We start from the raw sequence: 108958 nt of genomic DNA on the forward strand, positions 1-108958 counted from the left end.
TTATATATAGAATTGATACTGTTAAATCCGTTACATCTGAAGTTAGAATGTGTGTGAGGGAGTTTTCATCCAGATATATTCTTCCAGATTCTGATATAAATCTTGATACGTTGTGTACCAAAAAACGGCCATTGAGTATTTTTATTGTTTCGTCACCGAATGGATTATAAAGATATAATGTTTGTGCATTCCCCATGAAATCAAAGATAACTTCTCCACCCGTTACTGAAATTACCGGAGTTTCTTGGTCTGTCGTCGGGTTCCAGGAAACAATGTCTGTCGCTGTGGATTGCCTCAAGGTCAGCGTTTTTCCCGGCGCATTCATCAGGAAGCTGGTTCCGTTTTCCTTGGAAAAGGAGACAGCCGAGGTGCAAAGACTCTCTTGAGATTCATAGCTGCTATCAAATACCTGTGATTTCTTCGGGTCCCATTTGAACTGTTCAGCCATTTTAAATTCCTTGGTACTATTGAAAATGTATTTTAATCGCTAAATAATATCGGATTGGCGATCTATTTAAATCTAGTATTTCTTCCGGGGGAAGAGATTTATTGATTCTCTGTTTTGTTGCTGGATTTGATTTTACTGTGCGTTGAGGCGAGTTTCTGTCCGGCCAGATGATGGAGCTGATTGCCGAATTGTTCTCATTTGCGGATAAAACGTGCAACGATATCGTCTCGAATTTGAAAGCAAGCAGCGGAGTGTAGCTTCGACGCGGTGGCATTAGCCTTCCTTCATGCTCATATTGAAGGAATACCGACATGAACCTTATGACCATGAAGACCCTCGACCCTGATGAAAACCGCTGGCAGAAAGTGCTCGACCGCGACAAGGCGTCGGACGGTGCATTTGTCTATGCGGTGCGCACTACGGGCGTCTATTGTCGTCCATCATGCCCGTCGCGGCGTGGAAAACGCGAAAATGTGCAGTTCTTCGACGGTTGCGAGGATGCAGAACGCGCTGGCTTCCGGCCATGCATGCGTTGCAAGCCGCATCTCTCCGAGACGTTGGCGACGCAGAACAGCACGCGTTACGCCGATATGGTAGCTGCCGCCTGCCGCTTCATCGAGACGGCGGAGGAAGTACCTTCCCTTGAAGAAATAGCGGCTTCCGTGAAGGCGAGCCCTGCCCATTTCCATCGTGTTTTCAAAGAGTTCACGGGGCTGACCCCGAAAGCCTATGCGGATGCGCATCGTGCAAAGAAGATGCGGGCGGCGCTCGATGCACCGGAAATCCGTGTAACCGACGCCATCTATGATGCCGGTTACAATTCCAGCAGCCGATTTTATGAGGCTTCGGACGGGATTTTGGGAATGACTCCAAAGGCTTACAAGCAAGGTGGCAAGAATGCGGATATTCGTTTCGCCATCGGTCAGTCGGCACTCGGGGCCGTTCTGGTGGCCGCAAGCGGCAAGGGCGTCTGTGCCATTTTGATGGGGGACGACCCGGAAGAATTGATCCGCGATCTGGAAAAGCGTTTTCCGCAAGCCAATCTCATCGGTGCGGACCGTGATTTCGAGAACATGGTGGCCGAGGTGGTCGGCTTCGTCGAAGCGCCACGCATCGGCCTCGACCTGCCACTCGACCTGCAGGGAACCGCTTTCCAGCAGCGCGTCTGGCAGGCATTGCGCGAAATTCCTGCGGGAAAAACAGTGAGTTACACTGAGATTGCCGAGCGCATCGGCGCGCCGAAATCGGTGCGGGCGGTGGCACAGGCCTGTGCGGCCAACAAGATTGCTGTCGCGGTTCCGTGCCACCGGGTCGTGCGCAACGATGGCGGCCTCTCCGGCTATCGCTGGGGCGTCGAACGCAAGCGCGATCTCCTGAAGCGGGAGAGCCAGGCATGAACAGAAATGAACCCATGCAGGTGGATAAAATCGCCGCCTATGACTGGCAAAAAATTGGCGCCGAACTGGATGAGTTCGGCGCCACAATCCTCAGGAACATAATTTCGCCACAGGATTGCCGCGAATTAGCCGCCGGCTACTACAATCTGGCCGCATTTCGAACTGTTATTTCGATGCGAAAACACGGTTTTGGGCGCGGGGAATACAAATATTACGCAAATCCCATTCCTGCCTTAATTTGGAATCTGCGCCAGACGCTCTATCCGCAGCTTGCGCCTATCGCCAATCGCTGGAGTGAGAGATTGGGATCGGATGTCCGTTTTCCTCCGACCCATGACGAATTTCTGGACCGGTGCCACGCGGCAGGACAGACCCGTCCGACACCACTCATCCTGCAATATGTAGAGGGTGACTATAATTGCCTGCATCAGGATATTTACGGCGATATCGCATTTCCGTTGCAGGTTGCGATTTTGCTTTCCGAACCGGAGAAGGATTTTACGGGCGGGGAATTCGTGCTGACCGAACAGCGCCCCCGGATGCAGAGCCGTGCGGAAGTCGTGCCGCTTCGACAGGGCGACGGCGTGGTTTTTGCGGTTAATGACCGTCCGATGCAGGGCACACGCGGCGATTATCGCGTCAAGATGCGGCACGGTGTCAGCCGCATCCGCTCCGGCCAGCGGCAAACGCTGGGCATAATCTTTCACGATTCCAGATAAAGCATGTCTCCCAAAAGTGGGAACCGGTATTGGGATAAAGACATGCGTGAAAACAAAAGCTTAAAGCGTGTTCCCTGAATATAGTAAGATGCAACACGCTTTAAAGGTTGAAACCGGTGTTTCGATAGCCTTTGATCGCGGCCAGAGCATGATTCCGAAAAGTGGGAACCGGTTTTCGGATAAAATCATGCTCAAACAAAAGTTTAGAGCGGGATAGTGGTTCAACTTGAAAACATCACGCTCTAGTCGATCAAAGGAGTCGGATATGAGCGTGACCATCTACGGTATCAAGAACTGCGACACCATGAAGAAGGCGCGCACCTGGCTTGAAGACCATGGCATCGGCTACGCATTTCACGATTACAAGAAGGAAGGGCTCGACGGCGAAACGCTCGACCGCTTTCTGAAAAGCGTTCCGTGGGAACAATTGCTCAACCGGGCCGGAACGACGTTTCGCAAACTGCCCGAGGAAGAACGCCAGAACGTCGATGCCGCCAAGGCGCGGGCGCTGATGCTGGCACAGCCATCCATGGTCAAGCGTCCGGTTCTCGACAAGGGCGGAAAGCTGACGGTCGGTTTCAAGCCGGAACTATACGAAAGTTTCTTCAAGTCTTGAGGCAGAGGAGCGCTGCCATAGATAGCTGTCGACAAGCAGATGGAGAGATCTATGCGGCAGCGCGCGAATAAGGTCGTTCAGCAATGGTCGGTAAGTTGGCGTGACTCCCTGATCGCGTCCTTTGCAGGCGGTGTCGCGTGGCTGATCTGCCAGTTGGCGCTGGGGCAGCCGAAACCTGTCTTTGCCATGGTCACGGCCGTGATCTGTCTGGCACCGAACCTGCCCAACCATGGCAAGCAGGCGATAGGGGTGATGGTCGGCGTCACGACTGGCGTGCTGGTGGGAGAACTTTCGCTGCTCTTGCCGGAAACGGTTCCGGTCTTCCACACAAGCATAGTGACGTTCGTCGCCATGGTGCTGGCGACCTCTTTCGGCATGGCTCCTGCAATTGCCATCCAGTCGGGCGTCTCTGCGATTCTGGTTCTCGCCATGGGACCGCAGGTCGCAGGTATAACGCGGCTGGTCGATGTTCTGGTCGGTGCCGGTGTCGGCTTGCTGTTCAGCCAGATATTGATGACGCCAAGCCCGGTGCTCCTGATCGACAAGGCCGTCCGCGGCCTGCTCGACCGTCTTGCCAACGGACTCAAGCAATCGGCAGTGGCGCTCGAAAAACAGGACCTCGTGCGCGCCCAGAGTGCAATCAACCAGTTCACATCCGCGCACCGGGCAGTGATCGCCCTCGGCGACGGTATTGCGCTGGCGCGCAGCAATGCACGCTGGTCGCTGCGTGGTCGGCTGGTGGCGCGCGAGGTTACGGAAATGGCGGGTCGGTACGACCGGCGTGGCATCCGCCTTTATGCATCGGCGCTGCTGTTCGGTGAAGCGCTGGGCAATGCGCTGCGAAAGAAGGAGGCCCCACCGCCTCCCTGGCTGACGGAGGCCCTGCAGGTTGTCATCGCCAATTGCGAGCTGGAGGAAGGGCAGGAACCAGGCCGAGTCCCGCCCATGCCAAAAGACATTCCGTTCGGCTGGCGCGATTGCGCGCACCGGCTGTTATCGGTTCAGGATACGCTGCTGCACTTCCTGCATTCCGATATTCCGGACAGTGTTCCCATCGCCGGAAGGAAGACTGAAGAAAAGCCAACTGCAGCATAGGTGGACGCGCACCGCTGCTGCAGAAAGACGTCACGCCGCTGGAACTTCACGCCGTTCCAGTATGCGGTCGATCAATCCCCATTCGAGACCGGCTTCCGCAGTCATGAAATTATCGCGGTCAAGGGCACATTCCACCTCTTCATAGGTGCGACCGCAATGTTCGGCATAAAGACGCGTCATCAGCCGCTTGGTTCGTTGCGCTTCCTCGGCATGGATGAAGATATCCGATGCCTGCCCCTGAAAGCCACCGGAGGGCTGGTGGACAAGCAGGTTTGCGTTGGGAAGTGCTGCCCTATGACCGGGCTCGCCCGCCATCAGCAGAAAGGAGCCCATCGAGCGGGCCGTCCCCATGCAAAGCGTGTGCACTGGTGCACGGACATAGTGCATTGTGTCATAGATCGCGAGGCCGCTGGTCACAACGCCGCCCGGCGAGTTGATATAGAGATTGATCGGCTGTTTGGAATTTTCCGCTTCCAGAAACAGCAATTGCGCGCAGATCAGTGCAGACACAGTGTCGTTCACTTCACCATTGAGAAAGATGATCCGTTCGCGCAGCAGGCGCGAATAGATATCGAACGACCGTTCGCCACGGCTCGACTGTTCCACGACCATAGGGACGAGTTGCATCGTTTCGCGCATCGGCGAACTCCTCTCTGTCAGAAATTCCGGGGTACTAGAGCATTTCCAGCAAAAGTACGAAGCGTCTACGCGGGGAAATCAGTTCACTGGACTGATTTCTCATGCCGCTTCGATGCGTAGGATAATGCGTAAAAACAAAGAGATAGAGCGGTTCCAATAACTCTGTTTTAACTGGAACCGCTCTAGGCGGCGCGCATCATCGGCATCCGGTTGCTGTTGGCAGCAACTACCGCGGTGTGCTTCAGGCGCGTGTCGTTCAGTTCATGGATGACGCGCAGAAAGGTGCCGCCGGAAACGCCTGGCACAATGCGGAACGTGACCATGCTTTCCAGAAAGGGTGGTTCGCTTTCCCGCATCCGGTAGCTGATCTCCTTGCCGGGCTTGCAGGATGTTGGCTCCGGATCGGCCAACGCCTCGGATGGAAGCCAGTTTTCGCGAAACTCCGGAATGCTGATCGCACGCCACACTTTCTGCGGCGTGGCATCCAACTCATATTCCTGTTCAATGCCTTTCACGCGTGGTTCTTCCTGCCGGTCGGTCATTGGTCCATATCCTTCAGCAAGGTTTTGAGAGCGTCGATACGTTCCGGCCAGTAGGCGCGATATTTCGCAAGCCAGTTAGCAATGAGGGTCAGCCCGTTCGGATCGACTTCGTAATTGACGAAGCGCCCCTCACGCTCCTCACGCACCAGCCCGGCGCCGCGCAACACGGCCAGATGCTGCGACATGGCTGGCTGGCTGATCTCCATGCCCGCCCGCAGCGCACTGGCATTCATGCTGCCCGATGCCAGCTTCTCGAAAATCATCCGGCGGGTCGGGTCGGCAAGCGCCCTGAATATATCGTTGAATATATCGTTCTCATTCATGAAAATACATAAGCATACACTTATGTGATTCGCAAGAGCCTATCTGTCAAAGTTGCTTCGATTAATCCGAAGAATGAAACTGCGTGGTAAAGACACCCCCGCTAATTTCCTGCGCCAGTGAGGGAGCAAGTTGCAGAGGCGTACATTTTTCGACGGCTTCGATAGCAGCGTTCAAAAATGCCGCTTTTGCATTGTCATCCCCTAGAACGTTGATCGCGGTAGCGCGGGGCGGCCCCATCAAGCTTCCGTCACGCCTAAAACTGAAGCTGAGGGTAACGCTGGATTTGATAATATCTGGCGGTGGGGACCAGCAGGTGTGCAACTCACTGCGGACCTCACTCATCGTTTCCAGTTTTTTTGCCTGAACGACACCTGCTGCGATCACCGTCACGGCTGCTAACAGACAAGCGGATATGCCCGATCTATTCATCACGATCCTCCATCGCGAGTGTGTACTCCAATTTTAGGACGGTCTCATAAGGGCACAAACCCAAACAACCGGGGGCAAGCTTCAAGGAGGGCGAACGCGTATGAGGCTCAATAGTGGTGATCGGTCCGATCAGAAAAATTCAATTGTCCTTGGATGATTGAGGTTTATTTTCCCGCCAATGACCGAGACCTCCCTAGAGATGACCAAGCCCGCATCCCCACAACATCGCACTGCCGTCCGCTATGCTTTCGGCGGTTTTCTGGCTATGGCCGCAGCCATGGGGATCGGGCGTTTCATCTATACACCGATCCTGCCGGGAATGATGGCCGATATCGGCTTCACTGCCGCCGATGCAGGCTTTATCGCATCGGCAAATTATATCGGCTATCTGCTGGGGGCAGTCGTTGCCGGTTATGGATGGTCCGCGGGCATCGAGCGGAAAAGCGTGATTGCGGGCCTGATCATCAGCGGATTGCTGTGCGCTGCCATGGCGCTTTTTGACGGTGTCTGGCTGTTCTCCATCATCCGCTTTGCGGCGGGTTTCATCAGTGCGGTGACGATGATCCTCTGCACGGCAATCGTGCTGAGCCATGTCACGGCGGCGGAAAGAGCGGGGCTTGGAGCCCTGCATTTCGGCGGTGTCGGCAGTGGTATTGCACTCTCTGCCGTTCTTGTGGCGCTGATCCGTTTTGCCGGGCTTGACTGGCGTGCCGACTGGATCGGCGCTGCGGTTCTGACCATCGTCATGGTTGTTCTGGTTGGCGCTTTCGTCAGGGAAGGGCCGGTTGGCGGAAACAGTGGCACGCGTGAACCGCCGCTCCCCAAGAGCTTCGCCTTCAACGCACTGGCGCTGGCCTATGGCATTTTCGGCTTTGGCTACGTGATCACGGCAACGTTCCTGATTGCAATCGTGCGCGCGACCGATAGCGGCCCGCTGATGGAAGCGGCTGTGTGGGTGGTGACCGGCCTGACGGCTGCGCCCTCGATCTGGCTGTGGGCACCGGCTGCCAGGAAATTCGGCCTTTTCAATGCATTTGCCCTGACGGCCATTTTGGAGGCTGTCGGCGTTGCCGCGAGCGTGGTTCTGGCTCCGCCGCTCGGGCCTCTGGTGGGCGGCGCGCTTCTGGGCATCACTTTCATGGCATTGACGGCGTTTGGATTGCAGATCGCCCGTACACTCGCACCGGCTTCGCCAAAACGCGCTTTGGCGCGGATGACGGTCTGCTTCAGCATTGGCCAGATCATCGGCCCGCTGGTGGCTGGCTTCATGGCGCAGCGTTCCGGTTCGTTTACTTCGGCAAGTCTGGCCGCAGCGTTCTCGCTGGTCGTCGTCGCGGTGTTTGGCATCATGGCAGGACGCGTCGTCAGAACATCGGGCTGAAACCTTACAGGAATTTAACTGGTAAAGGCGCGAGAACCGGCTTCATATGCGGAAAATTCCTCACGAAGTTGGACTGAAATTCAGTGTTTGTGTCGTTCTTTCCCCGCCCGAAATTGTTCTTCTGGTCCGCGCTCGTCTGGAGCCTGCTTGCGGTGCTTGGCTGGTATGAAGGAGGGGAAAGGCTGGGTGCCATATTCGGCCTGCCACCCCTGGCGCAAGACGCAGCGCCGATTATCGGTGCGAGCCTGTTCTGGTCGGCGCCGTTTCTCTGGTTCTATATATATTTCGCGGTGGCGACATTCGCCTTCTATCTTTTCTGGGCTTGGTTTTCACCGCACCCGTGGCAACGCTGGTCCATACTTGGATCGGCACTGATCCTGTTCACTACCTATTTCGGCGTGCAGGTCAGCGTTGCGGTCAATGCCTGGTATGGGCCGTTCTACGATCTGGTTCAAAAGGCACTCACATCGCCCGGAGCCGTCAGCGCCTCCGACTTTTACTGGGGCATGGTCACATTTGCCGAAATAGCCTTTATCGGTGTGACTGTCGGTGTTCTGAGCCTGTTTTTCGTCAGCCACTATATCTTCCGCTGGCGTTCGGCGATGAATGAATACTACGTCAGTCATTGGCCGAAACTGCGTTCCATCGAAGGTGCGGCACAGCGCGTGCAGGAAGACACGATGCGCTTTTCCACGACGCTGGAACAGCTTGGTGTCAGCCTCGTCAAATCGGTGATGACGCTGATCGCCTTTCTGCCGGTCCTGTTCAGTTTTTCGGAAAAGGTCAGCGAGCTGCCGGTGGTTGGCATGGTGCCGCATGCCCTGGTCGTTGCGGCGGTCTTCTGGGCTGCTTTCGGCACCGGATTTCTGGCGCTGGTCGGTATCAAGCTGCCGGGGCTGGAGTTCAACAATCAGCGTGTCGAAGCGGCCTACCGCAAGGAACTGGTCTATGGCGAAGATCACGCGGATCGCGCGGAACCGATCACGCTCGGCGAACTGTTTCGCAATGTCCGGCACAATTATTTCCGGCTCTATTTCCACTATGTCTATTTCAACGTCGCCCGCATTTTCTATATTCAGGCCGATAATATTTTCCCGACGCTGATCCTTGTTCCGTCGATTGTGGCTGGCAAGCTGACGCTTGGCCTGATGAACCAGATCACGAATGTCTTTTCGCAGGTGCAGGGATCGTTCCAGTATCTCGTCAACTCATGGACGACGATCATCGAATTGCTGTCGATCTACAAGCGTCTGAGAGCTTTCGAGGCGGTTATCCGCGGCGAGCCGCTGCCGTCGCTCGATCAGGCAAATCTTGATGCAACGCCTTCAGCTTAAGGGGACGATTACGACCTGTTCTGGCTTGCATGGACGGCATCCTTGTCGAGACTGTCCAGATAATCGCTGTAGGTTGTGCATTTGACGTCGGGCTTGGTGCAGACTTCCGTCACGAGCCGCTCCATGGCGCGCCAATAGGCGCCATCATTCATCAGCACGAAATGGAAGCCGAGCTGGAGCGGAATGCGCTCGCCGGTATATTGCTTGTCGAATGCCGTGCGGAAAGCTTTATAGGCCCGGTCTTCGAAAGCTGCCGATTGCTGTGGCGCCTCCTGGCCCTTCGAGTGACGGACATAAAGATTATAGTCCATTGCCACGATAGGGCGTTGCGACGGGCCTTCCGGAACAAGCGGCAATCCAAATGAAGCAAACTGACCGGCAAGGGTTGGCTCTTCTGGGCCACGCGTGATGGACGATGCCTGATAGCGAAAACCGTTTGCCTTGAGCGCATCTTGCACCGGCTTCGATGCGGCGAGATAGGGCGCGCGAAACCCGTCGATGCCCTTCAGCGCAAGATCACGCCAGCCTTCCGGCTCGCCACTGATGCCATTATTCTTGTAGGCGTCAGCGGTAATGCGGCGGAACTCCTTGATTTCCTTGTCCCAGTCGGCGGCCGACCAATCAGTGCCGTCAAAATGACCGCAGCCATGGCTGGCGATCTCGTTGCCTTCCAGATGGGCCTGCCAGATATTGCCAAGGCGGGCGACAACTTCGTCGCGGCCGAGCGCAAAGCCGACATTGGACGAACCGGCCCGCTTATGGGGCGGCTTGTAATCGCGCCGGTCCTGTTTGGTCATCAGGAAGACGCAGGAAAGGAAATAGGTGAAATGGGCGTTGTTTTTCTTCGCCAGCTCGCGCGAGCGGGTCCATAGTGCATTGTCATGTGCGCCATCGAAGGAAATCAGCACATATTGCGGCTTTGTGGATACCGGTTCCGCCTGTGCGGCACAGGTAGCCAGAACCAGGGCGGACAAAAGAAAAGGGCGGGGGGACAGGATGCGCATGGACCACGAAACGAGGGGGGAAGAGGAATAGTTCCAGAAATTCCGTTGCTAGTTCTTGAATAAGGCTATTGTCGGACCGAAATGCACTTTGTGACACGTGTTTCGGCTTATTTCGCTGACGGGTCTTACATATGGCGCGAAATGCGACTAAAAGCGCCAGAACGAACAAATACGAACATCAATTTGGCTTTAGTGGCAGGTCCATGGCAGACGACAGTTTCATTCGCGAGGTAAACGAGGAAATCCGTTCGGAACGGGCAAAGCAGATCTGGCGGAATTTCGGTCCGCTGTTGATCGGCGGCGCTGTGGCCATTGTTCTGGGAACAGCTGGCTGGGTCGGCTATCAGCACTGGGTCGACAGCAAGGCTTCCGCTTCCGGTGACAAGTTCCTCGCCGCACTGGACCTCGCCTCGGAAGGCAAAAACGACGAAGCGCTGACCGCGCTCGACGATCTGGAAAAGACCGGCTACGGCTCCTATCCGGTGCTGGCGCGTCTTCGCGCCGCGTCGGTTATCGCTGACAAGGGCGATGCAGCCGGTGCCGTGAAGGCGTTCGATGAGGTTGCTGCCGATAACGCCGTGCCTGCACCGCTTCGCGATGTCGCGCGCCTGCGTGCCGGTTATCTGCTGGTCGACAGCGGTTCCTATGACGACGTCGCCAAGCACGTCGAGACGCTTTCCGCAGACGGCAATCCTATGCGTTCAAGCGCACGGGAAGCGTTGGGTCTGGCTGCCTGGAAGGCTGAGCGTTTCGATGATGCGGTCAAACTGTTCCAGCAAATTGCCAATGACAGCCTTGCTCCGGCCAATATCCGCCAGCGTTCCAATACGATGCTCGATCTGATGCGCAGCGCTGGTGTCAACGTGCCTGACGCGCAAAGCACATAATAAAACAAGCGCATCCCGAAAAGTGCGAAGCGGTTTTCGGACAAGATGCGCGTCAAGATAAATAAATAGAGCGGTTCCACGTTTCGGTTGAAAGCGGAACCGCTCTGGTTTCTGGAGTTATCTTCTCCCATGGGTTTCACAGTCGCCATCGTCGGGCGTCCCAATGTCGGCAAGTCCACGCTGTTCAATCGCCTCGTCGGCCGCAAGCTGGCGCTGGTCGATGACCTGCCGGGCGTCACGCGCGACCGGCGCATCCACGATGCCAAGCTCTACGATCTGAAGTTTCAGGTCATCGATACGGCAGGTCTTGAAGAAGCTGCCAATGACAGCCTGGAAGCGCGCATGCGCGCCCAGACCGAGGCTGCCATCCAGGAAGCCGACGTGATCCTGTTCGTCGTTGACGCCAAGAACGGCCTGACGCCGACCGACAGCACCTTTGCCGAAGTGGTGCGCCGTTCCGGCAAGCCGGTCGTGCTGGTCGCCAACAAGGCGGAAGCGCGCGGCGCGCAATCCGGCATGTATGACGCTTTCCAGCTTGGCCTTGGCGAACCGTGCCCGATCTCTGCCGAACACGGTCAGGGCATGCCAGACCTGCGTGACGCCATTGTCGAGCTTCTGGGCGAAGAGCGCGTCTTCGCCGACGAGAAGGAAGAGGAAGTTGCCGACGAGGTTTTCACGCCGAAGGCTGTCGGTGAACTGATCGGCGATGACATCGAAGACCCGGATGAAGAAGAAATCCCGGCCTATGATGCGACCAAGCCGCTGCGGATCGCCATTGTCGGCCGACCCAACGCTGGCAAGTCGACGCTCATTAACACGATGCTCGGTGAAGACCGCCTGCTGACCGGACCGGAAGCAGGCATCACCCGTGACTCGATCTCGGTAGATTGGGAATGGCGTGGCCGCAAGATCAAGCTGTTTGACACGGCCGGTTTGCGCCGCAAGTCGCGCGTGCAGGAAAAGCTCGAAAAGCTTTCGGTTGCTGACGGCCTGCGTGCGATCCGTTTTGCGGAAGTCGTCATCATCGTGCTCGATGCGACGATCCCGTTTGAAAAGCAGGATCTGCAGATTGCCGATCTCATCATCCGTGAAGGCCGGGCACCGATCATCGCATTCAACAAATGGGATCTGATCGAGGACCGCCAGATGGTTCTGGCCGATCTTTACGAAAAGACGGCCCGCCTGCTGCCACAGGTGCGCGGGCTTCGCGCCGTGCCGATTTCCGGCGAGCGCGGACAGGGTATCGACAAGCTCATGGAGAATGTCGTCAAGACCCACGAAATCTGGAACCGCCGCGTTTCGACCGGACGTCTCAATCGCTGGCTGGCTGGCGTCATCGCGCACCAGCCGCCACCGGCAGTTTCTGGCCGCCGCCTGAAGGTAAAATATATGACGCAGGTGAAAACCCGTCCGCCGGGCTTCGTCGTGTCCTGCTCGCGTCCCGATGCGATGCCGCAATCCTATGTGCGCTATCTCATCAACGGCCTGCGTGAGACTTTCGATATGCCGGGTGTGCCGATAAGGCTTTCATTGCGCACCTCGGACAATCCGTTCGCAGGCCGCGCGAAGAAAAAGAAATAAGCTGACACACAAAAAGCCCGGAGCGATCCGGGCTTTTTGCTTTTCGATTCTCACGAGACGCTGTTTGCGGCCTCGGCGATCAATCCGGCGACCTCGTCGGGTCTTGATGCAAGCGAGGCATGACTTGCATCCAGTGTGATGGTCTTGCGCGGGTTCATGCGTTCGGCCATTCGCTTCTGGTTTTCCGGCGCGATCATGTGGTCCTGGCTCGATATCTGATACCAGGTTGGCTTCTTCTTCCAGGCCGGTGCTGTGATCGTGTCACCAAATGTATTGGCGATGGGCGCCTTCTGCGTGATTGCCATGACCAGAGCTTCGTCGGCGCTCAAATCCTGGCAGAAGCTTTCGTGAAACTTATCGTATTTGATCCAGAGATATCCATCGCTGTCGGGAGCCAGATTGGGGAATGCCGCAGGTGGATGTTCCTGACTGATGCCGCCGGGGCTTTCGCCTGCATCTGGTGCAAAGGCAGCAATGTAAACCAGCCCCACCACATTTGGCAGATCACCTGCCTGTGTGATGACCGCACCACCATAGGAATGCCCGACCAGAAGTACCGGCCCCTCCTGCTGTACGGTCATCTTGCGCAAACGCTCGGCATCGTCGGCAAGCGACGTCAGAGGCATCTCCACGTCTCTTATCTTGTCATGTCCCATTCGGGAAAGTGCGAGGATGGCCTTGCTCCAATGGGCTGCCCCTCCCCAGAAACCATGCGCAAGTACGATAGTTGGTTTTGTGCTCATGAGACGGTTTCCTAATTGACGTTGATGCCAAGTCCGGCAATCGAGAATTAGGGCGTCAGTCCTGCATGAAAATAAGCTATTACTAATATATTTGGAGGCAGAGATTGCAGACTTCCGGCGTGATGCCGGAAGTTGCGTTTGGTATAGGTTCTGCCCTTAGGTTTTTGGCAGCACAAATTCGACACGCCGGTTCTGTGCCCGTCCGTCGGGATTGTCCTTGCCCTTGATTTCATTGGGTGCGACAGGTTCGCTTTCGCCATGCCCTTCCGGTTTCAGTCGTGCCGATTGAACGCCATTATTGACGAGAAATTTGGTGACCGCATCGGCGCGGCTTTTTGACAGCTTATCGTTGTAGCTGTCGGCCCCTTTGGAATCCGTATGGCCCACCACACGGACTGCGGAATCCGGCATGCTTTCCAATATTTTGGCAATATCGGTCAGCGTCGCCTTGGCCTTGCTGGTCAGTTTGGCGCTGTCGAAATCGAACAGAATATCGCTTGTCACGGAAAGAACGATGCTGTCCTCGGTTTCCCGCATGGTGATATTGCCGCTCTTCTCGACAATTTCCTGTGCCGCACCGGACAGGCCACGCGCCTTGCCATCGGTGCTGCCCGATGCCGAAACCAGATCGCGGATTTCGGGCACAAGATCACGAATATAAGCGCTGTTGTCTGCGCTTGTATTCTGCGCGGTCGCGACGGATGGCAGGCAAAGCACGGCGAGGCCGAGAGCGATGCAGCCTTTGATCTGATTGGTCATGGCCAGCCCCTATTCGGCGGGAACAGCAAAAGGCCCGAGCGGCTCGACCCCCTTGATATAGAGCGTCACCTTCTGGCCCTTCGGTGGCGCGGGAAAGACGCCATGCCAGACGCCCACAACATGGCCATTGCCGAAAAGAGAAACCGATGCCGGAGCAAGCGGCTTGCCTTCGGAGTCTTTCAGAAGAAGATATTTCTTGTCGCCTGCGAGAAGATAATAGTCATTCTCGTAATCTTTGTCCGACAACGCGGTATAAAGCGTTGTCGAAACGCTGCCGCCTTCCTTGGCATTGATGAAACGGACCTTGACGGTCAGCTTGTCGCCATCTGCCACGACGCCGCTCACCTCTGCGGTGGCTTGACCGCTGCTGTGATAGCCACTTGCTATCGGCTGATTGGCTGTCTCCTGAGCATTTGCAGCGTGGGGCAGCGCACTGGTCGAAAGGAGGACAGTGGCAAGAACCGTACGTGAGAGAAACGCCATGAGTATCGCTTTCATTTGTTGGGTAACCTTGAGCATAGCGAAGCCGGATCGAAAACATCCGGGCATTGCGAAGGCGGTGAAAACAAATAAGCGGAGCAATTCAGGGGATATGAGTGAAAGACGAACCACTCCAGATGCGGCGGTGAAACCTAACAGGCAGAAGAAGGAGGTCATGTAAACTTTGGAAACACGCATTAACATTTGCGCGACCGGAAATTTTTCTCATCTGGACCGCGATGATCGCGATCGTGATCATAACCAGCATTTAATTTGGTAATTTCAGGTTGAGCTTGGCTTGCGCGGCTGCTAATTCGCCCGCTCTCCGGTTTTCTCCAAAGAAGGTGTAGTGATGACGAAGGCTGATCAGAGCCGTTTTGACGGCGTGACATTGGGCATCGACTTCGGCACGACGAACACCGTTCTGTCCGTGGCTGCACCCGATGGAACCACGGTCGTCCTGAGCGTGCCGAAGGATGGCGTGGATATTACCGGCTACCGCTCGATCCTTTGCTTCTGGCAAGATCGCGAAACCGGCGAGCGCACCGTTGAAAGCGGACCTTGGGCGATGGACGCGTTCGTCAACGCGCCGCATTCCACGCGCATGCTGCAATCGTTCAAGACATTCGCGGCATCGAAATCCTTCACCGATACGCCGGTTTTCGGCAAGCGGTTCAAGTTCGAGGATATTCTGGCGACCTTCCTCGAAACGGTCGCCGCGCGGCTTGGCGATCGCCTGCCACCAAAGGGCAATCGCGTGGTTATTGGCAGGCCGGTGATCTTTGCGGGCGCTTCGCCGGATGAAGCGCTGGCCATGCAGCGCTATGAGAAGGCGTTCCGGGCGTTCGGCTTCACCGATATTCACTACGTCTATGAGCCGGTTGCCGCGGCTTATTTCTATGCGCAGGAACTGAATGCAGCATCCACCGTTCTGGTGGCCGACTTCGGCGGCGGTACGAGCGACTTTTCCATCGTGCGCTTCGAAGTGGGCAAGAATGGCCTCAGCTTCACGCCGCTCAGCCAGACAGGTCTGGGCATTGCAGGCGATACATTCGACTATCGCATCATCGACAATGCCGTTTCGCCGCTGCTTGGAAAGGGTACGGAATACCAGTCCTTCGGCAAAAGGCTGACCATACCGAACCATTATTATGCAAATTTTGCGCGCTGGAACACGCTGTTCCTGATGAACTCTCCAGCGACCATTCGCGATCTGGACGAACTGGCCCGGCAAGCGGTCGATCCAAAGCCCCTCGAACATTTCATCAACCTGATCGAGAACGATTACGGCTATGAAATCTATCGCGCCGTTTCAGACCTGAAGGTAAGGCTTTCATCGCAGCGCATGTCGGAACTGCACTTTAAAGCCGACGATTTCGAAATCCGCTCCGACATCACGCGCAACGATTTCGAAAACTGGATCGCTGACGATGTGCGCCAGATTGAACAGTCGGTGCAGCAGGCGGTGGATAAAGCGGAGCTGGAAACCTCGTCTATCGACCGTGTTTTCCTCACCGGCGGCACATCTTTCGTACCGGTCATCCGCACGGTGTTTGAAAACCGCTTTCCCGACGCCGTGGTGACGAGCTCGAACCAGTTCGATTCCATCGCCAACGGCCTGGCATTGATCGGGCAGAGCGCGGATATCGAACGCTGGTCAGTAAAATAGTAAGCATTGCCCGAATAGGTTTCCGTTCAAAACATGGAGATCATCGTGTCAATCAGCACTTTTGAAACTTTCTCTGAACGCTTGCGTCAGAACAGCCAGCCATTCTGGTCGCAAGCCGTCGGCCATCGGCTCGTCGGTGAAATCTATACGGGCACGGTCGCACCTGATGTCATGACGCGCTATCTGGTGCAGGATCATCGCTTTATCGACTGCTTTCTGTCACTGCTGGGTGGAACGCTGGTCAATTGCGACAGGATGGAAGCCAAGCTGACATTGGGCCGTTTCATCGGCATGATCAGCAGCGATGAAAACTCCTATTTCGAACGCTCCTTTGCGAAACTCGCAGTCGCTGACGCCGAGCGTTTCGATACACCTGATGCGACGCCAACCGCTGCATTCAAGGAACTGATGCTGGAAGCTGCGCGTTCAGGCTCCTATGCGGTCTGCCTGTCGGTGCTGACCGTTGCCGAATGGCTTTATCTCGACTGGGCTGAAAAAGCGCCAAAGCCTCTGCCTGACGATTTTGTTTTCGCGGAATGGATCGTGCTGCATGACAATCCATACTTCGTGGAATTTGTCGGTTTCCTGCGCTCGGAACTCGATAGGGTCGGCCCGGCAGCGGCAGAACAATGCCAGCAGTTCTTCCGGCGAGCGGTCGAACTGGAAAAGGCATTCTTCGATGCCGCCTATGAGAGCCGGAACTGATCAGTTGCTGGCGGCGGGGAAGGGGCAGTTGCTGTCGCCTTCCTCGCATTTGAGATATTTCTTGAGGTCGCTGACGCGCTCCGCCGTCAGGTCGGACAGGCAGATCGAATAGGCCATGCCGGAAATACTGCCGCCGCCAACCGTCTGCATGTCGCATTCGGCGTCGCGAAAGGCGATCCATGTCCGTTGCGACTGAACCAGTTTTTTCTTCAGGTCCGCATCGTCGGCGCGGCGCTGCAAGGTCTTGAAGATCTTGTTCAGCTCGCCATCCGATTTCTTGTAGGCTTTGCCATAGCATTCATTGAGTGCGGACTGCGAACTGGCGTTCTGGCAGTCGTCGGCTTGCGCTGTGGCAATGATTGCAAAAGCACTGAACGCCACCCCGATAACCCCGATTTTCAAAACCTGCATAAATTTCCTCCCCGAAAATTTGACGATACTATCTTCATCACAAATAGAACGTTTGTCATTAAAGAAAAGATGACGCCAGGAGCATTTCCACTTTAAATAAAATGGAAGTGTCGGGAGTGCTATATTGTATTTGTTTTTCACGCATCTTGGTCTGATCGAAGCAGGATCAGAAATCAATCCACTGGACTGATTTCCCTGTGCAGCCAGGCGTTTCACATTTTTCGGGACGCACTCTAATCCTCGAAGCGGCTAGACCCATCGCGGTCGCGCCCATAACCCTTCATGTCCGGGAATGACGGCAGCCAGGATTCGCGGCGAATGGTCCAGAGTTCATAGGTCGGCTTGAACTGGTCCGGTGCGTCGAGTGAGCCGAGATTGATTTCGACTTCATCCGCGCTGCGCCCGAAAACAGGCGACCCGCAACGCGGACAGAAAAATCGTCCCGCATAGTCACGGGTCTCTCCCTCGACCGTAACCGCAGCTTCGGGAAATATCGCTGAAGCGTGAAACAGGGCTCCATGGTGCTTGCGACAGTCGAGGCAGTGACAGATACCGACCCGATATGGTTGTCCCGTTGCTTCAAAGCGGACATTGCCGCACAGGCATCCACCCGTAACCTTGTCCATGATGCACCTCCTCACTACAGCAATTCGGTTTTCGCAAAGCTGAAACTGCTTAAACCCGGCATTAACCATATTCGTTCATGGTTAACGCGCTGCTGATAATGACTGTATTCGCCAGAGCTGCAAGCGTGTCCTGCACCCAGTGGGCAAGGTTAATACTTCGTTATCACCGCATCAGTTTAGTCAGTGTGAGTGGAGTGTGCGGTGCGTCTTGTATCTTTACGAGCGCTGTTTGGTCGAAGGAAGGCCGTTGCCGAGCCGGTGTGGCATTACCCTGTCACGGGCTATTGCCCGGAAGAGGGGCGCTATTACGCCGTAAGGGCAAAGCCACGCCAGACAGTTCATAAACCGCACCGTCTGGTGCCGCTGGTTCTGGCGGCCATGACTTATCTTTTCAATTCCAATGCGATTGCCTTTCAGGATATGGCGAGCCTGGTGCCGTCGGCCGATCTGGGATCGCATCGCTGGACTGCCTTTGTTGCCAAGGCACCGGTCGGCTCCGTACATCAGGCCGAAATGCCGTTCGTGGATGCAACGACGGTAACGGGCAGCATCGCAACCAACGGTATCGAAGTGCCGGGCATCGGTCGTGTTGCGCTGTCCGGGGGTAAAAAGACGGCCAAGCTCGGCCCGGACGATCCGAACCCGGACGAAAACCGCATCAATCGCTCCGACAAGACGGGCCGCCTCGTCTCGGTGAAGCCTAAGGCGCCCGCCAAAGCCTTCACTGCCGGCAGCATGTTCGACAAGATCAGCATGATCACGCGTCCGCCGGAAAAGACGGACGCGAAAATGGCCTTCTCTAACAAATTGGAGGGCAAGGAAGTCGCCATCACCATGGCGTTCCATGCGGTCAAACCGCCGAAGCCGCGCTCCGAAATGCCGACCCAGCTCGCCAAGCTCATTACCAATGACCAGCCGGATGCGCTGGCCCTTGGTTATGCGCCTGCGACGCCGGACTATGGCAAGACATCGCCCTTTGAAAGCATTTTGAAGCCCCAGCCGGACGAAGGCCGCTTCGTGCCACCGATCGGTGAGAAGGACCACGAATGGGCGGCTACGCCACTGCCGCCTTCTGCTTTCAGCAAGAGCGAACAGAAGTGCCTTGCCGAGGCTGTCTATTATGAAGCGCGCGGCGAAACGGTGAAGGGGCAGGTTGCCGTCGCCCAGGTCGTCCTCAACCGCGTGCGCAACCCGGCCTATCCGGGATCGATCTGCGGTGTGGTCTACCAGAATCGCGACTGGCTCAATGCCTGCCAGTTTTCCTTTGCCTGCGACGGCCAGAAGCACCGCGTGACCGAAATGCCGCAATGGCGCATGGCGCAGCTGGTGGCAAAGACCGTCTCTGCCGGTCAGATATGGCTGCCGGAAGTTGGCTCCGCCACCCATTATCATGCGACCTATGTTCGTCCGTTCTGGGCCCCGACCATGAAGAAGGTCGCCAAGATCGGTCTCCACATCTTCTATCGCACCTATGGCGGCGGATGGAGCTGATTGCTCCTTCTCGCGGCAATAGAGGGATTGGCCGATTTCAAGTCACGTTTTTGTTAGCGGACTAAAAGGTCGAACAGGCGCATAAGGCCGACTTTCCTCCTGTCTTGAATACGGCATGACCATCCGAAATCGATTCCGTTTTTTTAGCCAATAATGTGGCCAATCTGATCCTTTGGTCGGAAAATGAGTCGCACTAATATCTAAGTAATTGAGATTGCTTGATAAAAAACCTTTTGGAGCAATGCCTGCACCGCCTTGACTAGCGGGCGGCGTGTCAATATGTTGCGCGCAACTTGGAAATGGGATTGAAATCCTCGTATTTCTTGAAAAAAGGAGCTGCCAATGGCGCGCGGGACTGAACCCGGAAAGCCATCCGGTGCGATCAAGAATGCGAAGAACGAACCCGGTTCCGGGGAGCTGGATCAGCGTTTGAACCGCCTGGAGGCCGAACTGGCCAAGAAGGGTGTGCTCAAGCAGCCGGCTTCCGAGGATGAGCGATCGGCGACTGCAAGCTCGGTCGCGCAGGCCATGAAGATTTCCAGCGAGTTTATCGCAGGGGTTCTGGTCGGTGCGCTGATTGGCTGGTTTATCGATCGTGTCGCTGGCACGTCGCCCTGGGGATTGATCGTATTTCTCCTTCTGGGCTTCGGTGCGGGCGTCCTCAACGTGCTTCGTTCCGCTGGATATGTTGCCGAACAGGCTAACATTAAATCTAGCTCGGAAAAGAACGACAAGAAATAGGACTTGACGGGCTTCACGGTAAAGTTCGTTCAAGTGTAAGTGAACAAGTGGGCCTTCTGGTCCGAGACTGAAGCGCCTTCGGGCAGACCAAATCGCCTTCGGGCAGGCCAAATTGCCTTCGGGCAGGGAAGACAGACGAGGTTAAGGTGGCGAACGATCCGATCCATCAGTTTCAGGTTTCCCGGTGGATTCCCATCGATGTAGGCGGTGTGGACCTTTCGTTCACGAACGTTTCGGCCTTCATGGTCGCAACCGTCGTGGTCGCTTCGGGCTTCCTTTATCTGACGTCTTCGGGCCGCGGCCTGATCCCGACCCGTCTTCAGTCGGTGTCGGAAATGGCTTACGAATTCGTGGCCACCAGCCTGCGGGATTCAGCAGGGTCGAAGGGCATGAAGTTCTTCCCCTTCGTCTTCTCGCTCTTCATGTTCGTTCTGGTCGCAAATTTCCTCGGTCTCTTCCCGTATTTCTATACGGTTACGAGCCAGATCATCGTGACCTTCGCGCTTGCGGTTCTGGTCATCGGTACGGTCATTGTCTACGGTTTCTTCAAGCACGGTCTCGGCTTCCTCAAGCTGTTCGTGCCGAGCGGTGTTCCCGGCATCATCGTACCGCTGGTTGTCGCCATCGAAATCATCTCGTTCCTGTCGCGTCCGATCAGCCTCTCGGTTCGTCTCTTTGCGAACATGCTTGCTGGCCATATCACGCTCAAGGTTTTTGCGGGCTTCGTTGTCTCGCTGGCCGCACTTGGGCCCATCGGTATCGGCGGCGCTGTCCTGCCGCTGATCATGACGGTGGCGATCACCGCACTCGAATTCCTCGTAGCCTTCCTGCAGGCTTACGTGTTTACCGTTCTCACCTGCATGTACATCAACGACGCAGTACATCCGGGACACTGAGTTCAAGCCGGCGGGCGACCGCCAGAACTGAAATCCGCGCTTATATTCAATCCAGAAGGAGCTTAACATGGAAGCGGAAGCAGCAAAGTACATCGGCGCCGGTCTCGCCTGTTTCGGTATGGCCGGTACGGCTCTCGGCCTCGGCAATATCTTTGGCCAATACCTCTCCGGCGCTCTGCGCAACCCGTCCGCTGCTGACAGCCAGTTCGGCCGTCTGGTGTTCGGTTTCGCCGTTACGGAAGCTCTGGGCATCTTCTCGCTGCTCATCGCGCTTCTGCTCCTCTTCGCCGTCTAATCAACGGTTGCAAGGAACTGGCTGGCCGCGATCTGTATCTTGAAATGCAGCGCGGCTGGCCTTTGCATATGACGTCTGAGTAAGGCATGATCCCTCTCCATCTGGATCAGATCGTGCTGGATTAAAGGGGAAATCTGGATGTTCGTGTCCACGGCGTTTGCCCAAACCGCCACCGAATCGCAACCGGCACCTGCTGCTGGCGAGCACGGCGCAGCCGATGCTGTGCACACCGAAACCGGGGTCGCCAACGATGCCGGACACGGCAGCGGCGTATTCCCGCCGTTTGATTCCACCCATTACGCATCGCAGATCCTTTGGCTCGCGATCACCTTCGGGCTTTTCTATCTGTTCATGTCGCGCGTGGTTCTGCCGCGCATCGGCGGCGTGATCGAAACCCGTCGCGACCGTATCGCTCAGGATCTCGAGCAGGCAGCCCGCCTCAAGCAGGATGCCGACAATGCTATTGCTGCTTACGAGCAGGAACTGACCCAGGCCCGCACCAAGGCTGCTTCGATCGCCGAAGCTGCTCGTGAAAAGGGCAAGGGCGAAGCCGACGCAGAACGCGCTACGGCCGAAGCAGCACTTGAAGGCAAGCTCAAGGAAGCTGAAGAACGTATCGCCGCGATCAAGGCCAAGGCCATGAACGACGTCGGCAACATTGCCGAGGAAACCACGGCAGAGATCGTCGAACAGCTTCTGGGCACCAAGGCCGACAAGGCTTCGGTAACAGCAGCCGTCAAGGCTTCGAACGCCTGAGGAGAGGACAATGGACGCTACATTTTGGGCACTGATTGGCCTCATTATCTTTCTGGCAATCCTGGCTTACCTGAAGGTTCCGGGTATGGTCGGTCGTTCGCTCGATGAGCGCGCTGACCGCATCAAGAACGAACTGGAAGAAGCCCGCACGCTTCGTGAAGAGGCCCAGCAGCTGCTGGCCGAATATCATCGCAAGCGCAAGGAAGCCGAAAAGGAAGCAGGCGACATCGTTGCTTCCGCCGAGCGTGAAGCCAAGGCACTTCTCGAAGACGCCAAGCGCGCGACGGAAGAATATGTTGCACGCCGCAACAAGCTTGCCGAGCAGAAGATCGCAACGGCTGAAGTCGATGCCATCAACGCAGTTCGCGCTTCGGCGGTCGATCTGGCAGTTGCTGCAGCTGGCAAGATCGTTGCCGACAAGGTCGACACGAAGGTCGCAGGCAACCTGTTCAAGGATGCTCTGTCGCAGGTCAAGTCGAACCTGAACTAATCCCGGCTTATACAGTTTTCTAGAAAACGCCGCCTCGAAAGGGCGGCGTTTTTGTTTTCCGGGTTGAGAAATCGATTTCGATACAGTCCGATCAGCGGCTGGCTGCCATGCCACCCAATTTGTGAAACAACGGTCGATATTCCTCCAAAGCAAGGTCATCCAGTGCGCAGGCTTCCTCTGGCATGAACCACCGCAGTTCCGTGTGTCCCCGGTCGCGAATGGCAGGGCGACCGTCCCAGGCGGTGACGGTAAAGAGGTGGAATGACGCTGCCGGACTTGCGATCTCTATAGTGGTGAGGAACGAAAACGAGTGAAGCGTTAGTCCGAGCTCCTCTTGGATTTCCCGTTGGAGTGCGCGTTCAAAACTCTCTCCTGCTTCAACATGACCGCCCGGAAAGCTCCAACGGTTTGGATAGGCGCGGCGATCCGGACTGCGACGGCCCAGAAGAACGCCCTGAGAGCCGACAAGAACTGCATTGACAATATCCGGCATGATGGTGCTTCGATGGTGCGAGGTGAGGTCAGTCCTTGAGGCCCGTGAGATGGGCGAGCGGCAGCTCTCCCTGTGACTTGACCGTCTGGATGGCGAAGTTGCTCCGAATGTCGATCACGCCGGGAAGTCGCAGCAGCGTGCCGGTTAGAAAGCGCTCATAGGATGCGAGATCAGGCACCACCACCTGCAGCAGAAAGTCGGATTCTCCCGACACGAGATGGCATGAAAAGACCTCCGGCAGATTCTGCACGGAGGTGCGAAACGCCGTCGCGGTTTCCTCGTGATGGCGCTCCACCCGGATGCCCACGAAAACAGTCAATCCAAGCCCGACCGCATTTCGATCCAGCGCTGCATGATAGCCTTGAATGACGCCTGCCTTTTCGAGCATCTTGACGCGCCGCAGGCACGGAGAGGGCGACAGACCAATTTTCTCCGCCAATTGCACATTGGAGAGCCGCGCATCGTCCTGGAGTGCGGTCAGTATTTTGCGGTCGATAGCGTCCAGTTTCAGTGTTGGCATAATCCGACAATCATAGTTGTTATGTTGGCAGAATGTACCACAAAGCCGTAACATTGCGCCACAAATCGCAAGGACATGCGCATCCATCTCCGCATAGTTTCGACCATGCAGCTGCTTCGCATAGCGGACCGGCCGGCACTCTCTTTTTTCGCATTAGCCTACGCAAAACTGCTTCGCGCTTTTGCTGGAAATGCTCTGGTGGACGATATCGATGAGCGAGATGTGGTTATATGCAGGCGCACTGGCTGCTGCATTTCTTATTCCGGGACCGGATATGCTTCTGCTCCTCCAGACTGGTGCAGCACAGGGCAGGACACATGCGCTTGCAGCGGCAGCAGGGCTTGCAATCGCGCGCGCTTGTCACGTCGCCCTTGCCGCACTTGGTCTGGCTGCACTTCTTCATGCTTTTCCTGTCGCGTTTCAGTTCGTCCGGATCATCGGTGCCTGCTATTTGGTCTGGATTGCCATCGGCATTCTGCGCCACCCCTTGCCGACAGTGGATGCAGCTGGCGGCGTGCGCGAACGCCGGTCCTATCTGGCTTCGGCTCGCAAGGGTCTCCTCACCAATCTGCTCAACCCGAAAGCGTTGCTTTTCTGTTCGGTCCTGCTGCCGCAGTTCGTTCATCCCGAAAATGGCAGCATTACGCTCCAGTTCGCGTTGCTGGGGACTGTGATGACGATCGTGGGATTGTCGTTCGACACAATCTACGCCTTCACAGGTTCGTCGCTCGGAAGCCTGTTCAAACGTTATCCTGCCATACAGTCAGTCCAACGCTGGGGCTTTGCAGCGCTGCTTTTCGGCTTCGCGGCCAAGCTTGCAATTGTTTAAACGCTGTAACGGCCTTTGATGGGCGCGAAAGTATAGCGGTGGATACCGGGAACGGGACCAGCCGTTTCGATGGCGGCGCGATGTTTCACGGTCGCGTAGCCGGCATGGATTTCCAGTCCGTAAGGTGGATGCGCCGCTCCGGCACGGATCATCATACGGTCGCGCGTTACCTTGGCGACGATGGAGGCCGCGGCGATGGAGACGGAACGCTGATCGCCTTTGACCAGAGCTGATCCGGGGCAGGGAAGTCCGGGCGGAACATCACGTCCGTCAATCAGCGCATGGCATGGCTGCAAGGTCAGGCCGACAGAAGCGCGACGCATGGCTTCAAGCGCGGCTTTCCTGATATCGCTTGCATCAATGCTGCGCGCGCTGAGGCTTGCCACCGAAACGGTGATGGCTTTTTCCAGAATGGTTTCGTAGAGCGCTTCGCGCTTTACAGCTGTGAGACGCTTGGAATCGTCCAGACCGTTTGGAAGGTTGTCGATATCGAGCACCACGGCAGCAGCCACGACAGGACCGGCCAAAGGTCCACGTCCTGCTTCATCTATGCCGACGATGTGTTTCAGTCCGCGCGCAAGCAATCTTTTCTCTTCAGAAAAGTCAGGCGCGAGTGGGATCTCAAAGAGAAGCGGAGAATCAGAAGCCGAGCGTTTCATTTGGCGGCGATGCTCGCATTGCTTCCGATTCTCCGCAAGGGCCCTGCTCGAGGATGGTGGCGTGAAAGCAGGTAGCCCCTCCGTCCGAAAAGAGATCAGACGGGAATTGAACTGACGACTGATAGGATATGCAGTTTGAAAAACGGCGCCAGCCCAAGGTGAAGTTCGCCTTTTGGAGCCCCTTTGTGTGCCTCGCCTAAAACAGTGAAAGCTGTTTGCCTCCCTTTTCGACCGGTTCGAACAGATCGGTGCGCAACTGAAGGCGGCGCGCATTGAAACCGAGCTTGCGTGCGGTGATCTCGAAACGACGTCCGATCTGCCATGCATAGGGACCTGTGCCGCGCATGCGCTTGCCCCATTCGGCATCGTAATCCTTGCCGTCGCGCATGGAGCGCACCAGCGACATGACATGACGATAGCGATCCGGGTAATTTCGCAGCAGCCAGTCCTTGAACAAAGGGGCTACTTCGAGCGGCAGGCGCAGCAGAACATAACCCGCTTCGCGCGCGCCCTGCGCATAGGCGGCGTCCAGAATGCGCTCAATCTCGTGATCGTTGATACCCGGAATAACCGGCCCCATCATGACGGACGCTGGAATACCCGCATCGGCCAGCTTGCGGATGGCCTGAAGCCGCAGTGTCGGCGTCGAGGCGCGCGGCTCCATCGTGCGAGACAGATGAGCATCAAGCGTCGTGACTGACAAGGCGACCTTGGCCAGCCCCTTCTCGGCCATGCGGCTTAGAATATCGATGTCACGCACCACCAGGGCGGATTTCGTCACGATGCCGACCGGATGATTGGCAGCCTCCAGCACTTCGAGAATTTCGCGCATGATGCGCCATTTCTTCTCGACCGGCTGATAGGGATCTGTATTGGTGCCGATGGCGATGGTCCTCGGCTGATAATTGGGCTTGGCGAGCTCGCGCTCCAGAAGGCGCGCTGCATCCGGCTTCGCGAACAGGCGGGATTCGAAATCGAGACCGGCAGAAAGCCCCATGTAACTATGGGTCGGACGGGCAAAGCAATAGATGCAACCGTGCTCGCAACCGCGATAGGGATTGATCGAGCGGTCGAAATTGATGTCGGGTGAATCATTGCGGGTGATGATCGTGCGCGGCTTTTCGATCTGCACGTCGGTCTTGAACGGCGGCAGTTCCTCAAGCGTGGTCCAGCCGTCATCGAAATCATGCCGCGTCGTCGGCTCGAAGCGTCCGGTCGGGTTGATGCCCGCGCCGCGTCCGCGCCTGCGAGCATGATCGATGCGCAGGCCTGCCTCACCGATCATCGCATTGGCGTGATCGGCGCGTCCACTACCGAAGGCAGCCATGTCGGCCTGCTTGATGATATCTGCCTGCTGGATCACTTCCATTTTCGTCTCCCTGAATGGAAACATCTGGCGTTGTGCAGCCACGACGAAAGCAAACCGGGAACAGGATACCCCTTCAGGGCTGATAACTGTTCTGTTGCGCGTGCCGTGCTGCCATGCGACTCTGTTCTGATGAATCTATTCCTATCGCAAGATTTAGAACAAAGCAAGAACATATGTGCAGCAGCTTTCCGTTCACGCGTTCTTGATATATGAAGCGCGCATGTTGTCCGTCGTCATCGAAACCCTGAATTCAGAAAGAGCGCTGGCCCACACGCTTTCGGCTTTGGTGCCGGCTGTTGTGGAGGGGTTGCTGCGCCGTGTTACGGTCATCGACCGGGGGTCATCGGACGAAACCGCTCTCGTCGCGCTCGGTGCCGGCTGTAGCTTTTATGCCGAAATGGATATTGAGGCGGCGCTCACAGAAATCCGCACGCCGTGGGTACTGTTGCTGAAACCGGGCGCTATTCCGCAGGAAGGATGGGAGGAAGTCCTCCGCCGCCACATGGATAATGATGGGGGTACCGCGCGCTTTTCACTGCCGGAAGATAGCGGCTTGGGCACGGTCCGTAAAATCTTCGGCCACAAGGCGACGCTCGATGCCGGGCTTCTGGTTCGGTTGGATCTTTTGAAGCCGCTGTTGCTCGACGGCGTGGCGTTTGATCTGCTTCCACAGCACTTGCGGCCGGTCCGTCTCAAACACCCCATTCTGCCGCCCGACGAAGACTGAACAAAACAAAAAGGCGAAGCTGGAAGCTTCGCCTTTTTCATCAGACATGCTGACCGGATTAGTTCTGACCGGATTAGTTCTGGCCGGATTAGTTCTGGTAAGAGGAAGGCGAAGCATCGCCAAAGCGATGAGCCGAACCGTCCTGATAGACCGGAGCCTTGATCGAGGCAGGAGCCGTGTAGTCGAGCTTCTGGCTCTGCGTTGCAACCGGCGTACGGTCGTTTGCATAGAGATCGGCAGGTTCGCCGACATGCGGGTTCTCGGCGAAAGCAGCACCGGCGCTAAGGGCAACGACAACAGCAGCAAGAGCAAACTTTTTCATTTTCGTAATCCTTAAAATCGCCCCTTCGGATGGCATAGAAGCCTTTCCGGGGCTCCCGGGTGGCACCATGCCATCCATCGGGGAGATAACTGGGGAAGCTGAATGATTGGGAGGAATATCCAGCTTGGGAATTCATCGGGGCGTCATCCGCTGGGAGGCTTTTGACGACGCCCTGCGCCTAAGTTTTCGGAAAACTTAGTTCTGGTAGCTCGAAGGCGATGCGTCACCGAAGCGATGAGCCGAACCGTCCTGGAATGAGGACTGGCTGATCGAAGCGGGAGCGGTGTAGTCGACCTTCTGGGAAGCAACCGGGGTGCGGTCGTTTGCATAAAGATCGGCAGGTTCGCCAACGCGTGGGTTTTCAGCAAAGGCAGCACCGGCGCTAAGAGCGAGGGCAGCGGCAGCAAGAACAATCTTTTTCATTTTCCTATCTCCTTGGAAAGTGGAGCGGCGTTTTGTTCGTCGTTCCGATGCAGCTGAAATGGGTGACAGTGGGTAAAAGTTCCAGTCACGAAAATGTTTTCTTAATCACACATTCGTGCAGCCAATTTTATGGAATGTAGATAATTTATGAGAAATAACTAAATATAATCAATAAGTTATATTATATATCAGTATTCACGAAACTGTTGTAAAAGGCATTTTGTTCAAAAAGAGCGAACAGTCTGTCCCAATATATTGTCCAATGAGAGTGAACAATAGGGCGATTTTTCAGACTTTCGGTTGGGAGGCCGCTCAGAAACTACTTTTGGGAGGGAGCCGTTTGGGTTGCGATGACGAACCAGTCGGGTCGTTCGGCCAAGAGAAGTGCTGCTGCCCGCTCTGTGGCGGCCATATCTTCGTAGATCGCATAACAGGTTGCACCTGAGCCTGACATCTGTGCGTAAAGCGATCCGCTTGCGCGAAGCAGGTCAAGTTTGTCACCGATCTGGGGGGCAAGTTTTAGGGCCGGAGGCAGAAGATCATTGCGGGTTGTCTGCAGATAGGCGCAAAGGGGGGCGATATCTGCATGGGAGCCAAGGTTCAGCGCTGGATGGTCGCGTTTGTCGAGTGCGCGAAAGACATCCGGCGTTGCAACAGCGGTTCCATCATTGACGAGGAGCATCGGCAGGGCTGGAAATCCGACAACCAGGCTCAGGTCTTCACCGATGCCGCGCGCGGCAAGCGGTGTGCCCTTGGATGCGCCATGCAGGCACATGGGCAGATCGGCGCCAATGGTAAGCCCCATCGCGGCGAGTTGCTCTAAACCGAGATCGAGCCCCCACAATTCATCGAGCGCGAGCAGCGTTGCTGCGGCATCGCTCGATCCGCCGCCTATACCCGACGCAATCGGAAGGTTCTTTTCCAAATGAACGGCGACGGGCGGCAATGCCCTTTGCGTATGATCACGCAAGGCCTCGCGTGCCTTGAGAACCAGATTGCCACCATCGAGCGGTATGCCTTTTGCGAAAGGACCGCTGACCGTGAAGCTATCCTTTTCGCCGTGCTCGATACGGATGATGTCGCCATAGCGCGCAAAGACCACCAGCATATCGAGCAGATGATAGCCATCGTCACGACGCCCTGTAACATGCAGTGCGAGATTGATCTTGGCCGGTGCCAGACGCGTCACCGCATGTGCGGCCCCGGCATTCGCGGGCGTTTTGGTTGTCGGAGAAAGGGTCATTTCTGGCTACGGACCGGGAATAGCGCATTTCCAGCAAAAGTGTGAAACGGTTTTGCGTGAGGCAAATGCTATGAAACAAATAGTTGGAGCGGCTCCGACGACATTGTTAAAATTGGAACCGCTCTTGAGAAAACATGGCATCCGGCTGCGGCGAGCAACCGCACCACTTCGTTGGCAACCTCTCTTACAAGACAGGTCAGTCCTTCTTGACGTAATATTCGCCGGTTTTAGGGTCCTGCACCAACGTGCCTTGAGCCCGGTTCTGCGCTTCCTTTTCTGCCTGACGCACACGCTGGGACACGCGCGAGGCTTCACGCTTGAACGAGCGATAGCCGTACCAGGCGGCGGCGATGATCAGCAGCAGAAAGATGAGCTGGGGCATGGCCTCAAGTCCTTAAGGGTCGCATTTCGGATCGCCGGATCGCAACGCCGAAATGCCGAATGTTCATGAAGGGGCGGGAAGCGGCCCACCCCGCTTTCTGACACCATATCATGGTGAAACGAGGGAATTCAAAGCTTTGGTTCGAAAATCGACGCTGATTTTCGACTTCGCTTTGTTTTTACAGGCCATAACGGCCCCAAAGTGCCTTTTCTTCGGCTACTGAAAGCAGCCCGTCGCCGAGATGCGCGGCAATGGAAGTCGGTTCAAGATTACCGAGTGCCATATCAATGCCGGGCATCTTGCGCCCCAGAAGGCCGCGTTTCTGTTCCACGAGCTTGAGCTTAACCTTGTCGCCGTAGGTTTTGCGCAGGAAGCTGCGCATATCGCCAAGCCCGTCAATCAGGCCAAGCTCATGCCCCTTGATGCCGGTCCAGAACAGCCCGGTAAACAGGTCCTTGTCTTCTGCAAGTTTCGTACCGCGCCGTTCCTTCACCATGTCGATGAAGGTCTCGTGGATTTCGAGCTGCAGTGATTTCAGCCGCTCGATGTCGGCCTTCTTCTCCGGCTGGAACGGGTCGAGCGTCACCTTGTTGGAGCCTGCCGTATAGACGCGGCGCTCCACACCGATCTTTTTCAGAAGTTCGGGGAAGCCGAACGAGGCCGACACCACGCCGATAGAACCCACGATGGATGACGGATCGGCGATGATTTCGTCACCAGCCAGCGCGATCATGTAGCCACCCGAGGCGGCAACATCTTCGACGAAGATAAAAACCTTCTTCTGGTGTTCGGCGGCAAGGTCGCGGATACGCCGGTAGATCAGTCGGGACTGAACCGGTGATCCGCCGGGCGAGTTGAGCGAAATGGCGACGGCGGGCGTCTCCTTGTCGGTGAACGCCTTTTCAAGGACTGCTGCGGTCGACGCCAGTGAAAGCATCGGACGGAATGCAGATCCACCGGACATGATGGCACCATGCAGCCGCACGACAGGTATCTCGATGGAAACCGGGCGGAAGCGGCGTGGAACAAGGCGCGTCAATAAACCGGGCAAGGCAAACTCCTGCTAACTGAAATCATTCAGGCTCTCAGCCGGAATGTAGGAAGCCATTTGGGAAACACAAAGAAAACCGCCCGGAAATTTTGTTTTCCGGGCGGTGATGTCGTTTCTGTCAGGTGTTTTTCGGCTTTGTGACCAACCGCAGCAGGATATAGCCGCAAATGGCCGACAGGCCCGAACCGGCCAGCACGCCGATCTTCGTTTCCGCCTGCATGAGATCGGACGGGAAGGAGAGAAGGCCGATGAAGATGCTCATTGTAAAGCCGATCCCGCACAGGACCGCCACGCCGTAAAGCTGGATCCACGTGGCCCCGAGCGGCTTTTGTGCGAGACCTGTCTTGATCGCAAGCCAGGCGGCTCCGAAAACGCCGAGCTGCTTGCCGATGAAGAGGCCAAGCATAATGCCAAGCGTGAGTGTATCCCGCATCACCGAGGCATCGAGACCGGCAAACGATATGCCCGCATTGGCGAAGCCGAAAATCGGCACGATGATGAAGGCAACAGGCTTGGCCAGCGCATGTTCCAGCACATGCAGCGGCGAGGTCATGTCGTCAGGCCTGCCGGGCGCGGCCTTCAGCGGAATCATAAGTGCTGTCACCACGCCTGCAACCGTTGCATGAACACCGGAATTCAACACGAAGAACCAGAGCGCTGCTCCGCCGATCAGGTAGGGCAGGAGCTTCATCACGCCCATCCGGTTCATGACGAAAAGAACGATAGCGGCGGCGAAAGCTCCGCCAAGATATGGCATGGAGATTTCAGCCGTATAGAAAATGGCGATGATGACGACGGCTGCGAGATCGTCCAGGATAGCAAGTGTCGCCAGAAACACCTTGAGGCTGGAAGGAACCCGTGACCCCAGAAGCGACAGAACGCCGAGCGCGAAGGCGATGTCGGTGGCAGATGGCACAGCCCAGCCGCGTACCTTGGCAGGGTCGTGCCAGTTCAACGCGGTGAAGATGATGGCTGGCAGGATGACGCCACCCGCAGCGGCGATACCGGGCAGCATTCGGTTTGGCCAGCTTGCCAGTTGACCGTCGAGAAATTCGCGTTTGATCTCCAGCCCCACAAGCAGGAAGAACACCGCCATCAAGGCATCGTTGATCCAGTCTGTCAGACTCAGCGGACCGATATGAGTGTGCAGTATATCGAAATAGGCCTGCGAGAACGGAGAATTCGCCACGATCAGCGCAAGCGCTGCCGCCACCATGAGGCTTACACCCCCTGCAGATTCGCTATCCAGAAAGCGCCGCATGATGGATACGGGGCGGCTTTGGTTTGGGCTATGGTTCATTGGTTCCCGTTGCCTGTTCTTGTCGTTTTGCTGTTTGCGCTTTTTCGGAAAAGGGCGGCGGGGAGCCGCAGAACGAAAATTGCGGTTTTAGGAATATTGGCTCGAATATAGGGTTTCAACCAAAATCACCCGCTCGGACCGAAATCGGCAGGTCTGGACTATCGGAACTTCCGGAATGCTACCGTGTTATCCGATCCGGGAGGACACCACGATGGTGCTCACTGCTATTTTCGCCCAGCTCAATTGCTCCGACCTCGAACGCAGCACGGAATGGTTTGCCACGATCTTCGATCGCAATCCCGATGCGCGACCGATGCAGGGACTGGCTGAATGGCATCACGGGTTGAGTGCGGGCTTCCAGCTTTACCAGAACCCGGCGGAAGCAGGGCACGGCACACTGACACTCATCGTCCACGACGTACGAGCCGAACATGCGCGTCTTTCATTCGATGGGATTCGCCCCGGAAATGTCGAGATAGCTGACTATACGACGATTCTGAGATTGCACGACCCGGACCGCAATCTGGTCGTGCTGGCACAGCCGCGTTTCTAGATCAGAGCGTCGAGCCCGTTATTGATGCCGTTGGCGCGTGGGGTGAAGCCGTGGCCGTCGCTGCCGTGGAGAACAAGCGCCGGCATCAGCGAAAGACCGGCGCGGCTCCCGCGTGTGCCTGTCACGACAATACGGATCGCCGCCGCTTCGGGGCGGGGCTGAACGGGAATGATTCTCAGCCCGCCAAATCGTCCCGACAGTGCTTCGAGGATGGAAGAAATCGAACCGGGTCGGGCAATAATGGCAATGCCTCCGCCAGGCTTCACAATGGCCGCCGCAGTGCGCACCCATTGCTCGAACATACCTTCGGGCATGACATGCGCTTCCGCCTTCAGCGGATCGGGTGTGCTGCGATCGCGCGCTTCGTTGAAGGGCGGATTCATGATGACGAAGTCGAAACTGTTGTCGACAAGCCCTGCGGCGATGCGCGCCTTGCCTCTCAGGCCGACGTCGGCTTCGATCACACTGATACGGCCTGCAAGAGCGGCGTTCAGCGGATGCGCAACACTTCTGCGGGCAAAGCCCGCCATGAAAGCGGAACGTTCGACGAGGGTGATATTGGCGTCAGGGCAGCGCGACGCAACAGCAAGCCCTGCAGCGCCCGCACCGCTGCCAAGATCGGCAACGCGCCCGGCAAAGCCGTTTGGAACGGAGCTTGCCAGAATCATCGCATCCACACCGGAACGATGGCCTTTCAATGCGGGCTGGATGAGGTGAAACGCCCCACGATGAAACACATCGAGCGTTTCTCCAGCCTCATCTTCAGTTTCAAAACTTGCTTCCGAAGTCATCGATCGCGCAGTTCGTGTTCAATCTCGGCATCGATCAGAATCTGCCTTGCTTCTTCAAGCTGCTCTTCGCTGACCAGAAGGCGGCGCGGCAATACGCCCAAAGAGCCTTCGATGATGCTCATATTCGTGTCGGCAATGAAATAGGCGATCCCGGCCTCTTTCATCAAGGCCTCGGCAAAGGACAGCAGAACGGAATCATTCGTACGGATAAGTTCGATCATTTGAACAGTTTGTAGCGAATGCACCGCATTGACAACAGCTTCCTTCAATGGTGAACAGGCGCTGGAATAGTATCGCTTTGAGGGCGCTTTGGGGGCAGTTGCGTCTTGAGCAATCCGGTCCGTTTCAATAATGTGGCCGGGCAGCTAGGAGAAATGGCATTGGGTGTGGTTCTAAATCTGGACGGTAAAAAGAAACAGGAAGGATCGGTTCAACCGCTTGTCGATCTGACAAAGGCCGATATGGCGCGGGTGAACGAGATGATCCTTTCCCGGGCCGGGTCCGATGTTGAAATGATACCGGAAGTCGCCAATCATCTGATTTCCTCAGGCGGCAAGCGCCTGCGTCCCATGATGACGCTCGCGGCAGCTCGCATGTTCGGCTACGAAGGCGACGGTCATGTGCGTCTCGCGACTGCTGTGGAATTCATGCACACTGCGACGCTTCTGCACGACGATGTGGTTGATGAAAGCGATCTGCGGCGCGGAAAAAGCACGGCGCGCATGATCTGGGGCAACCAGGCCAGCGTTCTCGTTGGCGATTTCCTTCTGGGGCAGGCCTTCAAGATGATGGTTGATGTCGGTTCGCTCGACGCGCTCGACGTTCTGGCGACCTCGGCTTCGGTGATCGCCGAAGGCGAAGTAATGCAGCTTGCCGCTGCCAAGAACATGGAAACCACCGAAGACGAATATCTGGCGGTCATCAAGGCCAAGACTGCGGCGCTGTTCTCGGCTGCCGGTGAAGTCGGCCCGATCATCGCCGGCGCGCAGCGTTCGGATCGTGCGGCGCTGCGCGATTATGGCCTCAATCTCGGTCTTGCCTTCCAGCTGGTCGATGACGCGCTCGATTATGGCGGCTCGGCAGCCGATCTCGGCAAGAATACCGGTGACGATTTCCGCGAAGGCAAGATCACGCTCCCGGTGATTCTGAGCTATCGCCGCGGCACCGACGATGAGCGCGCTTTCTGGAAACACGCAATCGAAGACGGTGCGAGCGATGACGCCTCGCTTGAAAAGGCCATCGGCCTGATGACGAAGCACGGCGCGATTGCCGACACGGTTCAGCGCGCGCGGCATTTCGGCGAAATTGCCCGCGATGCTCTGGCACCTCTGAAAGCGACGCCTCAAAAGGACGCGCTGATCGAAGTCATTGATTTCTGCATCAGCCGCGTGAACTGACCGGCAACAGCTGCAAGCTCCCGCCAGCATTTCTTGCGGGTGAAGAATACTCAGGAAAAGCGTCCCATCACGGATGCTTTTCTTGCCCCGCCATCCCAAAAAGGCCATGCTTGGGGTGCCTTTTCCGGCAAAGAGACAGCGTGCCCCGGCTTTTGAGCCACTTGAGGGTTTGCTTGCCGGTATCTGTCACAGGGATTTGAGAAGAGGATAGGGCTTTATGCGGCAAGGATCGAAATACCGCCCGCTTTATGGTTTGCTGCTCTCGCTTCTGGCGGGAATCGCGATCCCGACAAGCGGCGCTTTGGCCAAGGCGACAAATGATCCTGCACCGCCTCCTGTCCGCGCCGGTTCGTTTGCCGGGGCCTATCTTGCCGGACGTACCGCCGAATCCGACAATAATCTCGCGACCGCCGTCGATTTCTATCGTCAGGCTATGGCCTTCGATCCGGGCAATGCGCAGATCAAGCAGGATCTGCTACTGGTTTTGCTGACGGAGGGCCGTTTCAAGGATGCGCTGCCTCTGGCGGAAGAACTGAAGAACGTCCCGGACATCGAGCGTTTTTCGCGCGTGGCGCTGGCCATCGACGCCATTGACCGCAAGCAATATCGCAAGGTCGGGCCGCTTCTGATGCTGTCGCTGCAATCCGATATGGATCGCCTTGCGACCGGCTTCATGAGCGCGTGGGTGAAGGTCGGGCAGGGCAACCCCAAACAGGCGCTCGCCGATATCCAGAAAATGCAGGGACCGGAATGGTATGGTCTGTTCCGCACCTATAATTCCGCACTGATAGCCGATCTCGCCGGCCAGAAGCAGGAAGCGCGTGATTTCTACCAGCAGGCCATCGACGACCGGCCCGGCGGGAGCGCTGCCCCTGACACTTACGAACGCATCGTGATGGCCTATGCCTCCTTCAAGCTTCGTCAGGGTGACAAGGAAGGTGCTATCAAGACGTTGAATGATGCAGCCGAGCTTTTGAACGGTCGCATGACGATCACCGAAATGCGTGAAAAGATCGAGGCTGGCGAGAAATATGGCCGCCTGATCAAAACCGCTCAGGAAGGGACTGCCGAAGCGCTCTATACTCTTGGCACTGCGATCAACCGCAGCGGCGCGGAAGCCTTTGCAAAGCTTTATCTGCAGATGTCGTTGCCGCTGCGTCCGGACAATGACGCAACGCTTTATCAGCTGGGCGATATTTCCGCCAAGTTGCGCCAGCCGGAAAAGGCCATCGACTACTATGGTCGCGTGCCGGAGAAGTCGCCTTATCGTCGTGATGCGGAAATGCAGCGTGCACTCAATCTGGCGGAAAACGACCAGTCTGCCGACGCCGTCAAGCAGCTGAGAGTTCTGCTCGACCGTGACAAGACCGACATGCGCACTTATCTGGCGCTCGGTGGTGTCTATGCACAGGACAAGAATTTCGCCGATGCGGCGAAGATTTATGATGCTGCGGTGGAACAGATCAAGACGCCGGAACGCAAGGACTGGCCGGTCTTCTACCAGCGCGGCATCGCCTATGAACGCCTGAAGCAATGGGACAAGGCGGAGCCCAATTTCCGCAAGGCGCTGGAGCTTTATCCCGATCAGCCACAGGTGCTGAACTATCTTGGTTATTCCTGGGTCGACCGGGGTGAAAATCTCGATGAAGCGCTGGGCATGATCAAGAAGGCGGTCGAGCTGCGTCCGCAGGACGGCTATATCGTCGACTCGCTGGGCTGGGCCTATTACATGCTGGGCCGGTATGACGAGGCGGTGGTCGAACTGGAAAAGGCGGTCAAGCTTCGTCCGGAAGACCCGACGATCAACGACCATATGGGCGATGCCTACTGGCGTGTCGGGCGTCTTCTGGAAGCGACATTCCAGTGGAACCATGCCATTGCAGGCAAGCCCGAGCCGGAAGATCTGGTGAAGATCGAGGCGAAGCTGAAGAAGGGTTTGCCGGATATCCCGGGGCAATCTTCTGCCGATGCTGCAAAGCCCGACGAGAAAAAGCCTGTCGAGCAGAAGCCGGAAGCTCCTGCACAATCGCCTGCGCCTGCCGCACCGTCCGACAAGGCTCCAGAAAAACCGGCAACTGACTAAGAGCTTCAGGCTGCCGGTTTCAAGATGGTGTGACACCGAAACTGGCAGCCTGTGCTTGACCCTGCGTTACGGACAAATTAGACCGGGCCATCATTTCAATTACAAGGCCCGACCCCGTGTCCAGTACGTTGCCAGCACATATGCATCCCACCCGTTCCTTTCAGGGTCTGATCCTGACGCTCCATAACTATTGGGCGGAGCACGGTTGCGCTATCTTGCAGCCCTATGACATGGAAGTGGGTGCGGGTACGTTCCACCCGGCAACGACGCTGCGTTCGCTGGGGCCGAAGCCGTGGAAGGCTGCCTATGTGCAGCCATCGCGTCGTCCGAAGGATGGCCGTTACGGTGAAAACCCGAACCGTCTCCAGCACTATTACCAGTATCAGGTGATCATCAAGCCATCGCCACCGAACCTTCAGGATCTCTATCTCGGTTCGCTGCGCGCCATCGGTCTCGATCCGACGCTGCATGACGTGCGCTTCGTGGAAGATGACTGGGAAAGCCCGACGCTCGGCGCATGGGGTCTCGGCTGGGAATGCTGGTGCGACGGCATGGAAGTGTCGCAGTTCACCTATTTCCAGCAGGTCTGCGGCATCGAATGCTCGCCGGTTTCCGGTGAGCTGACCTATGGTCTCGAACGCCTCGCCATGTATGTGCAGGGTGTGGACAATGTTTACGACCTCAACTTCAACGGTCTCGAAGGTGATGAAAAGGTCACCTATGGCGAGGTGTTCCTGCAGGCTGAGCAGGAGTATTCTCGCTACAACTTTGAAATGGCCAATACCGAGGCTTTGCATCAGCATTTCATCGATGCCGAGCGCGAGTGCGAGGCCATTCTGAAGGCTGGTGCGCCTGGTCCGAACGCCAATCATCAAATGCATAAGAGTGTCTTCCCGGCCTATGACCAGTGCATCAAGGCATCCCACGTGTTCAATCTGATGGATGCGCGCGGCGTGATCTCGGTTACCGAGCGTCAGAGCTATATTCTGCGCGTGCGCAATCTTGCGCGTCAGTGCGGCGAGGCATTCCTTTTGACGGATGCCGGTGGTTTCAATTTCAAGCGTGAGGGCGAGTAAAGAACATGCCTGATTTGTTGCTCGAACTCTTTTCCGAAGAAATCCCCGCCCGCATGCAACGCAAGGCTGCTGGTGATCTGAAGAAGATGATTACCGATGGTCTGGTGGAAGCCGGTCTTACCTATGAAGCTGCGACCCCTTATTGGACGCCACGTCGTCTGACGCTCGATATTCGCGGCCTCACCGTGCGTTCCAAGGACGTGCACGAAGACATTAAGGGCCCGTCGGTCACAGCACCGGAACAGGCCATTCAGGGTTTTCTGCGCAAGGCCGGTCTGACGGATGTCGCCCAAGCCCATGTCCACTCCGATCCGAAGAAGGGTGATTTCTATGTCGCCCATCTGACGAAGCCGGGCCGCGCAGCGGAAGAGATCGTCGCCGAACTGGTGCCGCAGACGATCCGCAATTTCCCATGGCCGAAATCCATGCGCTGGGGTGCGGCTTCGGCCAGGCCGGGTTCGCTTCGTTGGGTGCGTCCGCTGCAGTCGATCCTCTGCACCTTCGGTCCCGAAACCGAGGAAACCGTGGTCATCGATTTCGATGTCGATGGCATCAAGTCGGGTAATGTCACCTATGGCCATCGTTTCCTGAGCGACGGTCAGCCAATCAAGGTACGTCGCTTCGAGGATTATGTCGAAAAACTCGAAAAGGCTTTCGTGGTTCTCGACGCCGAGCGCCGCAAGGAAATCATTTCGCAGGACGCGCATAATCTCGCCTTCGCTTCCGGTCTTGAGCTGGTCGAAGACGATGGGCTTCTGGAAGAAGTGTCCGGTCTGGTCGAATGGCCGGTCGTGCTGATGGGCGAATTCGAGGAAGAATTCCTGGCCATTCCGCCGGAAGTCATCCGCCTCACCATCCGCGCCAACCAGAAGTGCTTCGTCACTCGCAAGCAGGGCGAAGCCGAAGCGCTTTCCAACAAGTTCATTCTGGTGTCGAACATCGCTGCCCGCGATGGCGGCACGGAAATCGCTTACGGTAACGGCAAGGTCGTGCGCGCACGCCTGTCGGATGCACTCTATTTCTGGCACACAGATCAGCATGATCTGCCCGACCTCGACAAGCTGGCCGCTTCGGCGGAAAAGTTCGGTCTTGATCTGAAGAAGCCGCTCGATCAGCGCATGGCGCGTCTGGATGCATTGAATGTGACCTTCCATGCCAAGCTTGGCACGCAAGGCGCACGCGTTGAACGCATTCGCGAACTGGCTGCGCAGATTGCGCCGCTGGTGGGTGCCGATCCGAAACTTGCAGCGCGTGCGGCAGTTCTGGCAAAGGCTGACCTCACCACGGAAGTTGTCGGCGAATTCCCTGAACTTCAGGGCGCAATGGGTCGCAAATATGCGTTGCTTCAGGGCGAAGATGAAGCCGTCGCTGCTGCGATTGAAGAACACTACAAGCCGCAAGGCCCGTCCGATGTTGTGCCGAAGAACCCGGTTTCGGTTGCCGTCGCGCTTGCCGACAAGCTCGACACGTTGGTCGGATTCTGGGCGATCGATGAAAAGCCGACCGGCTCGAAGGACCCGTTTGCTCTGCGTCGTGCGGCATTGGGTGTGATCCGTCTCCTGCTGTCGCAGGAATGGAAGTTCCCGCTGCTGCCGCTCTTCCGCTCGGCCTTTGCCGCGCTGAAAGAAGGTCAGGTCCAGCGCAAGTTGCGCGAGTTTGAAACCAAGCTTGCTGGGGAAAACTCCGGTGATATCGACGACGAACAGGACGTTGACAACGCATTGGCCAGCTATGAAAAGCAGGTTCGCGCCGAGGCGGAAGCATCGTCCGAGCCGGTGCTGGCTGATCTCTTGTCGTTCCTCCATGACCGTTTCAAGGTGCATCTGAAAGAAGAAGGTGCACGCTACGACGCCATTGATGCCGTGTTGTCGCCGGAAGCCGACAATCTGCTGCTGGTCGCGCGTCGACTGGAAGCGCTGATCGTCTTCATCAACGAAGAAGACGGCAAGAACCTTCTGGCTGGCACCAAGCGCGCCGCCAACATTCTCGCTGCCGAAGAGAAGAAGGGTACGAAGGTTGCAGACAGCGTAAGCGCGTCTCTTCTCCACGAAGCGGAAGAAAAGGCGCTGTTCGAAGCCGTCACTCTGGCTTCGCAAGATGCCGAGGCTGCCATTGCCCGTGAAGATTTCAACGGTGCGATGCTGGCGCTCGCCAAGCTGCGTGGTCCGGTCGATACGTTCTTCGAAAAGGTGCTGGTGAACGACGAGGACGAGAATGTCCGCGCCAATCGTCTGGCCTTGCTCGACCAGATTCGTGCGGCAACTGGAAAAGTGGCGGATTTCTCGAAAATCGCGGGCTGACTATTGGCAGTACGATAAAAAATATGGCGCTTTCGGGCGCCATTTTTGTTTATTTCAGGCTGGGTCTGAGTTCGAGCGAACTGAGATCGATTTCTTCCGATGCGCCGGCCCAGGGATCGCCAACGACGCGCACCGGCTTTGTGGGGTCAAAGTCTTCTGCTGGTGCGGCGGCTGGCTCAAGCAGATCGTCCGGAACGGGCTGACCCTGCATGCGCGCCATATAGGCACGGGCGCGCTTGCGGCGGGCCTCGATTTCCTTCTGTGCGTCCAGTTCGGCTGCCTGCTTTTGCGCACAGGTGCCGCAAACCGGCAGGCCGTTGGCACCGATCTTGTCATAGCCGATATAATCGATGGAGCCGACCTGATAGGTCAATGCCGCGCGCTCGCCTCCGTTTGCGGAAGCGATTGCGGGCAGTCCGATGGCCGTCAGCGAAATAGCGATAAATCGGGATAACATTATTCACCTCACGCATGAATAATATCACCATACCCTGAAAAACCTAACAAAACGCAATTTTTCATGCGCAATCATGATCGTCTTGCCGTGATTGTGCCCGGATAGAGTCCGAGCTTGCTTGCACATCACTTGCACCGGGGCCAGAGCTTGTGTAGGCAGAACGGGCTTGGAGCGCATTTCGATCTGATAGTGTCAGACCGGCGCTCTAACTGTCTGTTTTGATGCGCATCTTATCCGAAAACCGTTTCACATTTTTCGGGATGCGCTCCAACTTGGGACGCTCGAGAGGCGGAAAACCAGTGTCCGATATAGTCAAATTCGATGATGAGGCAGTCCAGCGCGCGGTGGAAGTGCTGCGGCGCGGCGGTCTCGTCGCCATTCCGACCGAAACCGTTTATGGCCTTGCCGCCGACGCTGCGAACGGCGAGGGTGTGGCGGGTATTTTCGCGGCCAAAGGGCGGCCTCAGTTCAATCCGCTGATCGCGCATGTGAGCGGTATTGCGATGGCCGAGCGCTATGTCACTTTCGACGCTCTTTCGCGCAAGCTTGCCGAGATGTTCTGGCCCGGCCCGCTGACCATCGTGCTGCCGCTGAAGGACAGGCAGGATACGGATCGCCCGATCCATCCGCTTGTAACCGCCGGGCTTTCGACCCTTGCCATCCGCATGCCGCTTGGCCGCGTGCGCGATATCATCGAGGGGCTCGACAGTCCGGTTGCAGCGCCAAGCGCCAACACGTCAGGCCGCATCAGCCCAACAAGCGCTCGTGCCGTTGCCGACGACCTCGGCAACAAGCTTGATCTGATCCTCGATGCCGGTCCCTGCGGCGTTGGGGTTGAATCCACCATCGTCAAGGTTGACGGTAATAAAGTGCATCTGCTCCGGCCGGGCGGACTGGCTGCGGAAGAAATCGAAGCCGTGATTGGTGAGAAGCTCGTGCGCGCCGACCACACATCGGCAATTCAGGCGCCGGGCATGATGGCCTCGCATTATGCGCCTGATGCTGCGATGCGGCTCGGTGTCGGCTCGGTGCAGCCGGGCGAAGCCCTGCTTGCCTTTGGCGCGCAGCGCGTGGCCGGGGCCGATACGGCAAAGGTGATCATGAACTTGAGCGCTGATGGCAATTTACGCGAAGCCGCGGCCAATCTGTTCGATTTCATGCGCAGGCTGGATGCGACAGGTGCCACCACCATCGCCGTCGAGCCTATCCCCTTTGAAGGTCTCGGCGAGGCCATCAACGACCGTTTGAAACGCGCTGCGGCCCCGCGTTAACATCCTCCTATGTAAGAGACAGACTATGCTGGACACCGCTCTGATCGAACGTTTTTCCGCCATCGTGGGCGAAAAGAATGCGCTCACCGCGCCGGAAGATCTCGCCGCTTATCTCGTCGAGCAACGCGATCTCTATCACGGTCGCACGCCGCTGGTCCTGCGTCCGGGTTCGACGGAAGAAGTCGCGGCCATCATGAAGCTTGCCAGCGAGACGAAAACACCGGTGGTGCCGCAGGGTGGCAATACGGGCCTCGTCGGCGGCCAGCAGCCCGATGAAAGCGGCGCAGCCATCATTCTGTCGCTCGGCCGTATGAACCGTATCCGTAACCTCGATACGGTCGGCAATCTGGTAACGCTTGAAGCCGGTGTCATCCTGAAGAACCTTCAGGAAGCTGCTGAAAAAGCCGGTCGTCTGTTTCCGCTGTCGCTGGGTGCCGAAGGTTCATGCCAGATCGGTGGCAATCTTGGCTCCAACGCTGGCGGCACGGCAGTGCTTGCCTATGGCAACATGCGCGAGCTTTGCCTCGGCCTTGAGGTTGTGCTGCCGACCGGCGAGATTCTCAACGATCTTCGCTATGTGAAAAAGGACAATACCGGTTACGACCTGAAAGACCTTTTCATCGGTTCGGAAGGCACGCTTGGTGTCATCACGGCTGCGGTGCTGAAAATCTTCCCGCAGCCGAAGGGCAAGGGCGTGGCTTATGCAGGACTGCGCAATCCGGAAGACGTGCTGCGCCTGTTCCAGCTTGCAACGGAACATGCAGGCCCGTCGCTGACCGGCTTCGAATTGATGCCGCGCGTGGGGGTTGAGTTTACGGTGCGCCATGTCGATGGCGTGCGCGATCCGCTCGAAAGCCCGCATGACTGGTATGTGCTGATCGATATTTCTTCTACCCGCTCAGAAGAAGATGCGCGCACGACGCTGGAAACGATCCTGACCGAAGCCTTCGAGAACGATATTATTCAGGATGCGGCCATCGGCGAAAGCGTTGCGCAGGCGCAGTCCTTCTGGAAAATGCGCGAGGAAATGTCCTGGGCGCAGAAGCCGGAAGGTGGCTCGATCAAGCACGATATATCTGTGCCGGTCGCATCCATCCCCGCCTTCATCCACGAAGCCAATGCCGCGACGCTGGAAATGATTCCCGGTGCGCGCATCGTTTGCTTCGGCCATATCGGCGACGGCAACCTGCATTACAACGTTTCGCAGCCGGTAGGCGCTGACAAGGAAGCCTTTCTTGCGCGTTGGCACGAGCTGAACCACCGTATCCACACGATCGTCGCGAGCTATACGGGTTCGATTTCGGCAGAACACGGCATTGGTCAGCTCAAGCGCGAAGAACTGGCTTTCTTCAAGCAGGATGTCGCGCTTGACCTGATGCGCCGCATCAAGTCAGCTTTCGATCCGGCGGGCATTATGAACCCCGGCAAGGTTCTATAAAGTATCACTATTTAATCGAGTAAGGCGGGCGGTATTAACCGCCCGTTTGTTTTAGTAAACACTTCTTCAGAAGAATTTCCGAATTCTTACACCTGGTTGCAATCTGCTAACCAAAGGAAAAGGCAGGAAAAAGTTAACTTAACTCATTAAGCCCGTCGGTAATAAACCGCGCCTATTCTCCATCTCAACGAAGAGCAAAAAGCTCGACAAAGGGAAGTCGGAATAACCGGCTCTCAAAAATAAAAACAGAGAGACAGAGGCGTCGAAAATGATGAGCAAGGGACTGAAGCCCGACTGGGCAGGACGGGAATTGCGGCTCGATCCGTTTCACTTTCCGCAGGTTGTGAGCTATGCGACCCATGACGGGAGCAGCGACGTTACCTTCACCATCAACGAGCGCGGTGCAGTGATCCGGCAGGTTCTGCCTTCAAGCGGCCTGCCGATGTCGATCGCTCTCCCGGCCAACGCATTTGTCGGCGTTGCCGCCCGTGCGGTGGAAGACGAGTTCGGCGAAATCACGGTGACGCTGGAGCTGATGCATGAAGACCCGCAACTCTCCGTTCCCTTGCTTGTCGCACATGATCTGACTGACGTTGCCGCCGACTGGCGCGCCTGGGCGGCAAGCTTCAATCTGCCGATGATGCTGGTCGAGGAAGACGGCGTCGCCCGCCCGCTTTATGAAAGCACCGGTGCGGTCCGCACCAGCCAGCCGCAGGCTCGCCGTCAGGGGCAGGAGCCGCGCCGTCGCCGTCCGCGTTTTCTCGCTCGCCGCAAGACCGGTACGCTTGGCGTCCGTCTGGTGATCTCCGGCAAGGAAATCATTGCTCGAAATTGAATTGGAACGCATCCCGAAAAGTGTGAAGCGGTTTTCGGACGAGATGCGCTCTAGAAAGGGTAAAGGGTCGCCTGAGATAAGGCGACCCCTTCAAAAAAACCTTGGCTGACCTCCAAAAAGCCCCCGAACGTTCACAACGTTCGGGTTTATTTTTTTCGGCTGAGAAATGCCATGACGGCCTCGCGGGCTTCATCCGAGGTAAGCCGTTCAGCAAAATGTTTGGCCTCACGTGCAATACGTTCGGAAACTTTTTCAGCTGGCATGCGCATCAGCGCACGGGCGATCTGCATGGCCTGCGGAGGCTTGGCAGCGATTTCTTCTGCGGCCTTCATCACTTCCGTTTCCAGCGCATCTTCGGCAACGATCTGATAGACGATCCCGGCTTCCTGTGCGGCTTCCGCGGTAAATCCATGACCGAGCGCCAGCAGGGCAAATGCCTTCTGATGTCCCATCAGCGGTGGTGCCAGCAGACTGGAAGCTGCTTCCGGCACAAGGCCAAGATCGACGAAAGGCGTGCGGAACAAGGCCCGCGATGTTGCAAATGTCAGGTCGCAATGCAGGTGGATGGTCGTGCCGATGCCGATGGCAAGGCCATCGACACCGGAAACGATCGGCTTTTTTGCGCTGGAAAGAGCACCCAGAAAATCCAGAATGTCGTTGCCGAGATCGCCGCCCATCGCAGCCGCCATGAAATCCTGCATGTCGTTGCCGGATGAGAATGCACCTGGAACCCCGAGAAACACATGCACACGCACCGCGTCATCGGCATCGCCGTCCTTGAGCGCCTTTGCCATGGTGGCATACATGGCGCGGGTAATGGCGTTTTTCTTGTCGGTCCGGTTAAGACGGATGATCTGGATCGCGCCTTTGCGCTCGATCAGGATGTGTTCGCTCATGCTTATGCCTCCAGCGCGGATTTGGCGGCGGCAAGGCTGGCAGCGCCGGTGATGACTGTGTCTTTCAGGGACGATACTTCGGCAAGCATATTTTCCGCAAAGAAGCGGCTCAGCACTGCGCGGCCGCTATCGTCATCCGCGAGCGCCGCACGCGCGAGATAGGCGCCGCCGGAAACGAGCGACAAAAGCCGCTGATAAGGCGTGGCTCCGGCAAGTGCTGCCTCAAGCTGTCCTTCGGCAACTGCCTTTTGCAGCCAGTCCGTGGCTTCGCGGGCCTCATTGATGGCCTTGGAAAGGCGAGCGCCGGTTTCGCCGAGTTCCGGACGATTGGATGCGGCGGCCTTGTCGGCGTCGTCCTGCAATTCTGCAAGGAAGCCCTTGATATGCTCGCCATGTCCAAGCGGCAGCTTGCGCGCCACGAGGTCGATGGCCTGAATGCCGTTGGTGCCTTCGTAGATCGGGGTGATCCGGGCATCGCGCAGCAATTGCGCTGCACCTGTCTCTTCGATGAAGCCCATACCGCCGTGAATCTGGATGCCCAGCGAAGCGACATCCACGCCTGCATCGGTCGCAAAGCTCTTGGCGAGCGGCGTCAGCAGACCGGCGCGATCTGACCAGAACTGCTGGTCCGTGCCCTCCGTTGCATGGCTCATGTCGATGGCATGTGCGCAGGAATAGGTGATCGAACGGGCAACCTGCGTTAGCGCCTTCATGGTCAGCAACATGCGCTGTACATCGGGATGCTCGATAATCGGGCTCATGCCTTGCTTAGGATCAGCACCGATGGCGCGGCCCTGCTTGCGCTCCTTGGCATAGGCAAGGGCCTGTTGATAAGCGGCCTCGGCAACGCCGACACCCTGAATGCCGACCAGAAGACGCGCATTGTTCATCATGGTGAACATGCAGGCCAGCCCACGATTTTCCTCGCCGATCAGGTAGCCGACGGCGCCCTGTTCTTCACCCTTCACGAAACCATCACCATAGATCATGGTGCAGGTTGGCGAGGCATGGATGCCCATCTTGTGCTCAAGGCCGGAGCAGAACAGATCGTTCCTGCGGCCAAGCGAGCCATCATCGTTGACGAGGAATTTGGGTACGAGGAAGAGCGAAATGCCCTTCGTCCCGGCCGGGGCATCGGGCAGGCGCGCCAGCACCAGATGCACGATATTGTCGGTCAGGTCATGCTCGCCATAGGTGATGAAAATCTTCTGGCCGAAGATGCGGTAGCTGCCGTCACCGGCGCGTTCCGCACGGGTACGCAGTACACCAAGATCGGAACCGGCGTGCGGTTCAGTCAGATTCATCGTGCCCATCCACTCGCCGCTGATGAGCTTTTCGAGATAGATGTCCTTCAACTCCTTGGAGGCGTGCTTTTCGACCGCTTCGACTGCGCCCATGGTCAGTGTCGGCGCGATGGCGAAGGCAAGCGTCCCGGAGTTCCACATTTCGCTCACTGCCACCGACATCATCGTGGGCAGGCCCTGACCGCCATATTCCGGCGTGCCGGTCAGCGAGTTCCAGCCGCCTTCGATCCAGTCGCGATATAGCTCTTTCCAGCCCGGCGCGGTGGTGACAACGCCGTCCTTGACGGTCGCGCCATGCTTGTCGCCGGTGATGCGCAGAGGCTCGACGCGCTCTGAGGCAAACTTGCCGGCTTCTTCCAGAATGGCAGCGGCAAGATCGGCGGAAAAATCGGGGAAGCGGTTGTCATCGAGGGCTTTCTCCAGCCCTGCAACCTTCATCAGCGTATGGGAAATTTCAGAAACCGGCGCGCGATACATCTTTCCTCCGAGTATGTTTCGCGGACTTCTCCTCGGAAGCCCGCCCTGCGCCGGTGCTTCATGCAATCCGGCAGGAGCCATTTTGGCTGTTCAATACAAGAGCTATCGGCTTATTACGTAAACGTCAATATTGTGCTGCGGCTTCACAGCCATTTGTACGGAGGTGAACAATCTCGTGGATTTTTCGAATTTGACGTTTGAAACGGGATTAATATCGGACGGATATCAAACGTCAAATGCAATCCACTAGGCATTGTCCGCCTGTGAGGCCGAAACTCGGCGGTTACAGATAATGCTGTCGAGGCTATTTCTTGTCGGCTTGGGTTTCCCGCTCGACAGCGCGCCAGCCGATATCGGAGCGATAGAAGCCTTCCGGCCAGTCGATGAGCTTTACGGCTTCATAGGCGCGCGCCTGTGCTTCGGCGACCGTGTCGGCAATGGCAGTGATGTTGAGCACGCGGCCTCCGCTGGCAACGATGCTGCCGTCCTTCTCCGCCGTTCCCGCGTGGAAGAGTTTGACGCCATCAATGCCTTCGAGCTTGTCGAGATCGCGGATGACGCTGCCCTTCTTCACATTGGACGGATAGCCCTCCGCAGCCATCACAACCGTCAGCGCAGGCTGGTTTTTCCAGTCGAGCGAGACTTCATCAAGTTTGCCGTCCACGGCAGCATTGATGAGCGCGAGCAGGTCGCTGTTGAGGCGCATCATAAGCACCTGGCATTCCGGGTCACCGAAACGGGTGTTGTATTCGATGAGCTTCGGGCCGTCCTTGCCGATCATCAGGCCGAGGAACAAAATGCCGGAGAAGGGCGCGCCGATTTCCGCCATGCCGCGCATGGTCGGTTCGATCAGTTCGCGCATGGTGCGTTCGACGATTTCCGGCGTCATGACCGGAGCTGGAGCATAGGCACCCATGCCGCCTGTATTCGGGCCGGTGTCGCCGTCGCCGACACGCTTGTGATCTTGCGCCGAGCCGAGCGGCAAGGCGGTCTTGCCATCGCATATGCAGAAGAAGCTTGCTTCTTCGCCGTCCAGAAATTCCTCAACCACCACTTCGGCACCGGCGGAACCGAATGCACCTTCGAAACAGGCATCCACGGCGCCGAGCGCTTCATCGAGCGTCATCGCAACGATCACGCCCTTGCCTGCTGCAAGCCCGTCGGCCTTGACGACGATGGGCGCACCCTGCTGGCGGATATAGGCCTTGGCCTTGGGCGCATTGTTGAAGCGGCCATAAGCGCCTGTCGGAATATCGAAGCGCGCGCAGAGATCCTTGGTGAAACCCTTCGACCCTTCAAGCTGTGCCGCAGCCTTGGAGGGGCCGAACACACGGATACCCTCGGCACGCATTTCATCGGAAAGGCCAGCCACCAGTGGTGCTTCAGGCCCGACCACCACGAGATCGATCTTCTTGTCCTTGGCGAAAGCAATCAGAGCCTGATGGTCATCGACACCGATGTCGACGAGTTCCGCGATCGTCGCAATGCCCGGATTGCCGGGAGCGCAATAGAGTTTTGTCAGTGACGGAGAAGCGGACAGTTTCCAGGCCAGAGCATGTTCACGACCGCCAGAACCGATTAAAAGAACTCTCATTGCTTGCTCCGTCTTCGTCGGGGTTATAGTGATGGCTGCATATATCAAGGATTTCGCCATGTCACAGCCCGAACTACACGGATCGATTCAGTCACGCAATGCGCAAGGGCGTGTAAAGGATGCTCCATCGGGCCATTGGGTCTATAAGCTGCTGCCGCACTGGCTCTGGCCCTATGCGCAGCTCGCCCGCTGGGATCGTCCCATCGGATGGCAGCTCCTGCTCTGGCCATGCTGGTGGTCGGCAGCGTTGGTGGCAGGTGCGGGCGCCAAGCCGGGCGATGGCGCCTGGGCCGTCATGCCTTCGATCTGGCATCTCGTTCTGTTCCTGATCGGCGCCATTGCCATGCGTGGCTCCGGCTGCACCTATAACGATCTTGTCGATCAGGATATTGACGACAAGGTGGATCGCACGCGTTCAAGGCCACTGCCGTCGGGGCAGGTGACACGTGGTCAGGCCAAGATTTTTCTGGTTCTGCAGGCGCTGGTTGGTCTTGTGGTGGTGCTGCAGTTCAACTGGTTCTCGATCGGGCTTGGCATTTTCTCGCTTCTGATCGTCGCCGCTTATCCTTTCATGAAGCGCATTACCAACTGGCCGCAATTCGTGCTTGGTCTTGCGTTCTCATGGGGCGCACTCATGGGCTGGGCTGCGGTGGAGGGTTCACTCAGCCTTGCGCCGGTGCTTCTCTATATCGGCGCGATCCTGTGGACGATCGGCTATGACACGATCTACGCGCATCAGGACAAGGAAGACGACGCGCTGGTGGGCGTGCGCTCCACGGCGCGTCTGTTCGGCAAGCACACCAAGACGGCGCTGATGATCCTGTATGGTGGTGCTATCGGCTTCTTTGCCGCCGCTTTTGCCGTGGCACAGGTGCCGATGCCAGCACTGGCCGGATTGCTCGCAGCAGGCGTGCATCTCTATCGCCAGATCATCGTGCTCGATATCGACAATCCCGACCAGTGCCTGAAACTGTTCAAATCCAACAATATTGTTGGCTGGCTGATTTTCCTCGGGCTCGTTCTCGGAAGTCTCTGGGTGGCGGTCAAGCCGCTGGTATAAATAAGAAGGCCACCGTGTCCGGTGGCCTTCTTATTATGGGATCATGGATAAAGCCGTTCCTTGTTCCAGTCGCCCTCAGGTGCGGGACGTGTGAACAGAACGCGGTCATGCAGGCGGAAGGCCCTGTCATGCCAGAATTCAATCGAGACCGGACGAATACGGAAACCCGACCAGTAGGACGGGCGTGGAATGTCGCCGATGGCATATTTTGCGGTATATTCCGCAACGGCCTTTTCCAGCGCGAAACGGCTTTCCAGCGGGCGTGACTGCTTGGATGCCCAGGCGCCGATGCGGCTGCCGCGCGGGCGTGAAGCGTAATAGGCATCGGCCTCGGCATCGCTGACTTTCTCCACCGCGCCGCGCACGCGCACCTGACGGCGCAGCGTCTTCCAATGGAAGCACATCGCAGCCTTTTCCGCTGACAGGATTTCCTTGCCCTTGGTGCTTTCATAATTGGTGTAGAAGACGAATCCCTGTTCGTCGAAATCCTTCAACAGCACCATGCGCACATTGGGCAGGCCGTCGGGATCGACTGTTGCCAGCGCGACCGCATTCGGATCGTTCGGTTCGCTCGCTTTGGCGTCGGTCAGCCAGTCTGCAAAAAGTTTGAACGGCTGGGAGGATTCGGTGAAGTCGTCGCTTGCGTTTGTCATTTTGGATATTTCAAAAGCCTGTCGGAATTTGCGGATCATCCTGCAAGGGAATCCCCGCCAAAGAAACCCCAATGGGGCGGGTCGGGAGGGAGCTTCTTCCATAACCGGCATTTTGTCCATGGTCTTGCCGGGATGTGTCGTCGCAGGGTTCGACATGGCTTTACTTAGCGGGCAACTTCTTGTAGGGCGCCGGTCAAGGTGGGGGCTATGCCAAAACTCGACTTTTTGACGCTTTATATTGTAATTCTCTTAAATTCGCTGACGGTCTGCATCATCTGGACCGCTATCGCCTTCTCTTATCGCAAATTCCGGCCTGCCAGAATCTGGCTTCTTTCGACGACGCTTCTGTTGGTCGGAGGCTTCGTGCTTTCGCTGCAGGGTAATGAGGGCGCGTTCTGGCCTGCGGTCACCGGTAATACCATCATCATTTACGGTTTCTGCCTTGCCTGGGTCGGTGCGCGTTATTTCTATGGCCACAAAGGCGGCTGGCGGCTGGCGATGGGAATATCGCTCGCAAGTTTCGCCGTCATGGCGGCGTTTCATTCGAGCTGGCAGGGGCGCAACATAGCTTATGCCGTGGGGCAGTCAGTGCCCATGGGGATGACGGTTTTCTATCTGGCCCGGCAGAAGGGCATCGGTCTCGGCGGTCAGATTGCGATCATGGCCTTTTTGCTCGGTATCATTGGGCACGCCATTGAGACCTCGCTGAACATCGCCGCATGGGTGGGTGAGTTCGATCAGTCGCTCTATTTTACCATCGAAAGCTATGCGCTTGTCTGTGTGATCTATAGCGGCATGATCTGGAATTTCGGCTTTATCGTCATGGCGATGAACCGCTTGCATGGCGATATGGCCAAGGTAGCAGAAACGGACGAGCTGACCGGGCTTCCGAACCGCCGTCATTTCATGAAAAGACTCGCAAGGGCGGAGTTGGCGTTCAGCGAGGACGGTACAGCCTATAGCGTCATGCTGATCGACATCGATAATTTCAAACAATGGAACGACACCTATGGTCATGGGCTGGGCGATCAGGCGCTCGTGCATTTTGCCGATGTGGCGGTCGACGTCCTTAATCGGCGCGGTGTGCTGGCACGTCTCGGCGGTGATGAGTTTTCCATTCTGCTGACAAAGATGGACGAGCAGGAAGCGACGGAAATCGCACGCGACATCGTCAGGGCGATCAACGATGCCCCGCTTGCCTTCAATGGACAGAAACTCGCCATGACTGTCAGTATCGGCATTGCCAGTGAGGAACGCGACAACGAAACGAGTGACCTTGACGTTTTTGCCCGGGCCGATCTTGCGCTTTACAAGGTAAAGCAGGCTGGCCGGAACGGCTACGCAACACGCACGGCGACGGTGAACGCGCTGTGCTCTTCATTTTCGGACGGGCAACGAGCTGCCGGTTGATTGACCTTTCTCGAACCGGATGCAGAAAGCCGGGCACATCGTTTGATGGCTGAATAAAGTGCGGAGTTGGGCGTTGTGCTCCGATTCCGATTTGTTTACCTTTCCGGCACACTGCTTGTTAACTCAAGTTCACTCATAATCCCTGCATCTTTAGCGTGTAAAAATAAGGGAATAGCGTTGGCTGTCGAGACGCTTCGCCACAAGGACAATCTCTGGAGCCTGAGCTGCCGCGCAAATGCGCTGCGCAAGGCCGTGATTGGCATATGCATTCTCTCGCTTGCCGGTTGCGCCATGGGTGGCGTGAGCATTGAAAAGGCCGTTCCCGATTCTTCCACGATCACCGGATCGGTGAAACAGCCGCAGCCGGTTGAGACCGATACTGGCAAGCTTTCCGACCAATCCGCGATCAGGAACGTTGTTTCAGCGCTCAATTTCACGGAATGGGGCAAGAAGCCCGTACCGTGGGCCAATCCCGATACGGGCAGCCAGGGCACGATCACCACCATTGCCGAGAACAGCAAGAACAACCAGCTTTGCCGCGAATTCGAAACCTCGCGTGAAGCTTTTGACGGTGTTTCCATCTATCGCGGCGAAACCTGCATGCAGCGTGGTGGTCAATGGACGGTGACTTCGTTCGCGCCCATTTGAAAAGAAAAGCCCGGCCTGACTGGAACTTTTCCGGCCATATGCGCATATTATGGGCAACGAGTCTTACTCATCTCATAGTTATTTTCCTGAAAGAGGAACTATATGCGCGATCCCTATAGCGTGCTGGGCGTCGCCAAAACGGCGAAGCCCGAGGAAATAAAATCGGCTTTTCGCAAACTGGCCAAAAAGCACCATCCGGATCAGAACAAGGATGATCCGAAAGCGCAGGAGCGCTTTGCAGAACTGAACCAGGCCTATGAAATTGTGGGCGACAAGGACAAGCGTGGTCAGTTTGACCGGGGCGAGATAGATGCCGAAGGCAAGCCTGCCTTTCAGGGTTTCACCGGCGGACAGGGCTTCGGCGGCGCTCATGGCGACCCGTTTGCCGGTTTCCGGCAAGGTGGCGACGGCAACAGTCACTTTGAATTCCGTTCTGGTCCCGGCGGCTTTCAGCAAGGCGGCGGTTTCGGCGGCGCGGATGATATTCTGAACGACCTTTTCGGCGGCGCTTTCGGTGGAGGCGCCCGTGCTGGTGGTGGTGCGCGTCAGCGCGGCCCGGCCAAGGGAGCTGACCTTTCCGCGTCTATTAATATTACGCTGGAGCAGGCGGCCGGTGCGGAGAAGGTCGAGGCGATCTTCCCGAATGGCAAGCACCTGAAGATCAAGTTGCCGAGATTCGTTGAAGACGGTCAGACCATTCGCCTGAAAGGGCAGGGCGAGCCGTTGATGGGCGGAACGGCAGGCGATGCGCTGGTCACGATACACTTCAAGGCACATCCGCGGTTTCGCCTCGAAGGACGTGATGTCCATGTAGATATGCCGGTCGAGCTTGCCGATGCGGTTCTGGGCGGCAAGCAGGAAGTCGAAACGCTGGATGGGCGTATCGCAGTCAAAATTCCGGCCTGGTCGAGTTCCGATCGCGTGCTGCGCCTGAAAGAAAAAGGCCTCCCGTTGAAAGCTGATGGGCGCGGCGATCTCTACGTTCATGTGCGGATCATGCTGCCGGAAGGCGGCGACAAGGAACTGGAAGAATTCCTGCAAAAGCGCAGAGTCGCCTGATACCAGGACGCTGAGACGCTAGCGCATCACGCCCTGAAAATGCTCAATCGTTGCACAGGCTTAACCAAAACTCGACTTCAATCGTTTAAAGCCGGGTGTTGTCTCTTTGCGGCAGTAAAGTGACAATGCCCGGCTTTTTCACTGCAATTGCTTGAAGGAGAGCCGAGCCTGTGCGATAGGGCAACAAGTTAATTGTTTTCAATGAGGACCCCTAATGACCGCACAGTCAGGTTTGTTGCAGGGCAAGCGTGGATTGATTCTGGGCGTCGCCAACAACCGCTCCATCGCATGGGGTATTGCCAAGGCCGCTCGTGATGCAGGCGCAGAGCTCGCATTCACCTATCAGGGCGATGCATTGAAGAAGCGTGTCGAACCGCTGGCTGAAGAGCTCGGCGCATTCGTGGCAGGACATTGCGATGTGGCTGATGCTGCCAGCATGGATGCTGTTTTCGAGACGCTTGAAAAGAAGTGGGGCAAGCTCGATTTCGTGGTGCATGCCATCGGCTTTTCCGACAAGGATGAGCTGACGGGTCGTTATGTCGATACGTCGGAAGCCAACTTCACCAACACGATGCTGATCTCGGTCTATTCGCTGACGGCTATTTCGCGTCGCGCGGAAAAGCTGATGGCGGACGGCGGCTCCATCTTGACGCTGACCTATTACGGCGCCGAAAAGGTCATGCCGAACTACAATGTCATGGGTGTTGCCAAGGCTGCTCTCGAAGCAAGCGTGAAGTATCTCGCCGTCGATCTTGGCCCCCAGAACATCCGCGTCAATGCAATCTCGGCTGGCCCGATCAAGACGCTTGCCGCTTCGGGCATCGGTGACTTCCGCTATATCCTCAAGTGGAACGAGTACAACGCGCCGCTGCGCCGTACCGTCACCATCGAGGAAGTGGGCGATGTCGGCCTCTATTTCCTTTCCGACCTGTCCCGTTCGGTGACTGGCGAAGTTCATCACGCGGATAGCGGCTATCATGTCATTGGCATGAAAGCGGTTGACGCTCCGGATATTTCGGTCGTGAAAGACTGAAGCAACGAATACAAAATCCCGAAAGGCTGACCGGCTTTTCGGGATTTTTCTTTGTCTTTCCCGCTGCGGGGAAGTTATCCAGATTATTCATTGGCGGCAGATAGGGGTAGGGCTGTGGCTCGGGAGATCATCTACTTTTCGCGTCACGGCGAGACAGACTGGAATGTTTCGCAGCGTATTCAGGGGCAGCTTGATATCGATATCAACGATAATGGGCGCAGCCAGGCCGACCGCAACGGCGATATGCTGAAATCGCTGATTGGCGAGGGTGCAGGCTTCGACTTCGTTGCAAGCCCGCTGCGACGCACGCGCGAGACGATGGAACGTATCCGTTTGCGCATGGGTCTTGATCCGTATGAATACCGCACCGATCCGCAACTGATGGAAGTCAATTTCGGCGACTGGCAGGGCTTCATGATGGAAGACATTGCCAGAGAGCGTGAAGACCTTCTGGAAGCGCGCGCCCGCGACAAGTGGAATTTCGTGCCGCCGGGCACAACCGCCGAGAGCTACATGGGCCTGTCGCGCCGCATAGGGCGCTGGGTGGAAGCCGTGGAATGGCCGACTATCTGCGTGACGCATGGTGGCTGCATTCGCACGCTGTTTTACCTCTACGGGAACATGGATGGCCATGCCGCTGCCAATCTTTCCATCCCGCAGGACAAGATTCTGAAGTTTGCAAACGGCAAGCTGGAGTGGGTTTGATCCCGCAAATCAGTCTATAGTGACCGTAAACATAATTTTGCCAGCGGTGGAGGCGTTTTATGCCCTTCGAACGTTTCGCGGTCATATCGGATATTCACGGTAACAGTGACGCCTTGGCTGCAGTGCTGGCCGATATCGATGCTTTGCAAATCCAGACGATTATCAATCTCGGCGATCATCTAAGTGGTCCTTTGGCCGCGCGTGAGACAGCAGATATGCTGATGGCGCGAGAAATGATCTGCATTCGTGGCAATCATGATCGCTGGCTTGTCGAAAAGCCGCTCGCAGATATGGGGCCGTCGGATCGGGTCGCGCGCCAGCAGCTTGATGACCGACACATCGAATGGCTGCTTGCAATGCCGGCATCGCAGTCTCTGGCCGATGGACGGATATTCATCTGCCACGGGACACCGTCAAGCGATACCACTTACTGGATGGAGAAAGTCATCGCGAACGGCGAAGTCGTTCTGCGAACCCGAGATGAGATCGAGGCCGAAGCTGAAGATATAGCTGCGTCGCTGATCTTTTGCGGGCATACGCACACGCCGAGGATCGTTCGCCTGGGAGATGGGCGAATGCTGGTCAATCCGGGAAGCGTGGGTTGCCCCGGTTACGACGACGATCATCCGGTTCCGCACGTCGTCCAGACCGGCAATCCCAATGCATCCTACGCTGTCATCGAACAGACCGGGTCTGGCTGGCAGATAACCCTGCGCAATATTCCCTACGATACGGCGCAGATGGTCCGGATGGCGGAGAACAACGGTCGCGCCGATTGGGCGCGTGTTGTCAGAAGTGGCTGGTTTCAGCCCACATGAAAAGAGCGGCTTATGAGCCGCTCATTCTCTTTCTGGGGGCTTGTTTACGGCGCTTCCTGAATGTCGGTGATGAAGCGCGTGCTGTCGACCATGTCATAAATGATAAGGACCTTCATGCCCTTGTTGATCGCGCTGTAATCGAACTCACCGGGCAGCTTGTATGTCTGGCCGTCATCGAGCGTTATGGTTTCGCTGTCCTTGTTGATACCGGTGATCTTGCCTTCGGCATCGTCTGCCATCGCTACCGTCGAGAAAAGCGACGCCACGATGAGAATTAATCCGACCAGATAATGCATGACTTTCCGTTCCTTTGGTTGTGCCTCGGGTTGGGTTGTAGCCTGACCGATTCGACACGATTGTCGTGATTGCGATTTTCAGCGCGTTGCGCCGGATATCCCACAGTGTAGCGTGCGGAATGTGTCAAAAAAAATGCCGGATATCGAACTTCAGAAGGAAATTTTACGTCCTCAAGGAGCTTGATTTGACCGGCGTCAAAAAGCTCAATAAAACCGGGCCGTAAAGTAGCTGCTCTCTCCTTGACCTGCTCCGGACAAGGACAATTTATTCAGGCGTCGCGCATGTCTCACAATAGTTTCGGTCATCTGTTCCGCGTAACCACCTGGGGCGAAAGCCATGGTCTGGCGCTCGGTTGCGTTGTTGACGGCTGCCCGCCCGGCATTACGTTCACAGAAGCCGAAATTCAGGCCTATCTCGACAAGCGCAAGCCCGGCCAGTCCAAATATACGACGCAGCGCCGCGAACCGGATCAGGTGCGCGTGCTTTCCGGTGTTCTTCTGGGCGACGATGGCGTGACCATGACGACGACTGGCACACCGATCTCGATGATGATCGAGAACACCGATCAGCGCTCGAAGGATTATGGCGAGATTGCTCGTCAGTATCGTCCCGGTCATGCCGATTATACCTATGACGTCAAATACGGCATTCGCGACTATCGCGGCGGCGGGCGTTCGTCGGCGCGCGAAACGGCAGCTCGTGTGGCAGCAGGCGCCATAGCGCGCAAGGTCGTGCCGGGGCTTGAGGTCAAGGGCGCGCTGGTGGCCATGGGCGTGCACGGTATCGACCGCCGTCGCTGGAACTGGTCGGAAGTGGACAACAACCCTTTCTTCTCGCCGGATGCCGGTTCGGTCGAGTTGTTCGCAGACTATCTCGACGGCATTCGCAAAAGCGGATCGTCGGTCGGTGCAGTCATCGAGATTATTGCTGAAGGTGTACCTGCGGGTATCGGGGCGCCGATCTACGGCAAGCTCGATCAGGATATTGCCAGCCTGCTGATGTCGATCAACGCCGTGAAGGGTGTGGAAATCGGCAACGGTTTCGAGGCTGCCCGTCTTACCGGCGAAGAGAACGCCGACGAAATGCGCATGGGCAATGACGGCAAGCCGCTGTTCCTGTCCAATCATGCTGGCGGGATTCTCGGTGGCATTGCGACTGGTGCGCCGGTTGTGGCGCGTTTCGCCGTCAAGCCGACCTCGTCGATCCTGACCCCGCGCCGCTCCATCGACAAGGACGGCAAGGAAGTGGATGTGATGACCAAGGGTCGTCACGATCCGTGTGTGGGTATTCGTGCCGTGCCGATCGGCGAGGCAATGGTGGCCTGTGCGATTGCAGATCATTATCTGCGTCACCGCGGCCAGACTGGCCGCGTCTGACTAACTTGGGGCCAGACTGGCCGCATGTGATTGAATTCGGCCATATTGGCCATATCTGACCGACGATAGGGCCCGTTGGTTGCCTGACACATAGAGGTCGAAATGAGCTATAACCAGAAACAGGTCGTGGATGCGCTTCGCGCTTTCGAACGCGGCGAAATCGTTGTGGTCATGGATGATGACGGGCGCGAGAACGAAGGCGACCTGATTGTTGCCGCCGTGCATTGCACGCCGGAAAAGATGGCCTTCATCGTCCGCCATACGTCCGGCATCGTCTGTACGCCGATGACTCGCGACGAAGCCAAGCGTCTCAACCTCGCGCCGATGGTTGCCGAAAACGAATCCGCTCACACAACAGCGTTCACTGTGACGGTCGATTACCGCCATGGCACGACGACCGGCATTTCGGCAGAAGACCGCACGCTGACCGTGCGCAATCTGGCGAACCCGAATGCCGGTGCTTCGGATTTTGTGCGTCCCGGCCATATTTTTCCGCTGGTTGCCCGCGAAGGCGGCGTCTTGATGCGCTCCGGCCATACGGAAGCCGCTGTCGACCTCTGCAAGCTCGCAAACCTGCCGCCCATCGGCGTTATCTGCGAACTGGTCAATGATGACGGTTCCGTCATGCGTGGTCCGGACGTGAAGGCCTTTGCTGAAAAGCACACGCTGCATCGGGTTACGGTCGCCGACCTCATCGCCTATCGCCAGCGCAAGGAAACGCTGGTCAAGCGCGTTGGTGATGCACCGGTCAAGACCTGTGCAGGTGCGGCCCATGCCTACACCTACGAACTGCCATGGGAACCCATGCAGCACGTAGCCGTCGTGTTCGGCGATATTCGTGACGGCGAGGAAGTGCCGGTCCGCCTGCATCGCGAAGATGTGCTGAACGATGTCTTTGGCAAAGGTGGCAGCAATCTCGATGCCATCATGGAAAAGATGGGCAAGGAAGGTCGCGGCGTACTGGTCTATCTGCGCGAAGGTTCTGTTGGCGTGCGTTCCGATCACCACGACACCCGCGCCCGTGACGCGATCCAGAGCGAGCATGAAAGCCATGCCGAAGCGGTTGCCCGCGAGGAGGAATGGCGTCAGATCGGCCTTGGTGCGCAGATATTGAAGGATCTCGGAATCACGTCGATTGTGCTTTTGGCATCGCGTGAGCGTCACTATGTTGGCCTTGAAGGTTTCGGCATCCACATCGCCCGTACGGAAATCATCTAGTCTCCTTCAGACAAAGCTGGCGCATGGCCGTCATGGTCATGTGCCGGTGAGATGCTATAGTGAATCGATGACGACACGGCTTTACTGGCATCCGATCTATCTCGAACATCTGACCCCGCCCGGCCATCCCGAGCGCCCGGATCGTATCCGTGCCTTGATGAGCGAATTGGAGGGGCCGGATTGCTATCGGCTCGACCGGGTGGAAGCGCCGCGCGGCGACGAGGCGTCAGTGTTGCTTGCCCATCCGGAAAAGCATCTGGAAGCCATACGCGCCGAAATACCGGAGCCTGCTTCGGACGAGGCAGCGCCAGCGCCCGTGGTGAAGCTTGACGGCGACACCTATGTCAGCCCGAAAAGTCTGGATGCAGCGCTGACGGCGATTGGTGCGGCGACAGCGGCGGTCGATGATGTCTTTTCCGGTGCTGCAAACAACGTGTTCGTTGCAGCCCGCCCGCCGGGACATCATGCTGAGCGTTCCACTGCGATGGGCTTTTGCCTTTTCAACAATATTGCGATTGCCGCCCGTCATGCACAGCAGCGTCATGGCGCGGAACGTGTCGCTATCGTCGATTGGGATGTCCATCACGGCAACGGAACGCAGGATATTTTCAAGGACGATCCAAGCGTCCTGTTCTGTTCGACGCATCAGTTTCCCTTGTATCCCGGAACGGGGTCGAAGGACGAAACCGGCGTCGGCAACATCTTCAATGCACCGCTTTCCCCCGATACGGGAAGCCGCGAATTCCGCGAGGCATTTAATAGTCGTGTATTGCCCGCTTTGGACAATTTCCGGCCAGATTTGATCCTTATTTCGGCGGGCTTCGATGCTCATTTTCGCGATCCGCTGGCCGAGCTCAATCTTGACGAAGCGGATTTTGACTGGGCGACGGGCAAACTCATGGAGCGGGCAGAAAGGTTCTGCGATCACCGGCTAGTGAGTGTGCTTGAAGGTGGATATGATCTAGAGGGCTTGTCGCAGTCCGCGTCTACGCATATTACGCGGTTGTTGAAAGGATGAATCATGGTAACCGAACCGTCCAACGCCGACATTGCAGTAATGAGCTTCGAGGATGCGTTGAAGCAGCTTGAGAAGATCGTCGACGATCTGGAGCGGGGCGACGTGCCGCTGGAAGAGTCCATTCGCATCTATGAGCGTGGCGAGGCTCTGAAAAAGCATTGCGATACGCTTCTGAAGTCTGCCGAGGACAAGGTGGAGAAGATTCGCATTGGCCGCGACGGCCAGCCGGTCGGAACCGAACCGCTCGATCCGGAATAAACTGGTCCAATAATTCTGCTCAGAACAGCGTTTTGAGCTGGGTGACATAAGGCGCGAGAATCCCGCTCAGCATGTAGGGACCTAGGCCCCAGACCAGTGTCCATCCTGCAGCTCCGACGATATTGGCCGCCAGAAAATGCAGCGGGTTCATTTTCATCGAACCCGCAACGATGCCGTTGAGCTGTCGCAGGAGCACGACGAAACGAGCCGTCGCGACCACGTAAATTCCCTTGCTGTCGAAAAGTTTCTCGAACTGTTCCAGCCGTTCAGGCGTCAGCTTGACGAGGTGCCCGTATCGCAGGATCAGGCGGCGGCCACCGAAACGGCCGATCAGGTATCCGGTGCAATCGCCAAGTACGGCGCCGATGAATACGGCAATCAGTACGGCTTCGATATTGAGCGTTCCATGCAAGGCAAGCAGCGAGCTTGCTATAAGGGCGCTCTCACCGGGCAATGGTGCACCGAAAGATTCGAAATATACGATTACGAAAAGCGCGAGCGCGCCATAGGCTGCAATATATGGTTCCAGAAAGCTCATGGATTGGCAGGTCTTTCGGCCGACAGAACTAAAAAGGCTCCGGACGAGCCGGAGCCTGAAATCTGTAACTATCACATCAGCCGATGGAACGCTTGCCGGTAATTGCGTGGTATACCCACAACACGATTATTGAGCCGATGATCGCGATAACAAGGCTGATCGGATCGAAAGCGCCAGTGACGCCACGTCCAAAAAGCTGAGACGAGATCACACCGCCGACAATGGCGCCGACAATGCCGAGAGCAATATCCAGGAACAGGCCCTGGCCACTTTTATTAACGATCTTGCTGCCGATGAAGCCGGCAATCAAGCCTAGTATTATCCAGCTTATAACAGACATCTAATATCTCCCGATGCGTAAATACACTTTTGCATCACGCACTTAGGAAATTTTCACACTGCTATAAAATTTGCAAGGTATAATGCTTGTCAAATCGGGAAACCCATTTAACTTTAACTTACCGAATGCACAGTTGGCATCGGATAACAGGGAGTATCGTGTGATGGGAAGTTATGACGACAACTCAGGCAATTCGCCCATTCCCGGCGGAAGCCTCGCGAAACCGGTTCTGATTGCGCTCGGCGCCCTGCTGATCGGCAAGATGCTGAAGGGTAATAGCGAAGAGACGGAGGCCACTCAGGCGCAGCCCGTACCAGTACCGGATCAGTCGCAAGCAGGCGGCGGCCTGCTTGGCGGTATCCTTGGCGGGCTTGGTGGTCTGCTTGGCGGTGCGGCTGCCGGAAATGCCTCAGCAGCTCCCTCGGCTCCGGGTTCACTGGGCGGCGGTCTTGGCGGCCTCCTTGATCAGTTGAAACAGGCTGGCCTCGGTGAAAAGGTGGATTCCTGGGTCGGCCAGGGAACCAATCATTCAATCGAGCCGGGCCAGCTTGGCGACGCAATCGGCCAGAAAACACTGAGCGAAATTGCTCAGCACGCCGGTATCGACCAGCAGGAACTTCTGGATCAGCTGTCGCAGGTTCTGCCGGGATTGGTGGACAAGCTGACGACAAACGGACAGGTACCTGACGCCAGCTCGCTTTCCAAGCTGTTGCAGGGACGCTGACAGAATTTGCATCCTGATCGAACCGCACCGCTTGTCGGTGCGGTTTTGTTTTGGGGCTACATTCGATAAAATGACGGCGCCGCTTATATAAGCGTTGTAGAGCAATAGCTGGAGTTGCGTTGCATGAGTTTCTTTCCGTGTCCTGATCCGGTTCTTGGCGACAAGACGTCGGTAGACAGCATTGAAACGCTGGTCATTCCACGCACAAGCGACATCGGTGGACTGGAAGTGCGGCGAGCCTTGCCGACCGTGCGCCGCCGTCTGGTCGGGCCGTTCATTTTCTTTGATCGCATGGGACCCGCCGTTCTGAGGGATGGTGATGCGCTGGATGTGCGCCCGCACCCGCATATCGGACTTTCGACCGTGACCTATCTGTTTGACGGACATATCCGCCACAGAGACAGTCTCGGCACCGAAATGGTTATTCGTCCCGGTGACGCGAACCTCATGACCGCCGGTCGTGGCATCGTGCATTCCGAACGATCGCCAGAAGAGGAGCGCAACGGGCCACTGTCCATTTCCGGCATTCAGACCTGGCTCGCGCTGCCCGATGCGCTGGAAGAAATCAGCCCGGAATTTTTTCACACCAATGCGCCAGAACTGCCGGTGATGGAGGATCGCGATTTCTCCGGTCGGCTGATCATGGGCTCCATGCTGGGGCTGAAGTCTCCAGTGATCCAGCACGCCGATACGCTTTATGCGGATATTCGTATAGAACCGAACGGGCGCTTTCCGATTCCGCCCGTGGCCGAAGAACGCGCCATCTATACGCTGCAGGGCAATGTCGGCATTGGCGGTGAGGTCTTCCCGCCGGACCGTTTGCTGGCATTCCGCCCTGGCGACGATATTGTCGTGCAGGCCGGGCCGGAAGGTGCTCATATTATGCTTTTTGGCGGTGCAACTCTCGGCTCGAAGCGCTATGTATGGTGGAACTTCGTATCCTCATCGCGAGAGAGGATAGAGCAGGCCAAGGAAGAATGGCGCAGCGGGCGTTTCGACATCGTGCCCGGTGACGAGAAGGATTTCATACCTCTGCCTGAATAATGTGGATTGCCTCCCGCTGTAGGACACGATGTCCCGCCCTGCTTGATCCTGTCGCGTTGCTGCTATACCGACAACAAAACCGAACCAGAAACAGGTTGTTTTAATGTCCCGACCCACGACCCCATTGCTTGACAAGGCGCCGATCCCGGAAGCCCTGCGCGCATTGCCGGAATCTGATCTGCCGCAGCTCGCGCAGGAATTGCGTGCAGAGCTGATCGACGTGGTTTCAACCACCGGCGGGCATCTGGGAGCGGGACTGGGAGTGGTGGAGCTGACAGTGGCATTGCACCATGTCTTCGACACACCGCACGACCGTATCATCTGGGACGTTGGTCATCAGGCTTATCCGCACAAGATTTTGACCGGGCGCCGCGACCGTATCCGCACATTGCGCCAGACCGGCGGTCTTTCGGGTTTCACCAAGCGTACTGAAAGTGAATATGATCCTTTCGGTGCTGCACATTCATCGACATCGATTTCCGCTGGCCTCGGCATGGCGGTCGCATCCGATCTTTCGGGCGAAAAGCGCAATGTTATTGCCGTCATTGGCGATGGCTCCATGTCGGCAGGCATGGCCTATGAGGCTATGAATAATGCTGGTGCGCTCGACGCGCGCCTCATTGTCATCCTCAACGATAATGATATGTCGATTGCGCCGCCGACCGGTGCGATGAGCGCCTATCTGGCGCGTCTTGTCTCCGGCAAGACCTATCGCAGCGTTCGCGAGGCCGCCAAGCAGGTCGCCAAGAAACTGCCGAAGTTTTTGCAGGACAAGGCCCGCAAATCAGAAGAATATGCGCGTGCCTTCTTTACAGGCGGCACCCTGTTCGAGGAACTTGGTTTTTACTATGTCGGTCCTATCGACGGCCATAATCTGGATCATCTGCTGCCGATCCTGAAAAACGTACGCGATACGCAGGAAGGCCCGGTGCTCATTCATGTGGTGACACAGAAGGGCAAGGGCTATGCGCCTGCAGAAGCTGCCGCCGACAAATATCACGGCGTCAACAAGTTCGACGTCATCACCGGCAAGCAGTCGAAGCCGCCTGCAAATGCACCGAGCTACACCAAGATTTTCGGCACCAGCCTGATCGAAGAAGCCCGTCACGACGACAGAATAGTGGCAATCACCGCCGCCATGCCATCGGGCACCGGGCTTGATCTTTTTGGCGAAGTGTTTCCTCAGCGCACATTCGATGTCGGTATTGCCGAGCAACATGCGGTAACCTTCGCCGCCGGTCTGGCAAGCGAGGGCTATAAACCGTTCTGCGCGATCTATTCCACTTTCCTGCAGCGTGGCTACGATCAGGTCGTGCATGACGTGTCGATCCAGAATCTGCCTGTGCGTTTCCCAATCGACCGTGCCGGACTGGTTGGCGCCGATGGTCCAACCCATGCAGGCTCCTTCGATATTGGCTTTCTTGCAGCTCTTCCCGGTTTTGTAGTGATGGCTGCATCGGATGAAGCCGAACTGCGCCATATGGTGCGCACGGCTGCCGAATATGATGAAGGCCCGATCTCTTTCCGCTATCCGCGTGGCGACGGTGTCGGTGTTGACCTGCCAGAGCGTGGACAACTGCTCGAAATCGGCAAGGGCCGCATCGTGCGTGAGGGTACAAAGGTCGCGCTCCTGTCCTTCGGGACGCGTTTGCAGGAATGTCTTGCCGCCGCCGATGAGCTGGGTGCTGCCGGTCTTTCGACCACGGTTGCCGATGCGCGTTTTGCCAAGCCGCTCGATCAGGATCTGATCCGTCGTCTGGCACACGAACATGAAGTACTGGTGATGGTGGAAGAAGGGGCTGTTGGCGGGTTTGCTTCCCATGTACTGCAATTCCTTGCAACCGACGGCCTTCTTGATCGTGGCCTCAAGGTGCGGGCTTTGACATTGCCGGATAGCTATCAGGACCACGGCAAGCCGGACGCTATGTATGCTGAGGCCGGTCTTGACCGGGCAGGCATCGTGCATGCGGTGTTTGCAGCTCTTGGCCGCGAGGCGGTTGCAGCGCCATTCAGCGCCTGACCGATGAGCGGAGAAACGAGCGACAAGAACCTGCGGCTCGATCAACTGCTGGTGGAGCTTGGACTGTTTGCAACGCGTTCGCGGGCGCGTGATGCTATCCAGCGCGGCACGGTCAAGGTGGACGGCAAGCCCGTCACCAAGCCGGGCCAGACGGTTTTGCGCACCGCAAAGATCGCCGTGGATGATCCGGCGAGTGCTTATGTTTCTCGCGCTGCCTTGAAGCTTATCGCGGCGCTTGACCATTTCGAGCTTGATGTGAAGGGGCGCACCGCGCTCGACATAGGCGCATCGACAGGCGGTTTCACGCAAGTTTTGCTGGAGCGCGGCGCAAGTCATGTTCTTGCCATCGATGTCGGCCACGACCAGTTGCACGAGACCCTGCGCGCCGATCCACGCGTCACCAACAAGGAAGGGCTCAACGCTCGTGCGCTGGAACTTTCCCATCTCGAAGGACGCGAAATCGATTGCGTGGTTTCGGACGTGAGTTTTATTTCGCTGAAACTCGCCTTGCCTCCGGCATTGGCCTTTGCGCAAAAAGGTGCTATCTGCGCGCTTCTCGTAAAGCCGCAATTTGAAGCGGGCCGCGAGGCTATCGGCAAGGGCGGCATTTTGCGCGATCCGAAAGATGGCGAACGCATAGCTGAAGAACTGAAATCATGGCTTGAGACGCTGCCCGGCTGGCGCGCGCTCGGCCTCTGCCCGTCGCCCATCGAAGGCGGCGATGGCAATCGTGAATATCTCCTGGCAGGAAAGAAGGACCAATGACGACGCAATTAACAATCCGCTCGATTGGTGCGGGCGGCGATGGCGTCGCCAACCTTCCTGATGGCCAGATTTATGTGCCTTTCACACTGCCGGGCGAAGTGGCCAATGTTGCGCGCGACAAGAACCGCGCGACGGTTATGGCGCTTCTCGAAACATCGCCTGAGCGGCAGGCGCCTGCCTGCCAGCATTTCGAGGATTGCGGCGGCTGCGCGCTGCAGCATTGGCAGGATGAACCCTATCGCCTGTGGAAGCGAGAACTGGTTGTCTCCGCGCTGAAGGGCAGGGGGATCGACACGGAGGTTGCGCCTCTGGTGGCTTGCCAGCCGCGCACACGCCGCCGTGTTGTTTTTGCGGCGCGCAAGACGGAGAAGGGCGTGTTGCTCGGCTTCAACCGTCACCTCAGCCATGAAATCATCGATATTGTCGAATGTGCGGTCACGGTGCCGGAAATCATTGCGCGGCTTGATGATCTGCGTGAAGTCGGGGCCTTGATTGCACCCGGTTCCAAACCGTTCAAGCTGGCAGCGACGCAGACGGAATCCGGCCTCGATCTTGCGGCAAGCGGTTGCGGTAAGCTGAGCGATGAGCAACGGCGCGCGCTGACCGCGCTTGTCATGAAAAAGGGCTTTGCGCGCCTTTCGCATGAAGGCGAGATCATTGTCAAGCCGAAGAAGCCGCTCATCCATTTCGGCAAGGTGCCGGTTCCGGTTCCGCCGGGTTGCTTCTTGCAGGCAACGGCCTATGCCGAGGAAGCAATGGTGCAGCTTGTTCTGGACCATGTCGGTAAGGCCAAGCGTGTGGCAGATCTCTTCTGCGGTGTCGGCACATTTGCGCTGCGGATTGCAGAAAAAAGCGCTGTTCATGCCGTTGAAAACGACGCGCTGGCCCTTGCGGCTCTCGACCGTGGCGTGCGCCATGTGCAGGGATTGAAGCCCGTTTCGGTCGAACGTCGCGACCTGTTCCGCCGTCCGCTGATGCCGAAGGAGTTGCTGCCTTATAACGCCGTGGTTTTCGATCCGCCGCGCGCAGGTGCGGAAGAACAGGCGCTTGAAATGGCAAAATCCAAAGTGGAGAAGGTTGTCGCGGTTTCATGCAATCCGGTGACGCTCGCCCGCGATCTGGCCATTCTGGTGAAGGGCGGCTATCGCGTTACACGTGTCACGCCGATTGACCAGTTCCTCTGGTCGCCACATGTTGAGGCCGTGGCGACACTGGTGAAGAAGTGAGCGTTTAAATCAACGCCCAATCCACCGCCGCTTCTGCATGTAGGCGCGTCGTATCGAATACTGGCACGGGGCTATCTTGCTGGCCGATGAGCAGCATGATTTCGGTGCAGCCGAGAATGATGGCTCTAGCCCCGCGCTCAACCAGACGACTGATGACGGCGCGGTATTTTTCGCGTGACGCATCGCGTACTTCGCCGACGACCAGTTCCTGATAGATGATGTCATGCACGGTTTTGCGGTCGGCATCGTCGGGCGTCAGAACCTCAAGCCCATGTTTGGCTACAAGGCGGCCTTTGTAGAAATCCTGCTCCATCGTGAAGGCGGTGCCTAGGAGCCCGACTTTGGACAAGCCTGCGGCCTTGATCTTCTCCGCCGTCGGGTCAGCAATATGCACAAGGGGGATCGATGTGGCGTTTTCAACGTCAGCGGCCATTTTATGCATGGTGTTGGTGCAGATCAGGATGAAATCCGCGCCGCCCTTTTCAAGGTTCTGCGCGGCCTCGATCATAAGTCTGGTCAGCTCCTCCCATTTGCCTTCATGCTGAAGCTGCTCGATTTCACCAAAATCCATCGACCACATCAGGCTCTTGGCGGAGTGCGTGCCGCCGAGCCGTGCGCGGATTTCCTGATTGATGATGCGATAATATTCCTGCGAGCTTTCCCAGCTCATCCCGCCTATAAGCCCGATCGTCTTCATCAACCCCTCCCGGATAAAATTAAGGGCGGATCACTCCGCCCTTGTTACTCGGTTTTGTGTTTTGGGCGAAAGCCGCAATCACATCTTTTCGATGATCTTCTGGTCGCCTTCATGCGCCTTGCCGTTGGCAGCGATAATGGCGGGAACGATGTCCTCCGCCTTGTTGATGACCAGCGGCTTTACCTGATGTGCGGTGTGCAGGAAGCCTTCGGTCGTCATGTGCTCAAGAAGCGAAAGCATTGGCTGCCAGAAATTGTTGATGTTAGCGAACACCATCGGCTTGCGATGCTTGCCGAGCTGCGCCCAGGTCATCATTTCCACGATTTCCTCAACCGTGCCGATGCCGCCGGGAAGGGTGACGAACGCATCGGACTTTTGGAACATGAGGTGTTTGCGCTCATGCATGTCACCCACGACGATAAGTTCGGTGAGCTGTTCGGCCTTTTCAAGGCTCGCTTCCTTGTCGAGCAGGAAGGTCGGAATGATGCCGGTGACTTCGCCGCCGGCCTCCATCACGCCTTGCGCAACCGCGCCCATGATGCCGCGCGTGCCGCCGCCATAAACAAGGCGCAGACCATGTTCGGCGATGGACCGGCCGAGCGTGACGCCCGCTTCGCGATAGATGGGATTCAGGCCCGTAGACGAGCCGCAATAAACACAGATGGATCGAATCTCAGACATGATTTTCTTGTGCGCTTTTGACCTTTCAGCGTCAAGCGTCTGCGATTTCATTTTGCAGTGAAGATTGCCGTCAGTGAGCCGTTTACGTCAGGTTCCGGGTGGACATTCACAGTGATTGTTATATCTCAATCCGTATGTACTCCAGATTGAGAAGTGGATTGGATATGAAGAACTGGGTTGTGTTTCTCGGGCTCACCTTTGCCGCATCATCCGCATCGGCTGGCGAGATCAACATCAAACTGCCGGACGATACCGAAGTAACGACCAACTCCGTTCTGTATAAATGTGGCGAGAAGAATGTCTCGGTAACCTACTACAATGCTGGTGATATTTCGCTTGCTGAACTGGAGCTTGAAGACGAGACTATTGTCGCTTCCAACGTCATTTCAGGGTCTGGAGCCAAATATGCCGGTGGCGTCTATATCTGGTGGACCAAGGGCGAAACGGCCGATCTCTATAACCTTATGGACGATCCGGACCAATCAAAGCCGACAAACTGTGTAGAACAGTAACCTAGCTAATAAAAAGCCTCGTACCTTTTGCTGTTTCGGTGCAGATTCCTTGTAGGGGGAAGCCAAAAGCTATAAACCCGCTATTATAGTCTCTGGCGTGGATTTCGAAACGAAATGCAAAAGAACAGTTTAGGATTGCTCGGTATCGGGCTCGTCGCAATCGTCGCCGGGCTCGGCCTCTATTGGAATGCAACACGATCCCGCGTTGAAGCCCCGCAACCTAATGCCACTGCACCAGCTTCGAGCAATGCGCCAGCGCAGCCAGAAGCAACGCCATCCGAGACGAAGACGCCAGACGCCGCCAAGCCTGCGGGCGATGTTGCGGCAAACGATGCGAAGCCGCAAGGCGTGCAATCCGAAGAGCCAGCCAAGCAGGCTGATGCCGCTCCCGCAGAGCAGGCCAGCAAAACGCCGGTTTTCGACCTCCTTCGTGTCGAGCCTGACGGTTCGGTCGTGATCGCAGGCAAGTCCCTTCCCAACGCTGATGTCGAGGTTGTCGCAGGTGCCACCGTTGTGGGCAAAGCCAAGGCCGGAGCCAGTGGGGATTTTGCCATTGTTCTGGATAATCCTTTGAAGGCAGGTGATCATCAGCTGGTCTTGCGTTCAACTGGTGCTGACAACAATGTCGCTACTTCCGCGCAGACCGCCATCGTGTCGGTGCCTGAAACCAAATCGGGGCAGGTGCTGGCGCTGGTTGAGGAGCCGGGGCAGGCGAGCCGCCTGATTACCAAGCCAGAAACGGCAGAGAAGCCACAGGACAATGCGGAAGCTAACCCTGCAGCTGCGACCAAGGCAGACAAGCCGGAAGCCAAACCTGCACAGGATTTGCCGATTGCAATCGAGGCTGTGGAGATTGAAGGTCAGGCTGTTTTCGTGGCGGGTAAAGCCAAGGGCGGCAATCGCGTGATCGTCCACGCCAATGATACATTGCTTGGCGCAAGCCTCATTTCGCCTGATGGCCGTTTCCTCGTGCAGAGCAAACAACCGCTCAGCGTTGGTGATTACATCATTCGCGCCGACCTGCTCGACAATGCCAATCAGGTTCTGGCCACAGCCCGCGTCCCGTTCCGTCGCGAAGCTGGCGAGAATATCTCGGCTGTTGCTTCCGACACGGACGGTCAGACGGCGGCTGCATCGGAAGCGATTGGTGATAAGGCCGCTTCGTCGGCAACTCCACTGCAGAAAGTCGATGGCTCCGTCATCATTCGGCGTGGGGATAATCTCTGGACGATTTCCAAGCGCGCCTATGGCAAGGGTACGCGATATACGACGATCTATCTCGCCAACCGCGACCAGATCCGCAATCCAGATCTCATCTGGCCGGGTCAGGTATTCAACATGCCAAAGGAACCCTTGGGCGATGGCGAAGCCAAGCGCCAGTTGGAAGATCGCGCTAACTGACGGAGAGTTCATGGAACTGAAGCGCGGCTCCCAACGCAGGGAGGTGCGCTTCAGCAATAAACGTCAGTCACGATAGTGTGTTTCCGCTTTGGCGGTCTTTTCTGGAATGAACGTCTCCAAATCTTGAACTTCTGAGCATAATCGTATATCGTCGATATACGATGAAGATAGTTCTGGACAAAAGCTCGACCGAAACTGTCGCCGATCTGGCGCAGCTCGGCATTGACGATGAAGCGGCAGCGCGCATTTGCGCCGCGCTGGGCCATCCTGTCCGCATTCGCATTATCCGCCAGTTGATGATGGAGGACGCCTGCTGCTGCAAGGATATTGTCGGCAAGCTCGACCTTGCGCAATCGACGGTTTCCCAACACCTCAAGGTCCTCGTGCAGGCTGGTCTTATCGACTATCGGCCTGAGCGCCAGTCCTCGCGTTACAGCGTCAACTGGCAGCAACTAAACGCTGTCCGCACGCATTTTGCTTCCTTCAAGAGCAGATGCTGCGGCTAGAGCATGTCTCCCGAAAGTGTGAACCGGTTTCGGGATAAAGACATGCTTGAAAACAAAGAGATAGAGCGCATCTCGAAAAGCTCGAAGTGGCTTTCGGAAGCGTTGCGTCAATACAAATAGATAGAGCGATGACGGAGTTTCATCTCGTACGAAATCGCTTGAGCCCACCGACTTGAAAGAACGCACCATGAGTTCCCCCAAAACGGTTTCCGCCGACTCCGGCGAAACGTTCAAGACACTGCGAAATCTCTGGCCCTATATGTGGCCGTCCGACAGGCCCGATCTGCGTATGCGCGTCGTCTGGGCCACGTTCTATCTGGTGATTTCCAAGATCGTGCTCATCCTCGTGCCCTATTTCTTCAAATGGGTGACGAATGCCTTGACCGGTCAATTGAACCCGCCGGATTATATCCCGCTGTTTCTGGTCGGCGCAGTGATGCTTGTGCTGGCTTATAACGGCGCCAAGATCGTACAGGCCGGCCTCAACCAGCTTCGCGATGCATTGTTTGCAAGCGTCGGGCAATATGCGGTGCGCCAGCTGGCCTACCGAACCTTCGTGCACATGCACCAGCTGTCGCTCAGGTTCCATCTAGAACGGCGTACGGGCGGGCTTTCGCGGGTTATCGAGCGCGGCACCAAGGGCATCGAAACGATTGTTCGTTTCACGATCCTCAACACCCTGCCCACCATTCTCGAATTTGCACTGACGGCGGTGATTTTCGCTTTCGCTTACGGCATTTCCTATCTGCTCGTGGTCGCTGCGACGGTCTGGCTCTATACCTGGTTTACGATCAAGGCGAGCGACTGGCGCATCAATATTCGCCGCGAAATGAACGACTCCGATACGGATGCCAACACCAAGGCAATCGACTCGCTGCTCAACTTCGAAACGGTCAAATATTTCGGCAACGAGAACATGGAAGCAAAGCGCTTCGATGCTTCGATGGCTCGCTATGAAAAGGCTGCAACCCAGACCTGGACGTCGCTTGGCTGGCTGAACTTCGGTCAGGCCGTTATCTTTGGTGTCGGCATGGCGGTGGTCATGGTCATGTCGGCGTTGGAAGTCCGGGCCGGAACGCAATCCATCGGCGATTTCGTTTTCATCAATGCCATGCTGATGCAGCTATCCATCCCGCTCAATTTCATCGGTTTCATCTATCGCGAAATCCGTCAGGGTTTGACCGATATCGAGCAGATGTTCGATCTCCTCGATGTGAAGCAGGAAGTCGTCGACAAGCCCAATGCACCAGCATTGAAAATCGATCACGGCGCAATCCGTTTCGATGATGTGCATTTTGCCTATGATGCGAACCGCCCGATCCTCAAGGGCATCAGTTTTGAAGTTCCGGCAGGAAAGACGGTAGCGATAGTCGGACCGTCGGGTGCGGGTAAATCCACGATCTCGCGACTGCTGTTTCGCTTCTATGATGTCCAGTCGGGATCGGTTTCCATCGACGGGCAGGACGTTCGCGACGTCACGCAGGAAAGCCTGCGCAAGGTCATCGGCATGGTGCCGCAGGACACTGTGCTGTTCAACGATACGATCGCTTACAACATTCGTTATGGCCGTCCTGATGCCACGACCGAAGAAGTGGAAAAGGCGGCTGAGCTGGCGCAGATTTCCGGCTTCATCAAGCATCTGCCGGAAGGCTATCAGGCCATGGTTGGCGAACGCGGCCTCAAGCTTTCGGGCGGTGAGAAACAGCGTGTCGCGATTGCCCGCACGATCCTGAAAGCGCCTCCAATCCTGATACTCGATGAGGCGACCTCCGCGCTCGATACCGCGACCGAGCAGGAAATCCAGTCTGCACTCGACATCGTTAGCCGTGGGCGTACCACGCTTGTCATCGCGCACCGTCTGTCGACCGTCATCAGTGCGGATGAGATCATCGTTCTGAAGGACGGTCTGATTGCCGAGCGCGGCACTCACCGCATGCTTCTCAAGCATAAGGGGCTTTACGCGTCCATGTGGGCTCGTCAGCGCGAGGCGGATGAGGCGGAAGAGCGTCTGCGTCAGGTTCGCGAAAGCGACGAATTGGGTATCGTCACACGTGGTGTTCCGGCGGCGGAATAGGCAGTTTATCGGCAGCTAGTTATATTAGGGCGCGATCACGTGCCCTAACAGCCGTGAATAATTTGCGAAATGGATTTCGATTCTGAACAGGATGAGGTAAATAACGGCCAAACTCAAAGGAAGAGCGATGAGCCTTACTGACACCATCCGCAATACTTTCGTGCCGATCCATCGGGAAGGCTATCCGTTTATCGCGGGCTTTTTCGTGGTTTCGCTAATTCTGGGCTGGCTTTGGGACCCGTTGTTCTGGATCGGCATGGTGCTGACCGTCTGGTGCATCTACTTCTATCGTGATCCGGAGCGCGTGACGCCGATGGACGACGATCTGGTCATCAGCCCCGCTGACGGCAAGGTTTCCTTCGTCGGTCCGGCTGTGCCACCAGCCGAGCTGGATCTTGGCGCTGAACCACGCATGCGCGTGTCGGTTTTCATGAATGTGTTCTCGGTTCACATCAACCGGTCTCCGGTGCGTGGCAAGATCGAGAAGGTCGTGCATCGTCCGGGCAAGTTCCTCAACGCGGAACTGGACAAGGCCAGCACGGAAAATGAACGCAACAGCGTCCTTATCGAAAGCCCGCATGGCAAGATCGGTGTTGTCCAGATTGCCGGTCTGGTCGCGCGGCGCATCGTTTGCTGGTCGAACGAGGATGATGATTTGTCCGTGGGCGAGCGGTTCGGCCTGATCCGTTTCGGATCGCGCGTCGATGTGTATCTTCCTGCCGATGCGACCGTTCGTGTTGCAGTTGGCCAGACGGCAGTCGCAGGCGAAACCGTGCTCGCCGATTATGGCAGCGTGCGCGGCGAGCCCGTGGTGCGGATCGGCTGAGCCGATGGAAACGCCTTTTCCGCCTTTTGAGCCCAATGGCCGCGTGGATTTATCGCGCGGCCCAAAGCTGTCGCAGATACCGCTGCGTATCGTCATTCCCAATGTCATAACAGTTCTCGCCATCTGTGCTGGTCTTACCGGCATCCGTCTGGCTTTCGAGAACCGCTTCGAGCTTGCCGTCGTGATGGTGCTCGTCGCAGCCTTTCTCGATGGCATTGATGGGCGCGTTGCTCGCATGATGAAGGGATCATCGAAGTTCGGCGCGCAGATGGATTCGCTCGCCGATATCGTCAATTTCGGTGTCGCGCCCGCTCTGGTGCTCTATGCCTTCATGCTCGATCAGGCGCGCTCGTTCGGCTGGATTGCTGCACTTCTTTATGCCATCGCCTGCTGCCTGCGGCTTGCGCGTTTCAATGTCATGCTCGAAGACCCGAACCGTCCGGCATGGCAGAGCAACTATTTCATCGGTGTGCCTGCACCGGCAGGCGCCATGCTTGTCCTGTTGCCGGTCTACCTCGGCTTTCTTGGTCTGACACCAACGCGGGCGCTCGCTTTCGGTGTGGCGATCTATACCGTCGCAATCGCGTTTCTGCTTGTAAGCCGCCTGCCGGTCTATAACGGTAAGTCCGCCGGAAGCCTTGTCCGGCGCGATATCGTCATGCCGCTCATCCTGTTCGTGGTGGTTTACGTCGCGTTCCTGATGAGCTTTACCTGGCAGACATTGAGCCTCACGGCGCTCGCCTATCTCGTGTTTCTTCCGTTCAGTCTGGCTGCCTGGAACAAGCGCGAAGCTGCTGACCGAAAAGCAGAGGAAGAAGCCGGAACCGAAGAGGATACACCGTCAGAGGAAAACTGATGGCAATGCCTGTTTGATGAAACCAACGCGCTCCTCGACCGATGATTTTGGCAGGAGCGCGATTTCATATCCAAGCCGTTTGTAGGTTTTATCCATCGCCTCGAATGTGCGTGCGGCTTCCTCGAAATCCTGCTTCCGCTCGGCATCCTGACCAAAGATTTCCGCCCATGGCGGAGCAAGAAACACTGTTCTGTTGTACTGAAACTGCCGTGCGGCTTCTTCCATATGCTGCGGAACGGGCAGGTTACACAACATCAGATAGCCGATTACGTCAGGAACACCGCGGTCGAAGAGGACCGTCCCACGCTGTTGTTCCGCCATCGTGTGCGAGCGCATTTCCCATGAAAGCATAAGCTCCGCAAAAAGCGCGCGATCACTCCAGGGCAGCGCATTTCCGCCGATGGCGACCTGATCCTGAATGATGGCACGTCCAGCCTCCACAGTGCGGGGAAAGCCCTGCCTTTCGAGTGCATCGATCAGTGTGCTTTTGCCTGATCCGGGCCCGCCGCTGATAATAATGAAACGCTGGTGATCTTTGATCATAAGTTCTCCAATAGCAAAGGGAACGCGCACCAAATTTGGCAGCACGTGACAAAGGGGTCTGAGAGGGGGAGAAATGCCCGCTGAAAAAAGAGCCAACAGATGGCCAGGCGGGAAACATTAATAAGTAAATACATAGAACCGGCCTTGCATATAGGCAAGGCCGGAGGACCGAAATCAGCTCGGCAGATGATAGTCGAGGAAGCGATCCTGTCGCACATCAAAAAGCTTGCCGCTGACTTCAAGGTTCGGATCGGCGAGCTTGACGATCTTTTCAGCGACCGACTGCGGCGTTGGCAGGGTTTCCGGATCTTCGCCCGGCATGGCTTGCGCGCGCATTGCCGTGCGGGTGGCGCCCGGATTGACCGAGTTGATCTTGAGCTTCATCTGCTTCGTTTCTTCTGCCCAGCTGCGCGCCATGACTTCGACAGCAGCTTTCGAGGCAGCATACGGCCCCCAGAACGCGCGGCAGGTATGCGCCACACCGGAAGAGAGCAGAATGGCACGTCCGGCATCGGAAGCGCGCAGAAGTGGATCAGTGGACCGAATGAGGCGCCAGACGCTGGTAACATTGACGTTCATGAGCTTCTCGAACGTCTTGGCCTCGACATGGCCAATCGGTGAGATCGTGCCGAGGACACCCGCATTGGCAACCATGATATCGAGCTTGCCCCAGCGCTCATGAATGGAACCGCCGAGGCGGTCGATCGCTTCCATATCGGTAATATCGAGAGGCACCAGCGTCGCATTGCCACCCAGTTTACGGATATCGTCGTCCAGCTCTTCAAGCCCGCCGACGGTGCGAGCGACTGCGATTACATGTGCGCCGCGTTTTGCCAGTTCAAGCGAAAGAAAATAGCCAATACCGCGCGATGCGCCTGTCACCAGTGCGATGCGGCCCGTAAGGTCGATGCTCATCTAGTCCCCATATGATGCAAAAACATGAAACAGGCGGCCTTTTGGGCCGCCTGCGTGAAGAATTGGGCGATCAGCCGTTGCTTGCGAGCAGCGACAGCGTGTGCACATTGCTCTCGCCTTCCTGATCGAGGAGGCGGGTCGGATATTCGCCCGTGAAATAGTGATCGGTGAAAGCCGGTGCTTTCGGATTACGTGGCTTCCCGCCAACGGCCTTGTAGAGCCCGTCGATGGAAAGAAATGCCAGAGAATCCGCGCCGATATAGCGGCACATGGATTCCAGGTCTTTGTGCTGGTTGGCCAGCAGCTTATCGGCATGGGGGGTGTCGATACCGTAGAAATCCGGATGGTAAATCATTGGACTTGCCACGCGGATATGCACTTCCTTTGCGCCCGCATCGCGGATCATCTGAACGATCTTGACCGATGTGGTGCCGCGCACAATGGAATCATCCACCAGCACCACGCGCTTGCCTTCGATCATGGCGCGATTGGCTGAATGCTTCAGCTTGACGCCCAGTGCACGAATTTGCTGCGTCGGCTCGATAAAGGTGCGGCCCACATAATGATTGCGGATGATGCCATATTCGAACGGAATGCCGCTTGCCTGCGCGAAGCCGAGAGCGGCAGGCGTGCCGCCATCAGGCACCGGCACGACAACATCAGCTTCGATACCGGCTTCCTTGGCAAGCTCCATGCCCATATTCTTGCGCGCGACATAGACGCTGCGACCGCCGACGACGGAGTCGGGGCGGGCGAAATAGACATACTCGAACAGGCAGAGCCGTTCCGGCTGTGGGTTTTCAGGCTTGATGGATTCGATGGTGATGGAGCCGTCTTTCTGGATCTCGCAGATGATCACTTCGCCATTTTCGACGTCGCGAACATACTTCGCGCCGATAATGTCGAGGGCACAGGTCTCTGAGCAGAAGATAGGCTTGCCGTCGAGCTCACCCATGACAAGCGGGCGGATGCCGATTACGTCACGCGCGGCAATCAGCTTGGTGCGGGTCAGCGCCAGCATGGCGTAACCGCCTTCGACCTGACGAATGGCATCGACGAAACGGTCGGACGAGGATGCATGGCGCGAACGGGCGATCATGTGCAGCACGACTTCGGTATCGGACGTCGCCTGGAAGATTGCGCCGGAAGCAATCAGTTGTTTGCGCAGCGTTATGCCGTTGGTGAAATTGCCGTTATGGGCAATGGCAATGCCGCCGACTTCCAGTTCCGCGAACAATGGCTGCACATTGCGCAGGATCGTCTCGCCGGTGGTGGAATAGCGCACATGACCGATGGCGCGGTCACCGGGCAGGCGGTTCAGCGTTGCTGCATCGGTGAAATGATCGCCGACGAGGCCCATATGGCGTTCGGAATGAAAACGGCGATTGTGATAGGAAACGATACCGGCGGCTTCCTGCCCGCGATGCTGGAGGGCATGCAGGCCCAATGCGGTCAGCGCGGCTGCGTCTTCATGGCCAAGTATGCCAAATACGCCGCACTCTTCATGCAGGGTGTCATCGTCCAGCATAAAGGAGGCATTTTCAGAAGAATGGCTGGTCATTGCCGCAAGGCCTTTCGATTGCAGAGGCAACTAAAGCATGTCGCGGAAAAGTGGAGACCGGTTTTCCGATAACGACATGCGTAAAGACTTCAAGCGCCTCTCTATCACAAGATAGCTTTTTGTTAAAAGCGAAGAGTTCACCGCTGCGTCGATATAGTCTCATGAACATTAGTATCGCACGATGCCGGCGAATAATCTCGCAAATTCCCGCCTGAAATATGATCGCGGAACCGAAATGACAATGTGTAAGCGTCATTTTGGCTATTTCACATCTGTCGGCTTTTGCCTCCAGAATTGAAAAAGCCGCCAGCAGGGCTGGCGGCTTCTCGATTTCTTGGAACAGCTTATTGCTGTGCAGGTGTATCGTCCGGAACAGGCGCTTCTTCCTGCTCGCCAGAGGCCGGAACATTATGCTGTGGCTTGAACTTGTCGATCATCTGGTCGGGATTAGCCGGCAGAAGGTCGATCAGCTGCTGGCCGAACGAATCGAGCATTGGCTTCGATTTCGCGTTCGTCACCCAGGCTGGCTGGTTCGTCGGGACGAGCCAGTTGAAGAACAGCATGGCAACGACAACGAGAAGCACACCGCGCACGCTGCCGAACAGGAAGCCGAGCGTGCGGTCAAGCGCGCCGATACGGCTGTCGATGATGAAATCGGCGATCTTCATGGTGATCAGCGAAACGACGATCAGCACGACGAGGAAGACGGCGCCAGCGGCGGCAATCTTCGCGATGGTTTCGTTGTTAATATAGGGCTGCACGAAAGGCAGAACCGGCTGGTAGAAAAGGTAGGCCGCAGCGGCCGCTGCCGCCCACGATACCAGCGACAGCACCTCGCGGGAAAAACCGCGCACCATCGCCAAAACGGCTGAAACCAGCGTTATCCCGAGTAGAATTCCATCAAGCATGGTTATCGGCATTCTGCCTGTCCTCAGTTGTTATGCGCAATCACTTTAATACGCAGGGCAGTCAAAGATGCTGGAGCTTATCACCGGAAGGTTGACAGATTCTTCCAGTCATAAAACTCCAGATTTATTGCTTCTTTCCGGAGCCTGAAGCCGCGATGCGCGCAACAAGGTCGGGCAGAGCCGAAGTTTCCATAAGCCGGAAGTTGCGATCTTTCCAAAGTTCGCCGCTGCCGCCGGGCACTTCTGCCTGCCGGAAACCGAGCTTCTCGGCTTCCTTGAGCCTCTGTACTGCATGCGTTACCGCACGAACAGCACCGGAAAGGCTGATTTCGCCGAAATAAACACAATCTGGCGGAAGGGCAATACCGGCCATGGATGAAACCAGTGCAGCAGCCACAGCTATATCGGCGGCAGGCTCGCTGATACGATAACCGCCCGCGACATTCAGGTAGACATCATGCTGGCCGAAACGAACGCCGCAATGCGATTCGAGCACGGCGAGGATCATGGCAAGTCGTCCGCCATCCCAGCCGACGACCGCACGACGCGGGGTGCCGAGCGAGGAGGGGGCGACAAGCGCCTGTATCTCCACCAGCACCGGGCGCGTGCCTTCCATGCCGGCAAAAACAGCTGCACCTGGAGCCTTGGCGTTACGCTCGCCGAGGAAAAGCTCGGACGGGTTGGAAACCTCACGCAGCCCACCATCGGACATCTCGAAGACACCGATCTCGTCGGTCGGGCCAAAACGGTTCTTCACCGTGCGCAGGATGCGATAGTGATGTCCGCCTTCACCTTCGAAATAGAGGACACCATCGACCATATGTTCGACCACACGAGGGCCTGCAATCTGGCCGTCTTTGGTAACATGTCCCACCAGTACGACTGCGGAACCAGTCTGCTTGGCATAGCGGATCATGGCTTGTGCCGACGAGCGCACCTGCGTGACCGTGCCGGGAGCAGAATCCGCCATATCGGTCCAGAGCGTCTGGATCGAATCTATGATGACGAGATCGGGTCGCTTGGTATCAGAAATGGTGGCAATGATGTCTTCGACATTGGTCTCTGCGGCGAGCTCAACCGCTGACGATGCCACGCCGAGACGCTGCGCGCGCAGACGTATCTGCGCGACGGCTTCTTCGCCCGAAACATAGACAATGCGATGGCCACGATTGGAAAGGGCGGCTGCAGCCTGCGTCAAAAGCGTGGATTTGCCGATGCCGGGATCACCGCCGATCAGAAGGGCTGAACCGCGCACGAATCCGCCGCCGGTAACCCGGTCAAGCTCGCTGATACCGGAAATGATCCGCGGCGCATCTTCAATGTCGCCAGACAGGGAGGTGAGGGCGACGGCGCGACCTTTGCGCTTGGACAACATGGCGCCGGGCCCAGACCCGATGCCGCTATTGGTGCCTTCCTCGACAAGCGTGTTCCACTCGCCGCAGGAATCGCACTTGCCCGCCCAGCGCGAATGAACCGCGCCGCAATTCTGGCAGATGAATTGAACGCGCGCCTTGGCCATCAGACGCGCTCCGTCTTGATCGTGATCTTCTTATTCATACTGTTCCGGGAGATAGGAACCTTCGGCCAGATCTGCAAATCGCGTGAATTCAGACTGGAAGGCGAGCTTGACGGTGCCGGTAGGCCCGTGACGCTGCTTGGCGATGATGACGTCAGCAGTGCCGCGCACTTTTTCAAAGTGCTGCTTCCATTCTTCATATTTCGGATCGAATTCGTCACGCGGTTCGAGGTTCTTGACGTAATATTCCTCGCGGAACACGAAAAGCACCACGTCGGCGTCCTGCTCGATAGAGCCCGATTCACGAAGATCGGAGAGCTGTGGTCGCTTGTCATCGCGGCTTTCCACCTGACGGGAGAGCTGTGAGAGCGCGATAATGGGAACGTTCAGTTCCTTGCCGAGCGCCTTGAGGCCGGTAGTGATTTCGGTGATTTCCTGCACGCGGTTCTGTGCCGAAGCTTTCGATGAACCGGTCATCAGCTGCACGTAGTCGATCACCAGAACGTCGAGACCGCGCTGGCGCTTCAGGCGGCGTGCACGTGCTGCAAGCTGCGCAATCGAGATACCACCGGTCTGGTCGATATAGAGCGGGATTTTCTGCATCACCTGCGAGCAGGCGACAAGCTTCTCGAAATCGGTTTCGGTGATGTCACCACGACGGATTTTTGAAGAGGAGACTTCCGTCTGCTCGGAAATGATACGGGTTGCAAGCTGTTCCGCCGACATTTCGAGCGAGAAGAAGCCGACGACGCCACCATTTATGGCTTTTACGCTACCATCGGCCTGCTGTTCGCCTTCGTAGGCGTTGGCGATGTTGAATGCGATGTTGGTGGCAAGCGAGGTCTTGCCCATACCCGGACGGCCTGCAAGGATGATCAAGTCGGAAGGCTGTAGACCGCCCATCTTGCCATCGAGCGTATGGATTCCGGTGGAAACACCCGAAAGATGGCCATCACGCATAAAGGCGGCGTTGGCCATGTCAACTGCTGTGGTCACTGCATCCTTGAAGGGCAGGAAACCGCCATCATAACGCCCTGTTTCGGCAAGCTCGAACAAGCGGCGTTCGGCGTCTTCAATCTGCTCCTGCGGTGCCATGTCGACAGGCGCATCATAGGCAACGTTCACCATGTCCTCGCCAATGCCAATCAGCGCGCGACGCGTCGCCAGATCGTAAATCGCGCGGCCGTAATCTTCGGCATTGATAATGGTGACGGCTTCGGTTGCGAGGCGAGTCACATATTGGAAGATCGTGAGATCACCCACCTTGCCTTCGGTAGGCAGGAAGGTCTTCATCGTTACGGGATTGGCCATCTTGCCGACGCGAATGAGGTCAGTCGTGATCTCATAGATGCGACGATGCAGCGGCTCGAAGAAATGGGTTGGCTTGAGGAAGTCCGATACCCGGTAAAAGGCATCGTTATTGATCAGGATCGCGCCCAGCAGCGCCTGTTCCGCTTCAATATTATGGGGTGCTTCCCGATAAAGCGCGTCTTTCTGATCCCGCGCATCGTCGAGTTTGCGTACCGCCGCTTCCGCCATGATTCTTAATCCTGTCCCTGATGCACCCAGCTAGCCCTCAAGCGATGCCAAACGCAACGCAGCTTCGGATGATTCCTGCTGGAAGAGAAAACCTATACCATGATTCACACTGATCCACAGTTCAGGCGTTGCCTTTATGCACTTCCTATTGACGGAGATTGCGGGGAGCAATCGGCAATATTAATCTTCTCCCAACCCAAAGCTCCCTGATCTGTGCGGGCATTCAAAGCAAAGCCCGGCTTACATTCACGAGGAATATTCATGCGACACCGCACCATTGCAGCCTGGCTTCTGACAGCATTGGCTCTCTTTTCTTCGTCAACGGCTTCGTTGGCAGCCTCGGAACCGATCAAGGTCAAAGTGTTTATCGCCGCCATGTTCGAGATCGGTCAGAACAGTGGCGACCGGGCCGGTGAGTTTCAACGGTGGTACGAGCATTACTGGAAGGATGCGAGGCCCATCGAAGTCAAAGGGGCGCTGAAACCCGTTTATTGCAACGTTGACGGTGTATGCGGCTCAGTTCTCGGCATGGGTAAGGTGAACTCCTCGGCCAGCATGCAGGCAATCATGCTCGACCCAGCCTTCGACTTCTCTAAAACTTATTACATCCTGTCCGGTGTGGCAGGCACGCCACCTTCACGCGGAACGATAGGTGATGTCAGCTGGGCGACGTGGCTCGTCGATTACGATTTGGGCCATCGCTGGGCACCGGAAGAAGGCAAGCCGGGCGAACCGGTCTTCATCCCACGAAAGGGATATGAAGAGTATCGTGTTTTCAAGCTTGATCCTGATTTGGTCGCAGCGGCAATGCGTTTGGGCTCCAATGCGGAGCTTCGCGATTCGCCGGAGGCCCAGGCGTATCGCATGCGTTATCCCGACAAGGCTGCGCAGGCGAAACCGGCATTGAAGACGGGCACGCATATGACCGGAGATACATTTTTCCATGGTCCCGGATTGTCGAAAGAGGCTCAGTATATAGCCAAGCTCTATGGTGCCGACGACTATCTCGCCACCGAGATGGAAGCCGCAGCGCTTGCGCTTGTTATCAAGCGGCAGCACGGTACAGACCGCATCCTCAGCCTGCGTGGTTCGGTAAACTTCGATCAGGGAAATCCGAAAGAAACCACGCTGCAGCATCTGGATCCAGCGCCGGGCGAAACGGCAGGGGGGTTTGCGGAAACGGTCGAAAACATCTACCTCGTCGGCGCTCCGGTCGTGAGCGACATCGTCACCCACTGGGACAAATGGGAAGCAGGCGTGCCAAAGCCGGAATAAGATCAGAGAAAGCGGGCTGCTCCAACGGAACGGCCCGCCTTATTTATAGCAGATCGGCTTCACCTCAGGCGTTCATGCTTTTCTTGACGGCCCGCCCCTCGCTGTTGGCGCCTTTGGGCGCGCTGTCGAGGCGCTTGAGACGCTTTTCCTCGGCCTCAATATAGTTGCGGGTTAGCGGAACGGATTCCTGTTTGTGGGCGATCTGAATGTGGAACACCATCATGTTCTGCCAGCGGAAAGCGCTTTCAGACGCAGCCAGATAAAACTCCCACATGCGGCAGAAACGCTCGTCATAAAGCGCCTTGGCCTTGTCGCGATTGGCCATGAACGCTTCCCGCCAAGCCTTGAGCGTTTCCGCATAATGAAGCCGCAGGATTTCTATGTCGGTGACATAGAGCCCGGCCTTTTCGATATGCGGTAGAACCTCAGAAAGTGCCGGAATATACCCGCCCGGAAAGATATATTTGCGGATGAACGGATTGGTCGCTCCCGGCCCATCGGCACGTCCGATGGCATGCAGAAGGAAAACGCCATCCTGCTTCATCAGGCGAGCGACGTGCTGGAAATACTCGGCGAAATGCCCGACACCAACATGCTCGAACATGCCAACCGATACCAGCCGGTCAAACTTGTCGTCGATGTTGCGATAGTCGGTCAATTCGAACTTCGCACGGTCAGCCAGTCCTTCATCCTGCGCTCGCTGATTAGCAATGGCATGCTGCTCTTCGGATAAGGTTACGCCGGTGACATTGGCCTTGAGATAACGAGCCAAATAGAGCCCCATACCACCCCAGCCGCAGCCAATGTCGAGCACCTTGTCGCCCTCCTTCACCAATAATTTCGCCGCGATATGGCGCTTTTTGGCAAGCTGCGCCTCGGCGAGTGTAGCGTTTGGTGGATCGAAATAGGCGCAGGAATACTGCTTGTCCGGATCGAGAAACAGGTCGTAGAGTTCACCGGAAAGATCATAATGACTTTTGATATTGTTTGAAGACCGCGAAATCGTGTTCATCTGCTGGAAGCGGCGGAAAAAAATACGCAGCTTCGCCAGAGCTTTCATCCACGGTTCGGTCGCCGCAGTCGGTCCGGTATTCTCGAACACAACCTGAAGCAGCGTGTAGATGTTGCCGTTTAGAAAATCGATCTCGCCATCCATGAAACACTCGGCGAGTTTCAACTCCGGATCGAGGGCTACGGCCCGCTCGGCGTGCTTTGTCTTGAAGTGTATATGAACTGGTTCGCCAGTCCTGTCGCCGTACCGGGTAAGCGCACCACTAGAATCGGTGACCGTTAGGTCGCCGGTTTTAATCATATGCGAAATAACAGTACGCATCATTCCATACATCGGCCCCATCTCCTCTTGGGGATCGAAGCAGGCGTACGTCCATGCGTTTGCATGGCAGGCGGCGGTGCAAAAGTATCAGAGCCGCTCTGTCATCAGATTTTCAGGCAATATCCCCTCGGTCAATCGGCCTCGGGAGTAATGCCCAAGCAACGCGGACGTTTCCGTCAGCACCTCTCCAATCCAATACTAATATGTAGAATAAGGAGTTTTGCCGATCTGAAAAGAGAAAATGCCCGGCGGAGGCCGCCGGGCACGATCATATAAAGTTTACCACGATGGGAATGCGGACTGTCTGGCTTTGCATTCCCATAGATAATAGGTGGCTAAATTAAGCCTGATCTTCAGCTTCGTCCTCTTCGTCGAAAACTTCTTCCGACAGAGGCTGCTCTTCGATGCCGTAGATGGCTTCGATCGAGGTCAGGTCTTCACCCTTTGCCTGACGTTCGGCTTCTTCGGTCGAACGTGCGATGTTGACCGTAACCTGAACCTGAACTTCCGGATGCAGCGAAATCGAGACTTCGTGCAGGCCGATCGCCTTGATCGGATGGTTCAGTTCAACCTGGTTGCGGTGCAGGGTGAAGCCATTGGCTGAGATGATGTCGGCGATGTCACGGGTCGAAACGGAGCCGTAGAGCTGGCCGGTTTCACCAGCCGAACGCACAACGATGAAGCTTTCGCCATTGAGCTTTTCAGCGACGGCCTGAGCTTCGTTCTTGCGCTCCAGGTTCTGGGCTTCGAGCTGAGCGCGCTGGCCTTCGAACTTCTTCTTGTTGGCTTCGTTGGCACGAAGAGCCTTGCCCTGCGGGAGCAGGAAGTTACGAGCATAGCCGTCCTTGACCTTGACGGTTTCGCCCATCTGGCCGAGGCGGCCAATGCGTTCCAGAAGAATGACTTCCATTGGAGTTTCCTTTCGAGTTTCTGATTCGGTTACTGACTGTCAGCGCCCGGCATTTTCGAGACCGGCGCGCCGCGCGAAGTGTCGAAAAGTCCGAGAACCATGAAGATGAAAAGCAGGAATGCGAAGAGTATGATCGCAAAGTAAGCGAGCCACAGCGCTACCGGGCGCCACACCTTGCCGCGTGTGCGGAAATGCATGATGGCAAGACCTGACATCATGAAACCAGCGCTAAGCGCGCCTGCAACGACGGTTGCGATCAATCCGGCGCCGCCGGGAACAAATGCAACCGCAAGAGCGACCGCGAAGACGAGCAAGGCCGGGCGCGGCATACGCAGTGTTGCGGGCCAGTCATCACGCGGACGGCGCAGGCGACCCGACATGGAGATCAGGCGCTGTGCCAGATAAAGATTGCCAACGAGAATTGCGAGGCAGGTTGCCGGCTGGATTGCAGGCAAGGCGACCATCAGAAGCGACGTTACATTGCTGCGAATGTCATCGCTGGCCGTGAACTGCGGATCGGCTTCGGCAACCCGGTCGATAAGCGTATTTGCGAGTTCGCGCGCCATGTCCGGGCCAAAGCCCAGGATCGCACCGATGACGATGAAGCTGAGCGCCACCATCATGGCAAGCCGAAACACAATGTCTGAAAGCGGATACCAGACCAGAACATCCTGCGGTCCGCCGAGTTCTTCGGCTGGCCGCGCGAGTCCGGACAGATAGGCGCCGGTTGCTGCGGGAATGAAGCTGGTCAATGCCATCAGAAGTGCTGCAAGCGGGACGGCGACAACGCCGACGGCAACCGTAGCTGTGGCGGCGGCAACGATACCGGCGCTCGAACCCCAGCCAAGGGCAACAACGAAGATGGGAAGTGGTGTCAGGAAGTAGAGAACCATGGCCATAGCAGCCATCGCACCACCCTGGGCGATGACGCCGGACGACATCAAGGCCGAGGCAAGCCCCGCCAATATGCCGATACCGATAATGGTTCCATTGAATTTCATCAGTTTCGCTGTCCTGCTCCGGTCTTGCCGGTTCGCGCAGTTAGAGGCCGCTGCCCCAACTTGGGTTTTTATTACGCTTCATTGCGCCCATCGCAATGAAGGAAGGGGTTGGGAGGCAATCTCTGCGAGAACGCCTCCCAGAATCTTGTTCTTACTTCACAACGTAAGGCAGCAGGCCGAGGAAACGAGCGCGCTTGATCGCCTTGGCGAGTTCACGCTGCTTCTTCTGGCTGACAGCGGTAATACGGGAAGGAACGATTTTGCCGCGTTCGGAAATGTAACGCTGCAGAAGCTTGATGTCCTTGTAGTCGATCTTCGGTGCGTTTGCGCCGGAGAACGGGCACGTCTTGCGACGGCGATGGAAAGGACGACGGGTCGGGATCTGATTGATATCAACCATGATTATGCTCCTTCACCAGCTTCGTTGTCGCGTGGGCGACGTGGGCCGCGATCACCACGGTCACCGCGATCACCACGGTCGAAACCGCCTTCACGACGACGCGGACGATCATCACCATCGCGTTCGCGACGGTCGTCACGGCGGGTGAGCATGGCCGACTGGCCTTCTTCGTGTTCTTCAACGCGAACGGTGAGGAAACGAAGAACGTCTTCGTTGATGCGCATCTGGCGTTCCATTTCGGCAACGGCTGCAGCCGGAGCGTCAATGTTTACGAGCGTGTAATACGCCTTGCGATTCTTCTTGATACGGTAGGTGAGGGGACGCAGACCCCAGCTTTCGACCTTACCGACCTTGCCGCCATTAGCTTCGAGGACACCCTTGTACTGTTCGACGAGAGCGTCGACCTGCTGCTGGGAAATGTCCTGGCGGGCAAGAAGCACATGTTCATAAAGAGCCATTGGCTTTGCCTTTCTTCTGTTACAACATGCCGACACCAACGGCTAAGCCTCTGCGACTTCTCTTTTGCCGGAAAACCGGTGAAGAAAGGACGCTCACTGAGACGATCGAGAGCGGAGACACGGGAGGCAGAAGCGCTTGTGACTTCTACGGATGTTCGTGAATTTAACTGCACAAACAACCGGCCCTCCGTTCAGCCCCCAGCTGGTGCCGAGCAATGAACGGGCGGCTATTACGTGTTTTTCCCCGGCTTTGCAAGGCGCAAACCGCACAAAAACCGGGAAATACTTGACTTTGCTGCCCTCACTGAGGCACATCCCGCCAAATTGTGCATTTAATTGCAGGGCATGTTGGCGAAAACGGATATCGGTTTCGACGTTATCATATGCTTAAAACCAGAACGAGGCATCAATGGCGGTAGCATTTACTTTCCCCGGACAAGGCAGCCAGGCTGTGGGTATGGGCAAGGCTCTGGCCGAACAGTTCGCTGAAGCGCGCGCCGTTTTCGATGAAGTCGACGCGGCACTGGGCGAAAAGCTTTCCGCTACCATGTTCGAAGGGCCGGAAGACGTGCTGACGCTGACCGCCAATGCCCAGCCTGCGCTGATGGCCGTCTCGATGGCTGTGTTGCGTGTTATGGAAGCGCGCGGTTTTTCGTTGAAAGACAGGGTTTCCTACGTTGCCGGACATTCGCTTGGTGAATATTCAGCACTTTGCGCAGCCAGAACATTCTCGCTTGCCGATACGGCGCGTCTCCTGCGCATTCGCGGCAATGCGATGCAGAAGGCTGTTCCCGCTGGCGAAGGCGCGATGGCTGCGATCATCGGCCTTGAGCATGGCGACGTAGAAGCTGTCTGCACTGAAGCCAAGGCATCCGGCTCGGTTCAGATCGCCAATGATAATGGTGGTGGACAGCTCGTTATTTCCGGTTCAAAGGCTGCGGTCGAACTGGCTGCCAGGCTTGCATCCGAAAAGGGTGCCAAGCGGGCCATCATGCTGCCCGTATCCGCTCCCTTCCATTCGACCTTGATGGGCCCTGCTGGTGAGGCAATGCGTGAAGCGCTTGCTTCGGTTGAAAAGCACAATCCGATTGTGCCGCTCATCGCTAATGTGCGCGCAGCGCCGGTTACCGACGCCAACGAGATTGCGGATCTGCTGGTTGAGCAGGTTACAGGTCAGGTGCGCTGGCGCGAAACGGTCGAATGGTTTGCGGCCAATGGCGTCACCACGCTTTATGAAGTAGGTTCAGGCAAGGTTCTGACTGGTCTGGCGCGCCGCATCTCGAAGGATGTGACTGGCGCCGCCGTTGGTTCGGCTGAAGAGATCGAAGCAGCGCTTGCTGTTCTCGGCGCTTGATCCCGAAAAGTTGCAGACTTTTCGGATAAGATTATGCGATGGAAGTTGAGAAGCTAAAAGGGATTTCGCATGTTTGATCTGACTGGCCGCAAGGCTCTGGTAACCGGCGCAACCGGCGGTCTTGGCGAAGCGATTGCCCGCGCTCTTCATGCGCAGGGCGCAATCGTCGGCCTGCACGGCACACGCGAAGAAAAGCTGAAAGAGCTTGCCGCTGAACTTGGTGATCGCACCTTCATCTTCCCGGCTAATCTTTCTGATCGTGAAGCTGTGAAGGCTCTCGGTCAGAAGGCAGAAGAGGAAATGGGCGGCGTCGACATTCTCGTCAACAATGCCGGCATTACCCGCGACGGTCTGTTCGTGCGCATGAGCGACGAAGACTGGGATGCGGTTCTCAACGTCAACCTGACGTCGGTATTCAATCTGACGCGTGAGCTGACCCATCCGATGATGCGTCGCCGCAAGGGTCGTATCATTAACATCACGTCGATTGTTGGCGTGACCGGCAATCCGGGTCAGGCAAACTATTGCGCGTCGAAGGCGGGCCTCATTGGTTTCTCCAAGTCATTGGCGCAGGAAATCGCCAGCCGCAATGTAACGGTTAACTGCATCGCTCCGGGCTTCATCGAATCGGCCATGACCGACAAGCTGAACGAAAAGCAGAAGGAAGCGATTATGAGCAATATCCCCATGAAGCGCATGGGCGTTGGTGGTGATATTGCAGCGGCGGTTGTCTATCTGGCAAGCGACCAGGCTGCCTATGTGACGGGCCAGACCCTGCACATCAATGGCGGCATGGCCATGATCTAACCCTCCTTCTTCTCCCTATTATGGTATAAAATGCCTTAATACGGGGGCTGAAGAAGGAAAAGGCGCTTTGCCTTGCTCAAGAAGCATGGTAATGCGCCCATCGAGAATTGCGGCATTCTGAGTAGAAGTGCCGCGATCCTGTTCCGAAAGGAATATCCACAGGATGACTGTCCGGGCGGCTTCGCTCGAAACTTGGCAGACATCTTATAACTTGATTACAATCCTGCATGCCGCTAACCAAGGCAGAGCAACAAACACACAGGTCGAGGTTCCGACATGAGCGATACCGCAGAGCGCGTCAAGAAAATCGTTGTTGAACATCTGGGCGTAGATGCCGACAAGGTCACGGAAGGCGCAAGCTTCATCGATGACCTCGGCGCAGACAGCCTCGACACGGTCGAGCTGGTCATGGCTTTCGAAGAAGAATTCGGCGTTGAAATTCCTGACGACGCTGCCGAAACGATCCTTACGGTCGGCGACGCTGTGAAGTTCATCGACAAGGCTTCCGCCTAATCTGAACTTGGGCATTGGGCTGGGGTTCTCGCGAATCCCGGCCCTGCTTATTTTAAGTCGTTTCTTTCGTCTTCACGATCGGGACGCACATGCACAAAGGCCGTTCAGCGGCCTGTTTGTGAATCTGCCGGAACGCTGATCGAAGATCGTGTTCGTCATGGCAGGCTCCGGTTTCAACAATTGGAGCACCATCCCTTCCAGTCAGGCCCGGACATATGTTCTGCCGGTTAAAGCCTGCGGGGCGGTGTTCGTGACATAACAAAGTTTTAAGGGGTGGATATGAGGCGTGTCGTCATCACCGGTCTTGGTCTGGTGTCGCCGCTTGCCAGCGGTGTCGAAGAGACCTGGAAGCGTCTTATTGCCGGTGAAAGCGGTGCTCGCCGCATCACGGAATTTGAAGTTGACGATCTGGCCTGCCAGATAGCCTGCCGCATTCCGGTTGGCGATGGCACCAATGGCACCTTCAACGCCGACCTCCATATGGAGCCCAAGGAACAGCGCAAGGTTGATCCTTTCATCGTTTATGCTGTCGGCGCTGCCGATCAGGCGCTGGACGATGCCGACTGGCATCCTGAAAGCGACGAAGATCAGGTCCGTACCGGTGTTCTTATCGGTTCCGGCATCGGCGGTATCGAAGGTATTGTCGAGGCCGGCTACACGCTGCGCGACAAGGGCCCACGCCGCATTTCTCCGTTCTTTATTCCTGGTCGCCTGATCAATCTGGCTTCCGGCCATGTTTCCATCAAGCACGGGCTGCGCGGTCCAAACCATTCGGTTGTAACGGCTTGCGCAACCGGCACACATGCTATCGGCGACGCTGCCCGTCTGATCGCTTTCGGCGATGCGGATGTCATGGTTGCCGGTGGAACGGAATCGCCGGTCAGTCGCATTTCGCTGGCAGGCTTTGCCGCTTGCAAGGCGCTGTCCACCAAGCGTAACGACGATCCGACCGCAGCTTCCCGTCCTTATGACGAAGACCGTGACGGTTTCGTGATGGGCGAAGGTGCGGGCGTTGTGGTTCTCGAAGAGCTGGAACACGCACTGGCGCGTGGCGCGAAAATCTATGCGGAAGTTATCGGCTACGGTCTTTCGGGCGATGCTTACCACATTACTGCTCCGACCGAGAGCGGCGAGGGTGCCGAACGTTGCATGGTCGCTGCCCTGAAGCGCGCTGAAATCACGCCGGACCAGATCGACTACATCAACGCCCATGGCACGTCGACCATGGCTGACACCATCGAACTCGGCGCTGTAGAGCGCGTGGTTGGCGATGCTGCATCGAAGATTTCGATGTCCTCGACCAAGTCGGCTATCGGCCATCTGCTTGGTGCTGCCGGTGCAGCCGAAGCGATTTTCTCGACGCTTGCCATCCGCGACAATATTGCGCCGGCGACGCTCAATCTCGATAATCCGGCTGTCTCGACGAAGATCGATCTGGTTCCGCACAAGGCGCGTGAACGCAAGATCGATGTGGCTCTGTCGAACTCCTTCGGATTTGGCGGAACCAACGCTTCGCTGGTCCTGCGCCGATACTCCTGATCGGTATCGCTGAAAATAGAATATCGAATTTAAAAAAAACGCGGGGATTTCTCCGCGTTTTTGCCAAAATAAAACCGGATGCGATGTTTAAAATCGCGAACAGCGGTTAGTGTGGTTACGACTCCGAAGAGTTTCAGCCACTCTGACGAAAATAAGTGCAAAAAGCCGTTCTGGGCGGGCATTCGGCACAATGTGTCGGGAGGTTCGCCAAAATAGATAGACAGAGCCTTTCTCGTGGTTTGGTTCAAACTAACGAAATACTCTGGACCGAGGTGATTGAGTGAATTCAGAGGCGCCATCCGGAACACCCCCTGCAGACGAACTGCCCAAGGGCGTGACGCAGGAAACGAACGCGACTTCAAAGCCGTTCGTGCCGAAATCCGCGTCTGAAGCTCTGCGTCCCGAGCCGGGAACGCCGCCGCCGAGCAAGCGTTCGCGCCATGCCCGCAGCCAGATCGTGGTTTTCATGAATTTCATGCTGTCGCTGGTCGTGCTTGTTCTGCTCGGCGCGTCGGCCTTGTTCTATTTCGGCAAGATGCAGTTTGACGGACAAGGTCCGCTTACTGCCGAAACGACGTTTCTCGTCAAGCGCGGCGCTGGTATCGCCGAAGTTTCCAACAGCCTGGAAAATCGTGAAATCGTCAGTGACGCGCGTATTTTCCGCTATGGGATGCGGACGCTCGGTCATGAAAATGATCTGAAGGCGGGCGAATACGCCATCCCGGCGGGCGCTTCGATGCGCGATGTGATGAATATCCTCATCAGCGGCAAATCCATCATGTATCCGCTGACCATTCCAGAAGGTCTGACGGTCAAGCAGATTTTCGATCGTATCTCGGCTGATCCGACACTGGTTGGTGACATGCCGAAGGACATGCCGCCGGAAGGTTCGCTCTTCACCGATACGCTGAATTTCACGCGTGGCACGACGCGTTCGGAAATCATCGATCGTATGGTCGCCTCCCAGAAGAAGCTCGTGGACGACGCCTGGGCAAAGCGTGGTTCCGACCTGCCGATCAAGGACAAGAACGAATTTGTGACGCTGGCTTCCATCGTTGAAAAGGAAACCGGTATCGCGTCGGAACGCCCGCATGTGGCGTCGGTCTTCGTCAATCGCTTGAAGAAGGGCATGCGCATCCAGTCCGATCCGACCATTATTTATGGCCTGTTCGGCGGAGCTGGCAAACCTTCTGATCGGCCGATCTTCAAGTCGGACATCGAAAAGCCGACACCTTAAAATACCTATGTGATCAACGGTCTTCCGCCGACGCCGATTGCCAATCCGGGCAAGGCTGCGCTGGAAGCTGTCGCCAATCCGCTGGATACGGAAGACCTCTATTTCGTTGCCGATGGCACGGGTGGCCATGTGTTCTCGAAGACGCTGCAGGAACACAACGCCAACGTCCGTAAATGGCGCTCCGTGGAGCAGCAAAAGAATATCGAGCAACAGAACAATAGCGGCAGCAATACAAACCAAAGCGCGGGGCAGTAGCTTTTCGCTACGGCTTTGGTGAGTTTGAGAATGTGTAACCGAAGCCGGTGTTCGCCACCGGCTTCGGATTGGTTTTTAGAGTAAGTCCGCACTGTCGCGGGCGTGAGTTGAGGGGATGGAACGCATGGCGCTCCAAAGCATGACCGGTTTTGCACGCCATGCCGTGCAACATGCCATGGAAGGCGGAGAAGCGCGCATCATCTGGGAAGTGCGTTCCGTCAATGGTAAGGGGCTCGACCTTCGGCTGCGTCTGCCGCAAGGCCTTGAAGCCGCCGAACATCCTGTACGCTCCATGCTGGCGCGTCATTTTTCGCGTGGCAATTTTCAGGCAAGCCTCAGTGTGGAGCGCAGCGAGGCACAGGCTGGTTTCAGCATCAATCAGGCCATGCTCGCCGAGATCCTGAAGCTCGGTGCGGATTTGCAGGCAACGCACGGACTGGCCCCCGCCAGCGTAGACGGCATTCTTTCGTTGCGCGGTATCATCGATCAGGCACAGATGGCTGATGACGAAGACGAGCGCGGCGGACTGGAAGCTGCCGTCGTCTCAGGTTTTGAGGAAACGCTGAAAGCAATCGCCGATGCCCGCAAGCAGGAGGGCAAGGCTCTTTTCACTATTCTGTCCGCGCATGTTGACAGTATCGAGCGCCTGACCGTGAATGCCCGCCGCGACCCGTCGCGGAGCACAGACGCGATCAAGGCCCGTCTCGCTGGACAGGTGGCGCTGCTGATGGATTCCGCACGCGAGCTTGATGAGACGCGGCTCTATCAGGAAGCGGCGTTTCTGGCGACCAAGGCCGATATTCAGGAAGAGCTTGACCGGTTGGAGACCCATGTGGCATCCGCCCGCAAGCTTCTGGCGGATGGTGGCCCCGTCGGGCGCAAGCTCGATTTTCTTTCACAGGAATTTAATCGTGAAGCTAATACACTGTGTTCCAAATCGAATGCAGCGTCGATCACAGCCATCGGTCTGGAACTGAAGGCAGTCGTGGACCAGTTTCGCGAACAAGTACAAAATCTGGAGTAACAGGTATCATGGCCATCTCTTCGGTTGAAAATGGCGTCGCACGTAGAGGCTTGATGGTGGTGATCTCGTCGCCATCCGGAGCCGGTAAGTCCACCATTGCCCGGCTGTTGCTGGAAGACAAGAAGATGAACCTCTCGCTGTCGATCAGTGTGACGACGCGCCAGCGCCGCCCGAGCGAGATCGAAGGGGTTCACTACCATTTCAAGACGATCCGCGAGTTTGAACGCCTTCGTGACAATGATGAGCTGATCGAATGGGCCGAGGTCCATGGCAATTTCTATGGCACGCTGCGCGAAACGGCTGAGATCGCGCTGGCTGACGGTCAGGATATGCTGTTTGACATTGACTGGCAGGGTGCAGACCAGTTGCAAGCAAAGATGCCAGCCGATGTGGTGTCGATCTTTATTCTTCCGCCCACCATGCGCGAATTGCAGCAGCGCCTGAACCGTCGCGCGGAAGATACGGCGGATGTCATCGAGACCCGTTTGCAGAATGCGCGTTTTGAAATCCAGAAATGGGTGAAGTACGATTATATCGTCATCAATGAAGATCTTGATCGCTCCTTTGCGGCCATCAAGTCGATCATTGAAGCTGAACGTCTTCGCCGTGACCGCCGCCCGGGTCTGTTCGATTTCGTGACCGGTTTGCTGGAAGAAAATCCGGGTACTTAATTATTTAATAGGGTAGTTCGTAATTGCGATTTTCCTGAAGCATAGTTACTACGCAGTCGGCAAGTAATGTCACGTGATAATGCGCGCGAATAAGCCCTTCGATGTTCACTGTCACTTCTGGAAAGACGTTGCCGTTTAGCGCCGCGGGATAACGGAAGTGTTCTCCTTTGGGATCGGCGCTGTGTATGTGAGTGAGAATTCGCCGACAATGATTGCTCCACCGCCCATCGTCGTTGACGCCGTTATCTTTGAGTATTTTTTGAAGGTCATCATATAGCTTTAGGAGATCATGCCCGTCTGTTCGCGCGTCATCAACTCCAATATGAGCAATTTCGCGCAATGCTTCTTCGAGCGCTAACTCCATACTATGTCTCGCTAAATAGAAAAGTGGGATAGTAAGGCTTTGATTATTAATGGGATATTCAAGTGTATGGCGAGCCATTATTTCAAATGCTCTATCATAAGAGTAAGCATAGTAACTCCATGATTGACTTCCGTAGTCTTGGTTATCTCTGCATTTGAGCAAGGGTTTTAAGCGCCAAGGGAATTGAAGATCTTCTTCTTTCAAGATTTCATCGTAAGTCATTGTCAAAACTCCAGTTTAATCTGGATTCTATCTGTTTCGCTCACGAGGCGTTTGAACGCTTCTAGAAACGGCTTGCCGCCGCGTGTTTTCAATTTGCCCAGAGCTTCGGAGTTCCTGAAAACGAGTTCGCATTCACCGGGCCAGCCTGGACCTTGCCATTGCACAGCGTCCCAGAATGAGTCGAGTGTGTAACCGAAGGATTCCGGGTCTTGGGCTGGAACAGCGGAAAGATACCGTCGCCAAAGATCGTCAGGGTTTTCTATCCCGGCACAATCGATTTCGTAAATCGGCAGCATATCAGCCTAGCAGGATCAGCAGGCCGTCCACCATGCCGAGGACAAGAATGAGTGCGCCCATCGTGATGGCTGTCACGACCAGCATACGCTTTTGCCGGTCACGTTTTTCCGTTCGCTTGCCCGTCCAGTCGTAAGGCGATTCAGGCATTCCTCTCTCCAGACCGGCCTGACATCGAATATCGCTATGCAGGCTGTTACCCTGATAGCCTGCACTTTACCGGTGATATCTGCAAGTTAGATGACACTAAAAAGCAGGCATCTGAGCGAAAGCGCGGAAGACGGCAGGGCTCTTATACAGCCGTGCCTCCCACTGTTACCTGATCCATGCGCAGATGCGGCTGGCCGACGCCGACAGGTACCCACTGACCACCCTTGCCGCAATTGCCGCTACCCGTATCAAGCTTCATATCGTTGCCGATCATCGAAATCCGCTGCATCGCATCCGGACCATTGCCAATCAGCATCGCTCCCTTGATCGGCGCGCCGACCTTGCCGTCCTCGATCATGTAGGCTTCCGTACAGCCGAACACGAACTTGCCGGAGGTGATATCGACCTGACCACCGCCAAAGGAAACGGCATAGATGCCCTTTTTCATGGAGGCGATGATCTCTTCCGGCGTCTTGTCGCCGGAAAGCATGTAGGTGTTCGTCATGCGCGGCATAGGTGCGTGAGCATAGGATTCGCGGCGTCCATTGCCGGTAGCTTCCATGCCCATCAGGCGGGCGTTCTGGCGATCCTGCATATAATTGACGAGTTTGCCGTCTTCGATCAGCACGGTGCGATTGGTCGGGGTGCCTTCGTCATCAATGGTCAGCGAACCCCGGCGCTCGGCAATCGTGCCGTCATCGACGACCGTGACACCCTTGGAGGCAACCTGCTGTCCAAGCAGACCGGCAAAGGCAGAGGTCTTTTTTCGATTGAAGTCGCCTTCCAACCCGTGCCCGACGGCTTCATGCAGCATCACACCCGGCCAGCCATTGGCCAGAACGATGTCGAATGTGCCTGCCGGGGCAGGGATAGCTTCCAGATTGACGAGGGCCTGACGCAATGCCTCATCGGCGGCATGCTGCCAGCTTTCAGCGGTGATGAACTCGCCAAAGCCCTTGCGTCCGCCAACCGTATGCGAACCTGATTCCTGACGGTCGCCATCGCCTGCCACTACCGCAACGCTCAGGCGCACCATGGGTCGTATATCGCGTACGAAATGACCGTCGGCGCGCAGAATTTCGACCTGCTGCCACGAGCCTGCGAGCGAAACGGAAACCTGACGTACTTTCGGGTCCTTGGCACGCAGATAGGCGTCTATTTGCTGCAAAAGCTGCACCTTGGAATCGAATGTCGGCGAACCGATGGGGTTTTCATCCGTGTAAAGGTGACGGTTGGTGCCGGCAGGTGCCGCCGAATAGTTTCCGCCGTAGCCCTTAAGGGTTGCAGAAACCGCATCGGAAGCGCGCTTCAAGGCGGCAAGCGAAAGATCGCCCGCGTGGGCATAGCCGATTGCTTCGCCTGCGACCGAGCGCAGGCCGAATCCCTGATCCTGATTGAAGGAGCCGGTCTTGAGACGACCATTGTCGAAAACAAGCGCCTCCGCCTCGCGATATTCCACGAAGAGCTCTCCGTCGTCGCTGCCCTTCAGGCTTTGGGCGACAAGACGCTCGATATCGTCGCGGCTGGCGTCGAAACTGTCGATCAGGCTTTTCATAAAATAAATCCTGCAGCATGTGTTTGCTGCAGGATGTAAGCCTTAAATCGGTTGAGAACAACCGGTCATCTCAGTTGTGATCAAGGCAACGCGTCGAAGCCTTCACCGAACCCCTTGAGATCGACAGGAATGCCCACGCCTTCTTCCGGCGTCTGGAAGACGATGAAGGTCGCAGCCTTGCCGGAACGCAATGTCTTGAGAAGTTCATCCTCTAGGATCACTTCGGCGTAGCAGCCGTCTTCGAAGCAGCGGACGAAATAGGCGCGACCGATATCCTTGCCGTCGACATTGAGGCCAAGACCGTTGGGCAACAGAACGCCTAGCGGCGCCAGAACGCGAAGGATGCGCGCCTTGTTGTCTGCTGTCTTGAGAACGACGACCGAAAGACCCAGTTCAGGGCGCTTTGCGGCGACCACATTCTGGATCAGCGCGCATTGCTCAGTCTTGGCGCCCGCAGGCGTATCACACAGAACGGACCATGCGCCATGCTGCGACTTGAGCTTGCCGCTCTGCTGCGGGCTGCTCGGAGCCGCCTGCGACTGGGCAGCAGGGGCCTCTTGTGGGGTTTGTAACTGCGCCGGTGTTTCCTGAGCAACCGAAGGAAGCGTTGCAACGGCAAGCGTCAAGCTGACGCCTGTTGCAAGAGTTGCGAGGCGCTGGCTGATCGTGCGGCGGGCAAGCATGCGAAAAGTCATGAAATCTCCAGATCGAATCACCGGGACGTTAACGCGCTGCATTGGCCATGAAAAGCGCCGTGATTGGCGATTATCAGTCCTGGCCATCATAGCAACGGTGATACCGTCTGTTGCGTCGATTGTCACGCGGCACGTTAAAGGAAACGTCTTGTCAAATCATGGCTTCATTATGGGTTTCGTACGGTTTTCCCAAGTTTTCACGGTGAAAACGAGCAGCTCCGGCGCATTGATTAAACTCGGACATTCGCTCTTTCCCACATGGACTGCGCGCAAAAATGCCGCACAGGAACATATTCGCCTTCCTTGCGGTGTGCGCTAAGGTGTGGTTTGAACGCCGACGGGGGATGCGGCCGTCTTTAGCGTCCGGCGTCCAGCTCGAAAGGGCGAAAAGGGAGAGAGTTCTGGTGGATAAGATTGTTGCCACAACGAAGAGCGCCTTCGGCGGCGCTCTTGCAGTGCTGTGGACGACTGGTGCCGCTTTTGCGGACCAGCCCCGTCCCTGGGAATGGAGATTTCAGGACGCAGCGACTGGAATTGCCGAACAGATTCATTGGTTTGAGCGCTATACGCTCTGGTTTATCATTCCAATTACCTTGCTGGTTCTGTTCTTGTTGCTTTGGGTGGTGTTTCGCTTTCGTGCGAGCGCGAACCCGGAGCCATCCAAAACCAGCCACAATACCGCTATTGAAGTGGTCTGGACCATCGGGCCTGTGATCATTCTTCTGTTTTTGGCGGTTCCGTCTTTCCAGCTTCTGACGGCGCAGTATTCGCCGGAAGATCCGACGCTGACGGTCAAGGCGACAGGTTATCAGTGGTATTGGGGTTACGAATATCAGGTCGATAATCCGGTCAGCTTTGATGCCCTTCTTCTGAAGGATGGCGATCGCGCCGCTGCCGGCAAGGAAGACCGCGCGCGTTATCCGCGTCTTCTGGCCGTCGACAATGAAGTCGTGGTTCCGGTCGGCGAAACGGTTCGTCTTCTCGTCACTGCTGCCGATGTGATCCATTCGTGGACCATTCCGGCTTTCGGCGTGAAGATGGACGCTGTTCCGGGTCGTATCAACGAAGCCTGGTTCAAAGCGGACAAGGAAGGCCTCTACTACGGTCAGTGCTCTGAGCTTTGCGGCAAGGATCATGGCTTCATGCCGATCGCCGTGCGCGTTGTCTCGAAAGAGCAATATCAGACCTGGATCGCCGCTGCGGGATCGGATCTGAACGGCGCGAACAAGGCGCTTCAGGCCGCTGTTGAAGGTGGCGCAAACGATAAAGTGGCTGCGGCGGGTCTCTGATCCCGAACGCCAAGACTGTTGAAAAACGGGAGCGAATTCCATGGCTGGCACAGCAGCTCACGAGCATGGTGCTCACGACGACCACAAGCCGCACGGCTGGGTTCGTTGGGTATACTCGACCAATCATAAAGACATCGGTACCCTGTACCTGATTTTTGCAATCATCGCCGGTATTATCGGCGGCGCCCTGTCGATCGCGATGCGCGCTGAACTCCAGGAACCGGGCATCCAGATTTTCCATGGCTTGGCGTCCATGGTTTACGGTGTTGAGGGCGATGCCGCGCTTGATGCCGGCAAGCAGATGTTCAATGTGTTCACCTCCGCGCATGCTCTGGTCATGATCTTCTTCATGGTCATGCCCGCGCTGATCGGTGGTTTTGCCAACTGGATGGTGCCGCTGATGATCGGCGCGCCGGACATGGCTTTCCCGCGCATGAACAACATCTCGTTCTGGCTTCTGCCGCCTGCGCTGTTGCTGCTGATGATCTCGCTGTTCATGCCTTCGGCACCCGGTGGTTGGGGCCCCGGTGGCGGCTGGACACTGTATCCGCCGCTATCGACGACCGGCCAGCCTGGTCCGGCAATCGATTTCGCCATTCTGGCGCTGCACATTTCCGGTGCTTCGTCGATTCTCGGCGCGATCAATTTCATCACCACGATCCTGAACATGCGCGCTCCGGGCATGACGCTGCACAAGATGCCGCTCTTCGCCTGGGCTGTTCTGGTGACGGCATTCCTGCTGCTGCTTTCGCTGCCGGTTCTGGCAGGTGGCATCACCATGCTGCTGACCGATCGCAATTTCGGAACGACCTTCTTTACGCCGGATGGTGGTGGTGATCCGATCCTTTACCAGCATCTGTTCTGGTTCTTCGGGCATCCGGAAGTGTACATTCTGATCCTGCCGGGCTTCGGCATTGTCAGCCACATCGTGTCGACCTTCTCGCGCAAGCCGATCTTCGGTTACCTCGGCATGGCTTACGCCATGGTGGCAATCGGTGTCGTGGGCTTCGTCGTCTGGGCTCACCACATGTATACGGTTGGCCTGTCACTCGACACGCAGCGTTACTTCGTGTTCGCCACGATGGTCATCGCTGTTCCGACGGGTATCAAGATCTTCTCGTGGATCGCGACGATGTGGGGCGGTTCGATCACGTTCCGCGCACCGATGCTGTGGGCAATCGGCTTTATCTTCCTGTTCACGGTCGGTGGTGTGACGGGTGTTCAGCTCGCCAATGCCGGTCTCGACCGCGCACTGCACGACACCTACTACGTTGTGGCGCACTTCCACTACGTTCTGTCGCTGGGTGCGGTGTTTGCGATCTTCGCGGGCTGGTACTACTGGTTCCCGAAGATGAGCGGCTACATGTACAATGAGTTTACGGCGAAGCTGCATTTCTGGGTCACCTTCGTTGGCGTGAACCTGGTCTTCTTCCCGCAGCACTTCCTCGGTCTTGCTGGCATGCCGCGCCGTTACATCGACTATCCGGATGCCTATGCAGGCTGGAACATGGTGTCGTCCTACGGCTCCTATATTTCGGGCTTCGCAGTCCTGATCTTCCTCTACAATGTCTTCGAGGCATTTGCGAAGAAGCGTGAAGCCGGTGCAAACCCATGGGGTGAAGGCGCAACCACGCTGGAATGGCAGCTCTCGTCGCCACCGCCGTTCCACCAGTGGGAACAGCTGCCGCGCATCAAGTAATCGTGCGATGGGCGGAGTCCGGAAAAGACTTCGCCCTTCTTTACAAAATGTGCTATGGGCGGGCGGCATTCTGTTCCGCCCGTCGCCGGTAGACGAAAAAGTCGGCCATCAAGCACGGCATTTCCGGCGGGAACAGAACGGTTTCCGGGAGGACATTGTTGTGATTGTGCCGATCCGTGCTGTAGGGGCGCGGTGTTCGGACCGGTGAATTTGAGGTTTTTAAAGTCAAAATGTCTCTGGTGGAAAAAAACGCAGGTACCGACGACGCGCTCGCTCTCTCCGAAGCGACTGCGCGGGATTACCTTGTTCTTTTGAAGCCCCGGGTGATGTCCCTTGTGGTCTTCACCGGGCTGGTCGGTCTCGTGGTCGCACCGGGACATATGAATCCTGTGCTCGCTGCCATCAGCATCTTGTGCGTAGCGGTCGGCGCTGGCGCGTCTGGTGCGCTGAACATGTGGTATGATGCTGATATTGACGCAGTGATGAAGCGCACGCGCAACCGGCCTATTCCAGCTGGCATTATTGCGCCCAATCAAGTTCTGGCCTTCGGCCTGACACTTTCAGCCTTTTCAGTCGTCACGCTTGGCCTGATGGTCAACTGGCTGTCGGCCGCACTGCTTGCCTTTACGATTTTCTTTTATGCCGTCGTTTATACGATGTGGCTGAAGCGCTCGACGCCACAGAACATCGTCATCGGCGGTGCGGCAGGTGCATTCCCTCCGATGATTGGCTGGGCGGCTGCAACAGGCGAAATCACCTGGGACAGCGTCGTTCTGTTCATGATTATCTTCCTGTGGACCCCTCCGCATTTCTGGGCGTTGTCGCTTTTTTCAGCCAATGATTATGAAGCGGCGCGTATTCCGATGATGCCGAACGTCAAGGGCGAGCTTTCGACCCGGCGTCAGGCACTCTTCTACTCGATCATCATGGCGCCGGTTGGCGTTCTGCCGTGGGTGCTTGGCTTTGCGGGTCCGGTCTATGGCGCGATTTCCACGCTGCTTGGACTGGCCTTCGTTTACTATGCATGGCGCATGTGGGTTGCCGGATCACAGCCTGAAATGCTGGCCGCCGCCCGCAAGTTGTTCCGTTTCTCGCTGCTATACCTGTCGGGATTGTTTGCGGTGCTGCTTGTCGAGGCACTGGTAATGAAGGCGTTGATCGCCTTTGGAGGGTTCTAATGGATAAAACCGTACAGAAGCCGACGGACAACGAGCTGGAGCTGATTGTTCCGACGGAACAGCAGAAGCGAGCCCAGCGCAATCGCTCTTGGGGATTGGCAATCGCTCTGGCGCTGTTCGTGCTGCTTGTTTACATCGGCACAATTGCGAAACTGGGTGTGAACGTTTTGGTGCGGCCGATCTAGCTTGTCTCCCAAACACGGGAGCCGATTTTGGGATAAAGACTGCATACATACAACGGTTTAAAGCCTGTCGTATGAAGTAGATAATACGCGATACGCTTTAAACTTAATCTGGGAGGAGAAAATGGCGGATCAGCAGGAAAAGGATCAAAAGCTGAAGAAGCAACAGCGCTCCAATGCGACGATTGCTTTTGCGTGCCTGTCTTTCTTTGTCTGCATGATCGGTGCAGCCTATGCTTCCGTTCCGCTCTACCGCATTTTCTGTCAGGTGACGGGCTATGGCGGCACGACGCAGCGGGTGGAGCAATATTCGGATACTATCCTCGACAAGACCATCAAGGTGCGTTTCGACGCGAATACGGCCAATGGACTGGCATGGGATTTCAAGCCCGTACAGCGCGAGGTCACGGTTCGCATCGGCGAAACGACGATGATCAAGTATGAAGCGCGTAACCTGTTCGATCAGCCGACCTATGGTCGCGCGAGCTTCAACGTCGCGCCAGGTCGGGCAGGAGCTTACTTCAACAAGGTTGAATGCTTCTGTTTTACAGATACGACCCTGCAGCCGGGCGAAGACATGGAAATGCCGGTGGTGTTCTTTGTTGATCCGGAGATCGTCAACGATCCCGATCTGAAGGACGTCAAGACGATCACACTGTCCTATACATTCTTTCCGATTGAAAAGCCGAAGCCGGTCGCAAATGTCAAGGCCGAGACGCCAACCAACGGAAGCTGATGCCTAGCGCATGTCTCCCAAAAGTGGGAACCGGTTTCAGGAGACATGCGTAAAAACAAAAGATCGAGCATTTCCAGCAAAAGTGCGGAGCGGTTTTGCGTAGGATAATGCGCATAAAACAAGAAGATTGAGCATTTCCAATGATCCAGGGAATCACGAAATGTTCTAGCGGCGCATAATGCCGCAAAGACAAAACAATGAAGCGGTTTTATTCTGACAAGAAATACCGCTTGTTAGAGACAGACTTGCTTGGCACCGCGTTAGGGGTTTAAGCAGGAAGGTACGAGAGAGGAGCCCCTAAGGGGATTTACGGGGAGAGACATGGCCGACGTTCATCAGAAAAATCACGACTATCATATTATCGCGCCCAGTCCTTGGCCGTTCCTGAGCTCGGTGGGTGCATTCGTGCTTGCCGTCGGCGGTATTGCCTGGATGCGTTACATCAATGCCGGTGAGCTGCCGTTCTTCGGCCTCAACATTGTGACGCCGTGGATATTCTTCATCGGCCTCGCGATCGTGCTTTACTGCATGTATGGCTGGTGGGCTGATACGATCAAGGAAGGGCATGAGGGCCACCATACCCGCGTCGTGTCGCTGCATCTGCGCTACGGCATGATCATGTTCATCGCCTCGGAAGTTATGTTCTTCGTGGCGTGGTTCTGGGCGTTCTTCGATGCAAGCCTCTTCCCGAATGAAGTGCATCAGGTAGCGCGCGCCACGTTCACAGGTGGCGTCTGGCCTCCGAAGGGCATCGAGGTTCTCGATCCGCTGCACCTGCCGCTCTACAACACCGTAATCCTGCTTCTGTCGGGCACGACGCTGACCTGGGCGCACCACGCGCTGCTGCACAATGACCGCAAGGGCATGATCACCGGTCTCGCAATCACCGTGGCGCTGGGTGTTCTGTTCTCCTTTGTGCAGGCATACGAATACATCCACGCACCGTTTGCGTTCAAGGATTCGATCTACGGCGCGACCTTCTTCATGGCGACCGGTTTCCATGGTTTCCACGTTATCGTCGGCACGATCTTCCTTCTGGTCTGCCTCTTCCGCGCAATCGGCGGTGACTTCACGCCAAAGCAGCATTTCGGTTTCGAAGCCGCTGCCTGGTATTGGCACTTCGTTGACGTGGTCTGGCTGTTCCTTTTCTTCGCCATCTATGTATGGGGTGGATGGGGCGCACCGATGCACGCCGGCTGATCATTAGCGGGTAAAAATTCCGAGGCGGCCCTGGCAACATGGCCGCCTTTTGTTTGTGAAAAGATATTGAGAAGGGAAGCGTAATGCCGGATCAGAACATTTATCCGCCGGTCGATCCCATAAAGAGTGGCATTGCCGGACACTGCCCGCGTTGCGGCGAGGGGAAGCTGTTCGACGGCTTCCTGAAAGTCGCTCCACGCTGCTCGGCTTGCGGACTGGATTACGCGTTTGCTGATTCCGGCGATGGTCCGGCGGCGTTTGTCATTTTGATTATCGGCTTCATCGTCGTTGGTCTAGCGCTCTGGATGGAAGTGAATGTGGGGCCGCCGCTCTGGGTACATTTCATTCTCTGGGTGCCGCTCGCCATTATCCTCAGCCTCGTCGCCATGCGATGGGCCAAAGGCATCCTTATCAATATGCAATATCGCAACAAGGCAGCGCCGGGGCGGATAGACAGCCGACAGGATGACAGTAAATGACGACAGCACAGCAGTCGCATCGCTTTCCGTGGGGTGTGGTGATCGCATCCGCCATAGCGCTCGTCATTTTGCTGGCGCTTGGCACCTGGCAGGTGGAGCGTCTGCAATGGAAGGAAGCGCTGATCGCATCGACCGAACAGCGCGTTCATGAAGCGCCTTTGCCGCTTTCCGAAATGGAAAAAATCTACAAGCAGGAGGGATCGGTCGAATATCGCCCGGTGACGGTCTCGGGCACTTTCATGCATCAGGGAGAGCGGCATTTTCTGGCCACCTATGAAGGAGCCGCCGGATATAATGTCTATACGCCATTGATGCTTGAAGATGGGCGTTTCGTGCTGGTTAATCGCGGCTTCGTTCCCTACGAAAAAAAAGATCCTTCAACACGTGTTGAAGGACAGGTCGATGGCCTGGTGAGTGTGACCGGTCTGGCACGCGACCCCTTGCCGGCAAAGCCCGGGTTTTTCCTTCCAGACAACGATATCGCCAAGAATATTTTCTATTGGAAAGACTGGACGGCGATGGCCGAAAGCGCCGATCTGCCAAATCTGGATGAGGTCGTGCCGTTCTTCGTCGATGCAGATAACAAACCCAATCCAGGTGGTCTGCCTATCGGTGGCGTGACGATTATCGATTTTCCCAACAACCATTTGCAGTATGCAATGACATGGTACGGCCTCGCTCTGGCCCTGATAGGGGTTGTCGGGACGTGGTTGTGGCGCTATCGCTGTCTTAGGAAAAGTGGAGACCGGTTTTCCGTCCGAGACAGCGAGAATAAAAACGAAGAGGGGTGAGGGGTTGACAACGGCCTCGTTGCAGCCCAACTCCCAGACGAGTGCATGTTTCCCAAAAGAGCGCACCAGTTTTGGGGACAAAGACATGTGTGAAACAAAAACTTAAACGCGTTATGCGCTTAAAGTTTCAAGCCACGCCGAACCTTGCGAGCACGCTTCATGACCGATCAGCGACCATCACTGGAAATTCGTCTTTGCGGGCCGCGCGGCTTTTGTGCCGGAGTGGACCGGGCGATCCAGATTGTTGTGCTGGCGCTGAAGAAATATGGCGCGCCGGTTTATGTTCGTCATGAGATCGTGCACAACCGATATGTAGTTGAGGGTCTGCAGTCGCGTGGCGCGATCTTTGTCGAGGAACTGCACGAAATACCTGCGGAGCACCGCGATCAGCCGGTAGTATTCTCCGCCCACGGTGTGCCGAAATCGGTGCCTGCCGATGCGGAAGCCAAGAACCTGTTCTATCTCGATGCAACCTGTCCGCTGGTTTCCAAGGTTCATAAGCAGGCCATGCGTCATCAGCGCCTCGGTCGCCATGTCATTCTGATAGGCCATTCCGGTCATCCGGAAGTGATTGGCACGATGGGGCAATTGCCGGACGGTGCGGTGACATTGATCGAAACGGTTGAGGATGCGCGCAGCTGCCATTTCGATGATGAGAACAATCTCGGCTTCGTGACGCAGACGACGCTTTCGGTGGACGACACAGCAGGCATTATCGAAGAATTACAAGCACGCTTTCCAAACCTTTCCGCGCCTGCTGCGGAATCGATCTGCTATGCCACGACCAACCGGCAGGATGCAGTGCGTTCCGCCGCTCCCGGATGCGATCTTTTTCTGATCGTCGGTGCGCCCAATTCCTCCAACTCCAAGCGACTGGTTGAAGTGGCGGAGAAGGCGGGCGCACGGATGTCGATGCTGGTTCAACGCGCGGCTGATATCGAGTGGGACCGCATCGGTGATATATCGGTTGTGGGGTTATCGGCAGGTGCTTCCGCGCCTGAAATCATCGTCGATGAAATCATCGATGCCTTCAAGGCACGCTTCAACGTGAAGATTGAACTGGCCGAAACTACGGTCGAAACCGAGAATTTCCTTGTGAATCGCGAGATTCGCGATGTGGAACTGACGGTGCAGGATATGGCATTCGTCAACGGGGAACACCGGGTGGTCGGTATTCCGAAATTGATGCCCAAGATCATACAAGGGAAATAAGCGGCATGGCCGTCTATACGGATATCAATGAAATCGAACTTGGCGCTTTCCTGCAGCAGTACGATATCGGCACACTGACATCTTACAAAGGTATCGCGGAGGGAGTGGAGAACTCCAACTATCTTCTGCATACGACTTCTGGTTCGTTTATCCTGACGCTTTACGAAAAGCGCACCAATCGCGAAGATCTGCCGTTCTTTCTCGGCCTGATGCAGCATCTGGCTAGCCGTGGGCTCGAGTGCCCGCAGCCTGTGGTTCGTCGTGATGGCACGACAATTGGCGAGCTTGCCGGACGGCCTGCTGCAATCGTCACTTTCCTTGAAGGCATGTGGATGCGTCGCCCGACGGTGGAGCATTGCGAAGCGGTCGGCGAAGGGCTGGCACATATGCATCTGGCAGGCGCCGATTTTTCGTTGCGCCGTCGTAATGGCCTGACGCTTGCCGACTGGCGCCCGTTGTGGAACCTGTCGCGTGGGCGCGCGGATACGGTGGAACCGGGCCTCGTCCGCGAGGCGGAAGCTGATCTTGCTTTTCTGGAAAAGAACTGGCCTGCCGACCTGCCGCAGGGCGTGATCCATGCTGATCTTTTTCCGGATAATGTCTTCTTCCTTGGTGACAGGCTTTCGGGCTTCATCGATTTCTATTTCGCTTGCACGGACACTCTGGCCTACGACGTTGCCGTCTGCCTGAACGCATGGTGCTTTGAGAAAGACTTCTCCTACAATCGCACCAAAGGTGCAGCACTGCTGCGCGGCTATACTTCGGTTCGTCCGCTTTCCGCGGCGGAAGCCGATGCACTGCCGGTTCTGGCGCGTGGGGCCGCCATCCGCTTCATGCTCACCCGGCTTTATGACTGGCTGAATGTTCCCGAAGGCAGTTTCGTGGTCAAGAAAGACCCGATGGAGTATGTGCGCAAGATCCGCTTCCATCGCCAGATCGAAACTGCTGCCGAATATGGTCTTGAGCAGCAGGGAGCAGCTGCGTGAAGCGGATTGAGGCTTATACGGACGGTGCCTGCTCGGGCAATCCCGGCCCCGGCGGCTGGGGCGCAATCCTGCGCTGGAATGATAATGTCAAGGAACTGAAGGGCGGCGAAGCCGACACGACCAACAACCGCATGGAGTTGATGGCGGCTATTTCGGCGCTTTCGGCACTCAAAGAACCGTGCGAAGTCGATCTTTATACGGATTCGGTCTATGTGCGTGACGGCATTTCCGGCTGGATCGAAGGCTGGAAACGCAATGGCTGGAAGACTGCAGCCAAAAAGCCGGTCAAGAATGCTGAGCTTTGGCAGGCGCTTGATGAAGCGCGCAAGCCGCACAAGGTCAACTGGCATTGGGTCAAGGGCCATGCCGGACATCCGGAAAATGAACGCGCCGACGAACTTGCCCGGGAGGGCATGGAGCCATTCAAGTATGGTGGGCGTAAGTCACTGAAAGTGCAATAAACTTGCATGAAAAAGGGCGGCATTGCCGCCCTTTTTTGTTAGAGCGCCGATCTGATCCAGTCAGATCGAAACGCGCGCTAATGAAATCGTTGGAAATGCTCTAGATCAAAGCTGTTCGAGAATGCCCGACGCAGCCGATGTAACCGCTTGTCCGGCCTGCTCTTCGATGTTGAGCGTCGTGACCACACCGTCTTCCACGATTGCCGAATAACGCTTGGAACGAATGCCAAGGCCGCCAGCCGTTGCGTCGAGCTCAAGGCCTGCCGCTTTTGTGAACACTGCCGAACCATCGGCCAGATAGAGGATCTTGCCTTCGCCGCCCGTGCTCTGTGCCCAAGCGCCCATGACAAAAGCATCATTCACCGCAACAACCGCGATCTGGTCGACACCCTTGGCAAGGATCGCATCGCGATTATCGAGATAGCCCGGCAGGTGATTGAGGCTGCAGGTCGGCGTAAAGGCGCCTGGAACGGCAAAGAGAACGACTTTCTTGCCCTTGAAGACTTCGTCGGTCGTCATTTCCTTGACGCCGTCTGCGGTCTTCACCTTGAAAGTCGCTGCAGGCAACTTGTCGCCAACTTTGATCGTCATCTAATTTCTCCTCGGGGCAGGGGGCCGTCTGCTCCGCTGCCTACTGTCAAACTCTAATCGCACCGCGAAGCGCGGGCGGCACAGTTAAACCGATAACAGGTCGCTGGACAATTTTAAAACAAGGATAGAAGCAGGAAAAACTAATCCAGCGTCACTTGACCGGAAACGGCTTTCCCGCCCTGCACGATGGTATAGTCAACGACGGCATTATCTGCCTCCCCGTGCACCTTTGCAGTGAAACGGTGGCCGGGCTGACTACTTTCAATTGCGACGGCATCGGAAATCCTGATCTTGTCGCTGGCGACAAACAACTCCACAGGGGCGGCGGGGTCGGGAACAGCAAGGTCGAAGACGGCTTGGTCTCCATCCCGCTTCACATCGCTTATGCCGAACGTTGAGGTTGCCGCCGTCGGTAGCCGGTCGAACGCAGTCTCAATGATCGTGCGGGCCGCTATCGCTTGTGGCGAATCCTGTTGTCCGTCTCCATTGAGTGGGAAATCGAACGTAGCCTGCACCGGAATGCATATTTTTTCACAGACACCAAGGAAAACATGGCCTTTCAGCCGCGTGTCGGCGGCTGTGAGGTGAAAGACTATCGGCAGTGAAACGGGCTGTTTATATCCAATCCCGCCTTCATCTTCTCCGCCAAACCGGACGGGTGCAGGAAAATCGATCTGTGCTTTCGCCTCACCTTCGATGTTGATCTGCGGCGGAACTCCCGCATCGCCGGGATTACGCCAATAGGTTTTCCAGCCTGGCTGCAACTCAACTTGCAAGGCACCGCGCCGTTCGTTGCTGGTCGCGTTGTTCGGGCTGTTGTCTTCAATGATGACGCGAACACGCCCGCCGGGCGTCTCGGTCCAGTCAGAGGTCGAGGCCAATGCCGGAAGTACCAGCGAGGCCAACAGAAACGGTGCTAGTGCAAGAGTTCGGATGTTCATGGGCAAAAGATGGAATGAAAAGATGGTCGCTTCAAGTCCAATATTGTCGAGCTGCGACGTCCATCGGTTGCTTGTGCGGAGGAAGCCTAGGCGGCGTGGACGAATTTGAGCCAGTATCTTGCGGTAGCAATATGAACCATGCTGATGAAGCTCTCGGCGAGTT

At 56.6% G+C, this 108958-nt stretch carries 117 protein-coding genes and 1 pseudogene (1 of these 118 only partly in view); 67 read left to right on the plus strand and 51 right to left on the minus strand.

Going from position 1 to position 108958, the window contains the following annotated elements:
* A protein-coding gene (locus KWJ32_RS08495) for a hypothetical protein (RefSeq protein WP_036578412.1) crosses the window boundary here: on the minus strand, positions 1 to 448 show its 5' portion. Its footprint begins 170 nt before the window's first position; the window shows 448 of its 618 coding nt (coding positions 1-448); its start codon is at positions 446 to 448; the stop codon falls past the left edge of the window.
* Positions 449 to 759: 311 nt separating this feature from the next.
* Between KWJ32_RS08495 and ada the strand changes: the two genes are divergently transcribed.
* The 4 genes from ada (at position 760) to KWJ32_RS08515 (ending at position 4275) form a co-directional block, all read left to right on the plus strand.
* Positions 760 to 1845 carry a bifunctional DNA-binding transcriptional regulator/O6-methylguanine-DNA methyltransferase Ada gene (gene ada, locus KWJ32_RS08500; RefSeq protein ID WP_010658299.1) on the plus strand — a complete coding sequence of 362 codons (1086 nt, stop codon included), beginning with the start codon at positions 760 to 762 and terminating at the stop codon, positions 1843 to 1845.
* Positions 1842 to 2564: a 2OG-Fe(II) oxygenase gene (locus KWJ32_RS08505; RefSeq protein ID WP_010658300.1), complete on the plus strand. Its 723-nt coding sequence runs from the start codon at positions 1842 to 1844 to the stop codon at positions 2562 to 2564. The genes ada and KWJ32_RS08505 overlap by 4 nt, the downstream gene beginning before the upstream one ends.
* Before the next feature lie 265 nt (positions 2565 to 2829).
* Positions 2830 to 3180: an ArsC family reductase gene (locus KWJ32_RS08510; protein ID WP_256885964.1), complete on the plus strand. Its 351-nt coding sequence runs from the start codon at positions 2830 to 2832 to the stop codon at positions 3178 to 3180.
* A 51-nt stretch (positions 3181 to 3231) separates the two neighbouring features.
* Entirely contained in the window at positions 3232 to 4275 is a 1044-nt protein-coding gene (locus KWJ32_RS08515; RefSeq protein WP_256885965.1) for an FUSC family protein, read from the plus strand.
* Positions 4276 to 4305: 30 nt separating this feature from the next.
* Here the strand turns inward: KWJ32_RS08515 and KWJ32_RS08520 are convergent, their stop codons facing one another.
* The 4 genes from KWJ32_RS08520 to KWJ32_RS08535 all read right to left on the minus strand — a co-directional run bounded on the left by KWJ32_RS08520 (position 4306) and on the right by KWJ32_RS08535 (position 6209).
* Complete coding sequence (locus tag KWJ32_RS08520; RefSeq protein WP_256885966.1) at positions 4306 to 4914, minus strand: ATP-dependent Clp protease proteolytic subunit; 609 nt, start codon at positions 4912 to 4914, stop codon at positions 4306 to 4308.
* 182 nt (positions 4915 to 5096) lie between these two features.
* Positions 5097 to 5456, minus strand: coding sequence for a hypothetical protein (locus tag KWJ32_RS08525; protein WP_040129846.1), 360 nt, complete (start codon positions 5454 to 5456; stop codon positions 5097 to 5099).
* Positions 5453 to 5779, minus strand: coding sequence for a metalloregulator ArsR/SmtB family transcription factor (locus KWJ32_RS08530; RefSeq protein WP_010658305.1), 327 nt, complete (start codon positions 5777 to 5779; stop codon positions 5453 to 5455). Before KWJ32_RS08530 ends, KWJ32_RS08525 begins: the two co-directional genes overlap by 4 nt.
* A 61-nt stretch (positions 5780 to 5840) precedes the next feature.
* Positions 5841 to 6209: a hypothetical protein gene (locus tag KWJ32_RS08535; RefSeq protein WP_040129844.1), complete on the minus strand. Its 369-nt coding sequence runs from the start codon at positions 6207 to 6209 to the stop codon at positions 5841 to 5843.
* A gap of 199 nt (positions 6210 to 6408) precedes the next feature.
* On the opposite strand from KWJ32_RS08535, the gene KWJ32_RS08540 reads away from it, so the two are divergent.
* Both KWJ32_RS08540 and sbmA read left to right on the plus strand, forming a co-directional pair.
* Entirely contained in the window at positions 6409 to 7590 is a 1182-nt protein-coding gene (locus KWJ32_RS08540) for a YbfB/YjiJ family MFS transporter (protein WP_256885967.1), read from the plus strand.
* Positions 7591 to 7673: 83 nt separating this feature from the next.
* Positions 7674 to 8924 carry a peptide antibiotic transporter SbmA gene (sbmA, locus tag KWJ32_RS08545; protein ID WP_256885968.1) on the plus strand — a complete coding sequence of 417 codons (1251 nt, stop codon included), beginning with the start codon at positions 7674 to 7676 and terminating at the stop codon, positions 8922 to 8924.
* Between the two features lie 8 nt (positions 8925 to 8932).
* Here the strand turns inward: sbmA and KWJ32_RS08550 are convergent, their stop codons facing one another.
* Positions 8933 to 9928 carry a polysaccharide deacetylase gene (locus tag KWJ32_RS08550; protein ID WP_125300590.1) on the minus strand — a complete coding sequence of 332 codons (996 nt, stop codon included), beginning with the start codon at positions 9926 to 9928 and terminating at the stop codon, positions 8933 to 8935.
* Positions 9929 to 10131: 203 nt separating this feature from the next.
* Between KWJ32_RS08550 and KWJ32_RS08555 the strand changes: the two genes are divergently transcribed.
* Both KWJ32_RS08555 and der read left to right on the plus strand, forming a co-directional pair.
* Positions 10132 to 10815: a tetratricopeptide repeat protein gene (locus KWJ32_RS08555; RefSeq protein WP_010658310.1), complete on the plus strand. Its 684-nt coding sequence runs from the start codon at positions 10132 to 10134 to the stop codon at positions 10813 to 10815.
* Positions 10816 to 10944: 129 nt separating this feature from the next.
* Positions 10945 to 12396: a ribosome biogenesis GTPase Der gene (gene der, locus KWJ32_RS08560; protein WP_010658311.1), complete on the plus strand. Its 1452-nt coding sequence runs from the start codon at positions 10945 to 10947 to the stop codon at positions 12394 to 12396.
* A 50-nt stretch (positions 12397 to 12446) separates the two neighbouring features.
* Here der and KWJ32_RS08565 read toward each other — a convergent pair whose 3' ends face one another.
* The 3 genes from KWJ32_RS08565 to KWJ32_RS08575 all read right to left on the minus strand — a co-directional run bounded on the left by KWJ32_RS08565 (position 12447) and on the right by KWJ32_RS08575 (position 14396).
* A complete protein-coding gene (locus tag KWJ32_RS08565; protein ID WP_125303307.1) occupies positions 12447 to 13139 on the minus strand; it encodes an alpha/beta hydrolase in 693 nt (230 codons plus the stop codon).
* A 156-nt stretch (positions 13140 to 13295) separates the two neighbouring features.
* Positions 13296 to 13898, minus strand: a complete 603-nt coding sequence (locus KWJ32_RS08570; protein ID WP_040129838.1) for an OmpA family protein — start codon at positions 13896 to 13898, stop codon at positions 13296 to 13298.
* A 9-nt stretch (positions 13899 to 13907) separates the two neighbouring features.
* On the minus strand, positions 13908 to 14396 hold the full coding sequence (locus tag KWJ32_RS08575) for a hypothetical protein (RefSeq protein WP_012090775.1): 489 nt from the start codon (positions 14394 to 14396) through the stop codon (positions 13908 to 13910).
* A 334-nt stretch (positions 14397 to 14730) separates the two neighbouring features.
* On the opposite strand from KWJ32_RS08575, the gene KWJ32_RS08580 reads away from it, so the two are divergent.
* Positions 14731 to 16047, plus strand: coding sequence for an Hsp70 family protein (locus KWJ32_RS08580; RefSeq protein WP_010658315.1), 1317 nt, complete (start codon positions 14731 to 14733; stop codon positions 16045 to 16047).
* Positions 16048 to 16080: 33 nt separating this feature from the next.
* Complete coding sequence (locus KWJ32_RS08585; RefSeq protein ID WP_125303304.1) at positions 16081 to 16752, plus strand: TenA family protein; 672 nt, start codon at positions 16081 to 16083, stop codon at positions 16750 to 16752.
* Here KWJ32_RS08585 and KWJ32_RS08590 read toward each other — a convergent pair whose 3' ends face one another.
* On the minus strand, positions 16753 to 17163 hold the full coding sequence (locus KWJ32_RS08590; protein ID WP_010658317.1) for a lysozyme inhibitor LprI family protein: 411 nt from the start codon (positions 17161 to 17163) through the stop codon (positions 16753 to 16755).
* Positions 17164 to 17396: 233 nt separating this feature from the next.
* Positions 17397 to 17789: a GFA family protein gene (locus tag KWJ32_RS08595; protein WP_151615827.1), complete on the minus strand. Its 393-nt coding sequence runs from the start codon at positions 17787 to 17789 to the stop codon at positions 17397 to 17399.
* Positions 17790 to 17990: 201 nt separating this feature from the next.
* Between KWJ32_RS08595 and KWJ32_RS08600 the strand changes: the two genes are divergently transcribed.
* The 6 genes from KWJ32_RS08600 (at position 17991) to KWJ32_RS08625 (ending at position 22458) form a co-directional block, all read left to right on the plus strand.
* Positions 17991 to 19280 carry a cell wall hydrolase gene (locus KWJ32_RS08600; protein ID WP_256885969.1) on the plus strand — a complete coding sequence of 430 codons (1290 nt, stop codon included), beginning with the start codon at positions 17991 to 17993 and terminating at the stop codon, positions 19278 to 19280.
* Between the two features lie 342 nt (positions 19281 to 19622).
* On the plus strand, positions 19623 to 20021 hold the full coding sequence (locus KWJ32_RS08605; protein ID WP_040129827.1) for an AtpZ/AtpI family protein: 399 nt from the start codon (positions 19623 to 19625) through the stop codon (positions 20019 to 20021).
* Positions 20022 to 20167: 146 nt separating this feature from the next.
* Entirely contained in the window at positions 20168 to 20917 is a 750-nt protein-coding gene (locus KWJ32_RS08610; RefSeq protein ID WP_010658321.1) for a F0F1 ATP synthase subunit A, read from the plus strand.
* A 67-nt stretch (positions 20918 to 20984) separates the two neighbouring features.
* Entirely contained in the window at positions 20985 to 21212 is a 228-nt protein-coding gene (locus KWJ32_RS08615; protein ID WP_002963544.1) for a F0F1 ATP synthase subunit C, read from the plus strand.
* 138 nt (positions 21213 to 21350) lie between these two features.
* Positions 21351 to 21968: a F0F1 ATP synthase subunit B gene (locus KWJ32_RS08620; protein ID WP_010658322.1), complete on the plus strand. Its 618-nt coding sequence runs from the start codon at positions 21351 to 21353 to the stop codon at positions 21966 to 21968.
* 10 nt (positions 21969 to 21978) lie between these two features.
* Entirely contained in the window at positions 21979 to 22458 is a 480-nt protein-coding gene (locus KWJ32_RS08625; protein ID WP_010658323.1) for a F0F1 ATP synthase subunit B, read from the plus strand.
* Between the two features lie 91 nt (positions 22459 to 22549).
* Here KWJ32_RS08625 and KWJ32_RS08630 read toward each other — a convergent pair whose 3' ends face one another.
* Together KWJ32_RS08630 and KWJ32_RS08635 are read right to left on the minus strand one after the other, a co-directional pair.
* Positions 22550 to 22951 carry an NUDIX domain-containing protein gene (locus KWJ32_RS08630; protein ID WP_125301897.1) on the minus strand — a complete coding sequence of 134 codons (402 nt, stop codon included), beginning with the start codon at positions 22949 to 22951 and terminating at the stop codon, positions 22550 to 22552.
* A gap of 28 nt (positions 22952 to 22979) precedes the next feature.
* Positions 22980 to 23471, minus strand: coding sequence for an Lrp/AsnC family transcriptional regulator (locus KWJ32_RS08635; RefSeq protein ID WP_125301894.1), 492 nt, complete (start codon positions 23469 to 23471; stop codon positions 22980 to 22982).
* Positions 23472 to 23682: 211 nt separating this feature from the next.
* Here KWJ32_RS08635 and KWJ32_RS08640 point away from each other — a divergent pair, with 211 nt between their 5' ends.
* A complete protein-coding gene (locus KWJ32_RS08640; RefSeq protein ID WP_125301891.1) occupies positions 23683 to 24300 on the plus strand; it encodes a LysE family translocator in 618 nt (205 codons plus the stop codon).
* Here the strand turns inward: KWJ32_RS08640 and KWJ32_RS08645 are convergent.
* Together KWJ32_RS08645 and KWJ32_RS08650 are read right to left on the minus strand one after the other, a co-directional pair.
* Entirely contained in the window at positions 24297 to 24959 is a 663-nt protein-coding gene (locus KWJ32_RS08645) for a ribonuclease HII (protein ID WP_125301889.1), read from the minus strand. The genes KWJ32_RS08640 and KWJ32_RS08645 overlap by 4 nt on opposite strands.
* A gap of 196 nt (positions 24960 to 25155) precedes the next feature.
* Positions 25156 to 26328, minus strand: coding sequence for a PA0069 family radical SAM protein (locus KWJ32_RS08650; protein ID WP_010658328.1), 1173 nt, complete (start codon positions 26326 to 26328; stop codon positions 25156 to 25158).
* Between the two features lie 220 nt (positions 26329 to 26548).
* Here KWJ32_RS08650 and KWJ32_RS08655 point away from each other — a divergent pair, with 220 nt between their 5' ends.
* The gene (locus KWJ32_RS08655) at positions 26549 to 27055 is read left to right on the plus strand and encodes a glycosyl transferase (protein WP_125301905.1); all 507 of its coding nucleotides are present in this window, start codon (positions 26549 to 26551) and stop codon (positions 27053 to 27055) included.
* Positions 27056 to 27143: 88 nt separating this feature from the next.
* Here the strand turns inward: KWJ32_RS08655 and KWJ32_RS08660 are convergent, their stop codons facing one another.
* The 6 genes from KWJ32_RS08660 to nhaA all read right to left on the minus strand — a co-directional run bounded on the left by KWJ32_RS08660 (position 27144) and on the right by nhaA (position 31776).
* Entirely contained in the window at positions 27144 to 27377 is a 234-nt protein-coding gene (locus tag KWJ32_RS08660) for a hypothetical protein (protein ID WP_125301886.1), read from the minus strand.
* A 195-nt stretch (positions 27378 to 27572) separates the two neighbouring features.
* A complete protein-coding gene (locus KWJ32_RS08665; protein WP_012090790.1) occupies positions 27573 to 27800 on the minus strand; it encodes a hypothetical protein in 228 nt (75 codons plus the stop codon).
* A 319-nt stretch (positions 27801 to 28119) separates the two neighbouring features.
* Positions 28120 to 29043: a 4-(cytidine 5'-diphospho)-2-C-methyl-D-erythritol kinase gene (locus tag KWJ32_RS08670; RefSeq protein WP_256885970.1), complete on the minus strand. Its 924-nt coding sequence runs from the start codon at positions 29041 to 29043 to the stop codon at positions 28120 to 28122.
* A gap of 196 nt (positions 29044 to 29239) precedes the next feature.
* Entirely contained in the window at positions 29240 to 29425 is a 186-nt protein-coding gene (locus tag KWJ32_RS08675) for a membrane protein (RefSeq protein WP_010658334.1), read from the minus strand.
* A 178-nt stretch (positions 29426 to 29603) separates the two neighbouring features.
* The gene (locus KWJ32_RS08680) at positions 29604 to 30476 is read right to left on the minus strand and encodes a S49 family peptidase (RefSeq protein WP_125301881.1); all 873 of its coding nucleotides are present in this window, start codon (positions 30474 to 30476) and stop codon (positions 29604 to 29606) included.
* A 118-nt stretch (positions 30477 to 30594) separates the two neighbouring features.
* On the minus strand, positions 30595 to 31776 hold the full coding sequence (nhaA, locus tag KWJ32_RS08685) for a Na+/H+ antiporter NhaA (RefSeq protein ID WP_036585967.1): 1182 nt from the start codon (positions 31774 to 31776) through the stop codon (positions 30595 to 30597).
* Between the two features lie 211 nt (positions 31777 to 31987).
* Between nhaA and KWJ32_RS08690 the strand changes: the two genes are divergently transcribed.
* Complete coding sequence (locus KWJ32_RS08690; RefSeq protein WP_012090794.1) at positions 31988 to 32329, plus strand: glyoxalase/bleomycin resistance/dioxygenase family protein; 342 nt, start codon at positions 31988 to 31990, stop codon at positions 32327 to 32329.
* Here KWJ32_RS08690 and KWJ32_RS08695 read toward each other — a convergent pair.
* Positions 32326 to 33120, minus strand: a complete 795-nt coding sequence (locus KWJ32_RS08695; protein WP_012090795.1) for a tRNA1(Val) (adenine(37)-N6)-methyltransferase — start codon at positions 33118 to 33120, stop codon at positions 32326 to 32328. The two genes, KWJ32_RS08690 and KWJ32_RS08695, sit on opposite strands and share 4 nt — an antisense overlap.
* Positions 33117 to 33341 (minus strand): DUF2007 domain-containing protein, encoded by a 225-nt coding sequence (locus tag KWJ32_RS08700; protein ID WP_010658339.1) that lies wholly within the window; start codon positions 33339 to 33341, stop codon positions 33117 to 33119. Before KWJ32_RS08700 ends, KWJ32_RS08695 begins: the two co-directional genes overlap by 4 nt.
* 159 nt (positions 33342 to 33500) lie before the next feature.
* Between KWJ32_RS08700 and KWJ32_RS08705 the strand changes: the two genes are divergently transcribed.
* From KWJ32_RS08705 to glyS, 4 genes are all read left to right on the plus strand, one after another.
* Positions 33501 to 34517, plus strand: a complete 1017-nt coding sequence (locus KWJ32_RS08705; RefSeq protein ID WP_010658340.1) for a polyprenyl synthetase family protein — start codon at positions 33501 to 33503, stop codon at positions 34515 to 34517.
* A 217-nt stretch (positions 34518 to 34734) separates the two neighbouring features.
* The gene (locus tag KWJ32_RS08710) at positions 34735 to 36600 is read left to right on the plus strand and encodes a tetratricopeptide repeat protein (protein ID WP_010658341.1); all 1866 of its coding nucleotides are present in this window, start codon (positions 34735 to 34737) and stop codon (positions 36598 to 36600) included.
* Between the two features lie 140 nt (positions 36601 to 36740).
* Complete coding sequence (locus KWJ32_RS08715) at positions 36741 to 37676, plus strand: glycine--tRNA ligase subunit alpha (RefSeq protein WP_010658342.1); 936 nt, start codon at positions 36741 to 36743, stop codon at positions 37674 to 37676.
* 5 nt (positions 37677 to 37681) lie between these two features.
* Positions 37682 to 39976, plus strand: a complete 2295-nt coding sequence (glyS, locus tag KWJ32_RS08720) for a glycine--tRNA ligase subunit beta (RefSeq protein ID WP_040129815.1) — start codon at positions 37682 to 37684, stop codon at positions 39974 to 39976.
* Between the two features lie 49 nt (positions 39977 to 40025).
* Here the strand turns inward: glyS and KWJ32_RS08725 are convergent, their stop codons facing one another.
* Complete coding sequence (locus KWJ32_RS08725) at positions 40026 to 40433, minus strand: hypothetical protein (RefSeq protein WP_125301879.1); 408 nt, start codon at positions 40431 to 40433, stop codon at positions 40026 to 40028.
* Between the two features lie 299 nt (positions 40434 to 40732).
* Between KWJ32_RS08725 and KWJ32_RS08730 the strand changes: the two genes are divergently transcribed.
* From KWJ32_RS08730 to KWJ32_RS08740, 3 genes are all read left to right on the plus strand, one after another.
* On the plus strand, positions 40733 to 41704 hold the full coding sequence (locus tag KWJ32_RS08730; RefSeq protein ID WP_125301876.1) for an L-threonylcarbamoyladenylate synthase: 972 nt from the start codon (positions 40733 to 40735) through the stop codon (positions 41702 to 41704).
* Positions 41705 to 41729: 25 nt separating this feature from the next.
* On the plus strand, positions 41730 to 43142 hold the full coding sequence (locus KWJ32_RS08735) for an FAD-binding oxidoreductase (RefSeq protein ID WP_125301874.1): 1413 nt from the start codon (positions 41730 to 41732) through the stop codon (positions 43140 to 43142).
* A gap of 268 nt (positions 43143 to 43410) precedes the next feature.
* Entirely contained in the window at positions 43411 to 43977 is a 567-nt protein-coding gene (locus tag KWJ32_RS08740) for a DUF6101 family protein (protein WP_010658347.1), read from the plus strand.
* Between the two features lie 146 nt (positions 43978 to 44123).
* Here the strand turns inward: KWJ32_RS08740 and KWJ32_RS08745 are convergent, their stop codons facing one another.
* The 3 genes from KWJ32_RS08745 to purD all read right to left on the minus strand — a co-directional run bounded on the left by KWJ32_RS08745 (position 44124) and on the right by purD (position 48248).
* Positions 44124 to 44873, minus strand: a complete 750-nt coding sequence (locus tag KWJ32_RS08745; RefSeq protein WP_151606455.1) for a crotonase/enoyl-CoA hydratase family protein — start codon at positions 44871 to 44873, stop codon at positions 44124 to 44126.
* A gap of 2 nt (positions 44874 to 44875) precedes the next feature.
* A complete protein-coding gene (locus KWJ32_RS08750) occupies positions 44876 to 46654 on the minus strand; it encodes an acyl-CoA dehydrogenase (protein WP_040129807.1) in 1779 nt (592 codons plus the stop codon).
* Positions 46655 to 46958: 304 nt separating this feature from the next.
* On the minus strand, positions 46959 to 48248 hold the full coding sequence (purD, locus tag KWJ32_RS08755; RefSeq protein ID WP_151609748.1) for a phosphoribosylamine--glycine ligase: 1290 nt from the start codon (positions 48246 to 48248) through the stop codon (positions 46959 to 46961).
* Positions 48249 to 48306: 58 nt separating this feature from the next.
* Between purD and ubiA the strand changes: the two genes are divergently transcribed.
* Positions 48307 to 49308 carry a 4-hydroxybenzoate octaprenyltransferase gene (gene ubiA, locus KWJ32_RS08760; RefSeq protein WP_029925587.1) on the plus strand — a complete coding sequence of 334 codons (1002 nt, stop codon included), beginning with the start codon at positions 48307 to 48309 and terminating at the stop codon, positions 49306 to 49308.
* A 41-nt stretch (positions 49309 to 49349) separates the two neighbouring features.
* Here the strand turns inward: ubiA and pdxH are convergent, their stop codons facing one another.
* Complete coding sequence (gene pdxH / locus KWJ32_RS08765) at positions 49350 to 49961, minus strand: pyridoxamine 5'-phosphate oxidase (protein ID WP_029375899.1); 612 nt, start codon at positions 49959 to 49961, stop codon at positions 49350 to 49352.
* A 207-nt stretch (positions 49962 to 50168) separates the two neighbouring features.
* On the opposite strand from pdxH, the gene KWJ32_RS08770 reads away from it, so the two are divergent.
* The 6 genes from KWJ32_RS08770 (at position 50169) to KWJ32_RS08795 (ending at position 55634) form a co-directional block, all read left to right on the plus strand.
* Entirely contained in the window at positions 50169 to 51371 is a 1203-nt protein-coding gene (locus tag KWJ32_RS08770; RefSeq protein WP_151609750.1) for a GGDEF domain-containing protein, read from the plus strand.
* 219 nt (positions 51372 to 51590) lie between these two features.
* Complete coding sequence (locus tag KWJ32_RS08775) at positions 51591 to 52019, plus strand: RT0821/Lpp0805 family surface protein (RefSeq protein ID WP_236020272.1); 429 nt, start codon at positions 51591 to 51593, stop codon at positions 52017 to 52019.
* Between the two features lie 102 nt (positions 52020 to 52121).
* Entirely contained in the window at positions 52122 to 53078 is a 957-nt protein-coding gene (locus KWJ32_RS08780; protein WP_036581419.1) for a DnaJ C-terminal domain-containing protein, read from the plus strand.
* A 214-nt stretch (positions 53079 to 53292) separates the two neighbouring features.
* Positions 53293 to 54111, plus strand: a complete 819-nt coding sequence (fabI, locus tag KWJ32_RS08785) for an enoyl-ACP reductase FabI (RefSeq protein ID WP_010658356.1) — start codon at positions 53293 to 53295, stop codon at positions 54109 to 54111.
* A 114-nt stretch (positions 54112 to 54225) separates the two neighbouring features.
* Positions 54226 to 54816, plus strand: a complete 591-nt coding sequence (locus tag KWJ32_RS08790; protein ID WP_029925580.1) for a histidine phosphatase family protein — start codon at positions 54226 to 54228, stop codon at positions 54814 to 54816.
* A 59-nt stretch (positions 54817 to 54875) separates the two neighbouring features.
* Positions 54876 to 55634 carry a metallophosphoesterase family protein gene (locus tag KWJ32_RS08795; RefSeq protein ID WP_125301869.1) on the plus strand — a complete coding sequence of 253 codons (759 nt, stop codon included), beginning with the start codon at positions 54876 to 54878 and terminating at the stop codon, positions 55632 to 55634.
* Between the two features lie 44 nt (positions 55635 to 55678).
* On the opposite strand, the gene KWJ32_RS08800 is transcribed toward KWJ32_RS08795, so the two are convergent.
* A complete protein-coding gene (locus KWJ32_RS08800) occupies positions 55679 to 55930 on the minus strand; it encodes a DUF1344 domain-containing protein (protein WP_010658359.1) in 252 nt (83 codons plus the stop codon).
* A gap of 282 nt (positions 55931 to 56212) precedes the next feature.
* On the opposite strand from KWJ32_RS08800, the gene aroC reads away from it, so the two are divergent.
* The 4 genes from aroC to KWJ32_RS08820 all read left to right on the plus strand — a co-directional run bounded on the left by aroC (position 56213) and on the right by KWJ32_RS08820 (position 59801).
* Entirely contained in the window at positions 56213 to 57307 is a 1095-nt protein-coding gene (gene aroC, locus KWJ32_RS08805) for a chorismate synthase (protein ID WP_010658360.1), read from the plus strand.
* Between the two features lie 102 nt (positions 57308 to 57409).
* Positions 57410 to 58525: a 3,4-dihydroxy-2-butanone-4-phosphate synthase gene (gene ribB / locus KWJ32_RS08810; protein WP_012090813.1), complete on the plus strand. Its 1116-nt coding sequence runs from the start codon at positions 57410 to 57412 to the stop codon at positions 58523 to 58525.
* A 67-nt stretch (positions 58526 to 58592) separates the two neighbouring features.
* Complete coding sequence (locus KWJ32_RS08815) at positions 58593 to 59543, plus strand: histone deacetylase family protein (protein ID WP_125301866.1); 951 nt, start codon at positions 58593 to 58595, stop codon at positions 59541 to 59543.
* A gap of 3 nt (positions 59544 to 59546) precedes the next feature.
* Entirely contained in the window at positions 59547 to 59801 is a 255-nt protein-coding gene (locus tag KWJ32_RS08820; RefSeq protein ID WP_002963588.1) for an exodeoxyribonuclease VII small subunit, read from the plus strand.
* 19 nt (positions 59802 to 59820) lie between these two features.
* Here the strand turns inward: KWJ32_RS08820 and KWJ32_RS08825 are convergent, their stop codons facing one another.
* Both KWJ32_RS08825 and KWJ32_RS08830 read right to left on the minus strand, forming a co-directional pair.
* Entirely contained in the window at positions 59821 to 60339 is a 519-nt protein-coding gene (locus tag KWJ32_RS08825; protein WP_010658363.1) for a DedA family protein, read from the minus strand.
* A gap of 76 nt (positions 60340 to 60415) precedes the next feature.
* Positions 60416 to 60679 (minus strand): GlsB/YeaQ/YmgE family stress response membrane protein, encoded by a 264-nt coding sequence (locus KWJ32_RS08830; protein WP_006466196.1) that lies wholly within the window; start codon positions 60677 to 60679, stop codon positions 60416 to 60418.
* A gap of 163 nt (positions 60680 to 60842) precedes the next feature.
* Here KWJ32_RS08830 and KWJ32_RS08835 point away from each other — a divergent pair, with 163 nt between their 5' ends.
* The 5 genes from KWJ32_RS08835 (at position 60843) to KWJ32_RS08855 (ending at position 66458) form a co-directional block, all read left to right on the plus strand.
* Entirely contained in the window at positions 60843 to 61403 is a 561-nt protein-coding gene (locus tag KWJ32_RS08835) for a YidB family protein (RefSeq protein WP_012090816.1), read from the plus strand.
* A 123-nt stretch (positions 61404 to 61526) separates the two neighbouring features.
* Positions 61527 to 62447, plus strand: coding sequence for a pirin family protein (locus tag KWJ32_RS08840; protein ID WP_012090817.1), 921 nt, complete (start codon positions 61527 to 61529; stop codon positions 62445 to 62447).
* Positions 62448 to 62550: 103 nt separating this feature from the next.
* Positions 62551 to 64467, plus strand: a complete 1917-nt coding sequence (dxs, locus tag KWJ32_RS08845; RefSeq protein ID WP_151609752.1) for a 1-deoxy-D-xylulose-5-phosphate synthase — start codon at positions 62551 to 62553, stop codon at positions 64465 to 64467.
* 3 nt (positions 64468 to 64470) lie between these two features.
* Positions 64471 to 65232 (plus strand): TlyA family RNA methyltransferase, encoded by a 762-nt coding sequence (locus KWJ32_RS08850; protein WP_125301861.1) that lies wholly within the window; start codon positions 64471 to 64473, stop codon positions 65230 to 65232.
* Positions 65229 to 66458: a class I SAM-dependent RNA methyltransferase gene (locus tag KWJ32_RS08855; RefSeq protein ID WP_125301859.1), complete on the plus strand. Its 1230-nt coding sequence runs from the start codon at positions 65229 to 65231 to the stop codon at positions 66456 to 66458. The genes KWJ32_RS08850 and KWJ32_RS08855 overlap by 4 nt, the downstream gene beginning before the upstream one ends.
* Before the next feature lie 4 nt (positions 66459 to 66462).
* On the opposite strand, the gene KWJ32_RS08860 is transcribed toward KWJ32_RS08855, so the two are convergent.
* Positions 66463 to 67155, minus strand: coding sequence for an aspartate/glutamate racemase family protein (locus KWJ32_RS08860; protein ID WP_125301856.1), 693 nt, complete (start codon positions 67153 to 67155; stop codon positions 66463 to 66465).
* Positions 67156 to 67233: 78 nt separating this feature from the next.
* Positions 67234 to 67836 (minus strand): TIGR00730 family Rossman fold protein, encoded by a 603-nt coding sequence (locus KWJ32_RS08865; protein ID WP_041545285.1) that lies wholly within the window; start codon positions 67834 to 67836, stop codon positions 67234 to 67236.
* A gap of 164 nt (positions 67837 to 68000) precedes the next feature.
* Here KWJ32_RS08865 and KWJ32_RS08870 point away from each other — a divergent pair, with 164 nt between their 5' ends.
* The 6 genes from KWJ32_RS08870 (at position 68001) to pssA (ending at position 74011) form a co-directional block, all read left to right on the plus strand.
* Positions 68001 to 68348, plus strand: coding sequence for an MliC family protein (locus tag KWJ32_RS08870; protein ID WP_029925558.1), 348 nt, complete (start codon positions 68001 to 68003; stop codon positions 68346 to 68348).
* Positions 68349 to 68462: 114 nt separating this feature from the next.
* The gene (locus KWJ32_RS08875; protein WP_040129779.1) at positions 68463 to 69749 is read left to right on the plus strand and encodes an Ig-like domain-containing protein; all 1287 of its coding nucleotides are present in this window, start codon (positions 68463 to 68465) and stop codon (positions 69747 to 69749) included.
* A gap of 161 nt (positions 69750 to 69910) precedes the next feature.
* Positions 69911 to 70255: a metalloregulator ArsR/SmtB family transcription factor gene (locus KWJ32_RS08880; RefSeq protein ID WP_010658373.1), complete on the plus strand. Its 345-nt coding sequence runs from the start codon at positions 69911 to 69913 to the stop codon at positions 70253 to 70255.
* A gap of 187 nt (positions 70256 to 70442) precedes the next feature.
* Complete coding sequence (locus KWJ32_RS08885; protein WP_029925553.1) at positions 70443 to 72329, plus strand: ABC transporter ATP-binding protein/permease; 1887 nt, start codon at positions 70443 to 70445, stop codon at positions 72327 to 72329.
* A gap of 127 nt (positions 72330 to 72456) precedes the next feature.
* Positions 72457 to 73155 carry a phosphatidylserine decarboxylase gene (locus tag KWJ32_RS08890; RefSeq protein ID WP_012090826.1) on the plus strand — a complete coding sequence of 233 codons (699 nt, stop codon included), beginning with the start codon at positions 72457 to 72459 and terminating at the stop codon, positions 73153 to 73155.
* A gap of 4 nt (positions 73156 to 73159) precedes the next feature.
* Positions 73160 to 74011, plus strand: coding sequence for a CDP-diacylglycerol--serine O-phosphatidyltransferase (gene pssA, locus KWJ32_RS08895; protein WP_012090827.1), 852 nt, complete (start codon positions 73160 to 73162; stop codon positions 74009 to 74011).
* Here the strand turns inward: pssA and KWJ32_RS08900 are convergent.
* From KWJ32_RS08900 to KWJ32_RS08925, 6 genes are all read right to left on the minus strand, one after another.
* Positions 73997 to 74554, minus strand: a complete 558-nt coding sequence (locus tag KWJ32_RS08900) for an AAA family ATPase (protein ID WP_012090828.1) — start codon at positions 74552 to 74554, stop codon at positions 73997 to 73999. The two genes, pssA and KWJ32_RS08900, sit on opposite strands and share 15 nt — an antisense overlap.
* A gap of 174 nt (positions 74555 to 74728) precedes the next feature.
* Complete coding sequence (locus tag KWJ32_RS08905; protein WP_012090829.1) at positions 74729 to 75469, minus strand: SDR family NAD(P)-dependent oxidoreductase; 741 nt, start codon at positions 75467 to 75469, stop codon at positions 74729 to 74731.
* Between the two features lie 70 nt (positions 75470 to 75539).
* Positions 75540 to 77030 (minus strand): amidophosphoribosyltransferase, encoded by a 1491-nt coding sequence (gene purF, locus KWJ32_RS08910; RefSeq protein WP_040130237.1) that lies wholly within the window; start codon positions 77028 to 77030, stop codon positions 75540 to 75542.
* 344 nt (positions 77031 to 77374) lie between these two features.
* Positions 77375 to 77950, minus strand: a complete 576-nt coding sequence (locus tag KWJ32_RS08915; RefSeq protein WP_151609753.1) for a CvpA family protein — start codon at positions 77948 to 77950, stop codon at positions 77375 to 77377.
* Between the two features lie 112 nt (positions 77951 to 78062).
* Positions 78063 to 79457 (minus strand): DNA repair protein RadA, encoded by a 1395-nt coding sequence (gene radA, locus KWJ32_RS08920; protein ID WP_012090832.1) that lies wholly within the window; start codon positions 79455 to 79457, stop codon positions 78063 to 78065.
* Positions 79458 to 79487: 30 nt separating this feature from the next.
* Entirely contained in the window at positions 79488 to 80993 is a 1506-nt protein-coding gene (locus tag KWJ32_RS08925; RefSeq protein ID WP_012090833.1) for a replicative DNA helicase, read from the minus strand.
* A gap of 261 nt (positions 80994 to 81254) precedes the next feature.
* On the opposite strand from KWJ32_RS08925, the gene KWJ32_RS08930 reads away from it, so the two are divergent.
* Complete coding sequence (locus KWJ32_RS08930; RefSeq protein ID WP_012090834.1) at positions 81255 to 82268, plus strand: purine nucleoside permease; 1014 nt, start codon at positions 81255 to 81257, stop codon at positions 82266 to 82268.
* A gap of 64 nt (positions 82269 to 82332) precedes the next feature.
* Here the strand turns inward: KWJ32_RS08930 and KWJ32_RS08935 are convergent, their stop codons facing one another.
* From KWJ32_RS08935 to rpsF, 5 genes are all read right to left on the minus strand, one after another.
* Positions 82333 to 83613, minus strand: coding sequence for a cyclopropane-fatty-acyl-phospholipid synthase family protein (locus KWJ32_RS08935; RefSeq protein WP_012090835.1), 1281 nt, complete (start codon positions 83611 to 83613; stop codon positions 82333 to 82335).
* A gap of 328 nt (positions 83614 to 83941) precedes the next feature.
* Positions 83942 to 84511: a 50S ribosomal protein L9 gene (rplI, locus tag KWJ32_RS08940; RefSeq protein ID WP_012090836.1), complete on the minus strand. Its 570-nt coding sequence runs from the start codon at positions 84509 to 84511 to the stop codon at positions 83942 to 83944.
* Positions 84512 to 84540: 29 nt separating this feature from the next.
* Positions 84541 to 85512, minus strand: a complete 972-nt coding sequence (locus KWJ32_RS08945) for a DUF2232 domain-containing protein (RefSeq protein ID WP_012090837.1) — start codon at positions 85510 to 85512, stop codon at positions 84541 to 84543.
* 151 nt (positions 85513 to 85663) lie between these two features.
* Positions 85664 to 85912, minus strand: coding sequence for a 30S ribosomal protein S18 (gene rpsR, locus KWJ32_RS08950; protein WP_006466219.1), 249 nt, complete (start codon positions 85910 to 85912; stop codon positions 85664 to 85666).
* Between the two features lie 2 nt (positions 85913 to 85914).
* Positions 85915 to 86370 carry a 30S ribosomal protein S6 gene (rpsF, locus tag KWJ32_RS08955; RefSeq protein WP_010658387.1) on the minus strand — a complete coding sequence of 152 codons (456 nt, stop codon included), beginning with the start codon at positions 86368 to 86370 and terminating at the stop codon, positions 85915 to 85917.
* 409 nt (positions 86371 to 86779) lie between these two features.
* Here rpsF and fabD point away from each other — a divergent pair, with 409 nt between their 5' ends.
* The 7 genes and pseudogenes from fabD (at position 86780) to gmk (ending at position 93770) form a co-directional block, all read left to right on the plus strand.
* On the plus strand, positions 86780 to 87724 hold the full coding sequence (gene fabD / locus KWJ32_RS08960) for an ACP S-malonyltransferase (protein ID WP_012090838.1): 945 nt from the start codon (positions 86780 to 86782) through the stop codon (positions 87722 to 87724).
* 69 nt (positions 87725 to 87793) lie between these two features.
* Positions 87794 to 88531: a 3-oxoacyl-[acyl-carrier-protein] reductase gene (gene fabG / locus KWJ32_RS08965; protein ID WP_012090839.1), complete on the plus strand. Its 738-nt coding sequence runs from the start codon at positions 87794 to 87796 to the stop codon at positions 88529 to 88531.
* Between the two features lie 276 nt (positions 88532 to 88807).
* Positions 88808 to 89044, plus strand: coding sequence for an acyl carrier protein (locus KWJ32_RS08970; RefSeq protein WP_002963616.1), 237 nt, complete (start codon positions 88808 to 88810; stop codon positions 89042 to 89044).
* 279 nt (positions 89045 to 89323) lie between these two features.
* Positions 89324 to 90583 (plus strand): beta-ketoacyl-ACP synthase II, encoded by a 1260-nt coding sequence (gene fabF, locus KWJ32_RS08975; RefSeq protein WP_010658390.1) that lies wholly within the window; start codon positions 89324 to 89326, stop codon positions 90581 to 90583.
* A 280-nt stretch (positions 90584 to 90863) separates the two neighbouring features.
* A pseudogene (gene mltG / locus KWJ32_RS08980) lies at positions 90864 to 92075 on the plus strand (endolytic transglycosylase MltG).
* Between the two features lie 124 nt (positions 92076 to 92199).
* Entirely contained in the window at positions 92200 to 93099 is a 900-nt protein-coding gene (locus KWJ32_RS08985; RefSeq protein WP_012090841.1) for a YicC/YloC family endoribonuclease, read from the plus strand.
* Positions 93100 to 93107: 8 nt separating this feature from the next.
* Positions 93108 to 93770 (plus strand): guanylate kinase, encoded by a 663-nt coding sequence (gene gmk / locus KWJ32_RS08990; protein WP_012090842.1) that lies wholly within the window; start codon positions 93108 to 93110, stop codon positions 93768 to 93770.
* Between the two features lie 4 nt (positions 93771 to 93774).
* On the opposite strand, the gene KWJ32_RS08995 is transcribed toward gmk, so the two are convergent.
* The 5 genes from KWJ32_RS08995 to KWJ32_RS09015 form a co-directional block, all read right to left on the minus strand.
* Positions 93775 to 94356 carry a hypothetical protein gene (locus KWJ32_RS08995; protein ID WP_041544953.1) on the minus strand — a complete coding sequence of 194 codons (582 nt, stop codon included), beginning with the start codon at positions 94354 to 94356 and terminating at the stop codon, positions 93775 to 93777.
* A 2-nt stretch (positions 94357 to 94358) separates the two neighbouring features.
* Positions 94359 to 94652, minus strand: a complete 294-nt coding sequence (locus KWJ32_RS09000; RefSeq protein WP_040129769.1) for a barstar family protein — start codon at positions 94650 to 94652, stop codon at positions 94359 to 94361.
* Between the two features lies 1 nt (position 94653).
* A complete protein-coding gene (locus KWJ32_RS09005) occupies positions 94654 to 94800 on the minus strand; it encodes a hypothetical protein (protein ID WP_158304317.1) in 147 nt (48 codons plus the stop codon).
* A 142-nt stretch (positions 94801 to 94942) separates the two neighbouring features.
* A complete protein-coding gene (tldD, locus tag KWJ32_RS09010) occupies positions 94943 to 96355 on the minus strand; it encodes a metalloprotease TldD (protein WP_012090845.1) in 1413 nt (470 codons plus the stop codon).
* Between the two features lie 80 nt (positions 96356 to 96435).
* Positions 96436 to 97050: an invasion associated locus B family protein gene (locus KWJ32_RS09015; protein ID WP_012090846.1), complete on the minus strand. Its 615-nt coding sequence runs from the start codon at positions 97048 to 97050 to the stop codon at positions 96436 to 96438.
* Positions 97051 to 97454: 404 nt separating this feature from the next.
* Here KWJ32_RS09015 and coxB point away from each other — a divergent pair, with 404 nt between their 5' ends.
* The 11 genes from coxB (at position 97455) to rnhA (ending at position 107263) form a co-directional block, all read left to right on the plus strand.
* On the plus strand, positions 97455 to 98339 hold the full coding sequence (gene coxB, locus KWJ32_RS09020) for a cytochrome c oxidase subunit II (RefSeq protein ID WP_012090847.1): 885 nt from the start codon (positions 97455 to 97457) through the stop codon (positions 98337 to 98339).
* A 40-nt stretch (positions 98340 to 98379) separates the two neighbouring features.
* The gene (gene ctaD, locus KWJ32_RS09025; RefSeq protein WP_010658398.1) at positions 98380 to 100038 is read left to right on the plus strand and encodes a cytochrome c oxidase subunit I; all 1659 of its coding nucleotides are present in this window, start codon (positions 98380 to 98382) and stop codon (positions 100036 to 100038) included.
* 230 nt (positions 100039 to 100268) lie between these two features.
* Positions 100269 to 101216, plus strand: coding sequence for a heme o synthase (locus tag KWJ32_RS09030; protein ID WP_012090848.1), 948 nt, complete (start codon positions 100269 to 100271; stop codon positions 101214 to 101216).
* Entirely contained in the window at positions 101216 to 101401 is a 186-nt protein-coding gene (locus KWJ32_RS09035) for a hypothetical protein (RefSeq protein WP_010658400.1), read from the plus strand. Before KWJ32_RS09030 ends, KWJ32_RS09035 begins: the two co-directional genes overlap by 1 nt.
* Positions 101402 to 101522: 121 nt before the next feature.
* Positions 101523 to 102134 carry a cytochrome c oxidase assembly protein gene (locus KWJ32_RS09040; protein ID WP_012090849.1) on the plus strand — a complete coding sequence of 204 codons (612 nt, stop codon included), beginning with the start codon at positions 101523 to 101525 and terminating at the stop codon, positions 102132 to 102134.
* 321 nt (positions 102135 to 102455) lie between these two features.
* On the plus strand, positions 102456 to 103334 hold the full coding sequence (locus KWJ32_RS09045; RefSeq protein ID WP_012090850.1) for a cytochrome c oxidase subunit 3: 879 nt from the start codon (positions 102456 to 102458) through the stop codon (positions 103332 to 103334).
* An 83-nt stretch (positions 103335 to 103417) separates the two neighbouring features.
* Entirely contained in the window at positions 103418 to 103813 is a 396-nt protein-coding gene (locus KWJ32_RS09050) for a DUF983 domain-containing protein (RefSeq protein WP_010658403.1), read from the plus strand.
* Positions 103810 to 104604, plus strand: coding sequence for an SURF1 family protein (locus KWJ32_RS09055; RefSeq protein WP_012090851.1), 795 nt, complete (start codon positions 103810 to 103812; stop codon positions 104602 to 104604). Before KWJ32_RS09050 ends, KWJ32_RS09055 begins: the two co-directional genes overlap by 4 nt.
* 159 nt (positions 104605 to 104763) lie before the next feature.
* Positions 104764 to 105816: a 4-hydroxy-3-methylbut-2-enyl diphosphate reductase gene (ispH, locus tag KWJ32_RS09060; protein WP_012090852.1), complete on the plus strand. Its 1053-nt coding sequence runs from the start codon at positions 104764 to 104766 to the stop codon at positions 105814 to 105816.
* 5 nt (positions 105817 to 105821) lie between these two features.
* The gene (locus KWJ32_RS09065; protein ID WP_012090853.1) at positions 105822 to 106802 is read left to right on the plus strand and encodes a homoserine kinase; all 981 of its coding nucleotides are present in this window, start codon (positions 105822 to 105824) and stop codon (positions 106800 to 106802) included.
* Positions 106799 to 107263: a ribonuclease HI gene (gene rnhA, locus KWJ32_RS09070; RefSeq protein WP_012090854.1), complete on the plus strand. Its 465-nt coding sequence runs from the start codon at positions 106799 to 106801 to the stop codon at positions 107261 to 107263. Before KWJ32_RS09065 ends, rnhA begins: the two co-directional genes overlap by 4 nt.
* 105 nt (positions 107264 to 107368) lie before the next feature.
* Here rnhA and KWJ32_RS09075 read toward each other — a convergent pair whose 3' ends face one another.
* The gene (locus KWJ32_RS09075; protein ID WP_010658408.1) at positions 107369 to 107854 is read right to left on the minus strand and encodes a peroxiredoxin; all 486 of its coding nucleotides are present in this window, start codon (positions 107852 to 107854) and stop codon (positions 107369 to 107371) included.
* A 140-nt stretch (positions 107855 to 107994) separates the two neighbouring features.
* Positions 107995 to 108795, minus strand: a complete 801-nt coding sequence (locus KWJ32_RS09080; protein WP_012090855.1) for a protein-disulfide reductase DsbD domain-containing protein — start codon at positions 108793 to 108795, stop codon at positions 107995 to 107997.
* Between the last annotated feature and the right edge of the window lie 163 nt (positions 108796 to 108958).

Source organism: Ochrobactrum sp. BTU2, from assembly GCF_024539785.1.
Taxonomy (GTDB): domain Bacteria; phylum Pseudomonadota; class Alphaproteobacteria; order Rhizobiales; family Rhizobiaceae; genus Brucella; species Brucella anthropi.

Excerpts from the sequence above, each read along its gene's own strand:
- KWJ32_RS09000 (WP_040129769.1), bottom strand. The coding sequence starts at position 94,652 with ATGCTGCCGATTTACGAAATCGATTGTGCCGGGATAGAAAACCCTGAC.
- KWJ32_RS09030 (WP_012090848.1), top strand. The coding sequence starts at position 100,269 with ATGTCTCTGGTGGAAAAAAACGCAGGTACCGACGACGCGCTCGCTCTC.
- aroC (WP_010658360.1), top strand. The coding sequence starts at position 56,213 with ATGTCTCACAATAGTTTCGGTCATCTGTTCCGCGTAACCACCTGGGGC.
- KWJ32_RS09080 (WP_012090855.1), bottom strand. The coding sequence starts at position 108,795 with ATGAACATCCGAACTCTTGCACTAGCACCGTTTCTGTTGGCCTCGCTG.
- KWJ32_RS08970 (WP_002963616.1), top strand. The coding sequence starts at position 88,808 with ATGAGCGATACCGCAGAGCGCGTCAAGAAAATCGTTGTTGAACATCTG.
- KWJ32_RS08725 (WP_125301879.1), bottom strand. The coding sequence starts at position 40,433 with ATGTTATCCCGATTTATCGCTATTTCGCTGACGGCCATCGGACTGCCC.
- KWJ32_RS08865 (WP_041545285.1), bottom strand. The coding sequence starts at position 67,836 with ATGTCTGAGATTCGATCCATCTGTGTTTATTGCGGCTCGTCTACGGGC.
- KWJ32_RS08615 (WP_002963544.1), top strand. The coding sequence starts at position 20,985 with ATGGAAGCGGAAGCAGCAAAGTACATCGGCGCCGGTCTCGCCTGTTTC.
- KWJ32_RS08745 (WP_151606455.1), bottom strand. The coding sequence starts at position 44,873 with ATGAGCGAACACATCCTGATCGAGCGCAAAGGCGCGATCCAGATCATC.
- purF (WP_040130237.1), bottom strand. The coding sequence starts at position 77,030 with ATGACCAGCCATTCTTCTGAAAATGCCTCCTTTATGCTGGACGATGAC.
- KWJ32_RS09075 (WP_010658408.1), bottom strand. The coding sequence starts at position 107,854 with ATGACGATCAAAGTTGGCGACAAGTTGCCTGCAGCGACTTTCAAGGTG.
- KWJ32_RS08875 (WP_040129779.1), top strand. The coding sequence starts at position 68,463 with ATGCAAAAGAACAGTTTAGGATTGCTCGGTATCGGGCTCGTCGCAATC.
- KWJ32_RS09045 (WP_012090850.1), top strand. The coding sequence starts at position 102,456 with ATGGCCGACGTTCATCAGAAAAATCACGACTATCATATTATCGCGCCC.
- KWJ32_RS09065 (WP_012090853.1), top strand. The coding sequence starts at position 105,822 with ATGGCCGTCTATACGGATATCAATGAAATCGAACTTGGCGCTTTCCTG.
- gmk (WP_012090842.1), top strand. The coding sequence starts at position 93,108 with ATGGCCATCTCTTCGGTTGAAAATGGCGTCGCACGTAGAGGCTTGATG.
- KWJ32_RS08585 (WP_125303304.1), top strand. The coding sequence starts at position 16,081 with ATGGAGATCATCGTGTCAATCAGCACTTTTGAAACTTTCTCTGAACGC.
- KWJ32_RS08605 (WP_040129827.1), top strand. The coding sequence starts at position 19,623 with ATGGCGCGCGGGACTGAACCCGGAAAGCCATCCGGTGCGATCAAGAAT.
- ribB (WP_012090813.1), top strand. The coding sequence starts at position 57,410 with ATGAGCTATAACCAGAAACAGGTCGTGGATGCGCTTCGCGCTTTCGAA.
- KWJ32_RS08620 (WP_010658322.1), top strand. The coding sequence starts at position 21,351 with ATGTTCGTGTCCACGGCGTTTGCCCAAACCGCCACCGAATCGCAACCG.
- KWJ32_RS08795 (WP_125301869.1), top strand. The coding sequence starts at position 54,876 with ATGCCCTTCGAACGTTTCGCGGTCATATCGGATATTCACGGTAACAGT.
- KWJ32_RS08750 (WP_040129807.1), bottom strand. The coding sequence starts at position 46,654 with ATGTATCGCGCGCCGGTTTCTGAAATTTCCCATACGCTGATGAAGGTT.
- KWJ32_RS08520 (WP_256885966.1), bottom strand. The coding sequence starts at position 4,914 with ATGCGCGAAACGATGCAACTCGTCCCTATGGTCGTGGAACAGTCGAGC.
- KWJ32_RS08855 (WP_125301859.1), top strand. The coding sequence starts at position 65,229 with ATGACGACGCAATTAACAATCCGCTCGATTGGTGCGGGCGGCGATGGC.
- KWJ32_RS08655 (WP_125301905.1), top strand. The coding sequence starts at position 26,549 with ATGTTGTCCGTCGTCATCGAAACCCTGAATTCAGAAAGAGCGCTGGCC.
- KWJ32_RS08715 (WP_010658342.1), top strand. The coding sequence starts at position 36,741 with ATGCATCCCACCCGTTCCTTTCAGGGTCTGATCCTGACGCTCCATAAC.
- KWJ32_RS08710 (WP_010658341.1), top strand. The coding sequence starts at position 34,735 with ATGCGGCAAGGATCGAAATACCGCCCGCTTTATGGTTTGCTGCTCTCG.
- KWJ32_RS08535 (WP_040129844.1), bottom strand. The coding sequence starts at position 6,209 with ATGAATAGATCGGGCATATCCGCTTGTCTGTTAGCAGCCGTGACGGTG.
- KWJ32_RS08515 (WP_256885965.1), top strand. The coding sequence starts at position 3,232 with ATGCGGCAGCGCGCGAATAAGGTCGTTCAGCAATGGTCGGTAAGTTGG.
- KWJ32_RS08590 (WP_010658317.1), bottom strand. The coding sequence starts at position 17,163 with ATGCAGGTTTTGAAAATCGGGGTTATCGGGGTGGCGTTCAGTGCTTTT.
- KWJ32_RS08505 (WP_010658300.1), top strand. The coding sequence starts at position 1,842 with ATGAACAGAAATGAACCCATGCAGGTGGATAAAATCGCCGCCTATGAC.
- KWJ32_RS08645 (WP_125301889.1), bottom strand. The coding sequence starts at position 24,959 with ATGAAACGCTCGGCTTCTGATTCTCCGCTTCTCTTTGAGATCCCACTC.
- KWJ32_RS08570 (WP_040129838.1), bottom strand. The coding sequence starts at position 13,898 with ATGACCAATCAGATCAAAGGCTGCATCGCTCTCGGCCTCGCCGTGCTT.
- KWJ32_RS08735 (WP_125301874.1), top strand. The coding sequence starts at position 41,730 with ATGCTGGACACCGCTCTGATCGAACGTTTTTCCGCCATCGTGGGCGAA.
- KWJ32_RS08915 (WP_151609753.1), bottom strand. The coding sequence starts at position 77,950 with ATGCCGATAACCATGCTTGATGGAATTCTACTCGGGATAACGCTGGTT.
- KWJ32_RS08540 (WP_256885967.1), top strand. The coding sequence starts at position 6,409 with ATGACCAAGCCCGCATCCCCACAACATCGCACTGCCGTCCGCTATGCT.
- KWJ32_RS08660 (WP_125301886.1), bottom strand. The coding sequence starts at position 27,377 with ATGAAAAAGTTTGCTCTTGCTGCTGTTGTCGTTGCCCTTAGCGCCGGT.
- KWJ32_RS08630 (WP_125301897.1), bottom strand. The coding sequence starts at position 22,951 with ATGCCGGATATTGTCAATGCAGTTCTTGTCGGCTCTCAGGGCGTTCTT.
- KWJ32_RS09050 (WP_010658403.1), top strand. The coding sequence starts at position 103,418 with ATGCCGGATCAGAACATTTATCCGCCGGTCGATCCCATAAAGAGTGGC.
- fabI (WP_010658356.1), top strand. The coding sequence starts at position 53,293 with ATGACCGCACAGTCAGGTTTGTTGCAGGGCAAGCGTGGATTGATTCTG.
- KWJ32_RS08740 (WP_010658347.1), top strand. The coding sequence starts at position 43,411 with ATGATGAGCAAGGGACTGAAGCCCGACTGGGCAGGACGGGAATTGCGG.
- KWJ32_RS08900 (WP_012090828.1), bottom strand. The coding sequence starts at position 74,554 with ATGATCAAAGATCACCAGCGTTTCATTATTATCAGCGGCGGGCCCGGA.
- fabF (WP_010658390.1), top strand. The coding sequence starts at position 89,324 with ATGAGGCGTGTCGTCATCACCGGTCTTGGTCTGGTGTCGCCGCTTGCC.
- fabD (WP_012090838.1), top strand. The coding sequence starts at position 86,780 with ATGGCGGTAGCATTTACTTTCCCCGGACAAGGCAGCCAGGCTGTGGGT.
- ubiA (WP_029925587.1), top strand. The coding sequence starts at position 48,307 with ATGTCACAGCCCGAACTACACGGATCGATTCAGTCACGCAATGCGCAA.
- KWJ32_RS08530 (WP_010658305.1), bottom strand. The coding sequence starts at position 5,779 with ATGAATGAGAACGATATATTCAACGATATATTCAGGGCGCTTGCCGAC.
- KWJ32_RS08985 (WP_012090841.1), top strand. The coding sequence starts at position 92,200 with ATGGCGCTCCAAAGCATGACCGGTTTTGCACGCCATGCCGTGCAACAT.
- ispH (WP_012090852.1), top strand. The coding sequence starts at position 104,764 with ATGACCGATCAGCGACCATCACTGGAAATTCGTCTTTGCGGGCCGCGC.
- KWJ32_RS08780 (WP_036581419.1), top strand. The coding sequence starts at position 52,122 with ATGCGCGATCCCTATAGCGTGCTGGGCGTCGCCAAAACGGCGAAGCCC.
- KWJ32_RS09015 (WP_012090846.1), bottom strand. The coding sequence starts at position 97,050 with ATGACTTTTCGCATGCTTGCCCGCCGCACGATCAGCCAGCGCCTCGCA.
- KWJ32_RS08635 (WP_125301894.1), bottom strand. The coding sequence starts at position 23,471 with ATGCCAACACTGAAACTGGACGCTATCGACCGCAAAATACTGACCGCA.
- KWJ32_RS08870 (WP_029925558.1), top strand. The coding sequence starts at position 68,001 with ATGAAGAACTGGGTTGTGTTTCTCGGGCTCACCTTTGCCGCATCATCC.
- tldD (WP_012090845.1), bottom strand. The coding sequence starts at position 96,355 with ATGAAAAGCCTGATCGACAGTTTCGACGCCAGCCGCGACGATATCGAG.
- KWJ32_RS08815 (WP_125301866.1), top strand. The coding sequence starts at position 58,593 with ATGACGACACGGCTTTACTGGCATCCGATCTATCTCGAACATCTGACC.
- KWJ32_RS09035 (WP_010658400.1), top strand. The coding sequence starts at position 101,216 with ATGGATAAAACCGTACAGAAGCCGACGGACAACGAGCTGGAGCTGATT.
- KWJ32_RS08695 (WP_012090795.1), bottom strand. The coding sequence starts at position 33,120 with ATGACTTCGGAAGCAAGTTTTGAAACTGAAGATGAGGCTGGAGAAACG.
- pssA (WP_012090827.1), top strand. The coding sequence starts at position 73,160 with ATGGAAACGCCTTTTCCGCCTTTTGAGCCCAATGGCCGCGTGGATTTA.
- pdxH (WP_029375899.1), bottom strand. The coding sequence starts at position 49,961 with ATGACAAACGCAAGCGACGACTTCACCGAATCCTCCCAGCCGTTCAAA.
- KWJ32_RS08525 (WP_040129846.1), bottom strand. The coding sequence starts at position 5,456 with ATGACCGACCGGCAGGAAGAACCACGCGTGAAAGGCATTGAACAGGAA.
- KWJ32_RS08945 (WP_012090837.1), bottom strand. The coding sequence starts at position 85,512 with ATGAAATTCAATGGAACCATTATCGGTATCGGCATATTGGCGGGGCTT.
- KWJ32_RS08840 (WP_012090817.1), top strand. The coding sequence starts at position 61,527 with ATGAGTTTCTTTCCGTGTCCTGATCCGGTTCTTGGCGACAAGACGTCG.
- KWJ32_RS08820 (WP_002963588.1), top strand. The coding sequence starts at position 59,547 with ATGGTAACCGAACCGTCCAACGCCGACATTGCAGTAATGAGCTTCGAG.
- rpsF (WP_010658387.1), bottom strand. The coding sequence starts at position 86,370 with ATGGCTCTTTATGAACATGTGCTTCTTGCCCGCCAGGACATTTCCCAG.
- KWJ32_RS08550 (WP_125300590.1), bottom strand. The coding sequence starts at position 9,928 with ATGCGCATCCTGTCCCCCCGCCCTTTTCTTTTGTCCGCCCTGGTTCTG.
- KWJ32_RS08625 (WP_010658323.1), top strand. The coding sequence starts at position 21,979 with ATGGACGCTACATTTTGGGCACTGATTGGCCTCATTATCTTTCTGGCA.
- glyS (WP_040129815.1), top strand. The coding sequence starts at position 37,682 with ATGCCTGATTTGTTGCTCGAACTCTTTTCCGAAGAAATCCCCGCCCGC.
- KWJ32_RS08595 (WP_151615827.1), bottom strand. The coding sequence starts at position 17,789 with ATGGACAAGGTTACGGGTGGATGCCTGTGCGGCAATGTCCGCTTTGAA.
- KWJ32_RS08835 (WP_012090816.1), top strand. The coding sequence starts at position 60,843 with ATGGGAAGTTATGACGACAACTCAGGCAATTCGCCCATTCCCGGCGGA.
- fabG (WP_012090839.1), top strand. The coding sequence starts at position 87,794 with ATGTTTGATCTGACTGGCCGCAAGGCTCTGGTAACCGGCGCAACCGGC.
- KWJ32_RS08925 (WP_012090833.1), bottom strand. The coding sequence starts at position 80,993 with ATGGCGGAAGCGGCGGTACGCAAACTCGACGATGCGCGGGATCAGAAA.
- rplI (WP_012090836.1), bottom strand. The coding sequence starts at position 84,511 with ATGGAAGTCATTCTTCTGGAACGCATTGGCCGCCTCGGCCAGATGGGC.
- KWJ32_RS08995 (WP_041544953.1), bottom strand. The coding sequence starts at position 94,356 with ATGACTTACGATGAAATCTTGAAAGAAGAAGATCTTCAATTCCCTTGG.
- KWJ32_RS08510 (WP_256885964.1), top strand. The coding sequence starts at position 2,830 with ATGAGCGTGACCATCTACGGTATCAAGAACTGCGACACCATGAAGAAG.
- KWJ32_RS08650 (WP_010658328.1), bottom strand. The coding sequence starts at position 26,328 with ATGGAAGTGATCCAGCAGGCAGATATCATCAAGCAGGCCGACATGGCT.
- KWJ32_RS08890 (WP_012090826.1), top strand. The coding sequence starts at position 72,457 with ATGAGCCTTACTGACACCATCCGCAATACTTTCGTGCCGATCCATCGG.
- KWJ32_RS08700 (WP_010658339.1), bottom strand. The coding sequence starts at position 33,341 with ATGATCGAACTTATCCGTACGAATGATTCCGTTCTGCTGTCCTTTGCC.
- KWJ32_RS08885 (WP_029925553.1), top strand. The coding sequence starts at position 70,443 with ATGAGTTCCCCCAAAACGGTTTCCGCCGACTCCGGCGAAACGTTCAAG.
- KWJ32_RS08575 (WP_012090775.1), bottom strand. The coding sequence starts at position 14,396 with ATGAAAGCGATACTCATGGCGTTTCTCTCACGTACGGTTCTTGCCACT.
- KWJ32_RS08770 (WP_151609750.1), top strand. The coding sequence starts at position 50,169 with ATGCCAAAACTCGACTTTTTGACGCTTTATATTGTAATTCTCTTAAAT.
- KWJ32_RS08690 (WP_012090794.1), top strand. The coding sequence starts at position 31,988 with ATGGTGCTCACTGCTATTTTCGCCCAGCTCAATTGCTCCGACCTCGAA.
- KWJ32_RS09055 (WP_012090851.1), top strand. The coding sequence starts at position 103,810 with ATGACGACAGCACAGCAGTCGCATCGCTTTCCGTGGGGTGTGGTGATC.
- KWJ32_RS08565 (WP_125303307.1), bottom strand. The coding sequence starts at position 13,139 with ATGAGCACAAAACCAACTATCGTACTTGCGCATGGTTTCTGGGGAGGG.
- KWJ32_RS08935 (WP_012090835.1), bottom strand. The coding sequence starts at position 83,613 with ATGTATGGAATGATGCGTACTGTTATTTCGCATATGATTAAAACCGGC.
- KWJ32_RS08670 (WP_256885970.1), bottom strand. The coding sequence starts at position 29,043 with ATGACCCTTTCTCCGACAACCAAAACGCCCGCGAATGCCGGGGCCGCA.
- ctaD (WP_010658398.1), top strand. The coding sequence starts at position 98,380 with ATGGCTGGCACAGCAGCTCACGAGCATGGTGCTCACGACGACCACAAG.
- KWJ32_RS08800 (WP_010658359.1), bottom strand. The coding sequence starts at position 55,930 with ATGCATTATCTGGTCGGATTAATTCTCATCGTGGCGTCGCTTTTCTCG.
- der (WP_010658311.1), top strand. The coding sequence starts at position 10,945 with ATGGGTTTCACAGTCGCCATCGTCGGGCGTCCCAATGTCGGCAAGTCC.
- KWJ32_RS08825 (WP_010658363.1), bottom strand. The coding sequence starts at position 60,339 with ATGAGCTTTCTGGAACCATATATTGCAGCCTATGGCGCGCTCGCGCTT.
- rpsR (WP_006466219.1), bottom strand. The coding sequence starts at position 85,912 with ATGGTTGATATCAATCAGATCCCGACCCGTCGTCCTTTCCATCGCCGT.
- KWJ32_RS08905 (WP_012090829.1), bottom strand. The coding sequence starts at position 75,469 with ATGAGCATCGACCTTACGGGCCGCATCGCACTGGTGACAGGCGCATCG.
- KWJ32_RS08850 (WP_125301861.1), top strand. The coding sequence starts at position 64,471 with ATGAGCGGAGAAACGAGCGACAAGAACCTGCGGCTCGATCAACTGCTG.
- KWJ32_RS08665 (WP_012090790.1), bottom strand. The coding sequence starts at position 27,800 with ATGAAAAAGATTGTTCTTGCTGCCGCTGCCCTCGCTCTTAGCGCCGGT.
- KWJ32_RS08675 (WP_010658334.1), bottom strand. The coding sequence starts at position 29,425 with ATGCCCCAGCTCATCTTTCTGCTGCTGATCATCGCCGCCGCCTGGTAC.
- radA (WP_012090832.1), bottom strand. The coding sequence starts at position 79,457 with ATGGCCAAGGCGCGCGTTCAATTCATCTGCCAGAATTGCGGCGCGGTT.
- KWJ32_RS09005 (WP_158304317.1), bottom strand. The coding sequence starts at position 94,800 with ATGCCTGAATCGCCTTACGACTGGACGGGCAAGCGAACGGAAAAACGT.
- dxs (WP_151609752.1), top strand. The coding sequence starts at position 62,551 with ATGTCCCGACCCACGACCCCATTGCTTGACAAGGCGCCGATCCCGGAA.
- KWJ32_RS08930 (WP_012090834.1), top strand. The coding sequence starts at position 81,255 with ATGCGACACCGCACCATTGCAGCCTGGCTTCTGACAGCATTGGCTCTC.
- KWJ32_RS09040 (WP_012090849.1), top strand. The coding sequence starts at position 101,523 with ATGGCGGATCAGCAGGAAAAGGATCAAAAGCTGAAGAAGCAACAGCGC.
- KWJ32_RS08555 (WP_010658310.1), top strand. The coding sequence starts at position 10,132 with ATGGCAGACGACAGTTTCATTCGCGAGGTAAACGAGGAAATCCGTTCG.
- KWJ32_RS08830 (WP_006466196.1), bottom strand. The coding sequence starts at position 60,679 with ATGTCTGTTATAAGCTGGATAATACTAGGCTTGATTGCCGGCTTCATC.
- KWJ32_RS08640 (WP_125301891.1), top strand. The coding sequence starts at position 23,683 with ATGAGCGAGATGTGGTTATATGCAGGCGCACTGGCTGCTGCATTTCTT.
- purD (WP_151609748.1), bottom strand. The coding sequence starts at position 48,248 with ATGAGAGTTCTTTTAATCGGTTCTGGCGGTCGTGAACATGCTCTGGCC.
- nhaA (WP_036585967.1), bottom strand. The coding sequence starts at position 31,776 with ATGAACCATAGCCCAAACCAAAGCCGCCCCGTATCCATCATGCGGCGC.
- KWJ32_RS08880 (WP_010658373.1), top strand. The coding sequence starts at position 69,911 with ATGAAGATAGTTCTGGACAAAAGCTCGACCGAAACTGTCGCCGATCTG.
- KWJ32_RS08580 (WP_010658315.1), top strand. The coding sequence starts at position 14,731 with ATGACGAAGGCTGATCAGAGCCGTTTTGACGGCGTGACATTGGGCATC.
- ada (WP_010658299.1), top strand. The coding sequence starts at position 760 with ATGAACCTTATGACCATGAAGACCCTCGACCCTGATGAAAACCGCTGG.
- KWJ32_RS08860 (WP_125301856.1), bottom strand. The coding sequence starts at position 67,155 with ATGAAGACGATCGGGCTTATAGGCGGGATGAGCTGGGAAAGCTCGCAG.